Source organism: Phycisphaerae bacterium, assembly GCA_035275405.1.
In the GTDB taxonomy this organism is placed as follows: Bacteria; Planctomycetota; Phycisphaerae; order UBA1845; family UTPLA1; genus DATEMU01.
This window is the reverse complement of the sequence record DATEMU010000014.1, coordinates 115344-230686: the sequence shown is the minus strand read 5'-3', so window position 1 is coordinate 230686 and position 115343 is coordinate 115344. Positions and strand designations below refer to the sequence as shown.

Here is a 115343-nt window from a genome sequence, read left to right as displayed (position 1 = left end):
GGATTTTTGGGAACCCGTCTGTAACGATGATGGCAGTGTCAGGCTGCCGGGCATCAGGGCGCTTTACAGCCGCAAGCGTCATGGCCACATCGACCCCAAGGGGCAGCACACTCTGGATGTACATATGCGTGCACTGTGGAGAGAGGTTGAGCGTAAATTCAACAGGCAATTTGCAGCTCGCGGTATTGCCCGACATGAATTCATTTGCTCTCTCTTTCAGAACTATGACCCCTCAACGCACGCGAGCGATTATCTGTATGACCGCACTCTTGCGGAACTTGCACTCGCCACTTTGAAGGCGAAGGGCTTCGTTAATACGCGGGTGCTTCAAAAGGGTCGTACCGGAAGTTTTTTTGAGCTGTGGCGCGAATGCACAGGTGAGCCAACGACTTTGTACGAGTTATGTAAGCATTCCATGGGGCTTGAGAAGTGCAGCTACTCGCGCGAAGCGCTGAGAGTGCCTGCTGCCGCCAGATTGAAGGTGTCAGAACGAGCGAGGGTTCTCACGCAGCCCGAGTTTAATAAAGTGGGGGACCAATTTTGCAGGAGATTCGTAGCATCATTGAGGGGGCCGTGGCGCAGCGTAGGCGTATGGCGCCGTTGGATGGTCAGGTCATTCAATGAGATGTTTTTTGGTAATGAGGTCGAGGTCGTCAATACGACTCGGTCGGCTGTTCGGCATGAATTGTGTGCCAACCCTCGACCACTTGATACGCTTACTGCGTTACAGGCGCTCGCGTTGAACGAACTTCGAAACGACGAATGGGACACCCTGCTGTGCGTTGCGGAGACAGGGGAATGGCTGCTCAAGTCACCTGTCTTTGACCTTCTCAGGCAGCGAAAAAAGCGAAGGATCGCGATCATCGTGGCGGATCTCACGCAGACTGATGGGCTGGTGTCGTTAGGTTGCAATTATAGGAAGCTGAATTGGTGGTTGCACAACCAACACATGACGCTGTTCATCCGGGGTGAGGGGCACGTATTGAATGCATTCTTCTTCGAGCGTAGACTGCGAGATCCTAGAATTGTTCCCGTAATGGTTGAGGGTGGCGATGCATATCCTTTACTCAGGGTGTTCTTCGCGTACTGGATAAAGGCGGACAAGAAACGATTGGTAAATCCTAAACCGATCGAAGACGAGGAAGTTGTGCAAGCGCAGAAGAACTACTTTGCATCGGAGAAATTTGTTTTTCCTCGAGTGCCGCGGCAAACACACGGCCGCACGAAGCGACGAGCTCGCGGAAGCCCGCGTCAAGCACGCCGCAATCGTTCGCCATAAACGGCAGCATGGCTAGCCTCCTTCCATGCGGCCTCGATGCGCCGGCAGGCGTACCGGAAGTAGACCGGATCGCGTTCGATGCCAACGAAGCGCTTGCCCGCGAGAATCGCGGCAAGGCCGGTGGTCCCGCTGCCGAGAAACGGGTCCAGGATGCTGTCCGCGCGGACGGAGTCGCAGACGTAACGCACCTGTTCCAGCGGGCGAGGGCAGGGGACGGGATTGGCGGGGTCGTAGCCATCCATCGGCGTCAAGTCGGCCACGTGCCAGTCCTTCGGCAGTTCGTCGCGCAGGAGGGAGCGACCGCTCCAGAAGATGACCGGGTCCCACGCTAGCGCGGGGATGCGCCCCCGCCGCTGGGGATAGAGTTTGCAGGCGGCGATGATGCGGTAGTCGGCCGGGAAGTAGCGATGCCAGAGCGGCGCTTTGAGGGGACTCTGCCAGACGAAGCACGGCCCGTTGGCGGTGACGCGGATCAGCTCGGGGACTAGCCGAGCCATCATGGCGTCGTACTTAGCGGGTGCGTCGTCGTAGCTGCGGTACTTGAAGCCGATGCCGTACGGTGGGTCGGTGACAACGGCCCCGATGCCGGAAAGCGTGGGCAGCACGTCGAAGCAATCGGCCCGATAGAGGGTGGCGTTGCCAATGACGACCTTCTCGACAGGCGCAGCGGGAGCGGGAAGCGTGCGCCGCGCCTGGTAGAACGGATTGACGGCGGTGCTGGTCATGACCGTGCCTCCTCGGCCAGTTCGGCCTCGTAGTGGCCGTGGGCGCGGAAAAGGACTTCGTGCACGTCGAACCCTTGCCGCTCGGCGTAATGAAGGAGGTCGGCGATCAGGTCGTAAACGGCGGTCTCCAAGTCGCCGCGGTCCATCGTGTCGGGATGGTCGCCCGCGTAGGTGGTCGCGGTGAATACCGCGAGCGCCTGCTTGGCCCATTCGGCGCGGTTTGCGTTGGTCGGTTCTGTATTCATGGTTCAATTCTCCTTGCATGAAATGGGGCGGGCCGAAGCCCGCCCCGGTTGAACGACTACTCTTTTGGTTCCGATACGACGCGGAGCGTGATGCGTCCGTCGAGCGGAACGGCCTCGATCTGGAGGTTGAAGCCCTTGCCGTCGGCGTGCGCCCAGGCGGCGCCGATGCGGGTCCAGATAGCCTTGCCGCCTTCGCGGTCGCGCACCTGGTAGGCGACGTGCGTCGGGGTCTTGGACGTTTGTCCGGGGTTGTTCTTGGCGTCAGTCATGATTCGTCTCCTTTGTAAGTGTCCGGTCGCGACCATCGCGGCCTGAGGGCACTCTGAAAAAAGCCGCAACAGTCCGGGGGCGAAGCCAAGCGCCAAGCGCACCGGTCACAGCGGAAAATGGTGGGTCCCCGAAGGGGGAAACGATTTTCTGCTTGACCGGCCCGGCGGCGGCTTTAAGTGCCATAAGGAAGGCCGCGGGCGTGGCAGGCACGGAAAAGGAAAAGACGAATCTCTGGCGACAAGGCAAGACCGGCAGTCCAAAGACCCGAACGCCGGCGCGAAGTGCGCAGCGAATCGCGGCAACTGGACTCGCGGAAGGAGCGATGCGAATCTCGCACGCGAGGGTTGCAACCGGCGCGGGCCGTGCATCAATGCGATACGGACGCGCGCTCCGATGTATCACTTTGAATCGAAAGCGAGAGTTCAACCGGCGGACTTCGTGAAAGAAACATCAAATGCGGGCGATTGTTAACTGATTTGAAGTAATCGCGACGTAGAATCGAGGTATGCTTCGCATCATCCAGAACACCACGCCGCAAGGCGCTCGCACGTACTATTCCACGGCCGATTATTACTCGGAAGGTCAGGAGCTTACCGGCCATTGGCGCGGCGAGGGAGCCAAGCGCCTCGGTCTTGAAGGAACCGTGCAGCAGAAAGACTGGGACGCGCTCTGCGACAACCGCGATCCCAACACGGGCAAAGTGCTGACTGCGAGGCAGAATCAGGGCCGTCGCGTCGGCTATGACTTCAACTTCCACGTGCCGAAGAGCGTATCGGTGCTTTACGGCGTCTCGAAGGATGATCGCATCCTGGAGGCATTCCGCGAGTCGGTCGATGCCACAATGCGGGACATGGAAGCGGAAATGCAGACCCGCGTCCGTGCGAAGGGACAGAACGACGACCGCTTGACAGGCAACATGGTGTGGGGCGAGTTCATCCATACTACGGCGCGTCCGGTGGATGGCGTGCCAGACCCGCATCTTCATGCTCACGCGTTCGTTTTCAACACGACCTGGGACGAAAAGGAAGGCCGCTGGAAGGCCGCGCAGTTCGCGGGCCTCAAACGCGACGCGCCGTACTTCGAGGCGGTGTTCCATTCGCGGCTGGCGCGGAAGCTGGAAGAACTCGGGCTGCCGGTGGAACGCACAAAAAAGGGATGGGAGCTTGCCGGTGTGCCGAAGCCGGCGATGGAAAAGTTCTCGCGCCGCACGGCGCTCATCGAAGGCAAGGCGCGGGAGAAGGGAATTACGAGCGCCGAAGTGAAGGGCGAGCTCGGCGCGAAGACGCGGGAGCGTAAGCGGAAGGACCTGACCTTCGATGAATTGCGCCGGGAGTGGAATGGGCGGCTGTCTTCGGAGGAACTGGCGGCGCTGGAATCCGTCAAGGGTCGGCTCGGACGTGCAAGCATCGCGGAGGATGATCGTCTCGCCGGGGAAGCGGTCGCGCGGGCGGTCGAGCATTCGTTCGAGCGAAGCTCGGTGGTGCCCGAGCGTAGGCTGCTGGCTGCGGCGCTCAAACGATCCTACGGCGCGGCCTCGCCGGAGACCGTGCTCAGGGAAGTGGGCCGGCAAAACCTCGTCGGAGCGGAACGAGATGGAAGGCGGCTGGTGACGACCGCCGACGTACTAAAGGAAGAAACGCGAATGATTGATTTCGCGCGGCGGGGCAGGGGCACCTGTCGTCGCCTGGGCGACGGTTCGCATGTCTTCAAACGTGACTGGCTAAATTCCGATCAGCGAAGCGCCGTGCTGCACGTCCTCAACTCGCCGGACCGTGTCATGCTCATTCGCGGCGGGGCCGGTACGGGCAAGACGACGATGATGACGGAGGCCGTCGAAGCGATTGAGGCGCACGGCAAGCACGTCTTCACCTTCGCGCCATCGGCCGACGCCTCGCGCGGCGTGCTGCGGCGGGAAGGATTCGCCGACGCCGAAACCGTCGCCCGGCTGCTCGTGGATCAGGAGCTACAGTCGCGGGCGCGCGGACAGGTGCTGTGGATTGACGAAGCCGGCCTGCTCGGCACGAAGACGATGGCGCAGGTCTTCGACCTGGCGGAGCGCCTGGATGCCCGCGTGATTCTCTCCGGGGACCGAAGGCAGCACGGGTCGGTCGAACGCGGGGCGGCGCTGCGTCTCTTGGAGGAAGAGGCGGGGCTGGTCCCGGCCGAAGTCCGCGAGATACAGCGACAGAAGGGCGCGTACAAGCAGGCGGTTCAAGCGTTAAGCGAAGGCCGGACGGAAGAGGGGTTCCGGCAACTCGACAGGCTGGGCTGGGTGCGCGAAGTCACGGAAACGGATCGCTACAAGGCGTTGGCGGAGGACTATGTCGCCACGGTCGCCGAAGGGAAGACGGCCATAGTTGTGAGTCCGACGCACCGGGAGGGCGAGTGGATTACCGATGAAATCCGCTCCCAACTCAAGCGCGCCGGCCGGCTCTCCGGCGGCGAGCATCACGTTCTGACGCTCCTTAACGCCAATCTCACCGAAGCCGAGCGGAGCGACTCGTTGAACTATTCGCCGGGTGACGTGCTGGTGATGCACCAAAACGCCAAGGGCTACCGGAAGGGCGAACGCGTGGTCGTGGGGAGCGATCAGTTACCGCTCGTCGAAGCCGCTAGGTTCACCGTTTACCGACCCGACCTCCTGCCGGTCGCGCCGGGAGACGTTCTGCGAATCACGCGAAATGGGACTACGGCCGACGGCGGGCACCGGCTCAACAACGGCGCGACTTTCGCCGTGAAAGATTTCGACGCAAAAGGCAATATTGTTCTGACGAACGGCTGGAAGATTGCCCGCGACTTCGGGCACATTGCCTATGGCTACGTCGTAACAAGTCATGCGAGCCAGGGGCGCACCGTTGACAGAGTCCTGATAGGCGAGTCAGCGCAGAGTTTTCCGGCGGCGTCGCGCGAGCAATTTTACGTTTCCGTCTCGCGCGGTCGGCAGCGGGCGACGATCTACACCGACGACAAGCAAGCGCTGCTGGAAGCCGTCAGCCGCTCCGACGACCGGCTTTCGGCGACGGAGTTCCTGAACGGCCGCAATCATCGCGAGCGGGCGCTCGCCTTCGAGCGGCTGGAACAATTGCTGCCGGCGGTGTCCGACGCGCATCGGGATGCTCAACTGGAGCAACGGAGAATGGACCATGACCGGTAGGATTCTGGAGAAGTATGCCGGCCGCAACGGGGCAGGCAACGGCGTAACCGATGCGCCAATCGGCGATCAGGGTGAAATCGACGACCTGGGCTGCTTCGGGTGGCTGCGGGGAATCCGAGACCGGTCGCTCTCCCTGGAACTTCGCAAGGCGAACGGAAACATTGTTGCGATCCCGTATCACGCAATCGACCGTTTCGAGTTCGACCCGTCAGAAGGTATCAAGCTGATCGTGTGCGGGCGAGAAATCTGCATCAAAGGTCGGCATCTGAATAGCGAGATTCGTCCTACGACTCGCTTATTCCAGGGTCTGACGCGGCACCGTGTCTCGTGGCTGCGGGAAACCAACTCCCGCGAAAGCGTGTCCGTGGGCGACGGAGCGACCGCGATCGATGCTATCGTCTGGTGAGCGATTACGGCAGCGGATCAGCGGTCTCGGCCGTGACTGCGATGGTTTTTGCGTTCCTTGTGGTTGATCTCACGCAGGAGCGGCTGGAGCATCTGCACGACGGAAGCCGCCGCCATGACCCCCATGCAAATCATGGCCACTTTGTTGAAGACAACGGCGTCGTCTTTCGGCGCGTGCTTGGCCATCATCTGCGCCGTGTTGGCAAGGTGTAGCGGGTTCGGCGTCGTCATGTGTCGTCCTATTCAATTCTTGGGTCATGATAGCAGAGATTCGCATTCTCGTGTGTGATACTTTTGTGACAATGTTCGCATTCATTCACAGCTCTGCGCCACAGGTGTTGCTACCGCGCGGCCAGCTGCGTCCAAGACGCTACTCGTCACACAATGTTCACAAATATGGACAGGATTAACCTCTTATTAATGATTACATGGTACCGTGTATGAGAGCTATTCATTGAACAAAACTGTCCATAACATGGAAGAACCGGAGGTCATCAACTACGCGCTGCTCGGCGCAATTGGCGCCGACGAGCCTGAGACTATTGCCCGTTTGATTGAGAAAGGAGCTAATGTTGACTTTCGCGATCGCAGCGGACGAACGGCTTTACATTTGGCGGCCGAGAAGGGAAGGCCCGAATCGATAAAAGCGCTAATTACCGCAGGTGCAGATATACACCTGCGGAATGCGAAGGGTCGCACAGCATTATATTCGGCGATTTTCGGGCTAGATTCCCGAGCAGTCGAAGAGCTGATTAGCGCTGGTATTGATGTTAACGCAAGAGACGAGAAAGGACTCACCGCTGAGGAAGTTGCAAGAAAAGCGATGATGTACGCCCTAGCCGATGATATCAGAAAATTATCTCGGGACCAGGAAAGCAGCACACAAAGCAAGTCCCGCTAATCATTACCGATGACCATGATATCGGCTTGCACGATGGTCCTTAAGGGTTCTATCGAATCTTAAATAGCTTATCGATCAGTGATTGTGCTATCGCACTCCCCGTTGGCGAGCTTGGTTTATATGACTCGCTTAGCCCAAGGAGCGAGAGTAACTTCCTCCCTTCGACGTTTGATTTTCCGCTAACTGCCCATTCCCTCGCACGCGCGGTCATCTCGACGGGTGGCCGAAAATAGTGGTCCGCCTCGTCTAGGTGCTCTAGGTGTCTGTTGAGACCATTGCGTTCGATGTTCAGATAGGCGATTGACGCCGTAAAAGCACAATCACTTTCGGTACCTCCCTGCATGTCATCGGGCAAACGCCATCCAAGGGCTGCTAGTAATTCCTGATGGTCGGCAGCGATGCAGTCTATCATCCCATCGCCCATAACGTTTAAGTGGGACGCACGCTCAACGATGTCACCCGATTCCGGCATTGGATAAAGGTACTCCGCTATTGCGTCGTCGGCCGCGCAGTTTTCTGACCCCGATTCTGAAAATAATTCTTCCAAAAGGCGTTCATATATGGCGTGCCAGAAGCGAAAATAATCAAGCATCTGTTTGCCAGTGCGATCAGGAAACGCGATGACCCCCGCATACTCTGCACGAAGCGATTCTATCCATTTTTCAAAAGTTGCGAGTTCCCATGCAGGATTACCGGTGACACAGAAATCTGCCTGATGAAGCGCTAATGCTGAGTATTCGGTAACAATAGAACTAAAATTGCACGCGACGCACATGAATCGAGGTTGTCCACCGAGCGCCAACGCAAGTGCTCGATAGAGCCGTTGCCAACTCTGGATTTCCTGACCTAGTGCTGGGACGGGCTTGCGAAAATGCCAGTATTCATGTTCAACTGCAAGTGTTGAAGCAATCTGTTCTATGTTCCCTCGCGTTCCCGGCGTGATGCCAGGATTGTCCATGGTGACGGCTCGCACGGTGAGCCCAGTGAATTCAGCGAGCGCCTTCGTAAAGGCAAGTGCTAGTGTCGAATCTTTACCTCCTCCCCAAAAGACGACGGCTTTAGCCGACGACACCGTGCCGCGATTGGCATCGCATGCGGTATGTAGCCGTGCTGCGAGACGGCTCAGCATCTCAGCGGCGAGGGGACTTAGTTTTCGTATTAGATCGAATACTTTCATCTTTGGCTCCTCCCACCGCTCGCACAGCGTCATTCAAAGCTTTGATATCTTTGGGAAGATCGTAGGAGTTATTCCAGAGGTTGTTGAAGTACTTTCCATATTCTTCAGCTGTGCTGCGCGAGAATTCAACCCGGCCTCCTGTCGGCTCTCGGGATTCAGCATCAAGCGACCAGAGAAAAGTGCATTTATCATCGAATATCCCAAAATCGATCGTTTCAGGTGGTGGACCCCTCAGAGCAGCGTGTTTGGAGAAGTCCTCCTTGAGAATATATCGGTTTTGTATTTTGCGAAGATTCTTGTTAAGCTCGACAATGTGTCTGAGTTCGTCAATACTGTCGAGAACAAACACCCTCTCGATTTGAACGTGCTGGAAGTCTGCCTTCAGGTCTTGCAGCAAGATCCCCCGGTATGCATTTTCAAAGTACCTGGGATGGACATAGCTCGTCGCTCGGAAGCGCTTGCGCGCGCGCCACACAAGGTCAATCCAAACCTGGTTCATTTCGTCGCTTGCGACTACCTCTCGGATGTGGCTCAGGACCAATAGTAGCTGATCAAAGTCACAGTTCTTGATGCTTCCAAGCACGTCGCCGAATCGTTGATGTACTCTTTTGACGCGCCTCGATTGCCTTTCCCAAATGACCGAAGCAAATATTGTTGTAAGCATTCCCATCATGATCGCGCACATCATTTCTACTGGGTCGTTAGGCTTGGAAGCCTTCCAGGATATGACTGTCGCGATAATACCAAGGCCGACTTCGACGGCCTTCGGCACGAATTCGCTTTCATCGTCGCGTTTGTCTTTTCGTCGCGATGGCACTCTAACGCCTCCCACGAAACCTCTGTCAGTTGTTCGGGCCGGGAGTGAGCCAATCCCGGTCATGGGTGTTGCAAGCCTGATGTTGTCGCGTTAGCCGTTCAATGAACCGGCAAAACGATACTCTTCATCCTCATGCCAAGGGTGCTTGGCCTATTGTCCGCTAGTGACGTCCACCGCTTAAGGCGGGATTACGATAAGGCACGGTGCCAAATATGGCAACGGGGTTAGATCGAAATCCGTTCCACCACGTTCCTAGTTACCTCGCGATCGCGGCGGTCGTAGAGCCGCGTCGTGCGAGGGTCGGCATGGCCGAGTAGTTCCTGCACGTCTTCAAGTGGTACCCCCTGTTCCAAGAGATCGGTCGCCGTAGTGGCTCGAAAGGAATGGCACGTCAGGATTGACGGCAGGCCCGCGGCGGCGAGACGTCGCTTCACCATGCGGTGGATGTCCTTGGCCTGGAGCGGACCCTCCGATAGCTGGTCTGTCCGGCCGCGTGCGGCGCGGAAGAGCGGCGCATCGGGGTTGCTCGGGTCAGCGAGTGCGTTGTACTCCTCGATGTAACCTTGCAAGTCGTGCCGGCACGGTATCTGCCGATCCGCGCCGCCTTTCTCGTCGAATCGCAGATAGTATTGACGGCCGTCGGTGTAGAAATCGCGAAGCCTCAGCTTCGAGACCGCGCCTGCCCGGCAGGCAGTGTACATCAAGGTGGCGAGAATCGCACGATCGCGCAGACCAATCACGTTGGAAGTGTCGATTGAATGGAGCAAGAGGCGGGCTTGGGCGGGATCAGTCGCGGGCGTTTTTCCGGTGACGTTTCGCACGACCGGGCCGCGGACGGATGATGCCGGATTCAGGGCGACGGCGTGGCGCTGCACGAGCGCGTCGAAAAACTTGCGGATCGCTGCAAGGTGGAGCTTCCGCGTCGGCTTCGATGCCGGCTTTCCATCAGAAGTCATGAGCGTCCGGATGTAGTGGCCCACGCCGCCCGGCGGGATGCGCGCAAGCTCAAGCCCTTCCGCCGCGCACCAAAGCAGGAAGCGGTGAACCGCATAACGGTAAGCCTTGCGGGTATAATCGCTGGCGATCTGATCGCCGAAGAACTCGGCATAGGCGAATCTTGCGTTTACCCCTGCCTCGACGACGACGATCGGCACCTCGGCAGCGTCGAGCAGTGTCAACTCGCGTGGTGGTTGAAGAATGATGGAAGTTTCACTCAAGCGCCCTCCGAGCCACGGAAAGTTGACGAAGCGTTAAGTGCGTTCCGCCAGGTTAACTAGAAGCTATCCCAAAACCTCTTTGAGCAACAGGAGCGTGCAGCCCAGATGAAGAAATCCGCAGAACAGCGGAGTCGATTTTTCCCAGCGAATGCACAGTCGCCGGAAGTTTTGGAACCACCCGATCGTGCGCTCGACGGTCCAGCGACGTTTGTAGCGGCGCAGCGGTCGGCCATCCTGCGTCTTGTTCTCGGCCTTGCGATTGCTGCGGTGCGGCGCGATCAGTTCAATGCCCTGCTCCGCCAATTCCTCGCCCAGGCGATCGCTGTCGTACGCCTTGTCGCCGACCAATCGCTCCGGCAACGCATCGCTCAGCATGAACTCAAACAGCCGCTGCACCAATTGGCTTTCGTGCGGACTGGCCGACGTGGTATCGACGGCCATCGGGAGGCCCCGGGCATCGACCAGCACCATGATTTTCACGCCTTTTCCGGCCTTTGTGCAGCCGATGCCGTCGCCGCCACCCCGCGCCTTGCAGAACGTGCCGTCGATGAAGCATTCATACACTCGATAGCCGTCGCCTTCCTCGACACAGCGTCCCGCTTCGCGCATCACGTTCTCGAAGACGCCTTCGTTCGTCCACTTCTGAAACCAGCGGTGGACCGTGCTCTTCGAGCCGAAGCGGCGCGGCAGGTCTTTCCATTTTGCACCATTGTCGAGCATCCAAAAGATGCCGCGAACGAGCCTTCGCTTGTCCGCCGTGGGCCGACCGCCCAGGGGGCTGACGGGCGAATTCGGAATCCGTTCCAACAACCAGTCCAATTGTTCATCCGTGAGTTTCAGCATAATGTTGTTATACGCACGAAACTCAAAAGGGTTTTGGGATAGCTTCTAAGGGTATATAACTACTTTTGTCTACCATAATAATATTACGCTTGCAACTTCAATTCGAAGGGTCAGCGTGATCGAGAGGAACGACACATGTAATGCGATCGGCTCGAATTATCCGGAACGAGTTGGATTTCGGGAAGTACTACTGACGTGAATGTGTTTCGGTGACAGTGTTGATCGTCAATGTGATCGAAGCGAAATCGTCCCGTTCCCGGCATGTGTCCTGGATTCGCCTGCAAGAGCGACGGTTTCGTAGTCTTAGGGCAGCGTAGCGCTAGATGAAAATGCCGTAGTTCGGCTGATAGCCAGTTTGCGAGAGCTTTTTTCTGGTCGTAGGTCGTCTGGGGGATCTCTGCAACATGTTGGTTCAAGATAGGACTGAGTGCCCGCGCAAACTCTTCTCTCATGATTGCGTCGACGCCATCCATGCGTCCTTTGAGTGCGTCGTAAGTCTTATTAGGGGTACGGAGCAGAGAACGGATGCAGCGCCGAAGCGCCGCAAGTTCGATTTTTGGTTCTTCTGCTCCTGACATTGTCTGCCCCGCTATATCGTTAGTATGAAGTGCGCAACCTTGCAAGCGTTAAGTGCCAACATTGGCGGGCGCACGCGGCCAGCTCCGGGCGGCTACTATTGACATAATTTGAAGGTATGATGAAACCGGTGTGGGATTCACCGTCGGAACGGCAGGTGAATGGTGAATATCTTAGAACTGAATCGTAAGCGCAAACGGCTTTCTAGGCGTGGCCGCAAGCCGAAATTTACGGCGACGGACCTGCAACGATTGCAAGAGCTTTTGCTGGAGCAACCCGATGCAACTTTGGAAGAGCTCCGAGGCCGCACTGGCGTATCGTGTAGCTTGACGACGGTCTTCAACACGATCAAGCGACTTGGTTTCCGACACTACAAGCGTGCCAAATCTTCACGCGGACGAATCGTCCGACGGTTACCCCGCAAGGTAGAGCGCAGAGAGGGGTTCACGTCGGACAGGCGAACACTTTCAGCCAAAGAAAAACTTAAAATGATGGCAGGTTATTGGCGAATCTGACTGCTCTTAACGACCATAAAGTATCTACGCATATAGACTTACGCGCCGTCGCATAATAGTTGTGCGAATTCGCGAATTCATCATTCTAGAACTTCCTAGAGGCGATTGAGCGTGCCAAAGTTGGTGGCACGAGCGCTGTCCGACGTTCTGTGAGGCCGGTTGTGGCAGACGATCCGCAAATGATTCGAGCTTTTCTCAATCAATTCGACGTTGCACGAATTGTGCAGAAGATTCTTGAAATGATTACGGTGGAGCTTGCGAAAAGCTACGTGGATGCACCTGGCTGCCAGAAGCAAATACCGAGCACCAACGAGAGCCCTGCGGTCGCTCCAGAGGCACAACACGATGGGCCCGCGTCCCTTTGTTACGATGGAGAAGCGCTCCTGCGAGCTCTCGTCGAACATCGATTGGGTGCAGCAAGAGACCCAGAATGTGCCTGGCAATCCAAACATCTCTGGTTCAAAAAAGCAATGATCGACAGGCATCGCCAAGACGCTGACACACTTATCAACGAACTCCTCCGGGGTGGATGGATTGAGATGCGTCGCAGCGGAAAGCTTGGTAAATTGCGGAAGTACCGATCGACGGCAAAGGCAGAGAAATGGTTGGATAGTATTGCCTAGTTGCGTGAGGTGCGCCGCCGCATTTTCTGCCAACACTTCGCCAAGCTTATCCAAGACTCACTTCTTAAAGTTCATTAACAAGCTTGTGAATCGAGGCGAGTAATGCCTTGCTTCTCAAGTCTGAGAACTTCTTGTGGGAGAGTCTGATGATGTTGAATCCCGACCTACCGAGAGATGCCGTAATGCCGGCAGGGTCATATTGTGGAAGTCACAGCATCCAACTTGTGCCTATCGAGTTAATCAAGGTCGGTCAAAACATCCGAGACTCTCTGGTCGAGGAAGAGCAAGTCACGCTCGCGCATAGCATCGAGCAGAACAGAATCGTGGTGCCCCTGCTCGGCCACTATGAAGGCACTGACATCGTCGTCGATGACGGGCACCGTCGGCTCGACGCTGCGATTCGGGCCGGCCTTGACGCCGTGCCGATGATCGTCGCCGAGCTCGCTCCCACTCCTGCGGAGATCCTCACCCTCCAGCTTGTGGCCAATTGCGCCCGCACGGGTTTGAAAACGATGGAGCGTGTACGGGCCATCGACCGGCTTATGAATGAAACCGGATGGCCGGCGGCAATGGTAACCTCAAAGCTTGGTGGGCCGTCCGCTGCGATGATCTCGAAGCTTCTAACGCTTCTCGTGCTTCCCAAAAGTGTCCAAGACCTTATCGACGCCGGGCGCATCCCGATGAGCAGCGCCTATGCGATCGCGATCGTGGCGGACTCTGTGGAGCGCGAGCGGCTCATTGGCGAGGTCGTGAACGGTCGGCTCACACGCGACCGGTTAGTGGCGGAAATCAAGGCGAACAGGAGCAAGAAGTCACGGTCGCAAAAGTCCAAGCGGGAGAGCGTACCGCGCCTCGTGCTGCCGCTCGGCGAGGGGCGTTCGATAACGGTGGCTGGCCCAGCTATGACGGTGAATTTGCTTATCACGTGGGTGGAGGAACTACTCAATCGAATAAAGAGCGTCAACGCACAGGGCGTGACGCTCACTGACATTGTCAAAGTGATTTCGGGAGCGCAACCATGAGCAAAAAAAGTACATTGGAATGTGTAATCGAGGACATCGCATTTCCCGTCGTTTTCAGTGCGGTGATGTTCTGGGGTTTCCTGGCCATGACTTGGGAAAGCCTTACCAAGAAACGGTGAGAGATATCCGTGAACGTAAGCAGTTCGATCAGTATTCGATTTGAGACCATGAAACGGAGATTCTGCAATGTCTGAGTTTTTCAGTTTCCTGAAAACGTTTGTGATGTGCGGCACCGTTTTTTTCATCACGATGACGGTGCTGTTGGCCCTGCCTCAATCCAAGCTACGCTCGGTGGGACTCGAAATGTCCAAGTGGGCACTGGCCTGCGGTCTGCTGCTAATGTGTCCGAGCCCGGTTGATGTCATACCCGATGTCGTGCCCTTGATAGGCTGGGGAGACGACCTGGCGTATCTCATCGCGGCCGGGTTCACCGTGAAGTCCGCGCTCGGCGAGCGTCAGCGTCGAAGTGAACTTGAGCAACTCGAATTCGAGCAAATGATGGCGGCAAAGCGGGCCGAGATTCGGTCACCCGATGCTGGTGACGACGCTGAAGCCGACGAGAAGAGGGAGGCAGCGTAATGTTCGGCCGATTGTTAAAACGAAAGTCGCCCCCGCGCGCCCGGCCGTTGCGGTGGGAATTGTCTGACGAACTGCTCCGCTGGTCGAGCGACGATGTGTGGACGATCCGCGACGCCGTCGAAGGTACGCTCATTCTCGGCGCCACCGGCTCGGGAAAGACGAGCGGCAGCGGGCGCATGATTGCAACGTCAATGCTTAGCGCCGGGTTCGGCGGGCTTGTCCTGACTGCCAAAGCGGACGAACGAGCGTTGTGGGAGTCCTATTGCCGCGAAACGAATCGTTCTGGCGACCTCGTAGTCGTAGGCCCCGATGCCGGGAAACGCTTCAACTTTCTCGACCACGAGCTAAATCGCAAAGGCGAAGGGGCAGGCCTCACGGAAAACCTGTGTAACCTCTTTTCGCAAGTCATGGAGATCAAGGAACGCAGCGCCACGAGCGGCGGCGGACGGGAAGATGGCACCTTCTGGAAGCAAGGGGCACTCAAGGGCATGAGGAATGCCGTCGATCTCGTTTCGCTTGCGACCGGGACGATCTCGGTGCCGGACCTGGTGAACGTCATGCTCTCCGCGCCGCTCACGCGAGCGGAGATACGGGAAAAAGATTGGCAGGAAAAGTCGTATTGCTTCCGATGCCTTGTAGCAGCCGACAAGCGCGACAAGACACCACGTCAGGAACACGACTTCGGCGTTGTCGCCGATTACTACCTGATTGAATGGCCGAATTTGGCGGAACGGACGCGCAGCGTGATTCAGGCGACCTTCATGGGCTGGGCCGACCTGCTCGTGCGCGGCCTATTGCGAGAGCTCTTTTGCACCGATACGTCGGTGACGCCTGAAGATGTGGAACGCGGACGGATAATCCTCCTGGACCTGCCCGTAAAAGAATTTGGCGAGGTGGGACAGTTCGCGCAGGTCTTATTCAAGTACTCGTTCGAGCGAAGTATCGAGCGGCGCAATGTCGCCGTGAGTCCGCGCCCGGTTTTCCTGTGGGCAGACGAAGCGCAGACGTTTGTTACGTCGTACGACATGCAGTTTCAGACCACGTGTCGCGCCGCGCGCGTGGCGACGGTGCTACTCTCACAGAATTACAGTAACTTCATCGCCGCCCTGGGCGGAAACGAGAAAGCGCGGGCGGAGACGGATTCGCTGCTCGCCAACCTCAACACAAGAGTTTTCCATGTCAACGGCGATCCGGTAACGAATAACTGGGCATCGTCGCTGATCGGGCGGTCACGCCAGTTCATGATGAACGGGAATAGTTCGTCCGACGCCGACGACCAGCTATCGGCGATTGGACTTGACTGGTTCGGCCGCTCCGGAACCACGACCGCAGGGTTTTCAGAGACGATTGAGTTCGAGGTCCAGCCGCGCGAGTTCACGCGGCTCCGCGCTGGCGGGCCGGCCAATGGCTGGATCGTGGATGGGATCGTATTCCAAAACGGGCGGACGTTCGCGGCCAGCGACCGAAGCTGGCTCAAGACGACATTCAGGCAGAAGGCGTGAGTTTCTCTTCGACAACTGGATCGGGAACTGATGTGGGGCAACGCCCCGCCACGGAGTTTTGCGATGAACCAGGAGCAACCAAAACCGGACCCGAGAACCGGGTTCCGAAACTTCGTCAGCATTTTCGTATTCCTGGCAAGGACGTTCGCCGTTTCGGTCGAGGTGTTTCTCCATCGGTCGGAGACGTTCGGCGATCGCTACCTTGAGTTGCAGGCGGCGGCCGCGCTGCTCTTGATGTTCTTCTGGCCGGCCTTCTGTGAGCCGGTCCATGACCCGGAGCCGATGCTGGTCTTTCTCGGACTGTACATCCTCGCATGTCTTGCGGTGCGGATTGAAGTCTTCCGGCGCATACGGCGCGGAGGTCCGCAGCCTCATTCTCGGTACACGGGGACGCCGGCTCTGATGAAGTTCATGCGCCGCACATCGGAGATCAAGGTGAAGTGCGCCGTGGAACCGTTGCTCACCTTCGCGTTAGGCGGCGCGTTGCTCGCCGCCAGCCCGCCGCTCGGCGGATACCTGATGTTGGCCAGCGCCGGGCTGCTGATTTCCACGAATCTGACAGCTAACCAAGAGCGACAGCGCGTTCGCGACATGAACGACGCCTACATGGAACAGCGCCACGTTGTGGATCGGTTCCGCGATTTGCGCGGCGATTGAGGTTTTTGGTAAAGGGAGGTTGTGTAATGGCAAAGCAAGAGGAAAGTCCCAAGTACGGCGCCGGCCATACCTCTGCCATGCTTAGGCAGGGCGTCGCGGAGCTTCGCGCCGCGTTGTACACCGAATCGAACGTAGCCCAGCCGACAGTATATGGCATGGCAGGTACCAAGACGCCTGGTGAGGTCATGCAGGACAAGCAAGGAGAGGTCCGCGACCCGGACGAACAGCCGTCCATCCTGGAAGAGCGGATGAAGCAGGTCGAAAACGACCGCGCCGGGCGCGAGCCGGAGCCGCGGGAGTTGGAAAGGGATTAGGCAGCATTGCCTGGGGGGTCTGCTCGTGCGCCTGGTCCGTCCATTCGCTTCCCCTTTTGCCGTCGATAATGACGAGAATCCGCCAGAGCGCCTGTCTACAATGGAAGCGGACGGTATACGAATTCGCGACGGTGCCGCCGCAAGGCGGTGGCTGGTGAGTATCATCGCGGCGCGGGCCGTGGAGCTTCACCGCGAACGTCGAAAACGGTCAGGGCAGCAGGCGACGGAGCCGGACGGGAACGATCATGGTCATGCTGACGGCACAGCGGAATAGCAGCGGGAGGAAGGGCGAGGATAGCGGCGGGAGCCGCAAGTACGACGCGATGTACGCTCGCTATTCGAGCCACGCGCAGGACGACGGTACAAGCATCGCCGTGCAAATCGAATCCTGCGAGCGGGCAGCGGGTAAGCCGCTCAAGCATTTCATCGACGAAGCCAAGACGGGCCGGACGACCGGCGGCCGGACGGAATTGCTCCGGCTGATGCAGGAAGCGGAAGCCGGACGCATCGCCCGGCTCTACGTCTACAAGTTTGATCGCCTCGGCCGCGCCGCCGAAACGCACGTTCTGGTCGAAGATCTGGAACAGCACGGTGTCGAGGTAATAAGTGTCACCGAAGGCACGAACGCGCTGGCCCGCGGCGTGCAACTGGTCGTCGCGGCGGATTACAGCCGCGTGCTGGCGGAGCGGACTCGCGACGGCCTTGTGCAGCGCCACAAGCAAGGCTACTGGACGGGCGGTCCTCCGCCGTACGGTTTTCGCGTTGTCGAAGCCGGCGACGGCAAGAAAAAACTGGCGATTCATCCCGAAGAGGCGGCGACGGTCAGATATGTTTTTGAATCGTACGATTCGGAAACGATCAGCCTCAAGGAAGTCGCCAATCGGGTCAGGGACCGGGGAGTGCCGACTCGGCTCGGCGGACCGTGGGGTTTCACGACCGTTCGCAGCATCCTGACGAATCGGATGCTCCTGGGCGAAGTGCGATTCCTTCGACGCTGCTACAAGCTGAATCGTGCGACCGGCAAGCGCGTTCCGCGATGGAGCGACGAAAGCCGGCACTTGGTGACTCGGGACGAATCGCTGCGGATCATCGACGATGCGATGTTCGAGCGGGTCCAGGCGAGACTTGCTGAAAACTCGAAAGAGCATCCACGCGACGCAAGCGAACTCCGACCATTCACTAGGCATCTATTTTGCGCAGAGTGCGGCTGCGTTTACTACTGCCGCAAGAGCAAGAACGCCAAGGGCGAGTACCGCTACTACAGTTGCGGCCGTCGTATGGCTAAAAGGGCGGGAGAATGTAGGAACACTGCGACGGTCCGCGAGGATCGGCTGCTGGCTCGAATCCAGACCGCGATGACCGCCGTCTTCGACGACATGGACGGCGTGCTGGACGAAGTCATGGCGATGACGCGGGAAGCCTTGGAACTGAACCGGAGCGAATCGGCACGCCTTAATGGCGAGATTGCCGAAACGGACAGGATGCTCGTCGGCCTTTCCCGGCTCCTGGTGGACCCGGAAATTGAGGCCGGGGCCAAAAAGGCCATTGCCCGGCAGCTTTCAGAGCATGAAGCGAAGCGGGATGGGCTTCGGCAGGCGTTGGATGACGTGACGGTTCAAGCCGTAGCCGACATGGACGATCTGATGGCCGATTGCCGGCAGGCGTTCCTGGAAGCCAAGGCGAATTTCGTCGGGCTGATGTCGCCTTCTCAAATCAATCGGTTCGTGGCGGACGTGATAGGTCCGATGGCCGTCCTGCCGGATGGTCGCATAGCGCAAAAAGAGACCGTCCTGACAGCCGAAGCTATGAGGACGGCCGGCATAGCGGGGGCTGGACTCGAACCAGCGACCTCCGGGTTATGAGCCCGACGAGCTACCGACTGCTCTACCCCGCAATCTTCTTCGTCAGGATAGGCGTGATCGGCAGGGGTGTCAACTCAGCGGGCTTTCACCCGTTCGCGAGTCGTATCACCCCCCGTAAAGAGCAGCGATTCCCTGAGGGACGGCACAGGTAAACAGGTCGAGAGCACCTTGCCATCACCACCCGCATTCCCAGGAACCACTTACAATCTCCGCTATGACCGTCGAAACCCACCGCCTGGAGGTCCAGACTCGCGGCGACAATCAGGTGCTCGACATCACGCCGGATTTCGCCGCCCTCCTCCAGCGCGCCGAGATCAAGAACGGCACCGCCACGCTCTTTGTCATCGGCTCCACCGCCGGTCTGACGACGACCGAGTACGAGCCCGGCCTCGTCAATCACGACCTCAAGGCCTGCTTCGAAAAACTCGCACCCGAAGACGGCCGCTACGAACACGAAGCGACCTGGCACGACGACAACGGTCACGCCCACGTCCGCGCGTCGCTCCTGGGCCCAAGCCTGACCGTCCCGATCGTCGACGGCCGGCCGACACTGGGACAATGGCAGCAGATCGTACTGCTCGACTTTGACACGCGCCCGCGCACGCGGGAAATCGTCGTCCAATTCCTCGGCGAATAAACATTTGCGCGGCAGTCCACACGCAACCGCCCAATCGTGTTAGGATGGAGGCCCATGGCCACGGAACGCATCCAGAAGATCCTCGCCGCCGCCGGCTACGGCTCGCGCCGCGCCTGCGAAACGCTCGTGCTCGACGGTCGCGTCGCGGTGAACGGCCAGTACAAGCGCGAATTGCCGGTCCTCGTCGATCCGGCAACGGACAAAATAACCGTGGACGGAAAACCCATCCGCCCGGAGCGACACGTCTATTTTTTGCTCAACAAACCCCGCAACGTCCTCTGCACGCACAACGATCCCTCCGGCCGGCGCCTGGTCGAGGACCTCCTCACCGGCGTCCGCGAGCGCGTCTTCCCTATCGGCCGCCTCGAAGCCGACTCGACCGGTCTGCTGATCATGACCAACGACGGCTCGCTGGCCCAAAAGCTGACCCACCCTCGATTCGCCACGCCCAAGACCTACCGTGCGGAGGTCGCGGGCACACCCAAGACCGAGACGCTTGAAAAACTTCGCCAGGGCGTGTGGTTGTCCGAGGGAAAGACCGCCCCTGCCGAAATCACGATCATCCATCGCGATCGGGACAAGACGATCCTGGAAATCACCCTCCGCGAAAGCCGCAATCGCGAGGTCCGGCGGATGCTCGCCCGCTTCGGTCACAACGTCCGGCGGCTGATGCGAATTCGCATGGGCAAGCTCTCCATCGCCAAGCTGCCCCTCGGGGCGTTTCGACCGCTCACCCCCGCGGAAGTCAAATACCTGCACTCGCTGGCGGATCAGCCCGCCGAGCCCAGTGTGTCGGCACCGCCGAGGCGATCCTCTTCAACAGCCCGAAGCCGTCGAAAGCCCGAACGACGAAAGCCGCCCGGCGCCGCACCCGGAGCACGGCAGGGCGAATGGCGCGCTGCGAAAAAGCCCGGTCGGCGGATCATCCACTAATCGGCCCGGCCTCCTTTGGTCGCTTGCGTGGAGGCTTCCCTTCGTAGGTACCCTCGCCCGAAATCTGCTCCTCCTTCGGGATCATCACCTCCTCCTCGACCGACGGATGCCGCAGCGTTGGCAATAGCAGATCGACCTGCCGCCGTAGATAGCTCGCCGCCTCCTCCACGTCGTCTGTAATCTTGAACAAGCCCAGGTCAGACTCGGAGATGGCAGCGTAATCGCGGAGCATCGTCTGGCGCATGAATCCGTCGAACGGCCCCCAGAATTTCGAGTCGAAGAGCACCACGGGGAACTTCGGACACTTGCCCGTCTGAATCAGCGTCATGGACTCGAAGTACTCGTCCATCGTCCCGAACCCGCCCGGAAAGCACACCAGCCCCAGGCAGTATTTCAACAACATCAGCTTGCGCACGAAGAAATAATGAAACTCCATGCTGATATTCTGATACGCGTTGGCCTCCTGCTCGTGCGGCAGCGTGATATTGAGCCCCACCGACACACCGCCCGCCTCATACGCCCCCTTGTTCGCCGCCTCCATCACCCCCGGCCCTCCGCCCGTCACCACGGCAAACCCCTTCTCGACGAGCTTCGCCCCCAGCGCCTCTGCCGTGCGATAGTGCGGGGCCGACGAGGTGCACCGCGCCGAACCGAACACCCCAATCGCCTGACCCACCCGGCTCATCGTCGCGAACCCTTCCGAAATTTCGGTCATGATCCGCGACAACCGCGCGGTCTCGTCGGCGGGATGGCGATAGAGCGGAGTTTCATCGGCCATGGGGGAGACCTCGCGAAGTTGGAATCGCGGCTTAGTTAACCGATCCTAACACTTAGAAATACCCGAGTCGAGTATCACCTGCGCGCGCACCATCAAGTTGCCAGCATCCGCACAATCCCCAGAGCCGCGCCTCCTGCTACCACCACCATGATGTCCCATTTCCATCGGGCCATACCAACGAACGCCGCCACCGCCACCGCCAATGCAAACCAGTCAATGCCCTCAGCCGTGGGAATGATGACATGATGGGCGAACCAAACTGCCAGATTGAGCACCACTCCGACGACCGCGGCGGTGATCGCCGACAGCGCCGCAGTCAGATGCCGATTGCCGCGCAGCCGTTCAATGTACGGCGCCCCGAGGAATATCCACAAAAAGCAGGGTAGAAACGTGGCCCACGTAGTGATCGCGGCGCCCAACGTGGCCGCCACGAGCGGCGGCAGATCGCCCGGATGGCGCCACGCGCCGACGAAGCCGACAAACTGCACGACCATAATGAGCGGTCCGGGCGTACTCTCCGCCAGCCCAAGTCCATCGAGCATCTGTCCGGGCGCGAGCCAACCGTAGCGCTCGACGGCCTGCTGTGCGACGTACGGCAGAACGGCATAAGCCCCGCCAAAAGTCACCATCGCCGCCTTGCTGAAGAACAGCCCCTCCTGACAGAGGGTGTGGCGCGTTCCCCAGGCGTACGCAACAGCCAGAATCGGCGCCCACCAAAGCACAAGACAGACCGCCAGAACGCGAAGTCCGCGCCCCATCGTCGGTCGGGCATGGTCCGGCGACGAGTGCAGATCGTCGATTACGGCCTGCCCGGATGCGCCGCCGTGGTGCTGCACGACATTGAACCAGCGCGGCGCCAGTCGCTGACCAATCAGACCGATGACGCCCGCGGAGAGAATGATGAGCGGAAACGGCGCATCGAGGAAAAAGATCGCGACGAATGCTGCCGCGGCGATCGACCACATGACGGCGTTTTTCAGCGCCCGACGCCCGATTCGCAGCACTGCCGATGCGACAATGGCGATGACGGCAGGCTTTAGCCCCAGAAACACGGCCGCAATCCAGGGAACATCGCCGAACGCCACATAGGCATAGCTCAGGGCCCAGAGCAATAAGGCGGAGGGCAGTACGAACAACGCGCCGGCCACGATGCCGCCCGCCGTGCGGTGCAGCAGCCAACCGATGTAGATGGCCAGTTGCTGCGCCTCCGGGCCGGGGAGCAACATGCAGTAGTTCAAGGCGTGCAGGAAGCGCGTCTCACTGATCCAGCGCTTTCGATCCACCAGCTCAGTGTGCATGATGGCGATCTGGCCGGTCGGACCGCCGAAGCTGATGAACCCGAGCTTCAACCAGAAGCGCAGCGCCTGGCCGAAGGTTGGATGTTTCGTCGTCGTCTCGCTGGAAGCAGCCACTGGCTCCGGTGTGTTCGCGATGACTGGATTGCGTCCCATCGCGCGTCTCCCTCCCCACCGGCATTAGCAGCCCTTTTTCAATTGCAGAGCGGAGGTGGGCTCATGCACAACCACATCGTCAAACGACGACGACGCGTCGGCCTTTGTCCACAGACCGATCTTGCCCGTTCCGTTGAACGTGTCGTCGATCGCCTCCAGATACTTCTTCCCGTCCACGTAGCACTCGATCGTATCACCCACCATCACCGCCCGAACCTCGTACCATTGGCCGGTCTTCGTCTCCAGCTTCACGCTCTCGAGCTGAGTCCGCTTGCCCTTCTCGACCTTGTAAACGCGGAAGTTGCCCTCCAACGGATTGATGCGGCAGATGTAATAATTGTTCTCGTCCTTGCAGCGCCAAATCAGTCCGCCGCCCTGGTCCTTCTTGCCCGAATTGGCCTTGATCCGCACGCGCAGGTCAAGATCCTTGAAGGAAATCTTCTCGGCAATGAGCAGATTGTAAGTCCGGTCGTCAGCCTGGGTTTCCAACTTCAAAACATTGGGGCTGCTCGGGGCCGAATCGTCCGTGGCCACCGTCCAAGTTCCGGTCTTACCCGTTCCGTTCGTCTCCCGCACACGCCAATCCGCGGCGCGCTTACCTACTTCGTCCTTGTCAAAGTTCCATTCCGCCTTGGGGGACGCTGCCGGCGGCGCGGCCGGATTCGACAGCGCGAACGCCGCGGTACCCAGCACGGCGAAAATCACGATGATGGCAATGCCGTTTACGCTCATGGCGTCACTCCTCAATCTGGAAACCCGACCCCAATTCTAATCGATCCCGAAGCCCGGGAGGGCGAGTCTCCCGCCGTCCGGCCCTTCTTGGTTCAAAGAGATTGAGCGACGTGCGAGGCCGTCCCTTCCCTTCCTGCCTCCCTCCGGGGGGTAGGGCGAAATTGAGCGAGAATGCAAAGCCCGATCGCTTGACTTGCGGATGTTGAGCGTGGCAACGATCCGCCGTTCTGCCGGGGCCGGCCCGCCGACGACCGGGACCGCTACGCCATGCCGCCGAACCCGAAGGCCGTCGCGATCTGATCGACGACCGGCTGGAGCAGGCCGTCCAGAAAAATCCCGATGATGCCGGACAGGAAGCCGGTCAAAAGATCGCCGATCACGCCGATCATCGTGTCAATGAATTGGTCGCCGGGTGACATGAATTTGACTCCTCGTATACCAGGTTGCAGAGCCCAGTTCCCCTGCATCTTATCGACGGAACCGATTCGTTCAATGGGGGTCCGGTGGTCCCGCGATAAGAATCCGCGGCGCCCTCGGCATAACTTGCCGATGGATAGAGAGGGGGAAGTGCGCGTGGACTTTCGCCGCGGGTGAACTCTTTGGCTTCAGCTTCCCAGCCGGCCCTTCTCGCGACTTGCCTCTTCATTCTGCTCTCGTCGTTCCGCGCACAGGCCCAGCCGGTCACCGAAGGCGACGCCGGATTGCCCACGACGCAGGCGGCCGCCGAGCCAACCTCGCAGCCGGCCGATTCACAAGAGCCGTCGGGGTATCGCGCATCCCGGGCAATTTCCACCGGTCGCAGTCCCGAACCTGTTTCCTACGCCCGCCCGCTCAGCGATTGGGGAGAGCCCGCCCCGAAATGGCTCCTCATGGGGATCGAACAGCGGACGCGTTATGAGTACTTCGACGACAACTACCAGGCCGACCTGGAGCGCGACCAGCCCTTCCTGCTCCGCTCCCGCGCGTACCTCGGCGTGCAGGACATCCTCGATCCCCTGCGTCTGGGCGTGGAGTTTCAGGATTCCCGCGAATTCAACAACGAAATGCCCGGCACGACCAGCAACGTCGATGAGAACGACTTCCTTCAGGCCTTTGCGGAGCTGTACTTCGCCGACGCCCTCGGGCCGCGCGAGCCCCTGAGCTTTCAGGTCGGCCGGATCGCCGTCGATTATGTCGACCGACGCCTGAAGAGCCGCAACGGATTTCGCAACACCACCAACGCCTTCGACGGCTTCCGCCTCCGCGCCGGCGATCGCGACTCCAAATGGGAGCTGGAAGCCTTCGCCGCCCAGCCCGTCGCGATTCGCCAGCTACAGCCCGATCGGGCCAACGAGGAGCAGTGGTTCTATGGGATCGTCGGCGCCTGGCGCGGATGGGCTCCTTTGGCGCTTTTCGAGCCGTACTACTTCATCCTCGACCAGGATAACAAGGGCTGGGATGCGGCGGACACCGAGCTGCACACCTTCGGCCTCCACGCCTACGGCGACATTGGCCGGTCGGGCTTCGACTACGACCTGGACGCCGCGTTTCAGTGCGGCAAGACTGACGGTCTCACGCATCGCGCCTTCGCGACACACGCCGAAGTGGGCTACACGTTTGAACACGCGTGGAAGCCGCGCGTGGCGACGTGGCTGAACTACGCCGAAGGTGATCACAATCCCAACGACAGCGTGAACGAGACGTTCAACCGGCTCTTTGGCTCGTCAAACCGGATGTACGGAATCCTCGACTATTTCATCTGGTCCAACATGATCCAGCCGTCAATCGGTATCAGCGCGCATCCGACACCGAAGACTCATCTGAACGCCATTTACCGCGCGGTCTGGCTGGCCAGCGAAAATGACTCGTGGAGCCGCGCCGATCGTGTTGACCCGACCGGCCAGAGCGGCGATTTCGTGGGCCAGGAGATTGACCTCTTCGTCGAGCAGCGAATCACCGATCACTGCGTCTTCGAGATCGGCTACGGCCACTTCATGCCCGGCAATTTCGTCCGCAACACCGGCGACTCCCCCGACAGCGATCGGTTCTACGTCCAGACCACGATCAGCTTCTGACGGACGCGTCGAGGAGACGAGAGTTCATCGCGCTGGCGCCGCTCATGGCAGGAACGCGTCGAGGATCGCGTAGGTCAACTCAAAGGCCGCCACCCGGATCGGGAGATTGATCCACTCCAATACTCCCAGCACGGCGGCAAAGGGAATGCCGAGTGGCCCCAGGAAAAGCGGCACCCTCGCGAGCGACGGTCCTTCCACGCTGGGAATCCCGAATAGGACCGCGAGAAAATTCCGTAGCGAGGTTCGATTAACGGCGCGCGCCGGCGTATCGCTGGGGGGCTGAGTCGGTGTTTCGGGTGTCTCAGAGTCGGGATTGGGCGCCTCGCACTCTTCTGGAACTCCATTCGCATTGGTGTCGGGACTGGTACCGCCCGCGATGTCGCAACGATCCGGAATGCCATTACTATTGCAGTCCGGCGCCGCCTCGCTCGCCACTTCACATCGGTCCGGCACGCCATTTTGATTGCAATCGATGCTCGTGTTCGCAACCTCACACGTGTCCAGAATGCCGTTGCTGTCGCAATCCGTCGCGCCAGCCGCGAGGTCGCAAGAATCAATCACCCCATTGGTGTCGCAATCGATCGCCGGGAGGCCGGCAATCTCGTCGCTATCGGGAATCCCATTGGTATTGCAATCGACAATCGGCTCCTCCATTACGCGGATGATGATGCTCGGCGTGCTCGTCGTATCAAATGTGTCGCTGGAGAGCGGATCGCTGTCGGCGATCGTGATCAAGAATGGATCGTTCGTGCTGGCCCAGGTGAACTCGCCCAGCTTGGTAAAAATCTCCACCTCCGCCGTCGGAACCGTAACGACCAGCGTCACCTCGAAGAACTCGAGCATTCCGCTTGCGGGCGAAAACGTCCCCTCCGCGGCCTCGTCAAGGATGGCGCCGGGACCAGTCGTCAGCACCAGGTCCGGCGGCACGACCAGCTCGAATTCAAAGACATCAAAATACTCCAGCGCGCTCGCGGTGACCGTTTCGGCGGTCGTGAGCAGCTCGACGGCATAGCCCCACAAAGCCGTCTCCTCGTCCACGTCCGCGACGAACACAATCTTGAGCGTGCGTTCCCCGGGCGTGTCGTCGAGCGTGATCACCAGCGGCTGACCCGGCGCGCCTTGCGTGATCGCCGCCACGCCGCCGCCGGGCACGACCGCCGGATCGGTGAGTTCATACGCCGCGACGACATCGGCGCGCGCCGACGGCGCGGAAGCCGCGTACGAACTCGATACCAAAACGCATAGGGATAAATACCGAAGCCATCGCCCCATGTTCGCCCCCCCACCCACGGGCGTGGCCCCGCAAGTCATCCGATTTTACGCAGCGAAAGCGGCCTCGTCCTGATCCCATAACCTGAAAGCCGATCCAGGGCATGGATACTGATTCTGACCACGGTCCGGCTTAAAAAGAAGTTACGTTCAACGTCCGGGTATATGCGGTGTCTATGGTTAAATAAGAAGAACCCGCGCGCAGGCGCGCGGGCAACAATCTGGTTCGATTTCAATCAAAGGAGTCTCCGATGGCCCGGCTTCGATACTTTCTCTGTTCGACATTGCTCACACTTTCAATTCTTCTTGTGGCCAAGCCGGCGAGTGCACAACCATATGGACACGGACCCGGGCCCGCTGGCGACGTCGACATCAGCATCTTCTATGAAGAACTCGCCCCCTACGGAGAGTGGATTGATTTAAGGCCCTATGGGTGGGTCTGGTCTCCCTACGGCGTAGACTACGACTGGCGACCGTACCAGGAAGGCCACTGGGTCTGGACCGAATACGGCTGGACCTGGGTGTCAGACGAACCTTTCGGTTGGGCGACGTACCACTACGGCCGCTGGCATTACGACAACTATTACGGCTGGGTCTGGGTGCCCGGCACGATCTGGGGTCCATCGTGGACCGCGTGGCGCGAAGGCGACGGCTGGGTCGGCTGGGCGCCGCTGCCTCCCGACGATTCGATTCATGCGGGTTTCCGCATCGGCAACTTCAACTTCCGATTCGACGCGATCAAGCGATTTCACTGGAACTTCGTCGAGCAGCGCCGCTTCCTGGAGCCCCGGCTCCGGCCGTACATCGCCCGGAGCGTGCGCAATGTCAACATCGTCAACCAGACGAACAACGTGACCAACTACAACATCGTCAACAACAACATCGTGAACAACAGTATCAACATCAAGAATATCGAACAGCGGGCGGGCCGGCCGGTTCCGAAGTATACGCTCCGCGACGTGACGCAACCGAGACAAACAAACATCAAGGGCAATGCCGTGGAAGTCTTCCGGCCGCGAATCAAGCAGGGAGAACCGCGCCGGAAGCCCGACAGCATCTTCCAGCGCAGCCAACAGCCCCAGCCGAAGTCTTCCGCGGCTTCGGATGTCACGCGTCGAACGCTGGAAGAACGCTCGGCGCTGCAGCGACGCCTCGTCGATGAACGCGCCGCGCTGGAAGAACGCCAGAAGCGCGAGGCCGCCCGGGCGCCCAAGCTGGGCTGGTCCACGGACGAGCTGCGCAAGCGTCAGGGGCGCGAACAATCCGCCTTTCAGGAACAGCAGCAGCGCATGCAAAAACTTCTGGAGCGCTATCAGGACCGCGACCAGAAAGGAAACAACGGCCTCACCAAGAGCCAGGGCCGCAAGTTCCGCTTCGCGCCGCCCCAGCAACCTCAAGCCGCCAAGAAGCAGGAAGCCCCCAGGAAACCGGAACCTCCAAAGAAAAAATAAGCAATTCCAGTCCCTTAGAGGTGTCCAGTCCCTTAGAGGTGTATGGAAGGACGAGTCCCCGCTTTCGCGGGCCGCATTGTCGTCGCTTTGAGCGATACAACGCGTTAATCCCCGCAAGCCCCTTCGTTCAGCAATGAGGTACACCCTCTGCTGATTCCGCCCGCGGAGCGCGCTGGTGAATAAAGGGACTCACATCGTTGTCGCCGCGCTCACTCTTGGGCAGATTAATGCGCTGGCTCTTGCCGACGGCCCTCAGACTAGCGCTCCCACCGAGTTGTCTGGTCTGGCGGCGATCCGGGCCGAGGCCAGGGCCGCGGTGAAGCTCGTGCAGACCGAACTGGCCCGGTCATTTCTTGCGGCCGCCGATGATCTGTCGCCTCCCACGCCGCGAACGATCTATCGCGACCAAAAGCGGAAGTATATTACGGCCGCCCAATTCGCCGCGCTTCCCGCCGGCGAGCAAAAAGACTTGTCTCCTATCGAGGTCACCGAGGATCTGTACTACACCACGAAGTACGGCACGCCGCTCGCCTACGTCCGCCCGTTGGAGATCCTCGGCCGCGAGGGCGTCAAGAGTTTTGCGCGTACGCGCACCCTCGACTTCGGCTACGGCGGCATAGGACCGCCGCGCCTGTTTGCTCTGCTGGGTGCTGACGCCGTCGGCGTCGATGTCGATCCGTTATTACCCGTGCTCTACAGCCAGTCTGAGGATCAGGGGCCCGTCCGCGATCGCGACGGAAAAATCGCCGGCCGCGTCACCCTCCTCCACGGTCACTGGCCCGGCGACGAAAAAGTAAGAAAGGCCGCAGGCAACGGATTCGACCTGATCCTCTCCAAGAACACGCTCAAGAACGGCTACCTTCACCCCGAGCGACCCGTCGATAAGCGGATGCTCGTGGACCTCGGCGTGTCGGAAGAGGAATTCGTCAAGGCCCTGTTCGATTCGCTCCGGCCCGGCGGTCACGTGATGATCTACAACATCAGCCCCGCCCCCGCTCCGCCGGACAAGCCCTACATCCCCTGGGCCGACGGTCGCTGCCCGTTTCCGCGAAAGATGCTGGAAGCCGCCGGCTTCAGGGTGCTGAAGTTCGACGAGGATGATTCAAAGGCAGTTCGCGAGATGGCCCGCGCGTTCGGTTGGGATACAGGCGAACATCCGATGGACTTGGAAAACGACCTGTTCGCGCACTACACGCTACTGCTCGGGAAGTAACGCAGGTCAACGAGCAGCCACCCCTCGAGGACGACGGAGAAGCAGTAGCCCTACAGCTAACGGAAGAAGAACAGCGGGCTCGGGCACTCTGGGATGATAGAGTATCGCCGTAGGATAGATCAGACCGCCTGAGCCCGACGCGACAAAATCGCCGAGGTCGGCCCCCGTCGTCGCATTCAGGCGCCGAACTGCAGATGAATTTGCAACGCTTACCAAGACAAAATTGTTGTCGGGGCTGAAGGCCATCGACATTCCGTCTGACGGGTTTCCCGGCACAACCCACGTACTAAGCAAAACTCCGCTTATGGCGTCATAGCGATTCAGTACCGGTCCGGCGAGGCCCCCCGCAACCCACAAAGCCCCATCTGGTCCAAACTGCAAATCTTGAGGACCATTTCCTCCAGGGGTTGCAAATACATTCATGAACGCGCCGGTGGCCCCGTCGTATCGCAATATCTGGCCGCTGATCCGAGAAGAAACGTAAAGGTTGTCATCGGGACCAAAGATAAGTCCCCTCGGCCCGTTCAAACCGCCGCTTTGGGACGTAACAAATTCTCCGAGGTAAACTCCGTTAGTCGGATCGTAACGGTGAACCTTATCCCCGCTAAAATCAGAACCAAACAGATCGCCATCCGGACCAAAGGTAAGGAAGTCCATGCGTCGCTCGATGCTGAATTCACTGATGAATGTACCCGTATCGGCATCATATCTCTGAATCTTACTGTCACCGGCAACGTTGGACCCCCCATGGAGATAGAGATCGCCATTCGGCCCATAGAGCAATTCCGACGAGATGCGGCTTGGCACGTCAATAAAGACACCTTCGAATGCGCCGGAGCTTGCATTATACTTGAGCACATCACCCTGAGCGACAGTGTTGGCAAAGGCGTCGGAGACAAGTATGCTCGATCCGATGTCCCCAAGAGCAGGCATTGCGAAGGCGAACAAGACGATAATGGAGACAAGGTTTCGTCGCATGATTCTCCTCCTCCCCCAACAGACGTGACCACAATCGTAACACAATGATCAGGCGGCCGTCAAGAGCGCCACGATGGGCCGCTGCTGTTGCTTTCACCTAACGCTCTGTATTTTGTAAAAACCCGGTTCCACCGGTGTGTCCGAACACATGCTCATGCAGCTAAATGGCCCTGAGAAAACCCCCGATTAGTTTCGCTCGATCGCCTCTACCAGTTTCTTGAATTCGCCCCGAACATCCGCACCGAGCTTCCGTGCGAATTCTCCTCGAAGTCGATGGTGCCGAATCAACCCGATTACATCCGCCAGGTCTTGAGCGCGGAGGGGATCCGACGCACCACTGCGCAACTTCATGTCGACAAGGTCGGCGAGGCTCACGGTCGTAACGCCGTCGAGTTCGAGACGTTCGCTCGGCATTCGCTTCACCTGATCCATCAATACCAAGTGAACCGGAACGCCCGCTTTTATGAATTCTCTGTTTTCGGCGTCGAATAAGAAGCCTGCGGTCCGAAGGGCATCAGCCATATGCTCCGGCGGATCAGGGACAAGTATGTCTACATCGACCGTCGTACGAACATGGCCATGCAGGACAACGGCAACGCCTCCGATGACAGCGCCGTTCACACCGGCCTGTCGCATGAGAGACGAGACCTCGCGGGCAATATCCAGGATCATGCCGCGCCCTTCCAGGACCAACAACGCTTGATCGCGTAGGCTGCCCGAGTTCATTTGTTGCCTGACCGGGCAGATCGCCGAGCCTTCTTTCTGAACTTCGGCAGCTTGCCAATGACCTCTACGAACGCGCGGAGTGCGTGATTGGCGGATTCGGAGTCGGGGAAATAGTCCGCAAGATCGGGCGCAAGAAGGATGGTGTTCGTCCCACGACGATAACGAGCGGCATATTTCCCGCGCACTCCTTTGCTGAAATCGTACTCGGGAAGCACGTCGGAATTTCGACCATTCCTATGGTTCTTTCGGACTCTCTTCATAAGTTCGCCGCTCGGTTCTTGTAGCTTTCCTCGCGCTGATTATACGCAGTCGGGCATCCCTTTCGCAATGTACGACAACAAGTAACCGGCTCTGCTGAGACAAGCCTATCGTTACAAAGCGTTCTTCGCCTGCTACGGAATGGAGCGGATCGGCAATCGTCAGTGACAATTTGTCGCCAAATACTGTCGTAGCTTCTTCAAAAGAGACGCCATGTTTGGCAAGGTTGTCCCTCGCCTTCTGAGAATCCCACTCGAATTCCAAAACGTCCATCGCCTCGCCTCGCGGACCGCTTCCGCCGGAAACGCAAGGCGATTCTATGCCGCTGCGCGAGACTTACTAGCCGAATTCCTCGGCGTGATTACTGACGAAACGCAAACCCCTCGCCCTTGGCATCCAGCGTAATCGCCGCCCCGTCACCCAATTCTCCCGCGAGCAGCTTCCTCGCCAGCGGATTCTCGATCTCCTGCTGGATCAGTCGTTTGAGCGGTCGCGCGCCATAGATGGGGTCGTAACCGTCCTTCGCCAGTTTATCCTTCGCCGCATCCGTCAGTGTGAGAGTGATGCCGCGCTGAGCCAGGCGGCTGCGCAGCGACCGGACCTGGATCTCCACAATCTCCCGCAGATGCTCGCGCTCCAGGCGATGGAACACGATCACCTCATCGATCCGGTTCAGAAACTCCGGCCGGAATTGCTGCTTGAGCGACTCCTTGACCTGCATCTCGATCTCGATACCCGTCCCGCCCGTCTCCGACAGCCGCTGGATGTGCTCGCTGCCGATGTTGCTCGTCATGGCGACGATCGTATTGCGGAAATCGACCGTCCGGCCGTGACCGTCGGTCAGGCGACCGTCGTCGAGGACCTGCAGGAGCACGTTGAACACATCGCGATGGGCTTTCTCGATCTCGTCGAGGAGGATCACGGCGTAGGGTTTGCGATGGATCGCCTCGGTCAACCGCCCGCCCTCCTCGTAGCCGATGTATCCCGGCGGCGCGCCGATCAGCCGTGCAACGCTGTGCTGTTCCATGAATTCGCTCATGTCGATTCGTACGAAGGCGGATTCGTCGTCAAACAGAAACGCCGCCAGGGCCTTGCACAACTCCGTCTTCCCCACGCCCGTCGGCCCCAGGAATAGAAACGAGCCGATCGGCCGGTTCGGATCGCCCAACCCCGCGCGGCTGCGGCGGACCGCATCCGATACTGCGCGGATCGCCTCATCCTGACCGACGACCCGCTCGTGCAGCCGATCCTCCATCTTGATCAGCTTCTCCTTCTCGCCTTCGAGCATCCGCGAGACGGGGATGCCCGTCCATTTGCTGACGATCTCCGCCACCTCCTCGGCGGTCACTTCCTCGCGCAAAAGCCCGCCGCCGTCCTTGTGCAACGCGGCCAATTTCTTCTCGCGCTCTTCCAGCGTTCGTTGCAGCTCGGGCAATTCGCCGTAACGAATCCGCGCCGCCCGCTCCAACTCCCCGCGTCGCTGCGCCTCGTCCAATTCCGTCTGCTTGGCGTCGAGCTGCTGCTTGACCTGCTTGATTTCCTCCAACGCGTCCTTCTCATTCTGCCAGGTGGCGGTGAAGGCCGTGTTTTTCTCGCTCAGCCCAGCCAATTCCTTCTCCACGGTAGCAAGCTGCTTCTTGCTGCCGGGATCCTTCTCCTTCATCAGTGCTTCGCGCTCAATCTCCAGTTGCAAGATCCGCCGGCGCAGCTCATCCAACTCCGCCGGCATGGAATCATTCTCAATCCGCAGCCGCGACGCCGCCTCGTCGATCAAGTCGATTGCCTTGTCGGGCAAGTGTCGATCGGAGATGTAACGGTGCGACAGCGTCGCCGCCGCGACCAGCGCAGAATCCTGTATCCGCACGCCATGGTGCGCGTCATAGCGTGGTTTGAGACCCCGTAAGATCGCGATGGTGTCCTCGACCGACGGCTCGCCCACATACACCGTCTGGAACCGCCGCTCCAGGGCCTTGTCTTTCTCGACGTGCTGGCGATATTCCTCCAGCGTCGTCGCGCCGATGCACCGCAGCTCCCCACGCGCCAGCGCCGGCTTGAGCAGGTTCCCGGCGTCGGGTGAACCCTCCGTTTTGCCCGCGCCGACGATCGTGTGCAGCTCGTCGATGAAAAGTATGACCTGCCCCGCCGATTCGACGACTTCACGGACGACGGCCTTGAGGCGCTCTTCGAACTCCCCGCGATATTTCGCCCCGGCGATGAGTGCCCCCATGTCCAGTGCGATCACGCGCTTGTTCTTGAGCGCCTCGGGGGCGTCCCCCGCCAGAATCCGCTGTGCCAGTCCTTCCACGATCGCCGTCTTCCCGACGCCCGGCTCGCCAATCAGCACCGGGTTGTTCTTCGTGCGCCGCGCGAGGACCTGCATGACGCGGCGAATCTCCTCGTCGCGCCCGATGACCGGGTCCAGCTTGCCCTGCCGCGCCATGGCGACGAGATCGTGCCCGTAACGGGCCAGGGCCTGGTAGGTCTCTTCCGGATTCTGCGACGTGACGGTCGCGCTGCCGCGAAGTTCTTTGAGCGCCGCCATCAACGCATCGAGCCGCGCGCCGCTGACCGTCAGCACCTCCTTCGCCTCGCTCTTGACCTCCGCCAGCGCCAGGAGCAGATGCTCAGTCGAAACATACTGATCCTTCATCCGCTCGGCGATTGCCTCGGCCTTGTTCAAAACCTCTTGAAGCGTGCGAGAAAGCGCGAGCGATCCCCCCGCGACCTTCGACAGGCGATGGAGTTCGGACTCGGTGATGGATCGAACCTGCGAAACACTCGCCCCCGCCTTCTCCAAAAGCGGCACCGCAATCCCGCCCGCATCGCCGTTGCCGCCCGAAGGGCGCGTCTCCACCAGCGCCGCCAGCAGATGCAGCGGCGTCAGCTCGGCATGACCGCGCTCCTGCGCGAGCCGCTCCGCCCGCTCCAAAACCTCGGCGGCCTTAATGGTCAGTTTGTCCGCGCGCATCAATGAACCCTTAAACCTTCAATCCGGGTTTCGACTTGCAAGTTGCGTGCCAATCCACAGTCGGGCCCGCAATGGCCAGAAACCGAGGCATTTATAGGATTGTACCGATCGAGCCCACGCCGTTATGGCAGCAAGATCTGGCAGTTGGCATGCTGGAATAACGAATGTCGTGTGGAAAAAACGGAGAAGGAAGCCTCTGAACATCTACGGACATGTTAGCTCATTGCGCAGGCTGACTATGCGGGCGGTGTTCGCTGTCCTCTGTCTTTGGGGAGTCTCCGAATGCGATGACGTCCCGGCTCGATCACCAGGAATGCGCCGCGCAGCTCTTCCTCCGAGTAGAGCGTCAAGACTCGCGCAAACTCGGCATGCACCGAATTCTGCGTTGAAGGGAGAACGCGGAGATAGATCACGCCCGCGCGATCGCCCTGAAGGAAGACGAGGCCGCCAAAGTCCCGATCCCGTGTTACGAAGAGGCATTCTTGTGCGTGCGCTACTTGGAGCAGTTCGGCATCATCGGCCTGCGCCAACCCGATCTGAGCGACCGGCCTCACTTCGTGACCAAGTTCTCTCAAGAATCGCACGGTGGTGCCGTAGACATCCTGATCGGTCAGAAACTTCATGACGGCGTTAAGCTGATATCTTCAAGCGATACGACGTCGATGGCATATTGGATACAGGCCCGAATGTCTTCTGGTGTCAACTCCGGGTAGTAATCACGAATGAGGTCCGAAAACCCGATCCCCTCGCGGACCAATTCCAAAACGCTCTGTACGGGGATACGAGTGCCCACCACGCAAGGCTTGCCGAAGTGAACCCCCGGGTCGACTGAAATTCGTTCGCTCATAGGACTACCTCTCTAAGAGCATAGTCACGGAAGCCCAAAGTACGCAAGCAGGTGGCCAATCGATCATCCCTTGATCACCCCAATCGGCCGCAAGCGCGCGACCTTCTGACTGATCCCCGCTTCGTGCAAAACGCTGACGACCTCCTGAACATCCTTGTATGCGTCCGGCTGCTCCTCCTCCAAGCCTGTTCGGCCGCGCGCTCGGGCATAGACACCCCTATCGGCCAGCTCGCGCGCGATCGACCGACCCTTGCTCGCCCGGATCGCCGCGCCGCGTGACATCCGCCGGCCGGCGCCATGACACGAGCTGCCGAACGTGTGTTCCATCGAGCCCGGTCGCCCGACGAGCACATAGCTGAACCGGCCCATATCGCCGGGCACCAGCACCGGCTGACCGATCGGTCGATAGCGCTCCGGCAACTCCGGGTGACCCGGCGGAAACGCCCGCGTGGCTCCTTTGCGATGCACGCAGAGTTCAACCTGACGGCCGTTCACGTCATACGGTTCCATCTTGGCGATGTTGTGGGCCACATCATACACGAGCGTCATGCCCAGCCGCTCAGCAGGCATCTCAAAAACCTCGGCGAACGACTCCCGCGCCAGGTGCGTCATGATCTGCCGATTGCACCAGGCATAGTTCGCCGCCGCCCGCATGGCCCCCAGATACCGCTGCCCCTCTGGTGATTCGATCGGCGCACAAATAAGTTGGCGGTCAGGCAGCTCAATGCCGTACTTCTGCGGGACGTTGTGCAATTCCTTGAGCGCATCCTCGCAAACCTGATAGCCCAGCCCGCGCGAACCGGAGTGGATCATGACCGTGAGATACCCCTCCGCCAGACCGAGCACGTCCGCCGCCTGGGGGTCATCCACGCGATCGACAACCTGCACTTCGAGAAAATGATTCCCGCTGCCCAGCGTCCCGCACTGCGCCGCGCCGCGTTCAAAGGCTCGCTGCGACACATCATCCGGGCACGCATCCGGCAGACACCCGTGCGCCTCCGTCACCTCGACGTCGGAGTTCCAACCGAGACCCTGGCCCACGACAAATCGCGAGCCTTGCTCCATCAACTTCTTCAGGTCGCGCCGTTGAAACTTGATCCGACCGCCCTGACCGACGCCGCAGGGCACATTAGAGAACAGCCGATCGACCAGCCGTTCCATCCGCGGCTGGGCATCTTTCAGCGAGATATCCGTGCGAATCAGCCGCACCCCGCAGTTGATGTCGTATCCGACGCCGCCGGGGCTGATGACGCCGCCTTCCGCCGGGTTCGTCGCCGCCACGCCGCCAATGCAGAATCCGTAGCCCCAGTGAATATCCGGCATGGCCAGCGAGTACTTCACGATGCCCGGTAGACACGCGACGTTCGCCACCTGCTCCGGCGACTGGTCGCCCCGAATCGCGTCGATGAGCGCGTCGTCCGCATAGATCATGCCATCCACGCGCATCCCCGCCTTGTATGACTTGGGGATCCGCCAGCGGCATGGATCAACGCGCTCCAGCGGACCAGTGAATGCCTCGGCCATGGTTCAAATGTCCACGATGATGGTCGCTTCGTATCCGCCGGTCACGGGCCGGATCGCCAGTTCGTGATACGTAATAGCCTTCACCTCACGGTAGTACACGGATTTCGCCTCGTCTACGGCGAATTTCCGGCCACGAACACTCAGTCCTCCCGCGTTGAATGCGCTTCCGCTGGATTCTACGAAGCTCTGATCCCGCTCGAATAGGATTAACAATTCCGTAAGGTAATCTCGGAGAAGCAGCGCGGAGTCGTCACCGGACAAATCGAGTGAGAAGGGCTGGGGCGAGTCCTTCGCCGCCAATTCACCGATGACCGCGTACAGCCCGCGCGCGGCGGGTTCGATGAGGCCGTTCATGTCCGGAGCAAAGACACGAATACCCACGTCCGCGGTATGATCGAAGAGTTCAAATCCCGCCTGCATGGGCGCGGTTGTAACCGTACAGCCCCGGCTTGCAAGCGCCCCATCGACGCCGTCGGCTGATCCTCACGTGCAGCACGCGTTTGATTACCCCTGCTACGGGCAACTGGCCGCGAGACACGCCGCCAACGGTTGGATGTCCAGGTCGTCCACCACGCTATCCCCGTTCATGTCGCCATTGTCGATGTTGCATGCGGGAAACTGGATTGGGTATCCGCCGGGATCGAGCACCGCCGTGATGAACGGCCCGACGTCCAGGCCATTCACCCTCCCGTCACAATTCAGATCCCCCAGCCTTTGCGGAATCGAAGCGAACGAGGCGACAAAGACTCCGCTTGAGCCGTCCGTGAAATTAATCTCGAACGCCCGCTCCTCCGCATCACTTTGCCCGGCGCCGAGCGTAAAAGACGCCACGGTACGAAGTTCCTCCCCATCGATCAGCACCTCGCCACCCGGCTTGAGCATCTCGTCCAAGCTCCCATCCGGATTTGCTCTGAACAGTGATGTCGTGTCAGGAACAGCCGGCCCGGCGTATCGGCCCAGGAACAATACATGCTCCCAGTTCGGGTTCACATTCACCGCGTAGCTGAGTTGCAGGAACACCGCGCCGTCCACGCCGGGCACCGGCTCATTCACGGCCGCAATTAAGCTCATCTCCCCTGGCAGGTCCCACCATATTCCAATCGTGTTGTTCAGGGGATCGCCGTCCAGGACCGCCGTCGCAATGAAGGCAATCTGGTTCGCATTGCCCAGGTCGCCAAACAGAAATGTGCGAAAGGTGCCATTGAGATGCTCCAGCCCCGGCGCCGGGTCGCCGGGATGTGGATTCACCGGCCCGCCGGGCTTTTCCGGCAGGCTCCGCGACCCCGCGAAGATTAGTTCGAGTGACCCGTTGCGAGTGGTCCAGATCGAGCTCTTCGCGTAGAAGTCCGGGCTGGTAATCCGCGCCCCGAATAGGAGGGCGCCGTTGTCATTGTTGCGCACGGGGATGTCGTCCTCGTCTCCAAACGTGGTCAGTCCGCCAAGCTCTCCATTCCCCCCGCTTCCGTAGAAGACTCCCGCGCCTGCTTGCGGCGCAGGATCACCCTCGCGAAGCAGAAGCTGCAATCCGCCCGGACCATCCGCCCAAATACCCTCGTCATTGTTTTCGTGGATCGTGGGGGGCAAAGCATCAGTGCACTGAAATCCAGCCTCGGAGCAGCGTGGGTCGCTGCAATCCACACCGTTCTGCCCGCTGCCATCGCCGCAGCAGAATCGCTGACTGGGATTGCCGGAGAGGACTCCGCGACAATCGTCCGGGCATGAATCACAGTCCTCCCCAGCCGCGCTCTCGCAGATTCCATTACCGCACGCCGGATCCATGCTGTCCAGATATGCGTTGAAAATCACATCGCCGTTCACATTCGCGTCCCAGCGATCAACCGAGCCGAAGAACGCCAGCGATGTCCCTTCGCCGAAGAACACGCCTGGCTCAGTGCCCGGCGCCGGCAGCCCGTCCGTCGCCAGCACCTCGAAATCGCCGGTCCTGTTACGCCACAGACCCTCCGCATTTCCGCTGGCAGACGCCGTGAGCGCATTGACCAAAATGGAATGTCCTCGCTGCACGAAGACGAAATCAGTGACTTCGTGGCCCGGCGGGCTTCCCGGAAGCGAGTCCTGACTTCGCAAGAGAAACTCCAGCGCCCCGAAACGATCGGTCCAGACGCCGAAGAGGTCCGTCCGGTCTGCGGTCGTTGCCAGGAAAGTGACCTTCCCGTCATGCATCTCCGGCGTCGCCGCGAGTGGAAAACTGTCCGTTCCGGGAAAGCCGGCGAACGCGAAGTTGAACGGCGGAGCGGGATCCCCGGGCTTGACTATCAGCTTGAGCTGGCCGCCCACCTCGCGAAACAGCCCCCGCTCGCCGAAAGGAAACTGGTCGTTGGGGATACCGTCCTCGTCGGCGAACGCGTGAAAGGTCACGCTGCCGGCGTTGTCGATCGCAGGCGGCGGGTCACCGAAAGGCTCGCCCGCGGGTATGGCCCCGAACGCCGAAAACAAAAGCCCCTGTTCCTCGAACCCCGGCGCCGAATCGCCCGGCTCGGCAACCTTGCGCAACGACAAGAGTTCCTCGCCCACGACATCCTGTGCGATGTTCAGGGCAATGCCCCACAGGACGATGCAGCTGGCTATTGCGTATCGTCCAACTCGTCGAGTGAACGGGGCATTTGGACACACGATGACTCTACTGGCGCGCACCATGAGATACCCCTTTCTGGTTCTGTTCTCAACCGCTGGATTTGTTTGATTGAGTCCGCCCGGCGGCATTCCGCATGCCGTTTCCTTCACCGCTATCCGGGAAGCGTCTGAAGCCATCGGCCGCGTGTCTCCATGTGGAAACATACAAGCCCCTTAGCGCATGTCGCTACGTCAATTGTACCTTGCAGACAACCGGCAACTCGGCCTATCCGAGATTGATCCAAATCCGGGCGCATCGCCTCAGAGAGTCTCTAGAGGAGGATCACCCCAGCTAGATAGTCAGGAACAGTCACCGGATGATTAGGGACAATTGCCACCTATTTCAGGGCGGCCTGCATGGCGGCGGTTGTGCCGCCGGGAGGGGTTGCTGCAACCTGATGGGAATTGTTCCCAGCGCGAAAGGAATCAACAGCCCTCGTTCAACACGCAGTCGGCGAACGGCTCCATATCGTCGGCGTCGATCACGAAATCGGGCGTTCCCTCGAGATCGCCCGCGCATTTCTCCTTCGACGTCGCTCCTCCGCCAACCAGTCGATCCGTGAAACGCTGAATATCGAGTGCATCGACGATAGTGTCGTCGTTGAGGTCCCCCCGCAGGCACGTGACGTCCGAAGGCACCACCGTGGACGCCGTTTCATTGTTGACGGCCTTGTACTGACCGAGCGTAAGATCGCCCGTGGTCGGCGGCAGGTCGCAGTCGAAGCGGAAGTTGTAAAGCGTCCCCCAGCGCAGCGCATTGTCGTCCGCGGGCGCGACATCAACGACGACCCACTGAATCGTGCCGCCGCCGACGGTGTTGGCCCAATCGGTGCCGTCCGTCGTGATATTCCCGCTGCCGTCGCCACTGTGATAGTCCACATCGTTAAATCCGACGTTGGTAACCGTGGCGTACGGCGACACCGGCACCTTTACTGTCCTCACCGAACGGTCCGAGTTCAGATTCTGAATCGCGTATTCGTAGTGGTGAACGCCCCCGCCCAGATCGGTCGCCTGCGCGGCGACGATCACGAGCGCCGTCATTCCGCCGGCTTCCTCGACGATGACGTCCGTCTCCGTGACGGTCGGGTCAAAATCCTTCCAGGCGCGAATCCCCGGCTGCTGGCGCTGCGTCGATCCGATTTGCGTGAAGGTCCATGCCGCGTCACTGCCGCTCACCGCGATCGGGCGATAGGAAGCGTTATTATTCTTGTTGTTGTTGGCGGCATCATCCGCCGCTACATACTGAGCTTCAACGTAGAATCGAGGCTGAGACGTGATCGGCTGGCCGCCGTCCGAAACCGCCAGGTCGGGGGTCTTGATCTGCAACCGTCGAGCGACAGTGCCCGCCCATGCGGGATTGGCAATGGGGTGAATATGCACCCCGGTCGTCGCGTTCACCTGCCATTTGGGGCCGAGCCCCGCTTGACTCGCATTTCGCGTTGAGTTGTAAGGATCGGAACAACCGACGCCCAGGTGTGTGCCGTCGGTCCCGGAACAGTTATTGCAGCAGGCGTTCTCACTCAGGGCGAAGAAGCCATGCTTGAGCCAGCTTTGACCAAGCTGCTCAAAGGTGTTGTATCCTGCGGCCTCGCGACGGAGGCGGAAAAAGTTCTGACTGATCACCGGATGATTGGCGTTCGGCGACTGCAGCCAGTTGAGCCAGAACGTCCCGATGTTGCAGGACGTCGTCCCCACCGAAAACGCCTCGATCCCGCCCGCGCTGGTGAAATTCGAAATATGCGGCGGGTTCGACGGGTTGTTCCCCAGCTCGCCGACGATCACATCCGCGTTCGTCGACACCTGACATTGCCCCGAGGCGCGAGGGGGCGTAACCGCCGCCATCATCGCCAGACTCAACGACAAGATAGAGAAGTGGATTCGAGGGTTTCGCAAATCCATGCTGACTCCTTTGGTCAAATCGAAAAGGCTGACAAACCCGCCCAACTCGCGGTATTGCTGTCGATGCCCAACCTGCAAAAACTTTGAATTCCCAATGACGAGAGCTTACCCCATCCCGATTACACGACCTTAGTGTATCACTTCCGGAACAAGCGAACAAGGGTCCGCGTCCTAAAAAACGGCGAAAAAAGTGTGTTTGCCTTCGCACAGCGCGGCCGACCGCCAAATCGGCTCCTGCTCATGCCCTGGCTGCTCCCAACACAAATTCTGCCAGGCGCAACTCCCATTCCCGGTCAATTTGCAGCGATCGCTCCACCGGCATCTCATACGCCCATGCTCCCGCCGGGCACAGGGATTTCGTATTCGCCAGCGACTCCCGCCGGTTCACGTAGATCGCCCCGTTGAGCGCATACGCCGCCGGCAGGTCCTGCCGCCGGGCGTAGGCCAATGGACAGGGAACAAACTCCTCCAACCGGCCGTCAACGGATAGCCGCCGAACCAGATAAGGATGATCGTGTGTTTCGCAGACGCTGACGACGGCATCCGCATTTCGCGCCCGCGCCAGACTCACGGCCGCGTCGATATCCCCCGCCGTCCGCAGCGGCGACGTCGGCTGTAGCAGCACAACATAGTCCGGTCGATAGCCTTGGTGCTCGTCCAGCCACGCCAGCGCATGGAGCACGACATCGATGTGCGGCGATGCATCGCCCGCCAACTCCGCCGGTCGCAAGAACGGCACATCGGCCCCCCAGCGCCGCGCCGTCTCCGCGATCTCGGTATCATCCGTCGAGACCACGACCCGATCCAGCGTCGCCGCATCTCGCGCCGCCTCCAGCGTCCACGCAATCAGCGGCTTACCCGCCACAACGCGAATGTTCTTCCCCGGAATGCCCTTCGACCCCCCTCGCGCCGTAACCAGCCCCAGGCACCGCGGCGCGGCGTCTTGCCGATCGGTCGTTCCGCTGTTCGATCCTTGGATCAAAGGCGTTCCCTGTTGAAGACCTGGCCGTAGTGGGGCAAGGCGGCGAGGTTCCTATCGGCGAGCAATGAGCGGACGGATGAACTTGAACCTACATTGCGGCGATGCGTAGCGCGATGGTAATACTGAAACGCGGAGGCCTGCCTCATTGCCATAGCGTCCGGCGCCCCTGCCGGACGTCCAAACCGTTGACGTTGCAGTTGAGATTCAGGCCCGAGCGTAGCTGGCCTAGGTGTCAGCATCCGCCAAATTGCAGGCAATCGACGATGAACTGGATGTCTTCGCCGTCGGTGACCTCGTTGTAGTTCAGGTCGATCCGGTGCGCGCCGCCCGGCGGGCTGGTCTCGATCCCCAGCAACGCGTCGACGATACAGTCCAGGTCGCTCTCGACCGTGAATGACCCGTCGTTGTTGCAGTCTCCCGAGATCCAATAGGTGTGCACCGAGATCGGATCGGTCAGGACCGTCTCCACGCCGTCGCGGTTTCGCGCCTTGACCACGAACTCGTAGTCCGTGTCCGGCGTCAGGCCCGTCGCCGTCGCCATCGTCCCCTGCACCCAGACATTGAGCCCCGTATCGCCGCCCGGCGTCAGCGAATCGAAGTACAGGCCCGATTGGCCCTCCGTGAGATTGCTGAATGTTCCCAGCGCCACGAGTTCAACAAAATCAACTCCCACGACGCCCGTGGCCAGGCCCTGCGGCGATTCGATGGGTGTGGAGAGGAACACCTCCTCCGAAAAAGCCGTCTGGTTGGGCGTCGGCGTCACACTGTCCTGCGCCGCGACCCGATAGGAATACGGCATGTTCACCGAAAGACCGGTGTCAGTGTAACCCACGCCCGGTTGCCAGCCGCTGCTCGTTCCGCCGGGCGAGGCGCTGGTGCACTCGAACATGTACAGAACCGGCGGCGTGGTGGCGTCGGTCGCCGTGGTGGCCGTCATCGTGATCGACGTCAGGCCCAGCGGTGCGGGCGGCGACGCGAAGGTCATGGGATCGGGATCGGGAGGAAAGCAGTCGACGGCGGGGCTATTCGGACAATTGTCACAAGCATCGCCGATGGTGTCGGAGTCCGCATCCTCCTGTGCGGGATTTGACACGTCGAGACAATTGTCGCACACGTCGCCGTCTCCATCGCCATCATCGTCCTCTTGTCCGGGATTAAACACACCTGCGCAGTTGTCGGCGCAATCTGGCACCCCGTCCGAGTCCACGTCTACATCGGGGACGCCGCAGCCGCAGGCCCCCGGCAAGATCTTGTTGGGGTCGTTCGGGCAATCGTCGCAGGCATCGCCGGCGGCGTCGCCGTCGGCATTTTCCTGGCCGGAATTGGAGGCATCCGGGCAATTGTCGCAGGCGTCGCCGATCCCGTCGCTGTCGGCGTCGTCCTGTCCTGGGTTCGGCGTGCTGGGGCAGTTGTCCGATGCATTCGGCACGCCATCCTCGTCTTCATCATGTTCACAGGCGTCGCCGATGCCGTCGTCATCGATATCTAATTGGTCCGGATTCGGCGTGTTGAGCGGACAGTTATCACATACGTCGTCCACCCCGTCGCCGTCGCGGTCTCCGAATACGTAGGCCGAGCCCGTGCCTGGGTAGCTGCTGTTGTATTGGTAAGTACCGACTATCGTCGTGTCATCGGAGATCGAAACAGAGACACCGAACTCCTGGTGAGCGGACGCATCGTAAGCGACGAGCCTGCTCGTTTCCGTCATGTTGATCCAACCCGTGGGTGGCTTGGCGAAGACGTAGGCTGCGCCTTCGTTTCCATCGCCCTCGAGCCGCGCACCGACCACGGCTTTGTCGGCCGAGACCGCGACGGAGAAACCAAAATCGTCTGCCGACGCATCGGAGGGCGTCAGAGTGGCCTGCTGAGTCCACAGGGTACCGGAGCGGATGAAGACATAGGCTGAGCCGGCGTTGCCCGCCAACCTGGCCCCGACCAGCGCCGTGTCGCCCGACAGCGCCACGGAGTAGCCAAACCAGGCCGCGTCGGAGGTGGTCAACTTGGCCTGGTGGGTCCACACCCCACCAGAGCGGATGAAGACGTAGGCCGAGCCGGCGTTGGACCCGCCCGCGTGGTCGTCGAGCCAGGCTCCAACCACCGCCGTGTCGGCCGACACTGAGACGGAGTGGCCGAATGCGTCTCCGATTGCTCCATCCATTGCGGTCAACTTGGCCTGCTCAGTCCAGATGCCACCAGAGCGGACGAAGATGTAGGCCGAGCCGGGGCCCTCGGTCTTGAACCCCGAGTTGTCTCCGTTGTCCGCCCCGATAACTGCCGTGTCGCCGAAGAGCGCTACCGAGTTGCCGAAACTGTCATACGGCGCTGCATCGGAGGCGGTGAGTTTGGCCTGCTGAGTCCAGACGGTTCCGGAGCGGACAAAGACGTACGCCGCTCCAGCGTAATTTCCGGCGGAGACTGCCCCGACCACGGCTGTGTCGCCATCGATCGCGACTGAATGACCGAACCGGTCCTGATATCCCTGGTCAGTGGGCGTCAGCTTAGCCTGCTGAATCCATCCAACACCGTCGCGGACGAAGACATAAGCCGCACCACTGAGATACGGAGTACTCGGGGGGTCGTGGCCCCAAGCGCCGACTATGGCCGTGTCGCCCGAGACTGCAACCGAGTAGCCGAAGAGGTCACCGTTCACCCCGTCGTTGGCGAGGAGCTTGGACTGGGCAAGTTCCTCCGGGGTGCATTGGCCGTGTACGGACGTGGTCTCGGCGAGGAGTAGCAGAAATCCACACGCCGCGACTCGCTGGAAGCACGACACTTTCAATTGAAAAGTAATCGGGTTCATGGGATTACCTCCACCATGTCGCCAATAACGTAGCCCTCGACGTGTTCCGCGATTGTACCACACTTTGGGGGTCACAATGCCGATTTTCGATTCCTTCCTGTTCCGCGTGCGTCACCGCGTCGGACGCCATGCTGGGGAACGGGGGGCCCTTTCCCAAAATTTATTTCTTCCAAGTGCGGGCCAAAAAGTAACTTACATTTTTTTTTGCGAAAAGCGCGGACATGAGGGAGCGATGAGCACGAGTACTGGGCAGGGGACAAAAAAAGCTGCGAAGCCGCCGCATTGGTTCAGCTTACGGCTTAAAGCTCATAGCTTACGGCTCGTGAGATCGGAGATTCCCCACCCATGCATCGAGGATTCAACTTTGTCAGCCCAATTCAACCACATCGTTTTTTTCTCTGCGCGCCGCCCGCCCTCGCGCTCTCAAGCCTCAAGCCTCAGGCCTTCAAATTGCGCTCGTTGGCGCTCGTTTGCGCCTCGAAAAAATCTGCGCCGCTGTGCTGCATCCCCATCCGCGCCGATCGGCGCCATCTGCGGATCATTGTTCGTTCAATTTCGCTCAATTTCGCCCCCCCTCCCCCTCCTGGGGTCGCCTGCTCTACTGCTCGCCTGCTCCGCCCTTACCCATCCACGTCCATCAGCGCCATCTGCGGTTCCGGCCAGTTCCGTCTGGTTCCACCAAACAAAAATAATCTCTGTGTCCTCTGTGCTCTCGGTGGTGAACCTCTTCCCATTCCGCATTCCGAATTCCGACTTCCACATTCGCCTTCAACCGGTCCCAAAGAACAAGTCCTTCCGAAAGCTCCGCGCAAACAGCCCATGCATCCGCGCCAATACGTATGTCCCGTAGAAATAGAACAGCATCACCGCCCCCCACGTCAGCAACGCCAGCGCCACCTGCACCAGATCGCCCTCCGCCGAGCCCGCCCGCATCTTCCCGATCTGCGGAATCAGCCAGTCAAAGACAATCGCCATGAACGCCGCGCCGAACAGGGCGCCATAGACCGACAGCAGAACGACGAGAAACGCGTAATGCGCATGGGTCCGGCCGATGGACTTGACCACGTTGACCGGATTGAGCGCCTGCCCGATGTTGCCCAGGGCAAAGCCCAGGAGGTTCATCGGAATGCCGAATGAAACCACGACCATCCCCACGATCAGCGCCGTGCCCCCCGACTTGAACATCTCCACCACTCGCCCGGCGCGGATCATCTCCCACGGATCCCCCACCGTGAGCAGAAGCACCACATAGGTCATCACCACCGCATACGCCACCAGCGTCACGTACCCCAGAAAGCTCTTGCCCCACGCCGACGGGCCCCAGGACAAATTCGGCGGCGCGTCCGTGCCGGTCGTGGTCGTCTTGATCACATCGATAAAAGCGTGGATGGCGATGGCCGTGAAGAAAAAAACCTCCGCCGCGAAGATGCCGATCAGGATCAATTGCACATTCGACAAGTCCGCCTTCTGAACTCCCTGATCCGTCCCCACCGCGCCCTGTTGCATCAAGTTGGCCATCGCCGTCATCGCCGCCACCGGCAACAGTCCCGCGGCCACGGCGAGGCCCGACGCGGTCAGGAGCGATCCCAGCGCGGGCAGGGGATAGGCGACGCAGTTCGCCAGGTCGCCGTAAAACCCCGCCGCGCCTTCCGTCGATTTTCGGCGCCCCTTGCCCCCGCGAATGGTCGTGGTCGCGGAAGACCCCTGCACCAGGGCGGGGATCGGGTTCCAGCAGTGCGAGCAAAGTATTTCCACATAGGGATCAACGATGCGCATCTCCTTGCCGCAATTGGGACAGGCGCGCATCTTCGAGTCCGCCGGCGCGGCCTTTTTCTTCTGGGCCTCGGCCGCCAGCACCTCGGAAAGGTCCGCGTCGGACATCCCCGACGACTGCTTTTCCAGATTGGCCAGACCCTCCAGATCCATCCGCGACGCGTCGAGGGCCGCGCCCGATCCGGCCTGCGCCACCGGAACCGTGAAGGCCCGGTTGCACGACGGACAACGAATCGTCTTGCCCCCCAGCTTCTCCGGGACATTGAGCTTCTGTTTGCAGCGCGGGCAACGCAGTTTCATGGGGACATTAAAAGGGCAAAGGGGCCGGGGGGCCAAGTCGCAGAACCGCGACCAACACGGCCGATCAGTCGAAACGACCTATTCCCTTGTCTCGGCGGGTTGGAAGGCGGATCGGACCTCCCCAAGAAGTTGGTCGACTTTGAACGGCTTGAACAGCACCGCGTTCAACCCCTCTTTTCGGGCCCGCACGATCGAGTGGTTGGGATCGTACCCGAACCCGGTCATCAGAATGACCGCAATGTCGGGTTGACGATCGCGGGCGTGAGCGAAAACCTCGTAGCCGTTTTTCATCGGCATGCGAATGTCGGCGACGAGCAGGTCGTAACTTCCGCTGTCCAATCGCGCGATGGCTTCGGCCCCGTCGGCGACCACTTCCACGGAGCAGCCCGCCTTGCGCAGGACCCCGGCGATCGTCTCGCGGATGGTCTGCTCGTCGTCAGCGACCAGGACGCGCTTGCCGCCCAGAATGGGATCGCTCGTCACGCCGCTTTCGCCCCGGCCGAGGATGCCCCCCTTGGGCGTCGTCACGTCCTTGACCTTCTGCTTGATCTCCGTCACGTGATCGCAGATGGCGTTGAGGCGATGACGAAGATCGTCGTTGCCGATGTACTCCTCGCACAGGCCGCTCGCTTCCGTCATGATGTCGTTCAGCGGGCCGGAGATCTCCGCGATCACGTCGTCCGCCAGGCAACCGGTGGCCTCCCGCCGCTCGACGATCAACAGATCCAGAATGTTCAGCGCGATGGCGACGTAGCGTGCCAGAATCTCCGCGTACTGCCGGTCGTCTTCATTGAACGCGGCCAGTTGAGCCGACTCAATGTTGAAGACGCCGATCACCTCGTGATCCAGGCGAATCGGCACCGTGAGCGAGCTGCGGGCCGACTCCAGACCCTGCAAGTACCGCGGATCCTTGGACGTGTCGTGGCAGATGTAACTGCGCCCCGTCGCCGCCACGTACCCGCTGATGCAGGTGCTCTCCGTCGACGCGAAAATGTCGTAATCCTGCACCTTCGGCGTCATCCCGTGCTGCAGGACGAATTCCATCCGGTTGGTCTTCTTGTCGATCAGCAGGACCGCGAAGTCGTCAAAGTGCAGAAGATCGTGCATGTACCGGAGCATCTTCTGCTCCAGGAGCTGAATCCGCTCCTCGACGTTCATGCCCGCCATCTTCTCGGCGTCGAGCCGCACCAGCTCCCGACCCGCCAGGTCGATCGCATCCAGTTTCTTCTGCAGCCGCCGGCTGTTGGTGACATCCCATACGACCGCCGCCACCTGGCGAACCTGTTCCTCGTGGCTCATGACCGGCGTGATCGTCACTTCGAAATAATTGTCCCGGCCCGCCGTCAGGCTCACGCGCCGTGCCCGATGCATCGACGCCCGATCAGAATCGCGACGCGACGGATCTCCGCCCGGCTCCGCGTCCGCCCCAAACGAACGCCGACACACCTCGCAGACCTGCTTAATCAGGTCTTCCGGGTAGCTCCGCATCTTCGGATTGGCCCAGATCAGCCGGCCGTCCAGACCGACGATGCAAACCCCCTGCCCAATGTTTTCAAGGATGACCGCAGATTGTTGGTTGACGGCCGCCCGTTCGAGGGCAATGAAGTCGCTTTGATCGCTGATAACGACGTCGTACGTGTCTTCGCGAAGGGCGATCAAGGCCTCGTCAAAGGAGCTGACGCTGCGAATTTGAGCGTCGCTCCCTAGCCGCTGGACGATCTGGTCCCCCACCGATCCGGGCCGGGCCAAGAGAAGAATGCGCGTTGTCTCAACGGCGGTTTGCATCTCGCCACACTTAATAGTATCAGACCAACGGCTGCCTAATCGGTTAACATCGGCGAGGGTTGATTTAGTGGGCCGCTAAATCATTTTAGCACGCTATTTACACCCCGTCGATAGCTTACTTTTCCGCCATTAGCCCATAGTGACTAGTGTATCGACCTTTGAGGGTCAATTGGAATCCCCCCGATGGAATTTCATGATTTCCGACCCCCTAATTGGCGCTTCTTGCCTAAAAAGCGCCCATTACGGTCGCGAATCAAGGATAACTATCCCCTTGTCCAAGTTCGTGAATCAAGGGTGCCAGGTATCGGCGCACAAACCCAGGATTCGTCCATCCGAAATGGTCGCCCCAATGACCAGACCAGGACATATTTTTATCCCACTCAATTTGATGGAGTTTGTCGTAAAGCTCGGGATCGCTCCCTGGGGGCCGACGGAACCCTACGCTCCCTGCCGCACTGGTATGGCTTCGGTCAATCGTTCCGGCCACGCGGGTACCGGCGTCGAGGAAAAAGCGATCGTAGGTCGAGTAGTAGTTGAAGATGCCGTTTTGCGTGTGTTTCAACGCGGGGCCAAGGTCATAGTCCGGGCTCAGTGCCGCCGCGAGAAGGACGAGGCTGGTGACGCGCACATTGTCGGGTAGTTTTTCCGCAGCGAGGACGGCGATGCCCCCGCCTCCCGAATGGCCGATGATGTGAACGGGCCGGCCCGGATGCGCCCGCTTGTACGACACGACGCGATCGCGCAGCGCCTCGGCCATCTGCTGGTTGCGCTCAAGGTCGGCGATGTTGATCAGCATTCCGCCGGGGATGGTCGTGCCCCAGTCAAATATCTCAATCGAGGCCTTTACCCCGCCGTCCGCCAAACCGCGCGCCAAGTTGTAATTCCACCCGCTGGGCCCCTCGATGCCCGGCAGGACCAGCACGAGCCCCCGGGAAGCCCGCTCCGAGGTATTCAAATCCGCGACGCTGCATCCCGAAGCGACAAACGAGAAAAGGATGAAGACCGAAGCGCGAAGCGCGAAACCAGGAACGCCGCGAGTTCTGGTTGCGCGGGTTGCGGTTCGCGATCGATTATTTCTTTTCAAGCGACAGCCCTTTTTGGCGAACCCAGCTTCGCGAAGGAAAGATTCGTCATCAGGATCCAACCCATCGACGACTGACCGATGGCGACGACGATATAGACCCACGCCGGCAACCGAGCGAAACCGCCAAAGGAAATGAGGATCTGCAAAGTGGCCAGGCTCGCGAGCGTTCCCACGAAGGCCGCGGCGGCGCCCAGATGGACCCAGCTTGAGGCGCGGCGCTCACGCGTCATGGAAAACATCGACACCAGCGCCATGGTGCCGACGAATATCAGCCAGATCGTATGCGCGTGATACCGGGACATCCGCCAGGAGGCCAGCCACGCCTCCCACGAGCGATCCGCGTCACGCGGCCACACCCACACGAGCGCCGTCAAGCCGATTCCGAACCCAAACCACAGCGCCGAATTGACGAGGCTTCGAAAAGCCCCGTGATCCGACAGGAGATTGAAACCCGCCACGGCCAGAATGCCCGCGAGAACGGCCGTCAGGAACATCAGCGCCATCGGCGCCACTTCGCGGATCAACGCCTGCCGAACAGAGGCGTCCATTCTGAAACCACGCGGTTCGACCGTTGTGAGCGGCGCCGCCGGCACCGGCCATCGCCCGGTCTTGAGACCAGGATTGGCGACTCGCGGCGAGGTCGGGTCCACCGGGATACCCATATTCGCCAGCGGGTCGACGCGACTCTGCCCCGCGCCCGATGCGGCATCACTGATCGAGCGGACGAGCGACATGCTGCCCAGCGAATGATAGATCGCCATCCCCGAGATCATCCAGCTCAGGGCCATCGCCATCGACAACCCGCCGACGCCGGCCGCCAGGTGCAGCAGGATCATGGCCAGCAATGTCAACTCGGCGGCGACGATCCACCGCCAGAGATCGACGTTCGAATAGCTCAGAGACTCGACCGATATCATCTTGCCCGTGGTGGAGAGCTGCGGATAGTTGTGGACCTGCGAGTAGCCCTCGCGGACGCAATAGTAAGCCAGGGCCCCCAGAAGAAGCGCAATGAGAAAGTGGATCGGCCGCGTCCGCGACGACGACACGCCCAGCGCCGTCAGCACCAGCACCGTCGCCCACGTACACTCGCGGCCCCATTCCTTGAGTACTTTCATCACGCCCGGCCCGAGCCGCTCGGCGACCGGCGACCAGTCATACCAGCCATAGATGGTTCCAAACGCCGCCAGCAGCGTCAGCCCCAACCCCAGCACTCCGCGCGCGCTGATCCGTGTTCTGGACCATGCCTGAATCCAATATCCGAACAGGAGCGCCCCAATGGCCAGGATATAGCGCGCGAAGCCCGCTCCGAAATGAGCCGTCAGCCACCCCGATGCCCGATGATGAAGCAGGCGATCCGCCGCGTACGCCGTCACGGCAAACAGCGCCGACATCGCCACGACGGAGACCGCCCGCGAGGGGATGAACAGCAACCCGGCCGCGGCGAAGACCCCCGCGGCAATCCAACGATACATCTCGGTCGTGTACGTCGCCGGGAGCGCACCGACCAATCGAATCCACGTCTCATAGGGCATGGCGGCAAGGATGACGCCGATGGAGAGGATGAAAAACCCGACGATCTTTCTAAACGTGAAAGGCTGTGGAGGGACGACGATGAGCGAGGGACGCGTGCGCACCTCGGCGCCGCGCCCGCTCTGCGACAGCGAGTCGGATGGACGCGGCGCATAGGCCGGTACCTTCGACTCCGAAGGCAAATCGGCGACCCGCAGGATCGGCGGGCTGAAGTTCTTCGCTGGTAAGTCGGACATTTGTCGCCTTAATGACTCCCCGCCGCGCCGCCCTTGGCCACCGGTATAAAGGGTATACGGACTCCGTTAAAAACAATTTCAATATCGGTATCCCGGCAAACCCTCCCGATGGCCAAATGCCGCGATTATGGGCGGTGCTCCGCCGTTTTCAGCTTGGAGAACCGCTTTCCCCGGGCCAGTCGCGAGGCCCCAGGCTCGTCAGGCAGCCTTTGCCGGTCATCGGCCAGTCCCGCAGGTACTTTGCAATCGACTCCGGCGTCACCGCCTCGACCGCCGCGAGTCGTTCGCCGACGTCGCGCGGCCGCCCGAAATCGTCAATGTCATTGACGAGCTGCATGAGCCGGTAGTAAGGCGCCTCGGCCTCGGTCGTCAGGCCGGTGCGCGAACGGTTCTTGACCCGCTGCACCTCGTCCGGCGTCACGCCCTCTTTCGTAATCTTGTCGATCTCGCGGCGCATGGCGTCGAGGACTTCCTCAGTCCGCGGCGGTTCGCAGAACCCGAACACCACCATCATCGCCGCATCGCAATAATCCAGCCGCCCCGCCGAAACCTGCGGCGCGACGCCCGCCTGGATGATGTTCCAATAGAATCGCGAATTATGACCGCCGAGGATCGAAGCGAAGACGTCCGCCGCCTCGCGATCGGGATGCACCGCGGACGGTGCGTCGAACGAGAGCGCGATGGCCTGCTGACCGAAGCGCTCGTTGCGCCGCGCCGTCGTCATCGGGCGCAAACGCGGTGGCGCGACTCGGGCCGGTCGCGGTGATCGACCGACCCATCGTCCGCAGATCTTGTCGGCGTATCCAATGGCCTGTGCCGGATCGACATTACCGGCAATGATCAAGACCATGTTGGCCGGGTGATAGCGATCTTCAAAGTAACCGTGAAGCTGGTCGCGCGTCAGCGCCGTGATCGATTCGGTCGTCCCCAGGACCGGCCACGCCAGCGGATGCCCGGCATAGACGTCCTCATGCAGCAGGTCATAGACGCAGTGATCGATCTGATCGGCGGACATGGCGATCTCTTCGAGGATCACCTTCTTTTCCATCTCGAATTCTTCCGGCGGCATCATCGAGCCCATCATGTCGGCGAGCAGCTCAATCTGCCGCTCCAGGTCGTCCACGCGCACCCACCCGAAATAGACAGTCCGCTCCTTCGAGGTGTACGCGTTATAAGTACTCCCCATGTTGTCAAAGTCGACGGTGATCTCGCGCCACGTCCGCCGCGGTGTTCCTTTGAAGCACATGTGCTCGACGAAGTGCGAAACGCCCGCCAGCGCCGGAATCTCGTCGCGGGCCCCCGTCTGCACGAGGAACCCCGCCGCCGCGCTGTGAATGTGCGGCATCCGCTCGATGACGACGCGAAGGCCGTTGTCCAGCCGGTGCTCGAAAAATTCGCCCGTCTGCTTCATTTCGTTCTGACCACCTCCAACGGCCGGGGACCGAGCGCCAATACACACAACGGATCGCGCGGGTGCTCGGCCAGATAACGCTTCACGTCGGCGATCGTCACGGCCTGAAGCGCCGCGTTCTTCTCCGCCGGCGGCACGGGACGACCGTAATGAAACAAATCCCCGCCCAATTCGCCCACACGGGCCCGCGTAATGTCGCCGTGCGTCTGGGTCTTGGCGACGATTCCAACGCGGGCGCGATCCAACTCGTCCTGCGTCAGGTCCTCCGACAGCCGGTCCACTTCGCGGAGCAGCGTCGCCAGCGTCAGGTCGGACCGCGGCGGGGTCGTCGACGCGCCCATGAACACGCGCCCGGACCCGCGCGGATGTTCGTCCCACGCCCCCACCCAATACACCAGGCCCTGCTTCTCCCGCACCTCGGCGAACAGCCGCGAACTCATCCCGCCGCTAAGAATCGCCAGCGCCAGTCGCTCGACGGGATAGTCGCGATCGGATACGGCCGCGCCGGGCCAGCACATGAGCAGGTGTTCCTGTTCCAATTCCTTCGGATGGTGGGTAAACCCGGGACGAAACTCCGCCGCGAACGTGGTCCGGCCGTTCTCGCGATCGCCGAATCCCGTAAAAAGCTGGTCCACCCGCTCGGCGAATCGATCGACATCGACCGCTCCGCCCACGGCCACCTGCATCCGCGCTGCGGAAAAATACTTGCGCCAATACTCAACAATGGCCGCGCGATCAATCCGATCCAGCGACTCGCGGCTGCCCAGTTCGTGCCGCCCGAGCCGCTCGCCGAAGGCCGACGGCCCCATGATCTTCCGCGATAAGTCGCCGGGATCATCCTCCAATGCCGTCAGCTCCTGCCGGGCCAGGTCTACGGCCACCCGGCAATACTCGTCGGGAAACGTCGGCGCCCGCAGTATCTCCGCGTGCAGGGCGAGCGCCGTGTCGAGGTACTCCGGCAGACAGCTACAGCGAAACAGCATCGATTCGCGGCCGACTGCGGCCCCCGCCTGCGCCCCTAAAGCGTCAAACGCGTCCGTCACTTCCTGGGCGGTCTTGGTCTGCGTCCCCTTGGTGATCGCGTCCTCAACGACCCGCGCCAGACCACCCCGATCGTCCGGTTCATGGGCCATGCCCGCGAAGATGCGGATTTCATAGCCCGCCGTCCGCCGCCCCGGAATCTCCAGGGCCGCGAATTCGATCCCGCTGGGTAATGTCCGATGGTGATAGACCTCTTCCGCCGCCATGACGGCTTTATAGCTGCAATCGCGATGAGCCGCCACGGTTCGAGGCCCCGCCCTGAAACCCATCGCAGTTCGCAGCCCTCTGCCCTCGTGTTATGCTCCGCCTCGTCCAGATTTCCGAGGGTCTGCCTTCATGAATGCCCAGCCGGTCGCCCGTGCGTGGTTTATCCGTCGCCTTGTCGCCGTCGGTCTCCTCGTCGCCTTCGCGTTAATCTCCAGTAATCGGGTCTTTGTGAAGGAGCGGAAGCGCTATCGCAAGATGCCGACGACCGACGCCATCAGCCGCTACGATCGCCGGTTCGAACCGCTCCGGCCACATCTGCCGGCGCACGAGCCTGTCGGCTACGTCGGCTCGACCGGCACGCGTTGGCAGGACAATCTCGATCCCTTCTTCGCTACCCAATACGCCCTCGCGCCCGTTGTCCTGACCCGCCGGACCGATCGACCGCTCGTCGTGGGCAACTTCAACCTCGCGGATCCCGCGCAGAAGCCGCCGGGTGATCCAAAGCTCCAACTCATCGAGGATTTCGGCGACGGCGTGACGCTGTTTCGCCGCGCGCCGAAATGATCTTTGCCCTCGTCATCTCGCTCGCCGCTCCGATCCTCGCGGCGTATGCGCTCGTCCGAGCCGTTGGTCCGCCGGACTCGCATCACCGAGCGAATCTTGCCATGCGGTGGCCACTTGCCGTCGGATTGGGGTTGGGGCTTGCGTCGAGCAGCTACTTCCTGTGGCGAGTATTCTTCGGCGACACTGGCGGGACCTACCAAATTACCGAATCCGCAATCTACCTCATCGCGGCTGGCGTACTGTGGTGCAAGAAGGGGCCACGTATGGTCGCCGACGAGCCTCCATCGCTCGCGGCGTCCCTTGTCCTTCGCCGCATCGTTCAAATCTCCTGCCTCCTCGGCATCCCCGTCTGCGTCGCGGCCCTCATCATCATGTTGCTCGCCGCTCCCCACGGCGAATGGGACGGCTGGGCCATCTGGAACATGCGCGCACGCTTCCTCTTCCGCGGCGGCGAACACTGGCGCGACGCCTTTGACCCGCGGCTCAGTTGGTCGCACCCCGACTACCCGCTCCTCCTGCCCGGCGCGATCGCCCGAAGCTGGGCCTACGTCGGCCGCGAATCGACCGTCGTGCCCGCGACCATCGCCATCCTCTTTGCCCTTGCCACGGCCGGTCTTGTCGCCGGCGTCATCGCCAAACTTCGGGGAGCGACGACGGGATTGCTCGCCGGACTGGTATTGCTCAGCACCGACTACTACCTGCGCCACGGCGCCTATCAGTACGCCGATACGCCGCTGTCGTTTTTCATTCTGGCTACGCTCGCCCTGACATTCCTCCACGCGCGACGACCCGATCAGGAGCCCGGTCTCCTGGCATTGGCGGGCCTTTGCGCCGCGTGCGCCGCCTGGACGAAGAATGAAGGACTTCTATTCCTGCTTTGTTGGGTCGTCGCTCTGTGGCTGGCCCGAATCCTGCCCGGCCCGCGCGGTTCGCGCGGTCGGCTGCTGCTGGCATGGATAGCGGGACTGGTGCCGATCGCCGCCATCATTATCTATTTCAAAGTCACGCTCGCCCCCGACAACGACCTGGCGGCCGCCTTCTCCGCACAAAAGATGCTCGCCTACCTTGCCGATCCCGCCCGCTACACAACGATCGCCCGCTTCTTCGGCAAGGCCCTCCTCGAATTCGGCAAATCCGTCGGGCCGCTCCTGGCGATCTACTGGCTTCTTGTCGGTCGCTCGCACCAACCCTCCGACCGCCGAGGATTGACCTGCTGCCTCGTCGTCGTCGGCCTGATGAGTGCGGGCTATTTCTCCATCTACCTTCTGACGCCCCTCGACCTTGTCTGGCACCTCAAGACCTCCGGCCACCGGCTGATTCTCCAGCTCTTTCCTGCCGCGCTGCTCCTGGTCTTCACGTCGGCGGCCGGTTTGGACTCGCCGGGAGGGCCCGCGAAGTAGGTACCTGTTCGTAGGCTTTGTTCGATTACTACTCACCTTGTAGGAAACCCGCCGAACCCCTACAGTAGGTTCGTCTTAACGTCTAACCCGCCGGCGTCCGCCCTGTTCGGTCGCCCAACGTTTTCAAGACATGGGAGGAAAAATCATGCCGTTCTTGAAAAGCAATCGCAACTTTTCACTTGGCCTGGCCATCGCTGTCATCGTGACGGCTCGGTTCGCACTCCTGGCCCACGCCGGGGGCGTAGGGAACCCGCAGATTTTCCTGGAGAAGGTGGGCGAACCCAGTCCGTCCTGTGACGGAAACGTGGTCAACTACACCTACTTCGTGAGCAACACCGGCGACGTGCCGCTCGCGAATGTCGTCGTAGTCGATGACAACGGCACGCCGGGCGCCAACCCTCCCGAAAGCGATGATGATTTCAGCCCAACCTTTGACGGCGGCGACGATGATTTCAACGGGTTGCTCGACCTCAACGAAGGCTGGGTCTATTCCCATTCGACCACGTTGCCGATCGGGACTCATACCAACAACGCCGAGGCCAGCGGCACCTTCGACACGACGACAGTGATGTCCCAGGATGACGAAACGATCGTCGTTTTTGGGAATCCCAGCTGCGCGATCACCGCCGAGGCGCCCTGCCCCGGCTCGACCGGCAATACCGCGTGTGTCCCCAATGCCGGAGACGGAGCTTTCTACGATTGGTCCATCACTGGCGGGATGATCACGTCCGGCTCCTTTACCAATCCGTGCATCACCTACGACGCCGACGCCGGCGGGACGGTCCACCTGGAGATTACCGTGACGTCGGGCGACGGCTGCTCGTGCACGACGAGCGTCGACCTGAGCCGCGATTGCGGCGGCGGCGGGACGCAGGGCTGCGGGACGGGTTTCTGGAAGAACCACACCCAATTCTGGGACGCCGGCTGCCCGAACGAAGACCCGGCCGAGGACGCCACGACGACGGTGCAGACGTGCGACCTGTTCAACGCGACCTTCGGCGTCACTTCTGCCCAATCCGGGATGCCCGACACGGCGACGCTGCTCGACGCCATAAAAGTCGGCAAAGGCGATCCGCACAATCCGTGCAACCGCTTCACCCTGGCGCGGCATGTCACGGCGGCCCTGGTCAACGCCGACGCCGTCGACGCGCCCCACACCACGACCGGGCTGATCGGCCTCTACCAGGACGCGGTCGGCGCGGTCGCCGGCGATGAGACGGTCTGCAGCCTCCTGCAGCAGCTTACGACGGATGCGCCGGACCTCGAATGCCCCTGCAACGACGGCGGCTGCGCGGAGGAAAACGGCGACGTTGCGGCCGCCAATCTCATCAACGGATCGAACAATACGATGTGCGGCCTGGGCGTGGGAATGATGATGCCGCTGGGTGCAGTGGGGTGGGTGATGTCGCGGTATCGGTGGAAACGGAACAGTTGAATATTTGAGCAGATAGTCGCTCAATTCGCGACTACGGGTTCCATCGGAAGAACCCACTCGACCAGCGCATCCGGCGATTGCTCCGGTGGCCGTAATCCGGCGGACATCTGTAGATCGGACCAGCGCAGGCGGCCGTGGACACCCCACGGGAGCAATTGCACCCGGTTCGCCGTCGGTTCGACGCGGATTTCAAAAAAACTCTGAAAAAACGGCGCGACGTTGTAGTCGAATGCGGCGGACAACCACTCCGGCGACGAGGGCCATGCGCGGAGGTGTTTCGTCCACCACCACATCGGCTTTTTCCAGGAGGCGTTGTTTGCCTCGATCTTGGCGATCAAGGGCGCGGCGGCGGGATAGAAAGCCCAGTCACGGGTTGGAAACTTCTCGAGCGGGGCGAACTGCGCTCCCATCGTGAGAAACGCGCCGCCGCCTCCGTTGACAAAGTGGTACATCAGCGCGCTGGGGTCCGCCGTCTCGCCATAGTACTCCAGGTCATGCGTATCTCCCGCCATCACCACACGGACCTCATGCTCGCGGAGGAGTTGATGCAACGCGGCGAAGTCGGCGTTTGCCCCCGCACGGTATTCGCCGCAGGCGAAGAGCGGATGGCCGAGTATCGCCATCTTGAACTTTCCCCGCGCTGACGCCAGTGCCGCTTTGAGCCACGCCAGTTGCGCCTCGTCAAGCCGCATGCGCACGCCAGTGTCTACCGCAAACAGGGCGAATCGGTCGGTCTGAAACTGAAAAAACGGGCCCTGCTGAAAACCGGTCGGGACCCGGTACTCCTGCCGCAGCCGAGCGGCCTGGGCGATGAGCGTCTCGATGTGACGGTCGGTTGTCTTGGTGATTCTGAAGTCGGCGGCAACCCTCGCGCGCATCGTCGTCCGGGTGGCGTCCGGTTCAAAAAACGTCGCCGCGAAACCTTCGAGGGCGTCGTACCAATCGTGATTACCGGGGATCGCATAGACCGGCTTGTCCACTCCCTTGAAGGGAAGCCAGAATCTCGCCTCGTAATCCTTCATCTCGCCGGACGGATAGACCACATCGGACGACAAGACGACGAAGCGCACCTCCGGCTGGAGAGCGGCCAGGATGAGTTGGTCGCGGAGTACATGCTGGGACGCGTCCCCCTCGCCCGTGTCGCCAATCACGAGGAACGAAAAGTCGGCGGCGCTGGAATTTCCCGGCGGACTAACCGCAAACGTCGGCGCGGGGCGGCCTGCGGCCGTTTCGCGGGCTTCGACGGCATGAATCATCGCTTTGCGCCAGGTGTCGGTACGGGCTTCCGCCCAGGAATCCCAGATCCCGGAGGCGTAATTCTCGGTGTCAAAATACCAGCTCATTCCCCAGACCGGCGTGGTCGCGGCGAGGATGGCCGCGACCGGGAGTCCGATCTGCAGTCCGCGCCCCAGCGCCGATCGCAGCGTATAACTGGCCTGCCGCACGCGAATGGCGAAGCGCAGACGATGCGTAAGCCAGATCCGCATCAGCCGCCGCATCCACGAGTTGCGGTCATTCGCCCCGCCGGATAGACACCATCGCCACGCTTGGCGTTCCACCGGCCGCGTCAGATGGCGGACTGCCAGGTGAGTCGGGATCACGATAAACAGCCCCATCCCCAGCGCGACCGACAAATCCCCCACTACGGCGAAACCGGGCGCGAGAATGCCAACCGCGGTCCCGTCAAAGCCCATCCGCCCCAGGTGAATCGCGAATAACGTCAGCACAAACGTCAGAATCCAGTACCGGTCGACCGGTTTGCGCGCGCTCTCCTCCGACGCCAATCGGTCGCAGATCGCCCGCACTTCCGGTTGTGCCTCCAATCCCAGGAGGCGCATGGCGCGTTCGCCGGCATCGTCGGCCTGGAGAATTGAGGCTCGAAAAATATTCGCGGCGGTATGGCCACAGCGCAGAGCCACCGCGATTGCCATTGCCCACAACGGACGATGACGCCCCACCAGCAGAACGAGGAGAACGAGTACAAAATAGCCCAGCGCGGCCGCGGAGGAGGAGCCGACGGGTTCTCGTGTTCGTCTGGCACGAAAGGCCTCTACTGCGTAACGGACTCCATCCACGGCAAACCAGCCGGCGACCAAGTACTTGAGTGCGCCGCCGACCAGCATCGGGGCATTCATGAGCAGGATGGCCAACGCCAGCGAAATGAGGCCGCCGAACCAGGCGCTGCGTTGTTCCGCGGCGTCGGCCCGGCGAAAACCATGGAACAATTCGATGCCGGAAATGGCAAGCAGCGTAAGTCCCAGGCGTCGTTCCGGCGCCAGCTCCGGCCAGAGTGGCACGAAGAGTGCGAGAACTCCCACTCCCAGCACGACCGCACCGGCGAGTCGCTGCTGACGTCGCGAATCCGGTTGTATGGCCGTCACGCGACCCAGGACAATTCTGGATGCAATCCGTTGCTGCGAACCGACCTTCGAATCGGTGCCGGGTGTTTGGCTGTTGTCCATGGATCGCTCCAAGAGAGAGCCGGATCAGGAACTCTCGGCACTGGATCGTGCCCCGAACACCTTGTTGACGACGGCGAAGAAAAAACCTGTCGAAAGCCCGCACATGAGGATGCCGGTCAATCCTTCCACCGGTCCGAGCAGTCGCCATTCCTTCGGTAAGACGAGGTCGCCGTAACCCACAGTGGCATAGGTGACACCGGAGAAATAAAACGACGACTCCGCATCCGGCATGCACTTCTGCCACCAGTAGAATAGCGCCCAGACTCCGATCTCGGTGAGGTGCAGAAAGATGAGCCACGCCGCGACATGTACCAGCAGCCACGTTACCGGCCAGAATCGCGTATCCGGCCGCCCCGGCGCCCTTAGCGTGCGCCGCAGCAAAACCGCCAGCCCCGTAGCATGAATCATCACCGTGAGTGCGAGCAAACACCAGGCGACCAGGAGCGTCGAGAGCATCGTCGCCATTATAACTGACAACGATCGCGCCGATGTTCCGTGGCGGGCCTACGCTGCTGGAACGATCATCATAATGAATCAGTTACGCCGACCTGACGCCTCGGTATCAATCCGATCACTGGATCTCGGTGTCGTCGCCCGGTCCGCCGTCAAGGATGTCAATACCCAGCCCGCCGATCAACACATCGTCGCCGTCGCCGCCCAAGAGGGTATCGTTGCCGTCACCTCCTACGAGCACGTCGTTGTTGGCACCGCCGTCGGCCGTGAGCTGGATCGCCCCGACCTCCAGGCCTGAGGCCTCCACCACATCGTCGCCGCCCAGCGCGTTGATGGTCACCCGGTCATTGGCGGATTCGGCGCCGGTGATATTCACCTGGGCGGCCAGGCCGAGGACCGACGTGCCGCTGGCGTCTCCGACCACCAGGATCACGTCGTCGCCGGCGGTGCCGCTGACAATGATGGAATCCGCCGCGCCGTCGCCGACGCCGCTCCCCGGGGTGGATTCGAGACTAAGATTGATCTCGGTCGCGTCCGTGCCCGTCAGGTTGTTGACAGTGATGGTGTCCGTTCCGCCTCGCGCGGTGAAGTCGATGCTCTCGACATCGTTGAGGTCCATGGTCACGTTGGCGATGTCGCGGGTGAAGAGCACCCGGCCGCCATTGGCGGAGATGCTGATCTGCTCGGCGACGTTGGCGCCGTTGAAGAGCATCGTGTCGAAGCCGTCCTGGCCCTCCAGCGTATCGTTATCGTCGCCGGGGTTCCAGACAAAGGTGTCGTTTCCGGCGCCCATGAAGGCCGTGTCGTTTCCGTCGCCGCCATTAAACAGGTCGTCGCCCGCGCTGCCGATCAGGGTGTCTGCGCCGAGGCCGCCGTTCATCGTCAGTTGGATCACGCCGGCCGACAGCGTCGAGGCGCCCACGGTGTCATCGCCGCCCAGGGCGTTGAGCGTTAGCCGGTCGTTGGCCCCCTCCGGAACGAAAATGTTGACCTGGGCCTGAAGCTCGACAACACTGACCCCGAAGGAGACGCCCGCGACGCCGAAAGAATCGGGTCCGTTCGTGCCGTTGACCGTGACCGTGTCGACCGCGCCGTCGCCGACGCCGCTGCCCGCGGCGGACTCGAGGTTGAGATGAACCTGGGTCATGTCGGTACCGGTCAGGTCGCCGACGACGATGTCGTCCGCACCGCCCAGGGCGCGGAAGTCAATGGTCTCCACGTCATCAAGGTCCATAGTCACATTAGCCACGTCGCGGAAGAAAATGACCCGCCCCCCATTGGGAGAGACATCGATGTTCTCCGCGGCGGCCGAGCCCAAAAAGAGCAGGGTATCGGCGCCGTCCTGTCCTTCGAGCGTATCGCTTCCGTCCCCGGGGTTCCACTGGAATGTGTCGTCGCCGGCGCCCATGAAGGCGACGTCAGCGCCGTTGTCGCCGAAGATAAAGTCGTCTCCGTCGCCGCCCAGCAAGATGTCGTCGCCCTGCGAGCCGAGGATCTCGTCATTGCCAGCACCACCATCGAGTGTCAGTTTGATCACGCCGGCCGGCAGCGTAGTCGCCGTCATGAGATCGACGCCGACGCCGTCCAGGGCGTTAACGATGAGCGAATCACTGGCGCCCTCGGAGTTGGTGATGTTGACCTGGGCCTGCAGACCGACCACGGAGACCGAAGTACCCGCGCCGAAGACATCAATGATGTCCTGAATGTCGTTGGTTCCGTTAATCGTGATCGAATCCGCCGCGCCGTCGCCGGTGACGCCGCCGATGGTTCCGGCGAGATCGACGTTCACCTGGGTCACGTCCGTGCCGGTCAAGTCGTTCACCGTGGCGGTGTCGGCCCCGCCGAGTGACCGGAGGTCCACCTGCTCCACGTCGTCAACGTCCATGACGATGTTGCCGAGGTTGCGGGTGAAGCGGAGGCGCTGCCTGTTGGCCGAGAATTCGAAGATCTCAGCGCCGGCCGATCCGTTAAAGAGCATGATGTCATGGTCCGCCCCGCCTTCGACGGTGTCGCTGCCGTCGCCGGGGTCCCACTGGAATACGTCGTCGCCGGCGCCCAGGAACGCGGTGTCGCTACCCTGCTGGCCGTCGATGAAGTCGTGTCCGTCGCCGCCCAGCAGCGTGTCAACGCCATTGCTACCCAGCAGGGTGTCGTTCCCAGCCCCGCCGTCCGCTGTGATCTGAATCAGGGCAGCCAGGTCCCCCGTCGTGCTGAAGGAATCGTTGCCGCCGTTGGCGTTGAGCACGAGCTCCTCGCAGGTGCCGATGTCGAGGCTGAAAGGCGCGGGATTGAGGCGGTCGAAGCGGACACGCGCGCCGTTGGCCGTCACCGTGAACACTTCGTCGCCGTTGCCGCCGTTGACTTCGACGGTGTCGTCACCGCTGCCGCCCTCGTTGAGGTCGGTGTCATCGCCCGGGTTCCAGATCAGGCGGTCGTCGCCCCCTTCACCGAAGGCCTGGTCATCCGCGTCGCCGCCGGTCAGCGTGTCGTCGCCGGCGCCACCGAAGGCGAAGTCAAAGCCTCCCTTCGCCAGTAGCGTATCGCTGTCGATGCCACCGAAAACCAGGTCAGCGCCAGAGCCGCTGGCGAGCGTATCCATGCCGGCACCGCCATAGAGCGCGGCTGCAGGCAAGGCGCCGTTCGATTCGTTGAGCGAGATCGTGTCATCGCCGCCCCGGCCAAACACCCGGATCAGCGAGGTATTTGCGACGGTGGCCCCGGGGATCGGCACGCCGTCGGCCAGGATATTCCCGCCAGGATCGCGACTGATTGTGATCGTGTTGGCCGAATCGTCGCCGAAGACGGATACTATGCCGCTGGAAAAGTTGTTCCCTCCCCCAAAGAGGAGGTTTTCGCCGAGGCCGCCGTCGAGACCGTCGGACCCGGCGCCGCCGAACATAACGTCGTCGTTGTCCCCGCCGATCATGCTGTCGTTTCCAAGACTACCGTGCAGGATGTCATCGCCTGCGCCACCGTCCAGGGTGAACGTCGGGCCGCCGGCGCCGACCGCGGAAGCGTCGATCACGTCGTGACCGTCCGCGCCAAGGATGTTGACGCTGTCTGTCAAAATATCGAAATGGTCGATGACCACATTAGCGGCCAGACCGCTCACGTGCAGTTGGCCGCCGGTGAGCGTCGCGATGAGGATATCGTCGCCGCTCGTGCCGTTAACGATGACCGTGTCCGCGACGCCGTCGCTGAAAGCGCCGCCTAGGATGCCGGCCAGGTCGATGTTGTCGCCGTCGCCACCGTTGATCGTATCGCTATCGTCCTCGCCGTTCAGCGCATCGGCGCCGGCGTTACCCGTTAACACGTCGTCGCCGGGCCCGCCGTTGAGCGTCTCCGGCCCACTGCCCCCGGTCAACGCGTCATTCCCATCTTCACCATTGAACGTCGTCACCTCGGTGTCGGTGAAGATGCCGTTGACCTCGTCGATCCGGATCATGTCATCGCCGCCGCCGGCATTAACCACGATGTGGTCGAACTTCACGCGGTCAAAGCTGAAATCGGCGGTGCCGTCATCGCCGTCGTCCAGTTCCAGGATCGTGGAGTCGCCGGCCCTCAGCCGCAGCGCCAGCTTTGTTCCTTTGTTGTTGCCTGTGGCGGTCAACGTCCCGCCGGCAATGTTCGAAGTGTACGCCGAGGAAAGCGTTGGCCCGGACGGTGGAGAAGGCGGCGGAATATCCGGTACTTCCTGTGGCGGTGGAGGCGTCATGTTATCGACAGGTGGCGTTTCGCAGCTCACCCCTGTGAGGAGAAGTGCGCAAACCAGAACCACCCGCGCTAATCGAGAATTCGCAGCTTCCGAAATGAACGAAAGGGACATTGTGCTTCTCCTCCGCGGCGTTTTCGCAGCTCCCTTCTGAAATGCGAGTAAAACCAGCCGGCATTATTATAATACAAGCCTCGTCCGCATTCTCGTCACTGAGGCAAGGCCGGAGGGGTGAAAAAGAGGGGCCGAAGACTTACCGGAATGGTGCGGAAAAGCGAAGGGGGCGGTGTTCCCCGTGTCGATGGCATTGCGCCGTGACGCGAACAGGCGGCAGTGGCCCGTCGTCATTGCTTTGGCCTTTGGCTCGTAATGATATTGCCCTCCTCGTCAATCGTAATCCAGGGCGTGGGCCGTAGCGGTATGGGAAGATGGTACCGCGTATGCCGCTTTTCCCCGGTGCGGGCAAGGGCCCCGCGTTCAACCATTTCGCCGAGGTCGCGCGTGGCTGTCGCCGGTGATGCCTTCGCGATCTTCGCGTAGTTGCCCGCGCTGAGTCCGCCCTTGAAGCCTTCCGGACCCTCCCGCAATACGCGCAGCAAGACCTCGAGTTGACGTGTGTTCAATTCATGGCGGAAGCGATCGAGCAGTTTGGCTTTGTCGAGCACGAACTCCACCTGGGCAAGCGTGCGTTGCTGCGCTTCCAGGCTGATACCGGCAAACCACGCCAGCCAGGCGGTAATTTCGTTGTTCTTGTTCGCCGCTTCCAGCGCCGCGTAATACGCTTTGCGATGAGCCAGCATGGTTGCGGCAATGGCAGTGAGCGATGGCTGTCCCAGCCCTTGCGCCAATACCTTTTCCGCGACGGTCCGGCCGATGCGCCCGTTTCCGTCTTCAAACGGATGAATGCTCTCGAAGTAGAGGTGTGCAATGCCGGCGCGCGTCAGGACCGGCAGGGGCTTTCCTCCATTCGGAGCCGTTTCGTTGAACCAGGCCAGGTACCGGCCCATTTCCTTCGGAACCTTGCCCGACGGCGGGGCCTCGAAATGGATGTCGGGATCATAGACGGCGCCCGATACGACTTGCATCGGCTCCGTGTGCGTTCGGTAGCGGCCGATGTCATGAAGATCGGTACGCCCCTTTGTGACCATCCGATGCCAGGAAAACAGCACTCGCTCATCGAGCGCCTTCGCATAGTTGCGGTACAGGTCCACCATCACCTCGCTGATGCCCTGCTCGGCGGGTGGAACCCGGCGTTGATCGGTCGCCAGGCCCAACTGACGGCGGATCGAGGATTGCACACTGTCGCGATTGAGAAGCTCGCCCTCGATTTCGGAGGTCGTGACCGCTTCGTTGCTCATCGCTTCCACCGCAATTTGGTCATGATCCTCTGAGGACAGGTGTTTCACCGTGCCGAGAAACTGGCCGCCGCAAAGGAGAAAACGTTCCTCCGCCTTGATCAGGCGCGATTCGTCCCAGGTAAACTCAGGCCAATCCGGTTGTTGCCAGTTCCAGCGCATGAGCGATAGGGCTCCCTTCTATCGCTCATAATAGCTTATTTTCTGATTTATAGCAAGCTCCGCTATCGCTCATCAACGTGAAGCCCGGCAAGCCGAATACGCAGCTTTCTCAAAAGTGCAACCGGAAGACCGCCCGGATCGTCCGCACAATCAGCGTTTCTTCGCTGGCCGGAACCTGTCAAAGGTGGGCGTAGCAATCGCCCGCTCTGCCAGGGGCGCCGGCGGCGACGACGGCTCAGCGGGAGACTCGCCCTCCCGAGTTAATGCGCCGGGCGGGGCCCGAGGGCCGCGGTGGCGGTGTCGAGCCAGTGGGTGGCCTGACGGATGTGGTCGGGGTTGGTCATGCGGGCGAGGGCGTCGCGGAGGTGCTTTTGCGCCGATTCGGGCTGCGCCAAATACTTGGCGTAGATGATGCCCAGCACGAGCTTGACCTCTTCTTTTTCCGCGTCAGTCGGGTAGGCGGTCAGATATTTTTCATACGCCGAGGCGGCCTGCGGATAGCGGCCCATGGTCATGAGCTGGTTGGCGACTTCGAGCATCTGCGTGCGCGGCAGACACTGCGACGGGTCGCGGGTGACGAGCGTTTGGTACGCCTCAGCGGCGGCGGGGTAGTCGTGCGCATCGAGCCGGTCGGCGATCTCGCCGCGGATGCGGACGATTTCGGCCTCTTCGGGACTCAGCGGCTGCTCGACGATCTCGCCGGTGGCGGTGATCGGCCGGGCGACGCGACCGAAGGCGGCGCGGGCCTGGGCGTTGGGATCGGCCATCATGACGCGATACTGCTGGCGCTGGCGATAGCGTTTGACGAGGGCGATGATGTCGTACTGGTCGCGCGGCAGGGCGTGGATAAGGAGCATGAAGGAGCACCACAGAAAGCCAAAGAGGTATCCGGCGATGTGGGCGGAATAGGCGACCTGGGTGAAGCCGGCGTCACCGGCGAGGTTGGGGGAGATGATGTTGTCCCAGAGGATGATCTTCACGACGATGAGAAGGAGGGCCTGGACCTGGATGGTCCCAATGTAGAGCCATAGCCAGTAGACGACGGTGACGGCACTGCGCGGGAAGAGGACGAGGAAGGCGGTGGTGACACCGGCAATGGCGCCGCTGGCGCCGAGGCAGGGATACTCGCTGGTGGACGCGAAGCCGACTCCGGCGAAGACGCCGCAGGCGAGGTAGAACATGAGATAGGCGAGATGGCCCATCTTGGAATTCACGCCGTTGCCGAACACCCAGAGAAAGAGCATGTTGCCGGCGATGTGCCAGAAGTCGCCGTGGAGAAATTGGTATGTGAAGAACTGGTAGAGTTCGAGGTTCTGGGGGTCGATCACGAGCCGATCTTTGAGGCTGGCCTCGGTGTTAATGCCAAAGCGCGGGGCCAGGAGATCGATGACGAGATAGACCAGGACGTTGACGGCGATGATCGCGTGGTTGACCCGCGGGATGCGGCGGATGGGCGAATCGGTGCGAATCGGGATCAGGAGCAAGGGGGGCGATCCATGTGTTCTTTGGTTTCGGGTGAGTCGCCTGGGCGACCATAACCCTTGCCGGCCGTCCGGTGACCGGCGTATCCCCGATTCTAGGGGCGTCCGGCGGGGACAGCCAACGGCGGGATTCCAAGCCAGGGGCGCCCTTGCCAGGAATCGGCCTTTGCCCGATACTTGTTGGGCTTTTCACGAGGAATAAATCATCGCCCAGCGAAGGGCAGGAGCGCTCGATCATGTACGCGATCATCGAAGACGGGGGAAAGCAATACCGGGTTCAAAAGGACGACACGCTTTACGTCGAGCAGCGCAAGCTGGCCACGACGGCCAAGAAGATCGAGTTCGACAAGGTGTTGATGCTCGGCGACGGGGCCAAGAGCAAGGTCGGGACGCCGTATGTGACCGGCGCGAAGGTCACGGCCAGCCTGGTGGGCCGACAAAAGGGCCCGAAGCTGGAGATCGTGAAGTTTCGGCGGCGCAAGGGCTACAAGCTGCACAAGGGCCATCGGCAGAACTACCTCCAGGTTACCATTGACAGCATCAGCGGGTGACGGCCGACAAGTCTTGCCGATGTGGATCCGCGCTCGTAACTGGGGTTCGTTGTTGACCATGGTGATGCTGGTGGCGGTCTCGGCGGTTTGGGGCGAACCGGTCCCGCCTTCCGAGAAATCCCCGGCCTACACGTTTCATTTCAAGCTGAAACCAGGGAAAGACCTCTTTTACATCATCGAGAACCAGTATCGCGACAGTGGCGGCGTGCCTCCGCTGCTGGCCTATTCGACGTGGGCGAAAGACAAGAAGACGATCACCCAGCAGGTCCTGCCTGCGTCAGTGCGCCAGCCGACGACGGCGAGCGTGTCCCAGCCGAGCGGGGCCTACGTGACGTGGCGCTGCGATCGATACGAAGCGTCCGAACAAGGCCATAAGGACAAGGTGACGTACGATTCGCTCCGTGACTCCTATCCGCCGCCGTCGCTGATGGACCTGGGGGGGATCGCCGGATCGAAGGCCACTTTTATTCTCGATCCTGCGACGGGTCGGGCCTCCGACATCAGCCTCATCCTCACCACCAACCAGGGGCAAGCGACGCGCCGCAGCCTCTCCAGGACGGCCGACAAGTGTGCATGGAATCAGAAATCGATGGCTCAACTACTCGATGATATGGGCCCTTTCTACTTACCAAAGGGGCCCGTACACGTAGGCGACACCTGGTCGCGATCGTTTTCCGAGGTGATGAAGACCTTCGGCACGGTCACGACGCAGCTTCAATGCACGTTGCGGTCGGTGCGGGTGGTCGAGGGCCGTGAGGTGGCCACCATCGAGATGGCGGGGGAGGTGTCGCTGAAGCCGGAATCCAAGCCGGGTCCCACGACGTCGCATCCGACCACGGCTTCGGCCCCGGCCGCCAACAAGCCGAAGGACTTTCGCATCGACCGCGCCGCTTGTAACGGGAGCGTCGAGTTCGACCTGACGCGCGGCGAGCTGGTGCAGTTGAGTCTTCGGCGGGACTTGTCGTTTGTCGCGGATGTTTCCACGCCGAACTCCGACCCGATGCAGCTCAAGTCGGGCACGGAGCATATTTTGCGGGTCAAGACCAGTCAGACCGCCCCGCCCCGGCCCATCATCGTCGGCGGCCCCAAACCGCCCTATGTACCGCCGGAACTGCCGGAACGACCCGGTCGTCTGATCGGCCGTCCGATGGGGCCGCGCGGCCAGCCCATCACGACCCGACCGGTTTCGCGTCCGGGGGCGACGACGCGGCCGGTTTATCCCCCGGGGGCTTCGACAAGGCCCGCAGGGAACTCACGACGGGTCGTGAGTCCACGCACACCCACGTCGCGACCGGCGCGCTGGCCTCGCCCGCCGACCACGCAGCCGGCCACTCCCCGCCCACCCGGTTCTTGACACGATCCAGGCGGTATCGTAAGACACAAGGGTAAGTGAGCGGGCATGCCTCCGCCCCACGCCCAAGGCGCCAACGACCGGGACGCGAGCCATGTCCTACCCGGTAATCCAAAGGTATCCGTCGGAATTTCCAGGGATGGCATATTCAGATTAAGGAGCAAGTACATGCGACGCGCGAGTTTTTTGTTGACGGTGGTTCTCGGAGCGGTGTTGACGGGTTGCGGACCGAAATCGCGAACGGCCAGCATCAGTTTCAATCGGATGATTGAGCCGAAGGCGACGCTTAGCGAACAATATATGGAAATCGCGGTGATGAACGCCCAGATGGGCGGAGACACCGGCGATTTCGACCAGGACAAGTGGTCGCGGATGACGGCGGACATGATGCAGTTCTATCTGGAACAGGCCGCCGAGAAACACAACATCCCGATCAAGCTGGTGGATCGCGAGCATTTGAAGATGACGATGGGGGAGAAGGATCTGGCGGCGGCGGGGATCACGGACAGCGGCGACAACGCGGCCGCGGCGCAGGTCAAGGGGGCCAAGGCGATCCTGACGAGCAAAGTGACGATCAAGATCGACAAGCAAGTCGGTAAGAAGCGGTCGATCGACGCGATGTCGGTGGTCGCCGGCGCATGGGGTGGGGGGGGAAGCGTCGATACCGAGGAGGTGGACGAAGAGGCCCGCAACATCACGGTTCAATCCCAGTTTCAATTGAAAGACAGTGCGACGAACGACATCGTCATTTCACACAACGCGATGCCGACTCAGGATTTCAGCAAGACCAAGGCCAGCCCGTTCTTCGGATCGAGCAAGACCGAAGCGGACATGACGCCGCGCGACCAGGTCATCGCGGGAATGATCGAAAGCCAGGCGAAGGAATTTTTGGCCAAATTCGTGCCGGTCGAGGTTCAGTCGAGCGTAACGGTCGAGAGCGGTAAGAACGAGAAATGCATCGCCGCGGTGAACTGCATCAACGCGGAGGACTACGATTCGGCCCTGTCCAATTTCAAGCAGGCGATCAGTGAGAACCCCGACGATCACCGCGCGCTGTTCGGGGCGGGCGCGTGCTGCGAGAAGCTCGGCCGAACGGATGATGCCCGCAAGTATTACAAGCAGGCCCTGTCGCTGGACAATGAAGAGCCTCAGTACAAGGCCGCCGTCGAGCGGATGAACAAGATGGGATAATGCGGCGACGCGGGCACCGTGATTGACGGGCCGCAACGCCGATTACAAGAAGGAGCCGATCATGAAAAGTCTGTTGAGAACGCCGATTTGTCTGGCGGTCGCGATGTTGTTGCCTGTCCCCCAGGGGGCCTATGCGCAGGACGCGCAAAAGGACGCCCAGAACAAGCTGCTGGCCAAGCGCGCCGCCGAGGCGGACGGCTATCGCAAGCTGGGCGAGACGATTCAGGGATTGCAGATCACCTCCGACACCCACGTGCGGGACTTCGTCGCCGAGTCGGACGAGATTCGTGCGGAGTTCGACAACTTCGTCCGCGGCGTGCGCTTCGGCAAGCCCAAGTGGGACGCCGAAGGGACCTGCGCCATTGAGGCCGAGGTAACAGTGGCGAATGTCATCACGGAACTCAAATCGATTCACGAGCGCCATTACAAGGGCGACAAGCTCAAGGCGATGGACTTTGAGAAGATCACGCAGCATGTGCAGAAAAGCGTCATCAAGGCCGTGGGCATGGGCGTGCCGCGACCGGACCTTCCTCCGGACGTACCGGGCGGGGAGATCCCGATGCCGGCCGGCGTGAGCGCCGCGCCGCCGCCCGTTCCTCCAATGTGGCTGGCCGTTCCGCCGCAGGAGCGGCTCATGGCGACGCGTGCCGCGGAGATCGACGCCAAGCGCAAGCTGCTGGAGCGGATCAAGGGGCTGCGCATCACCAGCGACACCATCGTTCGCGACTTTGTCGCCGAGTCCGACGTGATTGACACCGAGGCCCGCGGGACCCTGACGGGCGCGCAGATCGTCGGAAAGCCCTACTTTCACCACGACGAGTTGATCGTCGAAGTGACCGTAGAGATTCCGGTCGAGTCGGTCATTACCACGATCAAGACGCTGCACAAGCGGCACTACAAGGGCGACAGCGTGAAGGGGATGGACATCGAGAACGTGACCCAGCACATCAAGAGCCAGACCTTTGACGCGGTGGGGATGGGCGTTCCCCGTCCGCAGGCGATCCAGGCGGCGGCGGTCAAGATGAACGAGGAAATCCCCGATTGGACCGCGCAGACGATTCGGGCCGACGGCAACGGCGTTCCCCCGGCGGACAAGGCCGGCACTCCGCAAGGCAAGCTGATGGCCGCGCGGGCCGCGGAACTGGACGCCAAGCGGAAGCTGGGCGAGCAGGTAATGGGCTTCAAGATCGACTCCTCCACGACGGTGCGCGATTTCGTCGCCGAGCGGGACGAGATCGACACCCAGCTCGATGCCTATATTCAGGGCGCCTACGTGAAGCACACCTCCTACGATTCCGACGGCACCGCGACCGTGACGGTCGAGATGCCCGCGATGCAGGTGTGGGAAGTGGTTCATACGTACATTCGTTATAAGAAAATGTGATCAGACAAGAAGAATGACGGGTTACGAATGACGAACAAGGGTTGCCTTGCTTCGTCATTCGCGACCTCGATTCCAGGAGAACTTCATGCTGAAGAAGATAAGCTGTTTGATTTTCACGCTGGCCCTCGGTTTCGTTTATGCCGGCTGCGCAGAGAACGAATACAAGACCACCACGGAACGGCAGGAACAGCACGAGTCCGCGCCGCAGGACAAGTCACCGGGCGAAATGGTGGTTGAGTAACCGCCGGTGATTCGTGGCCGCTTCAGATTGTTACGGTTTCTGGCGGCCCTCGCGCTGCTGAGTTGCACGGTTGCGCTGTTGGCGTGTAACAACGACCGGAGCCTGACCGAACGGCATGAGCGCACGCTCGCGGAGGAAGGCGAGGAATAGTCCGCGGGAACTCAAATTGTCGTGCGCCCGCGAAGCGGTCCTCGCTAGGCCCCCGTGATCCAGTTCTTGATGTCCTGATACGTGACGAGAATAAAGACCGTCGCGATCAGGGCGATGCCGACGAGCTGCGTGGCGACCTGCGTCTTGATGCTCACCGGTTCGCCGCGGATCTTTTCCAACATCAAAAAGAGGAACAGCCCGCCGTCCACGATGGGCAGCGGCAGGAAGTTGAGCACGGCGAGGTTCGCCGAGATCAGCGCCAGGAACCACAGCAAGTCGAGGGCGCTGGAACCGGCGAAGCGGCTGCCGATGCGGATAATCCCCACCGGCCCGCTGACCTTGGACAGCCCCACCTGCCGCGTGAAAAGCATGTGCTTGATCGAAAGCACGGTCTGCATCGTCGCCTGATAGGCCTGTTTGAAGCCGACGCCCACCGCCACGATCGGGTTGGCCTCGCGATGCCGCTCCGCCAGCGGATAGCAGATAAAGGGCTCGATGTAGAGGATGCGTTGCAGCCAGGGGTCGGTATTCTCCGCGGTCACGGCAAACGGGGCGGTCTTTTTCTCACCGCCGGGCGTGACGTACTCGACGGCGACGGACTTGCCGACGGATTCCTTGAGCAGCCCTTCGACGGCCCGCCAGTCCGGAAGCGCCACCGACACGCGCTGCTGGTCTCCGATCTTCAGCAAATACGAATCCCGATCGCCGATGCGGATGATCCGCGAGCCGAAGGGCAGGGCCAGGGCCGAGGTGATGCAGCTCGGGATCGCCATCTTGGCCTCGCGCAATTCGTCCGCGAGGCGATACTGGAGGGTAACCGTCTTGCCGACGTTCGCGCGGAAGATATCCGAGAGTTCCTGCCAGCGGCCGACCTTCTTGCCGTCGCAGGCGAGGATGACCGCGCCGACGGGAATGCCGGCGACCTTGGCCGGGCTGGTGCGCTCGCCGATCGCGGGCAGGACGTCGGCGACGACGATTTGATCTTCGTCGATGCAGCGCAACGTCGCGTCAATGGTCGGGACCGTCTTTCCGAAAAGCGCAAACGGAGCATCCGGAATGACCGGCTTAAGCGCATGCACGTCGACGCGCTCGAGCCAGCGCCGCCAGGCCGGACGGTCCGCCAGGGGCGTAACGAGGGCACCGAGTTTCTCGGCATCCTGCGCCGAAAGGCCGTCGGACTTGGCCAATTGCCCGGCCAACGAGACGGCCTGCTTGACGTCGGTCCGGGCGGCTTCAATCAGCGCTTCCCGGTGCGTTGTACAAAACCTCACTATCTCTGCGCTTAACTCTCCGTTGGCGCGGGCCGGCCGGCGGACTTCGATGGCCACTTGAGAACCTGCGCCGTCTTCGATCGTGCGCTTCAGCGCCGGATAGCTCGGAAAGACATCGTTGCCGAACTTGGTAATCACATCGCCCGGCTCGACCCCTGCCGCGTCAAACGACTTGCCCGGCTCGCTGAACAGCACGGTCATGCGCGGGACGAGGCCCAGCAGGCTCCCGCTGACTTCTTCTTCCATCTCGTAGGGGACGGGATACCAGACGGCGCGGACCTGGACTTTGACCTCGGTCGTCTCGACGTTCAAATCACCCTTAAACGCCGCCTCTTCGGTGATCTCCCCGGGCTTGACGGGGCGCTGGACGATGATATCGACCGGCGCGCCCTGGGCCTGCACGATCGCGCGGCGAAAGACACCCAGGTCCTTGAACTCTTTGGTCTCGCCGTCGACGGTCAATTTATGGAACTCGTCGAACTTGTGGAGTTCGTCCTCGCGCGGGGCGTCACCCGGCCGCAGCGTCGTGTCGGCCACGCGGAGATTCATCCCCGGCCCGACGCCGATCTGGCGGACGCTGACGTTCTTCTTATAGATGGGCTTGACGCGGGGCGGCGGGTCGACGCGCTTGCCATCGCGGAGGACGTCGAGGACAAGTTCCTCATCAGGATCGGAGAGCGTGATCCGCGCGGACATGTCGCCGAAGCTTTCTACCTTCGAGCCGTTGATCGACAGGATGCGATCGCCGGTCTGCAGGCCGGCGCGGGCCGCGGCGGAAGTCTCCACGACCTGTCCGACGACGGGCGGTGGCTGCGGCCGGCCAATCGTCACGACGATGGCGAAGGCGATCATGGCAAAGAGGAGGTTCATGATCACACCGGCGGAAATGATGACCATCCGCTGCGAGACGCTCTTGTTGGTAAAAGAGTTGGGATCGGCCTTGACCTTTAACTCGCCGGACTTATCGACGACGAAATCCTCCTGACCGAGCATCTTCACATAGCCGCCCAGCGGCAGGACGTTGAACGAATAGCGCGTCTCGCCCTTGCTGAATCCGAACAGCTCCTTGCCAAAGCCGATGGCGAAGCGCTCGACGCGGACGCCCGCCCACTTGGCCGCCGCGAAGTGGCCGAGTTCGTGGACGAAAATCACCAGCGAGAAGCCGAGGATCAGCAGAATGTAGGACCAGCCGGTCAGGGCCCATTCCGGCATCGCGGCGAAAAGCACCAGGGGCGTTGAAATAGCGAATAGCGAATAGCGAATAGCGAAAGGGGATAACCATCGCCGTTTTCGCCGTCGAGTATTCCGCATTCCACATTCCGAATTCCGCAATGGCCTCATGAATGAACCTCTTTTCGAGCCCAGGCATCGACCGCCATCAACGTCTCCAGGCTCGGATGGGCGTCGAACGAATGCCGTTTCAATACATCTTCAACGATCGTCGCAATCTCCAGGAAACCGATCCGCGCCTCGCGAAACGCCGCGACCGCCGCTTCGTTCGCGGCGTTCAACGCCGCGCCCGCCGTCCCGCCCTTTCGCGCCACCTCGTGCCCCAATCGTAGCGCCGGGAAGCGCTCCAAATCCGGCGGCTCAAAATGCATCCGACCCAGCCGCGAAAAATTCAACCGTTCGCCCCCCGCCGCCAGCCGCCGCGGGTAGGTCATCGCGTACTGAATCGGCGTCCGCATATCCGGTCGCCCCATCTGAGCCACGATCGACCCATCATGGAACGCGACCATCGAATGGATAATCGACTCCGGATGAATAACTACTTCAATACGATCCGGGGCGATGTCAAACAACCACCGCGCCTCGATCACTTCCAGCGCCTTATTCATCATCGTCGCCGAATCGATGGTGATTTTAGGACCCATTTCCCATGTCGGGTGGCGCATCGCGTCGGCCAGCTTAGCGGACCGCATCTGCTCCAGCGTCCATGTCCGAAACGGCCCGCCGGACGCCGTCAGCAGGATTCGCTCGACCTCCTCGTGCGTACCGGAGTGCAGCGACTGAAAGATCGCCGAATGTTCGCTATCGACGGGCAGGAGCTTTGAGCCACTCCGCGCCGCTGCGTCGACCAGGAGATTGCCCGCGACAACGAGCGATTCCTTGTTCGCCAGCCCCACGGTCAGCCCGCGTTCAGCGGCGGCGAGCGTCGCCGGCAACCCCGCCACGCCGACGATGGCAGATAAAACGAAATCGCAGTCCAGCTCTTTCACGAGGCGGACGAGGGCGTCCGGGCCGGACCAGACGGCTGTCGCGCTGCCCGCGCGGCGCAACTCTGCGGTAAGCTGCTCCGCCGCGTCGGAATCGGTCAGGGCGACGGCCTTAGGATTCCAGCGACGGACCTGTTCGGCCATCTTCTCCCGGCTCTGCTGACCGGCGAGACCGACGATCTCGAACTCGCCGGGCAGGCTCTCGGCGACGCTCAGCGCGCTGCAGCCGATGGAGCCGGTAGAGCCAAGTATGATGACGCGTTTGGGCATGGGAATGGGTAAAAATTACGACTTATGACAGTGAGCAATCATAGAGCGAGCCGGACGTTGCGGCAATGAAGGATCACCGCGCCGTCGGTTGACTCGTCGGAGGATCGGCCGGTTGCGACGTGGGGAACTGGCCGGGGAACTTGGCGCGAAGGTGCTTCTCCAGCGTTTGCAGGAGCCGGCCGCGGCGGAGGTCGTTGCCGGCGTCGATGATCCGGCCGGTGTCGCCGTCGATCAAGTAAAGCGTCGGCAGGGTCGGCGCGAGATAGCGCCCCAGCACGGAGCGATTCTGCGCATCCTTGTACACGACGTCCCACGTGCAACCGCGCTCCTGCATCGTGGTCAGTACTTTATCCATACCGATGTTGCGGTCATCGTCGATGGAGATGCCCAACAGCGTGAGGCCCATGCCGCCGAACTTCTCCTGCGCCGTTATCCAGTACGGAAAATCGCGGGCGCAGGACGAGCACCAACTCGCCCACACCTGGATCAGGACGAGCTGACCGCCGTACGCCTCCGGGAAATAGACATGCGCGCCGCTCAAGGCCGGGAGATCGAACTTGGGCGCGGGCGAACCGATGGGCAACAATCGCTTGGCCGGTCGCGACGTCGTCGGGCGCGTGGTGGGCCGCGCCATTGTCGGCGCCTTCGCAGGCTGTGAACTCGTCAGGCCGGGTGCAGCGAACGAAGAGAGCGTAATTCCTGTCAAGCCAAACACAAGAGCGAATAACACGCGAGGCATGGAGGGCGACGAAATAAGGTGTTGAAATCGTCTCTACGGGGAGCAAAAAACGCAGTATAGTTGCCATTCGACTGGATGCAAAGTTCCCATAGAGTGTGCGGCTTCCAACATCGAACGCCGCAGGGCATACGAAGATCATGGCCAAATTTCAATCTCAACCCGGCCCTCCCTCTACGCTTCGCCTGTCGATGATCCTGAGCGAGCTTTGCAAGGATCGCATGTCGATCAGACCCGCTACGGCGGATCCTGACCCTGAGACACCGGACCCCAGCGGGTCCAAAGCGTCCGAACAGGCCGGCGAGAAGCCGCCGAAGCGCCGTTCCCTTCGACGGTTTCGCGGTCGACGAAAAAAGCGGGTCCGGTCCGACCTCACGGTCGGGGAGATCATCGATCGTACCGAACACGCCGGCTTTGGTTTTCTGTTGGCGTTTTTGGCGCTGATCGCCATTCCGTTTTTTGGATTGTCCACGCCGTTCGGACTGGCCATCGCTTTCGCCGCCGCGCAGATGACTATCGGCTGGAGCAAACCCTGGCTGCCGCGCTGGGTCCGCCGCCACCACGTCTCGCTGACGACGCTTCAGTGGATCAGTACAAAATTGACCCGTTGGACGGCCGGCCTGGAGCGGTTCATCAAACCGCGCTGGACACTGGTCTTGCGGGGGCCCTTCTGGTCACTGTGCGGCGTCGCCATCACCATCCAGGGGTTCGGCCTGGCGTTACCCCTGCCGATCCCGGGATCCAACTGGATTTTCATCCTCCCCGTCATCGTGTACGCCATCGGGCTGCTGGAAGACGACGGGTTGTTGGTCCTAATCTGTCACGGCATCACGGCGGCGGAGATAGTACTGGGCATGTGGGCCTGGGATGTCGTGTGGAAATCCGTGACCTCGCTCCTGCACCTCGTTTAGCGGTACCGGCCGAAGAAAGATTAACCGCAGAGGCGCAGAGGCACCGAGGAACGAATCCTTTTTTGTCCTCTGTGATCTCTGTGCCTCGGTGGTGATTTTATTGCTGGCCTGATTGACCCGTCGTCGAGACGACGGCAAAATACCATCGGGAGGGTAACACCATGCACTTCGACACCATCATCGCCAACGGCACCGTCGTCAACGCCGACAAGAGCGAGCCCGTTGACGTGGGCATCGTCGGCGAGAAGATCGCGGCCGTCGGCAAGAACCTGGCGAAGAAGTCCGCGAAAGGCGGCGAGACGAACGGAACGAAAGTCATCGACGCCGCGGGGCACTACGTCATCCCCGGCGGCGTAGATGTCCACGTCCACCTGGCCCTGCCGTTCTGCGGGACGACCTCCTCCGACGACTACAACACCGGCACGCGGGCGGCGGCGCGCGGCGGCGTCACGACGCTGATCGACTTCGCCATCCCCTACGGCGACGAGTCGCTCCAGCAGGCCGTCGACAACTGGCGGGCCAAGGCCGAGGGCAAGGCCTGCATCGACTACACCTTTCACGTCGCCGTCACCAAGTGGAACCAGCACCAGCACCAGATGGCCGACATGGTCAAGCAGGGCTTCCCCACCTTCAAGCAGTTCATGATCTACGAGAAGGAAGGCTGGCAGGCCGACGACGCCGCGATCTTCGGCGCGCTCGAAAAGTGCCGCGAACTCGACGCCATGCTCCTCATTCACGCCGAGTCCAGCCGCGTCCTCGACGAGCTGATCGCCCGCCACCACAACGACGACGAGATGAAACGCCTCGGGGCGCAGCTCCACGGCATCACCCGGCCGAACTTCATCGAGGCCGAAGCCATCCAGCGGGCGGTCAAATGGGCCGAGGTGACCGGCGGGCGGCTGTATATCGTTCACATGTCTACCGCCGAAGGGACGGACATCATCCGGCGGGCGCACAAGAACGGCCTGGACAACATCTTTGCTGAGACGTGCGCGCAGTATCTCGTGCTGGACGACTCGCTCTTCGCCGGGCCGGACGGGCATCTCTACGGCTGCTGCCCGCAGATCAAGAAGAAAGCGGACCAGAAGCGGTTGTGGAAGGGCCTGGCCGACGACACGGTCTGTGCGGTGTCGACAGACACCTGCACCTTCACGCGCGAGCAGAAGGCGATGTGGAACGGCGACTGGACGAAGATCCCGATGGGCATGCCGGGGCTGGAGACGCTGATGCCGATCGTCTATACGCACGGGGTGCTGAAGGACCGGCTGGGCGTGCGGGAGTTCGTCGAAAAGTGCAGCACGTCGCCGGCGCAGATCATGGGCTTGGGCGACCGCAAGGGCCGCATTAAGAAGGGCTACGACGCGGACATCGCCATCATCCACCCGAAGAAGAAGATCACCGTGGATCACGCGTCGATGGAGACCAACGCCGACTGGTCGCCCTATCAGGGCTGGCCGCTGGCGGGCTTCTCGCGGACGACGCTATCGCGCGGCAAGGTCATAGTGGACGACTACAAGTTCTGCGGCCAGAACGGCTGGGGCAAGTGGCTCCCGCGCCAGACGGCGGGGCATGTGTGAAGCTGGATAGTGCGATCGCGGTATGAGCGAATTCGATGCTACCGATGCAAATGCAGCGATCGAACATATTCGCACGCTTGCTCGAACTGATCAGCTTCGATTAACTCAACATGCCCACCAGGAGATGGTCGACGAAGAAATTTCCCTGGCAGAACTACTTGATGCGATCGAATCAGGCGGGATACTCGAGAACTATCCCCATCATCGACGCGGTTCTTGTTGTCTTATCGGAGGTCACACGGGCGAGGGGCGTAATCTGCATGTTGTCTGCACGACTACGTCGCCGACGCTTATAATCATAACGGCGTACGAGCCGCGTCTGCCCAAGTGGTTGACGCCGACGCAAAGGAACCGTCCATCATGAATTGCTCGATTCAAGGCTGTCCCGGCGAGTATGAAGACCGCCAGGTTGCCCACACGGTTCGCCATCGTGGCCGCCTGGTGGTTGTGGATCATGTGCCGGCCGAGGTTTGCGGAGTTTGCGGCGATGTACTCCTTAAGCCGCAGACCATCCGCCGCCTCGAGAGTCTGCTTGCGGATCTTGACGAACCTACAGGAAGCGTCCCGCTCTATGAGTTTGCGGATGCGACAACCTAACGTCCATACTCTCCCAAATTCGCGTGCAATTAAACGTGGACGTCTATGTTTTCCTTATGGCATCGCGTTTCCCTGATTCTTGATCCATCATCGCCACGATGACTGACGCCGGAATTTCGAGCCTGACGCCCCCCTCGCCAGCCGGCGCTGCGGCTGAAGGGGAGTCGATTTCCGTTGAATTCACGCTCGACGACAACGACATCCTTGCCCTGCAGAACCACTACCTGAAGTCGTCGCCTGAGCGGCAGAAATTCAATCTCTTTTTTCGGATCATGCTGGTGATTACCGCGCTGATCGCCGCGGCCGATCTGGCCCTCGTCGTCCAAGGGGATCGAGTCGCGACCGAATTCGGAACATGGGTCGTGCTCTTTTTTGTTTTGTGGACCTACTTGCTGTATCGGGCGCGGGGCGCCTCCGCCCAATCCCTGCAACGCGCGTTGAAGGAGGGGAAGAATCGCCTCTTGTTTTCGCAGCAGCGACTGACCATCAGCCGCGAGGGAATTGAGTTCACGTCACCCTACGGCAATTCGAACTTCAAGTGGGGTGCGATTGAAAAGGTGCGGAGGGCCGGCAATTATATCTTCTTTTATTGTTTGATTTCGGCGTATGTCGTGCCACGACGGGCCTTCCGCACCGAATTGGATTTCCAGCACTTTTTTGAAGCCGCCCAACGACTGCATCGCACCGCCTCGCCGGGAAACTGCCGGAAGTGCGGCTATGACTTGTACGGGAATGAAAGTGGCGCGTGTCCGGAGTGCGGGACGCCGATCGTCAAGAGTGGATAGTAGAATTCAGTTCGCGACCTGAGCCTCGGGCTTGTTGATCGTGTACTCGTCAATCACCTTGCCGTTCTCGTCGATCTGCTTCATCTCAAAGCGCGTCGCGGAGAGATCGACCTGCGTAAAGGAGAACACCTCGTGGTTATACGCCCGCATGTACTTGGGCGGTGGCTGAATTTCCGCGTAGCGGCTTACGCCGCCGCAGCCGGTCGTGATATAGACGATTCCCTTGCCGTCCGGCACCACCTGATCGCCGCGTAGCGGGGCGGTTCGTTCGTAGAGGTGGTTGTGACCGCAGAACACGACGTCAACGCCGCACTCCTCGAAGACGGAAAGAAAAGCCTCTTTCATGTGTGCTCCACCCTCCGGCGGGTGCGTGCTACCGGTGTAGAAGACGTGGTGGAAGAAGACGAATTTCCACTTCGCGTCGGTTTCGGTCAGGACTCTCCGCAGCCACGGGGCGACGATGTTCTTCATTTGTTCTTTCGTGATCGCGCCGGCTTCCTGTTCCAGATTGGAATCCAAGGCGACGAAGCGGGCATCGCCATAGTCGAACCAGTAATTCCGCTCCGGCTCGATCCCCTCGGGGCCGTTGCGCGGGGCGACGAAGACCTCCAGCAGCGGCGCGCCTTTTTCCGTGGCGACGTCGTGATTGCCCAGACTCGCCATGAAGGGGGCCGTCCGGATCATCTCGGCATTCGGGCCGAAAAAGTGCGTATCGTAGGTGTCGAGGGCGCCGGCCGGGTACACCAGGTCGCCGACATGAATAATCACGTCCGGCTTCGAGGCGGCGATTCGCCGGGCGAACTCCGTCTGCGTGTTACTGCCGTTGCCGGAGTCGCCGAAGGCGGCAAACCGAAAAGGCCGGCCGCGCGGCAGCGCCGGCTTCGCTTCATACGGCCCGGCCAGCTTCGTCGAGCCGAAAATCAGCCGATCGTTGGCAATTTCATAGGGGTAGGCCCGCCCCGGCTCCAGGCCCTTGAAACTCACTTCGCACCGGCCGTTCGCACAGCGCCCCGAGCCGGTCAGGGTTTGATCCGGCGCCGTCCGCAACCACACCGAACCGCCGGGAAACACCGCGTCCATGCCCCAGACGATCGTGAGCGCCCCCGGTTCCGGGATCTGCACCATCGGTCCGTAGGTCAGCGTCGGACGCGTCTTCCGCTCGGCGATCAGAGCGCCGATCGCGGCAAGGGCGGCCAGGGCGATGATGATCCGAAGGGAAGAACGGCGTTTGATCGGCGGTGATTGGGTGGCGGATTCCATGGTGCCCTCCTGGGCAGTACGACATCGTACCCCACGGCGCCGATCCATCAATTGTCAGTCACCGGGCTTCAGACTATAGTAAGAGGCCTCAAGGACGGAGATTTCTTATGCCACTTCCCGACGGAACCGCGACAGTGCAGGAGTTGACGGAGCGCATTAACTCCATCCGGGACTCTCTTTGACCTGCCCGCCAAGAAGGAACGTCTCAAAGCCATCGAAACGAAGATGGGCGAGCCCGGATTCTGGAACTCGCCGGATTCGCAAGTCCTCATCACCGAACTCAAATCGCTCAAGAGCACGATCGAGCCCATCGAAGGCGTGGCCCGGCGGCTCGATGACGTCGCGGTTCTCTACGAACTCGCCGAGTCGGAAGACGACGCGGCCACCCGAGCCGAGGCGGAGGCCGAGCGCGCCGCGCTGGCCGGCGATGTCGAAAGAGTCTCGCTGATGGCCCTCATGGCCGGACCCAATGACGACCGCGACTGTTACTTCAGCATCCAGGCCGGGGCCGGCGGAACGGAGGCCTGTGACTGGGCCTCGATGCTCCTGCGGATGTACCTGCGCTATTTCGAGCGCAAGGGCTTTACGGTCGAGGAACTCGCCCTGCGCGAGGGCGACGGCGCGGGCATCCAATCCGTCGCCTTGCAGATCAAAGGGCCCTATGCCTATGGCTGGCTCAGCACGGAGGTCGGCGTCCATCGGCTCGTCCGCATCAGCCCGTTCAACGCGCAAGGGAAGCGCCAGACGAGCTTTGCAGCGGTCGACGTCCTGCCGGTCTATCCCGACAGCCAGATCGAGTTGCCGGAGAAGGACCTGGAAATCGTCGTGTTTTGCCGGAGCAGCGGGGCCGGCGGTCAGAACGTCAACAAGGTGGCGACGGCCGCGCGCATCCGCCACATCCCGACAGGGATTGTCGTCGAATGCGTCAACGAGAGAAGCCAGGCGCAGAACAAGCGGCAGGCCCTGTCCGTCCTGAAGTCCAAGCTGGAGGCGATCGAGCAGGCCAAGCGCGACAGCGAGACGGCCAAGCTCTACGGCGAAAAGGGCGAAATCGCCTGGGGCAACCAGATTCGTAACTATGTTCTCGACGATCCTCGCGTGAAAGACCTGCGTACCGGCGTCGAGACCGGCAACCCCCAGAAGGTGCTCGACGGGCAGCTTGACGAGTTTATCGAGGCGCTCCTGCGCCAGCGCGCCGAAAAACGAGCCAAGCAGGGAGCGCCCAAAAAGCCCGTGGCGTCTACCGTTTGATCGCGTGGGGCCAATTTTGGGCCCTCACTCCGCGCGACGGTGGACCATACGTCCCATTATCAGGCCCCTGAAGACCCTTTTCGCGTGAGGTAGCGGTAAGCGACGATTTGGATACACTATCCCCTGGTTTTGGATAACAGGGTCAAGCGAGTGGAACCTTGAACCTCGGAAACCGAGAGGCTAACATCATCAACGGCCCTCGACCGAACACCGGTGACGCCGGTCCCCCGCGGGGTCGGCCCTCCACCTTGCCGGAATCGAGCACTTCGCAGCCAGCAACCGGGCTCAGCATGGGAACGACCACCATGATTCGAGGTCCCTCTGCGCGCCCCTCGGCGATGACCGAGCAGCCCTCCGGAGTGATCGAACGGGTCTTCGACGGCCATCAGTGGCGCGTTGCCGCCAGCCACGTCGCGCTCATCGACTCGCGGGCGGTCGATTGGTTCCACCTGATCGAAGGTCCGGAGACCACGCTCTTCAAGCGCAACAGCCAGCGCGACGTCTGGTGCGTTCGCGTCTGCGGCGGGGAATATTTCGCCAAGCTTTACCACCCCACGGGCAGTGTCGCCCGGCTCAAGTCCATCGTCCGCGGCCCGATCGCACGGGCCGAATGGAACATCGGCCGCTACGCCGCGGACCATGGCATCTCCGCCGTCGTCCCGGTCGCCACGGCCTGGGCCGATGGACGCTGGACCGGGGGGATTTCGCTGCTCATCACTCAGGCCGTCCTGGATGCCGTGCCCCTTGGCGAGTATTGGCAGACCGTTCGAGAAGACCGCTGGCAGGCGAATCTGCTGTCGGATTCCCTGGCGCGTTTGATCGCGCGGTCGCATCAATGCGGCTTTCAACACGGCGACATGCACCCCGGCAACATCCTTGTCCGGCGGATCGGCCAGCGCTGCGAGGCCTTCTTCGTCGATCTTCACCGCGTCCATACCGGCCGGCGGGTCGCGCCGCGACAAGCCGTCGCCAACCTCGCGCAGCTCAACCAGTGGTTCCGCCGCAACGCCTCGCGCTCGCAGCGCCTTCGCTTCCTCGATGCGTACATCAGCTATCGCGATCAATTCGCGCAGGCCAGTTCGCTCGCGCGCAATTGGCGCATCGACACTGGCAAACTGGTCGCCGATCTCGCCGCGCAGGCCGATCGCCATGCGTATTACCTGTGGGCAAAACGCGATCGTCGCACCCTGCGCAACAGCCGCTATTTTGCACGAATACGCCCCGCTCCCGGCTGGCGCGGTCACGTTCTCCTGGCCAGCAAGCATCCCTGCCCGGCGACCGGCGCAGCGGGCGCATGTTTCACCAAGGGTCAGTGGGAAGAATGGCTGCGTTATCCTCTGGCGTGGGTCGATCCGCGGCGTCAGGAACTCTTGAAAGATTCGCACACGGCCGTCGTCTGCCGCGCCCGGCTCGGAACGTCGACCGATGCGCCGTGCGTCGTCGTGAAGCGCCCCTTGGCGCGTAACTTCTGGAAGAAGCTCGCCGCGATCTTCGGCCCCTCGCGCACCCTGCGAAGCTGGAAAATGGCCAACCGCCTGCGCAATCGCGACCTGCCCGTCGCCCAGCCACTGGCCATCCTGGAACGCTACGCCCTCGGTCTCATCCGCACCGACTCCATCGGCATCAGCGAATACATCGACGGCGCGAGCGATCTGGAGACATTTCTGACCCGCGATGTCGCCGCCCTTCCGGCCGGCCAGCGGCGGGTGGTTAAGGACCGGGTCATCGAATCCGTCGTCCGGCTGCTCAAGGCGTTTCACGAGCGCGGCTTCGTCCATCGCGACATGAAGGCCCCCAATCTCATGGTCCGCTGGGCCCCGCCCTACCGGGGATCGCCCGTCCTGACCTTCATCGACATGGACGGCATCAAGCACGTTCGCAGGGTCCGCGACGCGCAGCAGCTTCGCGCCGTCGTGCGGCTCTGCGCGAGCCTGCTTGGCAGCCCGGCCTGCACGGCGTCGGATCGGCTCAGATTCCTGCGGAGTTATCTCACCGGGCCGGGACGTACCCCCGCCGAGTGGAAGACGCACTGGCGGCGTATCCACCAGGCGGTCTGCAGCAAGCTGCAGGACAAAGAGCTTCGACGCCAGTGGAAACTGGCACACTACGGTCGTGAGTAGTTCCCCGCCCGATGCCAATCGCCGCCCCCGATGGTCGATCGTCGCGATCCTCGCGATGGTATTTCTGTTTGCGTTGGTCCTCGTACAACGCCACCGCATTCTTGCGCAGTGGTGGGTTCACCAACTGAAAGAGACCGCGGACCCCAAGGAGCGGTCCTACTACGCCGCCTGCCTGGCGGGCATCGGCGACGCCGGCGCCGGCGCGATTGGGAAACTCGGCGACGACCCGCGGAGTGAGATCCGGGCGCTCGTCATCCCCGCCTCGCAGGGCCTTTCCGACGGCCGCCGGTTTGCCCTGCTTCGGGTGCGGCTGGGCGACAGTGACTTTGACGTCCGGCTCAGCGCCGCGACGGCCCTGGCCTTCCTGGATTTCGATCCCACACAGAACTTCCTTATCAGCCAGATGAACTCGCGGCCGCCGGAAATCGTGACCGCCGCGGCGGCCGCTCTCGCACGGGTGAATAACCCTGACGCCGTCGCCGCGCTGTGCGAGGCCGCATCCGGACACTTCAATGCCTGGGTCCGCGCGCAGGCCGTCGAATCGCTGGGGCAGCAACTGGTCAGCAATCCGACCGCGGTGGCGACATCACGACCCGCCGGCGACGAGAGTGTCTGCGACCCCATGGAAGCACTGGTTCGGGCGCTTTTCGATCAGGGCCGGTTTACAGGGCCCTTGGCGCTGGAGACGGAAATCGACGCCGTAGCCCGCGCGCTGACGGCCACCAAAGGGATTCCCGCGGAGCCTCCGTCATCTCCACCGGCGGACGGCAGCCGCAGCGTCGCTGACGTCGCGGCGTTCACCCTCTCCTCGCTCACAGGCCATGCCATTGCGCCGCAGGCGCAGGCCACCGCCGAAGAACTGGGACAGCTTGTGCTGCGGTATCGAAAGTGGATGAGCGGGCGGCTGCAGCCGGCGGACGGCCCCGCGCCTCAGTGAATCGGGGCTTCGGCTCGGGGCTTCGCGGATCCGCTGAGAATAGCCTCGAAGGCGGACATCGTCGTAAAGCCCGCGATATTTATCCGCGGCAATTGCGTCGGACTGCTTCCCGGACGGACCCAATCGCGGTCCGAGACGAAAATGCCCTCATAGCCGGACTGTTTGGCATGGCGCAACACCCGCGCGTCATACCAATTGCCGGGAATCGCCAGGTGTCGCACCGGTCGGCCGGTGATCCGCTCCAATTCCGTGCGCGACTGCACCAGTTCCTGAATCATGTCCTTTTCGGAAAGATCGCACAGTGGGCGATGCGTGACGCCGTGGGATTGCACCTCGATGACCGCCGGGTCCAGCGCACGCAGCGCGTCGTCGGAGACGCGGGACTGATCCGCATGACCCAATCCGAACACATAGGCGCTCGAGTCCAGCGTAACGAAGAACACGGCGCGGAATCCGTACTTTCGCAGGAGCGGCTCGGCCTGGGTCAGGACACTCCGGCATCCATCGTCAATGGTGATCAGCACGATCGGCTGCGTCCAACTTTTCTCGCCGCGCGCGAAGGCGACCGCCTCGTCCGCGCTGAGGCTGCGATAGCCGAGCTGCCGAAGTCTGCGGAGTTGAGCCTCGAAGGAGTCGATGGAAATGGAATAGAGACGCTCGTCCCCGCGGATCCGCGCGTATTCCGGCCTCGTCACAAAGCGATGGTAGAGCAGACAAGGCAGCCGGGTGGCGGACGAGGACACGGGCGCAACAGACGGCGACCCGGCCGTGCGGGGAACCGTCAGGCCCTCCGCGAGGACCAGTGCCGCCAGCAATATCGTCCGCAGAAAAACCCCACGCAGAATCAAGGATGCCCCGCCCCCGTAATCAACCGCTTCAATTCCGTCATTCGCGCCAGATGGTAGTCATCATGGTCCGCCGTAAACAACATCCAATCGACCATCCGCATGGGGACCTTGAGCCGGGGATGCTCCGCCGTTCGGCCAAAGTCCGATTCGGTGAGGTCGTCCAGCCGGCGGCAAAGCGATTCTCGCTCGCGACGAAATTCGCGCAGGAGTTCCCCAATCGGCCGTTCATTGTGCCGCGCCTCGTGCGTGCGTCGGTTTTCCATGTCCGCGGCACGCAGCACCGCCGAACCGGCCAGGTAATCGTCCAGCCGGGCATGCATCAGCGGCTCCAGATCGAGCAAGTGGCCGATGTTCTCCTGAATCGACCAGGTGTTTCCGTCGCGCCGCGTTAGGACATCCGCGGAAAGTTTCTCCACTTTGTCCTCGATGCGCGCCGGCACGCCGCGCAGCCGCTCCAGGATGTCGGGATAGACGCCGACGGGACCATCAAACTTCCATTGCCTCTGTAGCCAGGGTAGCTTCGCCGCCATCGGATGCCCCAGTTCACGTCCCTAAAGCGATTCGAGGAATCCACGGAGTATACGATTGAATTCCCCCGGCTGTTCGACCGGCGGCATGTGACCCGCCCCTTCGATGATCTCCAGTCGCGCGCCGCGGATCGCACGGGCCATGGCTTCCATCGGCGCGGGCGGCGTGAGGGTGTCCTCGCGGCCGACGACGAACAGCGTCGGGCAATCAATGGTTGTCAGCGTCGAAGTGGAATCAGGCCGCGTCGCCAGCGCCCGCGCCGCCGCCGCCACGCCCACCGGTGGATTGCGTGACATGGCGTCATGCCAGTGTTGTCGAAGCTGCGGCGAGACCCCCGGCGCAAAGAGCTTATCCACCATCACGTCCGCCGCCGCCCGGCTGCCGTTTTTGAGCACCTCTTGCGCCATCGCCTCGCGCTTGGCGGCCCCGTCCGGCGCGTCGGCCTCGGCCCGCGTGTCGCAAAGCACCATGGCTCGCACGCGCGCGCGATGCCTCCGGTAAAACTCGAACGCGATGTACCCGCCCATCGACAGGCCGACCACGACCACCGGCCGCCACTCCCGCAGTTTATCGAGCATCGCCGCCAGATCGTCGGCGTAGCGCGCCATCGACGCCGCGGCGCTCGCCGCGCTTCGGCCATGCCCCCGAAGGTCCGGCACCAAGCACCGCCAGCGATCCGACAGCGCCTCCGCCGCGCCGCGCCACATCTCTCCCGAAAGCGGAAATCCGTGGATGAAGAGTACCGGCTCTCCCTCGCCGAACACCTCGCAATGCAGCGCCAGATTGTCTATTTCAATGACCATTTCTGTATCTTACACAATGGTCTCCCCGCTTTCACGGTCACCCGCCATCTGATCACTGGCGCGATCTTCGCGTGGCTTTGGCCATCGTGATTTCGGCGGTGACGTTCAGTCCGGGTGAATGAAGCTCAGGTGCAATTCCGCGTGGCGGAGATTCAGCGCGATCCGCTCCTCCACCGGCATCTTTCCCCAGGCCGGGCTGTCGTATTTCGCCGGCTCGCCGCTCGCCAGCCGTACCAGGGCTTTTCGCAGTCTCGCCGCGCCCTCTTCCGTGCTCAGCGGCTCCATCGCAAAGGTCCCACCCTTGACCTTGGGGATCTCGACCCCAGCGGGCATGCCCTGGCGCAGGTACTTCTTCTTCAGAAAGCCGAGGATCAGGCGAATGATCCACGGCGGCGGGCCCATGGGATAGCCGTCATACGAATAGTTGATCCACGCCGCGATATGGCCCATGGCCTGACCGGCCGTCCAGTTGCCGGTACAGCGCAGCTTGCCGGACTTTTCCGCCGCGACGATGCGATCGACGTCGGCGCGTAACTCGTCAATCGAATTGAAGCGCAGCGCACGCCGGTCTTTCACGTGCTTGGTGGCAATCATCGAGTCTACTCAATCAAAACAGGGGCGGCTTATCCAGCTTACGTCGCGACAAGACCCAGCCAATGGCCAGGCCGGTCAGCGCCCCGCCGATCAACTGCTGCATCATCTCGGACATGGTGAAGACCGTCGGGAAGCGATACCAATTCCAGTAGGACGCCGAAATAGCCAACCATCCAAAGAGACCCATCCCTGCGCCGACCAGAAACCCCGTCGCCTTTCCGGCATTCAGCCCGGACAAGACCGCCGCCAACAGGAGCCCCGCGAGGACGTTGCTCAGGAATTCTCCCATGAGCAGCATCCACATGGGCTTCATTCCGTCCGGGTCGAAGATCAAGACGCCAAGCGGACCGGTCTTAACCTTTTCTTCGCGGGCCTTCTGGGCTGCCTCCGACGTGTCGTTCAGGTTCATGGGCGGAATGCGATACCAACCCCGTTCTTTAATGCTCATCTTCATCGCCGGAATGAACATGTGTTCATTGGGCAGATCGCGCATGCCCATTTCTCCCAGGGGCAGAGCCATGTGGGCAACAGCCCCCCAAACGAACATGGCCATCCCGCCCAGGGCGCCGGCCGTAATCACTTTGCGACCTTGCATGATCTCGCTCCTTGGTTTCGGTTTCGATTCGCTCGCGGCGCGACGTGCGCCGCGCGGTCAGGTCAGTTCGGAAGGGGCCGGCTACGACGAAGGCCCTTTCCGGGGCCATGGAAATAACATCGGCGTCCGCCGACGATAAAGGCGATAATCCTCGCCCAGAATCCGCTGTAAATCCCGCTCCTCGAACTGGATACCCATGAGAATGTAGGCCGTGGACAGCCCGGCGAAGAGCAGATGGCCCTGGGTCATAACGGGCGTGGCCCAAAAGGCCAGAACAAAGCCCAACATGAGCGGATTGCGGACGAGGCGATAGAGCAGCGGCTTCTTGAAGGGCGGGTGCGTGTAGGTCCAGCCCCGCCAATGAAAAAAAGTCTGCCGCAAACCGAACAGATCGAAGTGGTCAATAAGAAAAGTCGCATAGAACACGAGCACCCAACCGGCCAGAAAGACCCCGATCAACAGCCATCGGGCGAGTTGATGTTCGACCGACCATACCACGGTCGGCAATGGCCGCCACTGCCAGAATAGAAGGATCAGAAGCAGCGAAGCAGCCAGAACAAACGTGCTTCGCTCGATCTGGACCGGCACGTAGCGCGTCCACCACTTCTTGAATCCCGGCCGGGCCATAATCGTGTGCTGAATGGCAAATAGCCCCAGCAGCAGTGCGTCGATGGCGACCGCCTTCGCCGGCGATTCGATGAGGCCCGTGTCGACCGATTTGGGAACAACGAAGTTGCCGACGAATCCGATGGCGTAAAGGATGGTCCCGAAGAAGGCAAAGTAGCAAACCAGGCCGTAAAGCATCACGAGCATGGGCCGGGCTCCGAGGACTGCGATATGGGCGATGTTCCGCCTCGAGTAAAGAAAATTGTCCCCGCAACGGAAAATCCGTCAAGTGCGGCGGGCGGTAGCTTCAGCGGACTGGAGAAACGGCGTTCCGTTTGGAGGGCTTGCGGCCTTTAGCCACGCGAGGATGGGGATTCTTGCCATCGTCGATGGAATGCGACTGGCGGATGTTCGTCTCCCGCTTTACCGCCTCGGCCAGTGAACTGTAGTACTCATGCAGGACATCGAGCTCCTCCTCGGACAGCTCTTCGATATCGACCAGCCGATTACTCGCCCCCTCCGTGGAGGCGATAATCTCATTGAGCTTGAGATTGATCGTCAGCGATTCTTTGTTTTGCGTGCGCTGGATCAGGAAAACCATCAGAAACGTGATGATGGTCGTGCAGGTGTTGATGACCATCTGCCAGGTGTCCGAGTAGCCGAAGACGGGGCCGCTCACGAGCCACGCGATGATCAACAGGCAGGCGATGGTGAAGGCCCAGGACGTGCCGGTCCAATGCGTGACGTGCTGGGACGCCTGCTCGAACCAGCGGCCGACGCGAGACTGGGCCCGGCGGAATCGAATCACAGCCGACCCTCCTGTTGCAGAACCTCCTGAACGCACCGCGTGACTTTCCGCCAGGCCCGGTCGCGCTCGTCCGGCGACGCCGGGCTCACATACACTCCGACCAGCGGCTGCCCGAGGAGGCGCGTGAGTTCAACGTCTTGTTCGATTCGCGCCGGAACGTCGGGCAGAAACGCCGCTTCGAGGCGACGTGCCATATCGGCAAGGGCCGGCGGGAACATGATGCCCAGGTAGCCTTCGTTCTGATGACGGTCGGCCTCGTAGTAGAACGTCTCGAAGTCCCGCCACGGCAGTCGATATGAATCGCTCGCGAAGTGGTACGACCGGTCCGACTCGCAGTCATGCACGACGAGACCGCCGTTGCATATCGCGCCGGACTCGCGAACCAGTTCGTCCCAGACTCGTTCAAATCGGGCTCGCGGGTAAAAATGCCCCTGGCAGGAGGGCGTCGTCATCAGGCCGGCATCCAGAAGCGTCTTGCAGAGTTCGCGCAACACCGGATCGACGAGTTCGTAGAAGTGTGAGTCGGTCCGCAGGCAATGCTCCCGCGCCGGGGCGTGGTAGTACCACAGCGGGCTGGCGTAATACCACTTTCGCAGGGGGAAAAGGCGATGGGCGATGATCCGCGCGTCGAGGTTGGAAACCGTCTCGGGCGGATGGATCTCCACTGCGATCGATGGCGAATTCCACAAACTCGCCCCACCTGCACGCGCTTCGTCGCACACCGTACGTCGCATCGTCGCAACTCCCTACCTCTTATAGCTTGCAGGGTAAGGATTTTGCTATTGGGATTTGCACGGGGTATTGACCTAGCGCTGATATAAGCCGTCGGTCTGTTCCAGCCAGTCGGCGATTTGGTCGGTCGCCCGGGCGACGTCGCCGCTCGAAACGTCGACTTCCAGCGATTGGAGTTTCGATTTCCGCACCATCTCGCGCAGCAGACTCTGTTCGCTCAAGAACGGCGACAGGTCGTCATATTGCTTCGGATTGCCCGATACCTTTAGTCGCTCGGCCCGCGCCACTTCGAAGGACTGCGGCGACCGCGTGCAGAGCAGGAGGCGAAAATTGAGCGCTGCCAGCCGGTCTTCGAGCCAATCGAAATCGTAATCTCGCCCATGGTGTGTTTGCTGCCACGCCCGGGTGGAAAGGTGGAAGCGGTCTACGATCCAGGAGTAATATCGCTGCAACTCAAAGAGGCGGACCCACGTGCGATACGTCTCCATCGCCAGTGCTTCCTCCGCCGGCTCGAAGTTGACCAGCCCGCGGCCCCACGGCCGGTTGGTAAACGCGCACCACTCGGCGGAGACGATCGGCGAGTGGTAGCGGTATTTTCGCGGCCCGACGATCCGCGGGTGCTCATTCAGCGCAAAGGCAATGTCCGTTTTGTGCGTGAGCCGCGTGCCTTCGAGGATGAGGTGCGGACAGAGTTTTGCGCCCATGGGTGGAATATTAACATGGACGGGGCGGCAAGGTTTGAGGTCGTCCAGCCAATCCGGTCACACGCAGGGTCTACGCGCCAATCCTCGGCGCGAGCAAACGATCGGGACCGTCAATGATCGTGACGCTGGTGGCGCGGCCGTTTTTCAATTCAAACTCGATGCGTACGGACGGGGCGCCCGTCGGGTGGAAGGCATTGTCACCGAGGTGGAAGAGAGGACGCGAGGCGCCCTCTTTTCCGCGCTGGATGGCCAGATCGCTGAAGCGGCCCGGAGCGATGATCAGGCGGTCATCCGGCTTCGCGCCAAAAGAATACTCTCCCTGGCAGAGCTTTTTCGACTCCTCGGACAGAGGCAGGGACTTCTGGCCGATGTCGGCGTCGCCGAGTTCTTCGAGGTACTTCACGACGGCCTTCGCCTCGTCCCCGCCTGCCTTCGCATGGCTGAGCAGCGTAATGCCATGCGGGCCATGCGTCCGCTGGATGCCGGGGTTGGCGGCGATGTATGCCTTCACGACGTCGAGCTGCCCCAGCATCGCAAAGGTGAAGATGTCCGGTCGGGCGCCGTGCTTCATGAGCAATGCGGCGATCTCGCGCTGGCCGGTGTGCGACGCCGAGCCGAGGGCGGTTTCCCAATCGCCAAATCCCCAGTCCCACGCCGCCTTGGCCAGCGCGGGATGCTCGGCGAGCAGTTCGCGGACTCGATCGATCTTGGCATGGGAGACGCCAACCATTTCGCGGGCGAGTTCGGGCGGTTGAGTGGGAAATCCCGCGTAGGGTGCGGCGGCCGGCCCTTTTTCTGCAGTGGGGACGGCAAGTAGCCTGGGGACCGTCAATGAAACGACACCGGCGGAGGCGGTGGTGATGGCGGCGCGGCGAGTGATGAGCATGGTAACTCCTTGAATTAGGACCGGCTCACCCGCTTAAACGAAGCCTTCTTTTCGCTATCACGCAGGAGTTCTCTTACCGCGTCGCGTCGCCTACGGTTCACCAATTCGTGATCATCGTTCTTCACCTCTCTCCAGAAACGCGAGACGAAATATGCTATTGTTCCGGCCCGATCCACCGTTCGACATGGCATCCATCCTTCTCCATGACAAACGCCCGCGGAAGCCGGATTCCATCCCCGACGAGCCGACCACTATCGGGTTCGCGAGCCATGCGGGTGATCCACTGATATCCAAGATCAATCTTATCTCTTGTAAACCACTTCTGCGGATATACGGCGATGCGCCGAGAACCCGGTGCCGTGCCAGGTCGAATCTCGAATGCGGCCGCACAGGCTCCTTCCTGAATCATTGCATAGGAGCCCACCATCAACAGTCGATCCAGTCCGGAAAACGCAACGGGCAGGTCAATTCGGTGCTCTCCGGCTTCGAGGTCCAGGCTGAAATAAAACTCTCCGAGGATTTCCGCACCGGAGCGAAACCCACCGTAGTCCTTAATGGATTCGGGTTCCGAATCCAACGAATAATCTGTAAGTGTCTCGGGGTCCAAGGCGAAAACGCGAATGCACCTGCCATCCTCGAACCACAAACCCAATAGGCTCGGCGAAAGCGGAAAGACTCGGGTATACGTCGAGAGGGAAAGTACAATGTGATTCTCATCCCCTTCGGGATGAAGCAGAACCGAGCTCTGCCCGCCCGGACTCGTTTCATTCCGACGCCATTCGAGTCGTTGCCCGTATCGCTCTAGAGGAGGAAACGTCTCCCAATACCAAGGTGCGGGGCCGACGGTCTTGGCAAGAATATCGAGAACTGTCCGATCGTTGGGCATATTGCCGCCTAGGGACACAATGAATCCAATGCGGACAACAGCCGGCCCTCGCGTGCCAGAATCTTATCACCGAACCTGACAAGATCGCGATGGGGCTGTGCGGCGGGACGTAGCTTCAGTATGTGCTCGACGCATTCGTGTTCATGGCCCGCCCCGGTCCATTCGGCGAGGCACAGCAAGGCCGCAGCGGGCGAGCGGCTAATTCCTGCCAGACACTGGAACAGCATTACACCATTGATGGCACCAACGCGCCGGGCGAATTCTATGATCGATCGGGCGTGTTCTTCCGTTGGGGGGTTAAGGATCACCCCAATCTCCGCCGCCTCGCGACGACGAATCCCGTACCGCGCCCGCTGTTCAAGGTCGGTCTCATCGGGTGCCTCCGAGTCGTCAAATTGAAGCACCAACGCATGCGTCGCTCGACTCGTTTCAACAGAGTATTCGCGCTGCCCATGAATCGCAACAATCGCACTGACGTGGGCGGCCTCGGGTTGCCGCAGGTACATGGCGGCTTCGGAATAGCCGAGAATCAGAATCGACGGGTGTTCCGGCATGTTACGTCGCCCATTCAATCACTGCTCTCAAACAACTTGGCCTCTATACTCCTATATTTGGCCGGCGCTGCCTTTTTTTGGCGATGTACCTTCGAACTCTCGTTCTCCTAAATCAACCCGCGGGCTGAGAGGCCGCATTCAGCTCAGTATAAGGATCATTGGGGGTTGCTACGATTCCCTTGTCCCGCTGCCATAAGATGACGCGATAGATTCCGTCGGTCCAGTAAACGGCCTTGTCCTCCGGACGTAGCTTGACTTCAACCGACTGTGGCCCGCCGCCTCCACAACATAACGCATAATGTCCATATACGATGATGTTGGTGCTATTGAACCAACGTTGTACCGAGATACCCGTACTAGTGAATGACCCTGAGCGTCGAGCAAAAAAAAGTTTGTCGTGATCGACGCGAACCTCGTGAACATCGTATACGATTGCCTCTTGGGCGCACGCGCCGCAGGTACCCAGTGCGCCGACAGCGAGGGGCAGAACGATGATCCGAGCCGAACGCGCGCAGCATCGAAGAGTCCTATTTGACGCATGTCGGCTCAATTCGCAAGAGGACGTAATCATCGCCTTAATGTCGTTGACGCTGCCGGCGGCATACTCATCTGCCGCCAAACAGTACCGTCCCACTCCCACGTATCATCGAAGTTATTTTCACTGTAACCGCCAAAAAGGATGACGCGGTCGCGCACGGGGTCAGCGCCGAGGGCATGGACGCATCGGGCGGGGGGCGATTGTTTCACGTCGGCGCGCTGCCATTGTTGGCCATCCCACAGCCAAGTGTCCTCGTACATCGTGCTGCTGCTCGTGTCGCCGCCTCCGAAAAGCACGGTTTTTTTGGTGCCGGCGTGATAGGCCATCCGCGCGCTGGATCGCGCGGAGGGGCCCGGCACGCGCGACCGACTCCATGACCGGCCGTCGAATTCCCATACGTCGGTCAGGGGTTGGGCTCCCGGACGGAAACCGCCGAAGAGCACAACCCGCTTGCGCTTCGCGTCGTACGCCATCGCGTGATGCACACGTGCCTCGGGACCGGGGCCCGTCACCTGCTCCCAGGTCTTGCCATCCCACAGCCACGTATCGTTGAGGAAGGTCTTGGCGTCCTCCCGCTGGCCGCCGAAAACGACGCACTTGCCGAGGTCGGCGTCATACACCATCGCCATGTGGTCACGCGGGCCGGGCTCGTCGGCCTTGAGGGTGCGCCACTTCTTTCCATCGTATTCCGTCACGCCCGACGGATAACGCAAAGGGTCCCCCTCCGAGCCGCCGTAAAGTACGAGTACTTTGCGCTTGGCGTCGAAGGCCACGCCGCCGAGGGATCGACAACGCGGCGCCTTTCGATCGACGACGCTCCATCGCCGGCCGTTCCATCCCCAGATCTCGCGGAGCCCTTTTTTCTGGTCACCGTTGACCAGCAGCACCATCTTTCGGACGGGGTCGAAGACGAGGTTATGACCGGATCGGGCGGGCGGTGTTGCGGATTTGGACTTGTCGCGCGGGGAGGATTTTTGCGCCGAGGGTTTTTTGGTCGGCCCCGGGAAACAGGCGGTAGGGTGGACGAGGGCCAGATACAGACCGAGGACGGAGTATGCGGTGGTCATGGAGGCTCCTGATGGGGATCGCCATAGGAGCAACGACGGGGAGTGCGAACGCTCACGGGGGCGCACGTGGGCTGCCTCTCCGCGCTCCGTCATTCACCAGCCAAGGGCAGGGGTCGCGTGAGCTACTCCGCCGTCGTCGGGTCGATCGTCGTCTTGATCTCGCTGACCCGGTTGCAGGGGAACTCGCCGCGCCTGGCGTGCTCCCGCACCATCTCCTCGTTCGGGGCGATGTAGACGCAATAGACCTTGTCGCCCGTGACATAGCTGTGCAGCCACTGAATCTGCGGGCCGAGGTTCTTCAGGACGCCGCACGATTTCTGCGAAATCGCCTGAAGCTGCTGAGGCGTCAGTTTCCCCACGCCCGGAATCTCCCGTTCGATCAAATACTTTGGCATGATCCGTCTCCTTTTGGTCTAGGATTCCTGCATTTAACGAATTCTGGCTCGACGCCTCGCCACCACTCTATTTCTTAATGGTCTCGGTTTTCGTTCGCACTTCGTTTTCCGGGGCTGCGAAAGCGATCATTGCGGATTCCGCTCGACCAGATACGTTTTCCACGCGATGTAGAGTGGCCTTGCCGCGATGTTCTTTTTCGCTGCCTTCGTTCGCGGAAAATTCAAAGTCGATATGTTCACTGTCCAGTTTAGTTGCGTGAAACTGGAATCTCACAACCTCTCTCAAGGCTCCTTTGTCGTCTTCTCTTGAAGCCTGTAAAGTTATCTGACTCTCTTCCGCTGAATAGCACGACGACACTACATCGTACAACGTGCCGTCCATGCGGTTGAAACTTTTGTTGCCGGGAATTTCGAGCTGGTACATTCCACCCAACATTCCTTCGACCGTGCCGGTCCAATCGAACGTGCCATTGGGGCGTATCACCAAGACGATCTTTTCATCTGCCCCGTCAAGAGCCCAGCACCCGGCGATAGACGATCTTGTTTCCGATTTGAAATCACTCAGTCCACGGTGACATCGAAGCTGGACGCCATTTGTAATTGATCCAGAGTCCCTTCCAGCAACAGTTTGCGTGAACACTGCGCTGCCGTCTGATTTCAATCTCGCCGTCAAAGTGAGCGTGTCCCATGGGTAGGACACTCCGTCGTCCCAGGCGCGGCGGATGGTCACTTGACTACGCGTAGGGCGGTATTTCGCGCTTAACACTTCAAAATCCCCGTAGGGATATCGCAAACCCTTGCGCCGATCCCCTTTCATCGCAAGATTTCGAAATCCTTCGGTGACGCCGCACTCTGTGCGCGACCAATCAAAATGGCCATCGTCCTCGATTTTAAACAGAAGGATATGCCTGTTTTTCCAACTCGGCGGAATGCTGGTGTCGCCAGGATATCCCTTGGACTTCATGGAAGCGTAGAAGTCCCCAAGGGAGATCCACCATGATCCAGCGAGGTTCGAATATGCCCGGCCTCCTCCTGGATTCATGGAGACCTTGGCGCAACCACAGCCAAGAGGTGCGCCGAAGCATGAGATGAGGAACAGCCGCGTCAATCTTCGAGTGTTCACTGGTCAATATTCCGGTCCTAGGTCTGCCCTTGCCCTGAATCGCATGGCGCGGGCGCGATGTCATTGATAGAGCGCGGCCATCGCGACGAACTCTCTACTCCGCCGTCGTCGGATCGATGGTCGTCTTGATCTCGGCGACGCGGTTGCAGGGGAATTCTCCGCGTTTCGCATGGTCGCGGATGATCTCCTCGTTCGGGGCGATGTAGATGCTGTAGACCACGTCGCCCGTGACGTAGCTGTGCTGCCACTGGATCTGCGGCCCCAGGCTCCGCAGCACGCCCGTCGATTTCTGGGCGATCGCCTTGAGCTCCTCCTTCGAGAACTTCCCGGCTCCCGGCATTTGTCGTTCGATCAGGTATTTTGGCATGTGTCGTCTCCTTATCCTCAGTTCCGATCCAAGATTCAATCGGTCGCTATGGGTTCACTTAGCGGATTGCGACTTTCGCACTCGCGCGCGCGTACGACGTCGGGGCGACCGCGCATCGGCGGGACGGTTGCCTGATTCTCGTTTCGCGACAAGCCGCATCAGGCCCTCGACCGTACTGCCGGCCTGTTTCCACAAAGCGCGCCGCGCTCGACGGACCTCTTCGACGACGGGGTCGTTCTGCCAGTCAATGTGTTCGTTGTTCTTCTTCATCATTTTCGCTCCGTCATGAGGGTAAGCGGCGTTGTAATCACGGGCACCGGAAGCTCCAATCGAGCGTTGAGAACACTCAGGTGTCGTATTTTATTCATGTTGGCCAGGTGTTGGCAATTCCATGTCAAGAGAAAATCAATACCGTGGATCGATGCAAGCGCGAGATGCATCGCGTCACCTTCGGCGTCCTTCGGCATAAGCTGGTGGTCGATATAGTATTGGGCCACTTCCCGAGCACCCGGTGGCGCATTCAGCCAGGGCACATTTGCGATCAGGATGCGACCCTTAGCCGCCTTTTCGGGTGGCGAGAGAGCGAGTTCGGCGAGAACATACGCGGAAGTCACAATGCGATATCGACGCCGCTCTCGATCCCACCACTCCCGCGTGGCCTCACGCCATGCCACCGAGCGCGCGTCCTTGCGCGTCTCGAAGTAATAGCTCGGAATCGTTGTTTCAATGTAAACGGATGACATGCTCTTACGCACCGACGTTCAGCTGAACGTATTGCTCCTGCACCCGCTTCGCCTCCTCATCATCCGCCACGATGTCGCTATGGCACGCGTGCTTGGCGCCTCGATGCGACAGAAACTCCACCTGCTCCTGCGTCAGCCCCGGGCTCTTGACCGCGCGCTTTACCGGCTGAAAGCCCTCGGCCTTGCCGCTGGCGAATTCCTGGATCTCCTTGCTGATCCGCATGCTGCACCAGTCGTGACCGCACATCGCGCAGAAGTCCGTATCAACGTCCAGGTCCTCATCGTGCAGGGCGCGGGCCGTCTCGCCGTCGAAGGCGATCTCGAACTGCTTCGGCCAGTTCAGCGCCGCCCGGGCCCGGCTCATGTCGTCGTCCCACTGGCGCGCGGCGACGATCCCGCGGGCGATGTCGCCGGCGTGCGCCGCGATCTTGTAGGCGATGCAGCCCTCCTTGACATCCTGCGCCTTGGGCAGGCCGACGTGCTCCTTCGGCGTGACGTAGCAGAGCATCGCCGCGCCCGACCGCGCCGCCTCCGTCGCGCCGATGCAGCTCGTGATGTGGTCGTAGCCGGGGAAGACGTCCGTCACGAGCGGCCCAAGCACGTAGAACGGCGCGTCATCACAGATCTTCTGCTCGATCTGCATGTTCCAGGCGATCTCGTGCAGCGGGACGTGACCCGGCCCTTCGACCATGACCTGCACGCCCTTCTCGCGGGCCCGCTGCGTGAGTTCGCCGAGCGTCTCCAACTCCGCGATCTGCGCCGCGTCGCCCGCGTCGGCCAGGCAGCCCGGTCGCACGCCATCGCCCAGCGAATAGGTCACGTCGTACTCCCGCATGATCGCGCTGATCTCGTCGAAGAGCGTGTACATCGGGTTCTGCTTGTTGTGCGTGATCATCCACTTGGCGAGCAGGCTGCCGCCGCGGCTGACGAGCCCCGTCACGCGCTTCTTAATGAGGTGCAGGTTCTCCAGCAGAACGCCGGCGTGGATCGTGAAATAATCGACGCCCTGCTGCGCCTGCCGCTCGACTTCCTTGAGGATGTCGCCCTCGGTCAGCTCCTCGATATTCCGCCCGATGATCATGCTGTAGATCGGCACGGTGCCAATGGGGATGGTGCTGTGGTCGATGATCGCCTGCCGGCACTCCACGAGATTCCCGCCGGTCGAAAGGTCCATCAGCGTGTCGGCGCCGTATTTCTGCGCCCACATAAGCTTGTCGACCTCTTCCTTTGTATCGCTGGCGACCGGCGACGCGCCGATGTTGGCGTTGATCTTCGTCGTGATCGTGCGACCGATGCCCATGGGGTCGAGCCGCTTGGCGGCGCGCTCGCCGCGAGAATAGTCGGGATCGCTAATGACGGCCCACCGCTGCGCGACGGTCTGGTTCACCCAGAATGCGGCATCAGCACGATGACCGGGATGACCGGCTGGTAACCATGTCGATTGGCGAATAGATGGCGAATGGTCCTCAGAAGCGCGTCGGTTCCTATTCTGACTTTCGCTATTCGATATTCGCAATTCGCTATTCGAGCTTTGTCCGGCGGCCCCCGCCAGATGCCGCACGTTCGCGGGAATGACGATCCGCCCGCGCGCGACCTCATCGCGAATAAACTCCGGCGTAACGCACTCGCGCTGCGCGACGCGGACCATTTCCGGTGTAACGATGCCCTTGCGGGCGGATTGTAATTGTGTCATGACTTGTCTCCGTCATTGGTGTTTCGCCGCTGGCGTGTGTGCTTCGTCTTCTGCCGCGCGCCCAGCAACCGGGTCGGCAGGGCCGTCTCCCGGACAGCGCCCGCCCGCAGCTCCACGCGGTAGGCCCGCGCCCCGCGCCGCGAACTCAGGCACGCCTTCAGTCTGGTTCCCACGAAATGGAGGGCGGCGTCAACGTCTGCCGCGTAGCCGCCCGGTAGTCCGTCCCGGATCTTCCGATGATAGGTGGGACGGCGCAATGGGTCGGCGTCGTAATAAGGGCACGCGCTACCTGACAGAATGCCCAGGCCGTTTCGCACTGCGGCCAACGGGCCGAAGGAATCCGTCACCCCGCCTTCAAACCAACAGAGCATGCCCGCGCACACTCCGGCGAGGACGATTCCGCGTTGCCAGGCCTCGCGCATAATCTGATCCACGCCGTGCAGTCGCCAGACGGCCAGCAGGTTCGCCGTATTCCCGCCGCCGACATAGATCAGGTCCTGCGCCAGCAACTGCTCGCGCGGAGTCGCGCTATCCCTCGCGAAAAGCGGAAGGTGCGAGGCCTTCGCCCGCGGCCAACGAAACGCCGCGTAGAATCGCTTGACGTAATCCGGGTTATCGCCGCCCGCCGTGGCCACGAAGCAGACCCGGGGCGCCTGTTTTCGCGTCAGCCGCAGCGCGTAATCATCGAGCAGCCTGTTGTCGGGCTGAGCGCTGAACCCGCCGCCGCCGAGCACAACGATTTGGCGTTTCACTCGTGTCATCGATGACTTACCTTGTTGTGTGGACCAGATGGCGTGACGCACTTGCGCTGCGCGACGCGAACCATTTCTAGCGCGAGAATGGCATTGCGGGCGAATTGGATTTGAGTCATGAGTTTACCTCTGCATCGTTGTGATTCGGTGAGGATCAAAGGGGGGCGCACCAATCGTCAAAGTCGCTGTTGCCCTCCAAGACATCCTTAATCTGGGAACGATCAAAGGAACGGCGTTTCCGCGCCTTCCAATAAGCATTAAACAAATCTACGCATTCCACACCAAACAGACTTACAAATGATTCTTCTTGATGTTCATCAAACTCAATACTCCTTGCGTGCAATGCGACCAAGATATGGTCTGATGACGGAGTCCAGAAGATCAGACCCAAACCAAATTGTTCGGGCCGAGCAAAATCGATGTCGTCATAAAGCCATGTACTTTTCGGAACCAAAACATTCGAATCGCAACGCGAAAATCTCTGATCTTCCTCGAGTTGAAAAAAATCGATTTGGTCGACATGGCGAATCATTACATCTAGGGGCGCAGGCTTGCCAAAACAGGAATCTGTTGTCATGCCTCGGTGCCGGGCGAGAACATCGAAGAGGCAATGCGTAGAGAAATCGTCGAGTCGAATATGGAATTCATTATTTACTAGACTGCTGTGGAGCACCTCGCTATCGTGTAAGTAACCTCCCAAATACCAGGCAGCCTTCTGAGTCGCGCGCGATAGATATTGAACAAGCGACCGCCCTCTTTCGCAGGCTGCGCTTTCTGCCGACATCGCATGATCAGTCGCGTCAGTGCTTGAAAGTACATGGTAAATAAAAGGGAACCGGCCTTCCAAATCCGAAACACACGATATGTTCATGCCGCACATCAGATTCTCTTTAATCGCTCCACCGTCCGCTCATTCCGCACATTCCCCGTATTCAGCGTCGTCTTCGGCTCGATCAGCATCACGCAGGCCTCGCCGTGGTCGGCCACGGGCAGGTGCTCCACTCCGCGGGGGATGACGACCATCTCGCCCTCCTTGATGTGCAGGTCACCGTCGCGCAGCTTCATCGTGAAGCAGCCCTTCACAACGAGGAACATCTCGTCCTCATTCTCATGATGGTGCCACACGAACTCATCCTTGAACTTGCCGAGCTTCACGTAGCAGTCATTCACCTCCGCCACGATATGCGGCTTCCACGGCTCGGGGATTCTCGCGAACTTCTCCGCCAGGTTAATCTTCGATATCATCATGGCTCCTTTCGCCGCCCCTCGACTCGTTCTCAACCACCAGAAACTCCACGCGCCGTCGCGCCGGTCGCAGCTCCAGGCCGAGCGTCTGCTCAACGGCCTGAATCACCGGCTCGGGCCCGTCGCCTTCCCATTTCAGCTTGATGTCATACCGACCGGCGAGCCCCGTCTCGTCGATGACCGGTGTACTGAGCCGGGTCCCCAGAAGCGCGGCAAGCCTCTTGAGCGTTTCGCCGGTCAACTCAATTTTATCAGTGGATGATCTGGTGCCCGATCCGCCACTTGCCATCGCAGTCGGCTTCAGCAACGACGAACCGCCCTCGGGCAATGTCAGGACGTATACGTCCGATTCGCGGCGTTCGCGTCGCGTCGTGATGCCAAAGGCCGTTTCGGTGGCCCGCCGCAGAAGGGGATACAACTGTTCCGCCTTTCCGGCCGGCAAGGATGCAACGACGTCATAGTATCCGTCGGGCAGCGTGGCGCGCAGATCAACGAGATAAGCCGGCGTCTGATAAACGCTGGAAAGCAGGTTTAGCGGCGGGTTGGAGACCAGGCTCATTTTTCCCACGCCGATCGTCGTGCCGGCACCGAAACCTTCCGCCGTGGGACGGATGACGATCTCAAACATGGGTTCCGCCGCGACCGGCTCCTCGCGTTTGGCGGGGACGACGGGCCGCTCGTCCTCCGCCGGGCGCAGGATCACGGGCTTTCCTGAAATAAGCGACTCCAGTGCCTCGACCGTGACATCGTGCGGATACCCGATGGCGGCCACGGTGCCCCTGGCATCGACCAGGACCGTATGGGGGATGCCCTTCACGTTGTAGTCGCGGAAGAACGAACGATCGGTGTCCAGTCCGATCCAACTGCTCATGCTCCGCCGTTTCAGGAAGGGGATGATCTTCGCTTCGGGCTCGTGGGTGACGGAGATAAACACGATCGGCTTGTCCTTGAACCGGCCGGCCAGCTCGTTCATGTGGGGAATGGCCCCGACGCACGGGGCGCACCACGTCGCCCAGAACTCCAGCACGACGCATTTGCCCTTGAGTGACTCCCATGACGGGACGACCCGCGGAGGAGCTTGCAGAAACTTCTCAATCGTCAGCGCGGGGGCCGGTTTTCCGACGAGGTCGGCTTGTCCCACTTGGATGACCGGTGGGCGCGCTGCCTGTTTGGAGGGTGATTCTCCGGGCTCCGCGCGCAGGAAACTCGGATGGGCTGTCGCACACAAGACGACGACAATACACCGAGATCGCATAATATTGATCACTGACGAATGCCCCTTTTCATTTTCTGAGGTTCGCTTCCAGGAAGTGTTCAATCTCCCCCCACGCCTTCTTCGCCTGCTCCGCGTGGTAACCCTTCTTGTTGGTTTCGTTCAAGAACGCGTGACCCGCGCCGGGGTAAATATGGTGCGTCGCCTTCACGCCCGCCTCATTCAGCGCCTTTTTGAACGGCTCCACCTCGATTCCCCGGTCGGTCTCGCCCCAGATGCCCAGCAGCGGCCCCTTGATCTTGCGCAGCTCCGCCACGTCCGTGACCGGTCGACCGTAGCAGACGACGGTACAGGCGACCTTGGGCTCGGCGATGGCCAGCTTCAGTGCGAACCCGCCGCCCATGCACCAGCCCATGACGCCGATTCGCTGACCCTTCGTCGCCTCATGCCGCACGAGGTAGTCGAAGCCCGCCCGCAAGTCCGCCATCGCCCGGTCATCGGACAGACCCCGCATCAGCTCGTGCGCATGATCCCGGTCCGCCGCCACCTCGCCGCGATACAGATCGACGGCCAGCACGACATAGCCCTTTTGGGCGTAACGATCGGCCTGCTGCTTGACCCAATCGTTCAGCCCCCACCACTCGTGGATCAGCAGCAGCCCCGGCAGCGGCGTGGCCGAGTCCTGCCGCGCAAGATAACAGGAGAGCTTCGCATCGCCCTGTGTGATCGTGACCGTCTCGTGGATCATCTTGGCGACGGACAGCTTCGCAGGGCCGGCGCCGGGCCGGTTCGACTCCTGCGCGGCGGTCATCGACGTCGCGAGGAACATGACATAGGACATCACGAGGAAAGACACTGGGCGCATGGGCGTGATCCTTTCTTACGTGAGTGGCGACAGAGGCGCAGAGCCGCGTTCACGGACTCGCCGCAATCGCTGATGGAAGGACGTGCTGTTTCTGTGGATCATGTCGCTTCCCTACGCACCTTGCCGCAACCTCGCCGCCTTAGGTCTCAAGCCTCAGGCCTCAAGTCGCGTCTTGGTGATCAGGTTCCAAGGGTCTCGGCTCACCGGCCGAATCTCAGCCCGCTCCGCGCGGACGCCCCTAGCGAACGGAAAGATGCTAGTCCTTTGAAACGCCGGCCGCAAGAGGGTGAAGAAATACTACGCCACAACTTGAGATCACCCGTCAGGGATTGGCGCACCCAGGATAAAGCGGATCGCCTCGATCTGCCTCCGGGAGTTATCCTCGGGAGGCTCGTGGCCGCAACCGGACACGATCTCCAACTCGACCGACCATCCGGCGGCCTTCAACTCTTTGTACGCGTCCTCAGAGCGCGGACGCAGCGTGTCCAATTCACCCGACAGCAGATACACCCGCCCGGCGCGCTCGATGCGCGCGGCCCGCCACGCCTCTTCCCCGAGCGGTTTGTAAACCGTCGCCTGGGCAAACGCGCCGGCGAATTGCTTCGGGGAATCGCAAAGCAGCCGAAGCGCCACGACGCCGCCCTGCGAGTATCCGGTCAAGACGATCCTGCGCTCGTTAATAGCGGCCTTCTTCCTGGCCAGGCGAATCGCTTCGTCCGCCAGCCTCCTGCACGCCGCAAGGTCTATCCTGGACGTGTCGCGGTCGCGCGTCGCCTCCGGGCTCTCCCAGACGTTTAGCAAATTGTCCGACACCCGATGCACGCCGCGTGGCGCGACAATGACTGCGCCGAGGGAATTCGCGGCGTCTCTCCACGTCGGCACAAAAGCGTGTGGGTTTTCATTCCGGCCGTGAAACGCCACGATCAGCGGAGCGGGTTGGGCCTTATCGAGCCCCGGCGGAAGGTAGACGACGATATTCTCTTTTTCAATCTCGGCGATTCGCTCGTAGAGCCGCTGGTATCGCGGGTCGCGTCGCATTCCCTCAAAGGCCGGCTCCTCGCGAAGCGCTTGGGTTTGATTCCAACCGTTTTCGACCGCGGTTTCGAGAAGCCGCAGCGGCTCGTCCGTCTCTCCGAGCTGGGCCAGGCACCGCGCCAGGGCCACTTTCGACGTCGACTCGTGCGGTATCAGCAGCAGCACCTCTCGATAGTAACCCGCCGCCCGCTTCCAATCCTTCGCCTCGTCGGCCGATTGGGCCGCCGTCCATGCCGCATCCATCTTCGTGGCCCAATGGCTTTGCTGGGCGAATGCCCCGACCGGCAGCAAGAGCACGATGAGGAATCCAATCGGCGTCGAATGCCGACGAGAGCGCTCACATCGCTGGGTGGATGGCATGATGACTGTCTCGAACAAGGCCGTCAGGCCGCGTAATCGTCCGCGCCGAGGAAATGCAGCGACACATACGGCTCGTCCCCGACCACCCAGCTATCGTGCCCCGGCGCGACATAGAACACGTCGCCCGGTTTCATCTCGATCTCGCGGCCGTCAGCCATCTTCACCATCGCGCGCCCCGACACAACCATTCCGACGTGTTCGACCTGACACAGCGCCGCGCCGGTCGCCGCGCCGACGTGGATCGACCACTTCCAGCCCGGCTCGTAGGTCGCGCGGCCGATGGTCATCGCGCCCATGCGAATCACGTCGAACTTTCCCCTCTCGAACGTCCGCGTCTCGTCGGGGGCGTCGAAACGTTTGAGGATGGCGTCGTGCATGTTAAATTAAGTTGATACGACGTGAAGCCGCGTTTTATTATTATTCCGCATTCCGCAATCCGAATTCCGCATTCAGCCTACGCCGGCTTCCGCACCCAATACATGTAATCGACTTCCGGCGCCGAGGCGCCGAGCCGACGCAGCATATTGACTGCCTGCGCACGGTGGTGTATCGAATGGGTGATCCCCTGCATGATCATGTCGCCGAGCGACGCCTTGTACAGGCTGCCCTTTGAGTCGCGATAGGTGATGACGCGCCCAACGTCTGCATCCTTGAGCGTCGCCATGAACGGGGCGCGATCGGAATAAACGCCCTTGAACCGCTCGTCAATGTTGGGCACGGTCGCCTTCAGTTCCTCGTCCGGCCACGGCGTTTCCGTTTTCCCCTTCCATCGCGCCAGCCAGACGCTTTCACCGGCCCACAGGTGCATGAACGTCTTGCGCAGCGTGCCGCGGCCCATGTCGAAGCACTGATCGAGCTGCTCATCGTTCAAACCCGCCGCCGCGCGAAGGAGTTGCTCGTTGGCCCATTCGCTGTATCGCAGAAACGCCTGAAAACGATCGAGATCGTGCATGGCACTCCCTCCAAAGCACAAAACAGCCTCCGATTTGCGACGGAGTCACGAAATCCACACGCCTTTCCTGCTACCTTAGTTATTCGGGGCGCCCTGTGCAATCCAGTCGCGCAAAAGCGCCACCTCATTCGCCGAGAGCCGCGCGCCGAACAGCGGCATCGTCGAACCGACGGGCGGCGTATCCGAGCTGACCTTCCAATAAAGCAGACTACCGTTGGGTATACCGGGGACCACGAGCGTAAAACTCGCATCCTGTTCGCTCGGTTGATTGACGATCGCCGCGTACGCAACGCCGGCCTCCAGATTCAACGTAACCCCGCTGAGCGGCGGCCCGCCGCCGCTGTGGCAGTCGATGCAATGGGCGTTAAAGATTGGCTGAATCTGATTGGCGAACGAAACCATCTGTCCGGACGGAGGCGGGGGCGTGTTGACATTACCTTGACAACCCGGGCCCATTCCGGCCGCCGCGGCAATAAGCGATGAAACACCGACCCACGCGGTCATTCGGCGTAATTGCATTGGTTCATTCTCCACTTACGGGACAACCTTGTATACCTTCCCCGTGTTGCCTGTCGGCCCGGAATTCGCACTGCTCAGAAGATACAGTTCGCCCGCCATATCCCGCCCCATGCCGAGCAGGAACTCCCCAATTCGCCCACCCGATCGGTCGCGCACGGTGAGATGCTCCATCGTCCAACTCCCGTCGCCCGCTTCCGTCCCCACAAACAGGGACCCGTCGGGAAAGAGAAAGCCCTTGCTCCAGTCGCCAAAGACATACCGGCCCGTCAGACCGGGTATCGCCCCGCCGCGATAGACAAACCCCCCGATGACCGCAATGCCCGACGGCCCGCCGGATGAATCGGAATGCGGGTATTGGAGAATCGGAGGAATGAGCGGCTCGCCGTCGGCCGCGGTATTCGCGCACTGCGCGGGGGGATTATTCGAATCGGCGGGATCAAAGCATCCCGCGCCCTCGCGAATCCGCCAACCGAGATTGTCGCCCTTGGCGGCGATGCTCACCTCTTCAAACAGATTCTGACCGACGTCTGCGACAAAAAGCCGCCGCTCGCCGCCCGAATCAAATGAAAACCGCCAGGGATTCCGCGCGCCGAGCACGTAGATCTCCGGCCGGGCCCCCGCCTCCGCGACAAACGGGTTATCCGCCGGGATGCCATAGGGCGAGCCCGCATTGACATTGATTCGCAGTATCTTTCCGAGCAGCGTCGTCTTGTCCTGCGCATTGCCAATCGTCGGATTGTGACCGTCGCCGCTGTCGCCCGCCCCGCCGCCATCGCCGATCCCGAAGAGCAAAAAGCCGTCCGGATCAAACGCAAGCTGCCCGCCGTTGTGATTGCCCTGCGGCTTACCGACGGTCAGTAGCACGATTTCGCTCCCCGCATCGGCGACACTGGGATCGCCGCTGACATGAAACTCCGAGACGCGGACATTCATATCCCATCCCGTGATCATCGCCCCGTTGTTCGGGTTGTAGAACACGAAAAACCGCCCGTTCGACGCGTAGTCCGGATGAAACGCCATGCCCAGCAGCCCGCGCTCATCGTACGCAGCGCTCAACGAAACGACCCGGTCGGCCACATCGAGAAACGGCGTCGGCAGCAATCCCCCGCCCGCGTCGATCACGCGAATCCGCCCGGGCTGATCCACGACAAACAACCGGCCGCTCCCATCCGGCGGCGCCGCCAGATCGACCGGCGCAGTCAGGCCGTCGGCAACGAGTTGCAGCCCGATGTTGTCGGCGGTGGGTGGTGGTGGTGCCGGCGGGCAGCCGCCGACCAGGATCGACGCGATGATCACTGTCAACGAGATGGCCACTGGCCAGCGCGATCGCAGGAGAAGATATTGCATGGTGCGCGATCCTCCGCGGAGCCCGAATCTCGTGATTGTATCGCCTCGACGACCTCTCAATCCAGTCAATCCCGGGGCCGCCCCGCCAATTCGCTTCAGCGCGATGATGTCCTTCAGAAAATCAACCCGTGTGGATGGGTCCTCAAGCGGGATGACGGTCGAGCGGCAGTAACGTGCTTCAGGGGCAGGCGGCGGATCCATCGCGAATGAGAGGTCGGCGCATGATGCGAGAGTACCGCCGCTGATCTTCATCAGAGACGGTTTCGATGTCAGGACGGCGCGGGCGTGCTCGGCGGGCGGACGCGCAGGACCATTTCCACCAGTTCGGCGACCGATTCGACGCCGATCTTGTTCATCACGCGAGCCCGATGCACATCCACGGTCTTCTTGCTGATGCCCAGTTCGGCGGCCACTTCCTTGCTGACCTTGCCGGCGACGACACGCTCCATGACCTGCCGCTCGCGATCCGTCAACTGGTCGAGCTTGGCCTGGATCTTGGAGTGCTCGGCCTGGCCCTCGCGCTGCCGGGCGTCGCGATGCAGGGCCTCGTGGACGAATTCCAGGAGGAGCTGCTTGCTGAACGGCTTCTCCATGAACTGCACCGCGCCGTTCTTGATGGCGCGGACCGCGATCGGCACGTCGCCGTGACCGGACACGAAGATGATCGGAATCTTCACGCCCTGCGCGTTGAAGTGCTCCTGCAGCTCAAGCCCGCTCATCCGCGGCATGCGCACGTCGAGCACCAGACAACCGGGACGCTCGGGCCGGTAGGCTTCCAGAAACTCCTGCGCGGAGGCGTAGGTCTCCACCGGCAGCCCGACGGATCGAATCAGCATGTCCAGCGACTTGCGAACCGGCTGATCGTCATCCACCACGAATACGGTCGGTTGTTGGTTCATCGGTCTTTTCTCCGAAGCAAAGGTGATGCGTTGGGCGACACCTACATCGGCTTGTTGTTGGTTCATGGCTTTTTTCTCCGAAGTGAAGGAAGGGTGAAATGAAAGGTCGTACCCCGGGCGCCGTTGGGCGTCGCCCAGATACGACCGCTATGAACTTCCAGGATCGATCGGCTGATGGACAGGCCCAGGCCCAGGCCTTCGTGCTTGGTGCTGAAGAACGGCTCGAAGAGTTTTTCACGAAGGGGCTCGGGCACCCCCGCGCCGCTGTCGCTGACCTGCACTTCAACGAGGTCCTTTTGCTGTGCGGTCTGGATGGTCAGGACGCGCTTGTTGGGCGGAGATTGGCGCATGGCATCACAGGCGTTGCGCACCAGATTGACCATGACCTGCTGAAGCTGAATCGGGTCGGCCATGACGGACAAGGGACGAGAGGCCAGCTTCAGACGCACCTGGATCTCATCGCGCCGCGCTTCGGGCTGGGTCAGGGCCAACACCTCACGAACGATGTCGTTGGGATCGATGGGTTGGCGCTCGGGGGTGCGCCGGCGGACGAATTCGCGGAGGCGCCGAATGACCTCGCCGGCGCGCTCGGCCTGCTTGGCCACGTCGGAAAAAGCCCTTTGCAGTTCCGCAGGATCGGCGTGATCCGACTGCACCAGTTCCACGCAGGCTTCGGCGAAGTTGACGATCGCGCAGAGCGGCTGGTTCAGTTCGTGCGCCAGTCCGGAGGCCATTTCTCCCATCGTCGCGAGACGCGAGACGTGGGCCAATTGCGCGAGCTGGTGTCGGGCGCGTTCTTCGGCGCTGGCCCGCTCCAGCGCCAGGGCGGCGAGGCGCACCACGGCGTCGACGGAAGCGAGGGCGGAAGGCGAAGGCGCGCCTTCCGCGGTCCCGTAGACCGCGACCACACCCAACAGATCGCCGTTGGGAGCGAGGATCGGCTCGATCCAATAAGAGAGAAACCCCCGCCGGCGGCGCATGATGCCGATCCGATCACCGGACACCGCCTCGACAATGGTTCGTTTGCCGCACAACGGCGGCGGAGGGCCGACGACCGCGTGCGACCCGAAAATGTCAACGCCGGAGATGGGCCGGGGGTCGACGGGCGATCGGCCGTTGGTCCCCGAATTGACCGGCGCAGGATGAGGCGGCAAGCGCATCACGCATTTCGCACCCGGCATGAGTTCTTCCAGTGTGTGGCATAAAGTTTCCAGGACGATCCCCAGCGCTCCCCCGGCGGCAACGAGTTCGAGGATGTGGTTCTCATGGGCCAGCAGGGTTTCGGCGCGCCGGCGCTGCTCCACCTCCTCGCGCAGGCGCTCGTTGGCCTGGGCGAGTTCCACCGCCCGCTCCCGAACGCGGCCGCGCAGAATTTCCTCACTGCGTCGCCGGTCGGTAATGTCGAGGCAGGAACCGATGTAGCCGGTAAATGATCCGTCGTCGCGGATCAACGGCACCCCCGCGTCGAGGACCCAGCGGTATTCTCCATCGTAGCGGCGATGACGAAACTCCATCTCGAATGGATCGCGCCGGTTGAACGCGGCGACATAGATTTCCATGCATCGCTCGCGATCGTCGGGATGAACGACTTCCAACCAGCCCTCGCCCAATTCCTGCGTCAACGTTCGGCCGGTAAACGTGAGCCAGGAGCGATTAAACCAGGTACAGCGCCGGTCGGTCCCGCTCATCCAGATCATGACCGGGGCGCTGTCCGCCATTCGCCGGAAGCGTTCCTCGCTGGCGCGGAGGCCCTCTTCCGCGGCCAGCCAGTCGGTGATGTCAAAGGCGACGCCGGCGACATAGGCGGGCTCGCCGTCGTATCCGGGAACGGTGAACTTCCGAACCATCGAACGATGTGTCACGCCGTCTTTCTGTTGGAGCACTTCGATCGTCTGAAGGCTGCCCCCCTCTTCGATCGCCCGCCGGTCGTTCTCGCGAAACTGCCGGGCCGTCTCGACGGGAAAAATATCTTCGTCGGTTTTTCCGCGAAGGTGTTCCAGGGGCGTATTAAAGACGGCCTCGGCTTCGAGGTTCGCATAAACGTAACGGCCGGACAGGTCTTTCATCCAGGCGGCGCCGGGCAAATAACGCATGAACGCGGCGAAACGCTCCTCGCTCTCGCGCAGGGCCTGTTCCGAACGGACCCGCGCGCTGATGTCCCGGACCATCCCCGTGAAGATCCTCCGCTCGCCCAGCCACGTCTCGCTGACCGCAAGTTCCAGGGGAAACACGCTTCCATCGCGGCGGCGGCCCCGGACCTCGCGGCCGATCCCGATGATCTTGCGCTCGCCGGTTTCGCGATAGTTGGAAAGGTAACGATCATGCTCGCCGCGAAAGGGCTCGGGCATGAGGACACGGACGTTCTGCCCGATCAATTCTTCCTCGGAATATCCAAAGAGGCGGACGACCGCCGGATTAACGGATTCGATCACCCCGCGATCGTCGATGGTAATGATCCCGTCAACCGCGGTTCCGACGACGGCCTGCAGCCGCGCGAGCGCCTCGCGCTCGGAGGACCGCCCTTCCTCCGCGTCCCCGACCGACTGAGAATAGTCGTTCCGAGACTTCATGCCCGAAGCGACTCCCCATAGATTGCTCGGTGCATGAAGATCCATGACACCCGTCCTCCCGCGGCCCGGCGGGATTGATGCAAGCGGACAAATACCCGGTCATCTCTATTATATACTACTCCCGACAGGGCTCCGGATAACTTCTGTCCGGTCGCAGGATCGGAATCATCGACGGAGGATCCGTGGGCCCCGGGCCCGGGCCAGGCGTCGCCCCCCGGGGCGGCGCAGGGACTTACCTCCCCGCGGTCAATCGCAGGAAAACTCGATGGAGAGTTGCGCTGCCCACGCCGACAAGGTGCGTACAGGAACACACCGCCCGCGGCGGAATCGACGGTCAAGGCGGCACATCGAGCGAGACGACGCGATCGAGAACAGCGCGCAATTTCGAGCGAGTCGAGGGGGACAAATCGTACCGCAACGCCGTTTCGAGCTTTTCGCGCACCATGTCTTCGCGCCGCAGACATTCCTTCACAATACCCTTTTCGTCATCAATAGCGGCCTTGATCTTGACCCACGCGCGGTGCAGTGTCGGCGCAATCGTGGGTTCCTCTTCAGGCGATTCTCCGAATTCCTGAAGCAGCGAGGCGCACGTTTGGGATATCTGTGTCCAAGCCGCGCGGCGCTCGTCCAACCGCCGGCGAAACTGGGAGTCCTCCACCACGCCCCCGGCCGCTCCGATGAGCGATTGGCAACTGATGCACGCCTCACGCAGCGCGGCGAGAGCATCTCGTACTGGCGCGGCCTCCTGGTTCATGGGACGAGGTACAACCGAGTTGGGATGGTGCCCACACGATGGGTTCCGATTCTCCCCGGACGCAACAACCTCTGGGAATGGTAAGCTGAGGCCTTCCCCGCCAACCATAGGTATCGTTCCGTATAGGCCCGCACAACGATGACATGTCCGGTAATGGGACATAAAGGAGGAGAAAACGCCGGGCTCGTCCACGCCCTCCTGAGCTAACTGTCGCATTCTCAAGATGAAACCGACGGCTCCCGAGGCGAGGGCCCTATCTTTTCACGTCCGGCTGGGGCACGTACACTCGCGAATGCGCTCTCGCCGCGGGGCGGGATGCCAACCGAAACCTCATAGGAGAATTTCCCATGTATCGTAGAAACCTGATGGCCGGCCTGGCCGCGTGTGTCGTCGGCGCTGCCCTTGCCGGGTGTCAACAGCCCGGGCAGAACATGCAAGGCATGCAGGACATGAAGCCGCCGCCGCGCGCACCGGAAATGGCGCACCTCGACAAGTGGATCGGATCCTGGAACGGCACGAGCCAGATGAAGATGGCCGGCACGGACAAGACGATGACCGGGACCGGCCGCAACACCATCACGTCGGTGTGTGACGGCCGCTACATCATGGAGCAGATGGACGCCGACATGGGCGAGATGGGGAAGATGTCCATGATCGGAATGTACACGTGGGATCCCGCCAAGAAGAAATACCGGTCATGGTGGTTTGACAGCCACGGTGGGTCCGGCGAGGGCTGGATGACGTACAACGAGCAGACTCGGACATGGTCGTTGGATGCCAGCAGCCGCAACCCGGCGATGGGGATGGAAACGGTGGGCGAGGGCACGATGAAGATGCCCGACGACAACACCATCGAATGGACCTGGTCGGAATACCACAAGGGCCTCCTCGGCAAGGAAAAGATGATGGACATTACGGGGACGAGCACGCGCGGTTAGAGGTCCGTCTAATTGACAGTTCGGGTGGCACGGTCTCGCAGCAGCGAGGCCGTGGAGTCCCGGCGCGCCGGGATCCAACACGGCCTGCCCGCTTTGCGGTCAGACCGTGCCACCCCTGGATTCACTTGCGAAGCCCGCCGAGGTGTTCGGCGGGCTTCTTTTTTGGGAACCAGCCCAGAAGCCAAGATGGCGTCTTTCCGATTTGGCCGGGAGCCTGAGACGGGGTAAAATGGGGGGTATCCTCGTTGATGTTTGAGAGGGGTCGTTCCATGCCGTTGGGCGCGCGAATTCGCTGGAGCTTCACGGCCGCCTGCGCGCTTTGGCTTGCCGGCTGCGACGGCGGTTATTTCCTGCACCTGGCCTTCGGACAGTTGTCGCGCTCGGTCCGCGTCATGCCCATCGCCGATGCGTTAGACGATCCGGAAATCTCGGAGGAAGAGAAGGCGAAGCTTCGCCTGGTGCAGGAGGTACGACTGTTCGGCATCGAGCGGATCGGACTGCGCGAGACGGATGCTTACACGGTTTTTGAAATGAACGGGATGGAGCCGGCGGCCTTTGTGATCTCCGCCAGCGCGAAGGACAGCCTCACACCGTTTCGCTGGGACCTGCCGTTCGTCGGCGCAATTTCGACCAAGGGGTTCTTCGACGAATCCCTGGCCCGCGCCGAGGCCGACGCCCTGATCGCGAATGGGTACGACGTCTTCTTCGGCCGGACGCCCGGCTTTTCGACGCTCGGGTTCATCGCCGATCCCGTGCGGCAGTCGAACCTCAAGATGGATGAGATCGAGTTGGCCGAACTCATTCTCCACGAAATGCTGCACACCACGATCTTCAAGATCGGCGACGGAAACTTCAACGAAGGTATGGCGACGTTCGTCGGCCGCCAGGCGGCGCAGACCTTTTTCGAGCAGACCTACGGGGCCGACTCCGCCGAAGCCGTCGCCGCGCGGTCGCGCTTCGCGGACAAAAAAGTCATCGACGACTACGTCATCGCCCTCTATGTGACGATGGGGGCCTATTACCGCGCGGCGGCCGACCGGGGAGACGCCTCGTCCACAATTGTTGAAGGACGCCAGGCGGAGTTCGACGCCCTGCGGGCGCGCTATCGCGACGAGTTCGAACCGCAGCTGCTCGACCCGGATCGCTGGGCCTACAATCGCGACGCTCTCATCGACAACGCCCGCATCCTGGCGGGGATCGTGTACCAGGGCTCACTGGACGTGTACGAGTCGGTCTTCGTCAAGCTGAACGGCATTTTCTCCGACACCCTCTCCGTCTTTAACGAGGCGGCGTCGCAGGCGGACAGCCTGGGGTTCCTGCGAAGGTTCGCTTCGGGCTCTCAGTAACCCGGTGCATGGGTTCAGCTTTTTCAGATTCTGATGATTTGACTTGGCGTGGGTCGGCCTATTTGACGGTCACG

The 115343-nt window shown here is 61.3% G+C and carries 109 protein-coding genes, 1 tRNA gene, 1 pseudogene and 1 riboswitch (2 of these 112 cut by a window edge); of the genes and pseudogenes, 35 read left to right on the top strand and 76 right to left on the bottom strand.

Annotation, left to right across the window (positions count from 1 at the left end):
• Window positions 1-1279, top strand: the 3' portion of a protein-coding gene (locus tag VJZ71_17515) for an SIR2 family protein (GenBank protein ID HKQ49876.1). It extends 749 nt beyond the left edge of the window; the window shows 1279 of its 2028 coding nt (coding positions 750-2028); its start codon lies off the left edge, out of view; the stop codon is at window positions 1277-1279.
• Here the strand turns inward: VJZ71_17515 and VJZ71_17510 are convergent.
• The 3 genes from VJZ71_17510 to VJZ71_17500 are packed head-to-tail and all read right to left on the bottom strand — an operon-like array spanning window position 1252 to window position 2518.
• Window positions 1252-2004, bottom strand: coding sequence for a site-specific DNA-methyltransferase (locus tag VJZ71_17510; protein HKQ49875.1), 753 nt, complete (start codon window positions 2002-2004; stop codon window positions 1252-1254). The two genes, VJZ71_17515 and VJZ71_17510, sit on opposite strands and share 28 nt — an antisense overlap.
• Window positions 2001-2249 (bottom strand): hypothetical protein, encoded by a 249-nt coding sequence (locus VJZ71_17505; GenBank protein HKQ49874.1) that lies wholly within the window; start codon window positions 2247-2249, stop codon window positions 2001-2003. The genes VJZ71_17510 and VJZ71_17505 overlap by 4 nt, the downstream gene beginning before the upstream one ends.
• Window positions 2250-2305: 56 nt before the next feature.
• Window positions 2306-2518, bottom strand: a complete 213-nt coding sequence (locus tag VJZ71_17500; GenBank protein HKQ49873.1) for a hypothetical protein — start codon at window positions 2516-2518, stop codon at window positions 2306-2308.
• A gap of 506 nt (window positions 2519-3024) precedes the next feature.
• Between VJZ71_17500 and mobF the strand changes: the two genes are divergently transcribed.
• A complete protein-coding gene (mobF, locus tag VJZ71_17495) occupies window positions 3025-5673 on the top strand; it encodes a MobF family relaxase (GenBank protein HKQ49872.1) in 2649 nt (882 codons plus the stop codon).
• Entirely contained in the window at window positions 5663-6079 is a 417-nt protein-coding gene (locus VJZ71_17490) for a hypothetical protein (protein HKQ49871.1), read from the top strand. Before mobF ends, VJZ71_17490 begins: the two co-directional genes overlap by 11 nt.
• 17 nt (window positions 6080-6096) lie before the next feature.
• Here VJZ71_17490 and VJZ71_17485 read toward each other — a convergent pair whose 3' ends face one another.
• Window positions 6097-6309: a hypothetical protein gene (locus VJZ71_17485; protein HKQ49870.1), complete on the bottom strand. Its 213-nt coding sequence runs from the start codon at window positions 6307-6309 to the stop codon at window positions 6097-6099.
• Between the two features lie 223 nt (window positions 6310-6532).
• Between VJZ71_17485 and VJZ71_17480 the strand changes: the two genes are divergently transcribed.
• Complete coding sequence (locus VJZ71_17480; protein HKQ49869.1) at window positions 6533-6979, top strand: ankyrin repeat domain-containing protein; 447 nt, start codon at window positions 6533-6535, stop codon at window positions 6977-6979.
• A 49-nt stretch (window positions 6980-7028) separates the two neighbouring features.
• Here VJZ71_17480 and VJZ71_17475 read toward each other — a convergent pair whose 3' ends face one another.
• The 4 genes from VJZ71_17475 to VJZ71_17460 all read right to left on the bottom strand — a co-directional run bounded on the left by VJZ71_17475 (window position 7029) and on the right by VJZ71_17460 (window position 11033).
• Window positions 7029-8156, bottom strand: coding sequence for a hypothetical protein (locus tag VJZ71_17475; GenBank protein ID HKQ49868.1), 1128 nt, complete (start codon window positions 8154-8156; stop codon window positions 7029-7031).
• On the bottom strand, window positions 8110-8973 hold the full coding sequence (locus tag VJZ71_17470; protein HKQ49867.1) for a hypothetical protein: 864 nt from the start codon (window positions 8971-8973) through the stop codon (window positions 8110-8112). Before VJZ71_17470 ends, VJZ71_17475 begins: the two co-directional genes overlap by 47 nt.
• A gap of 224 nt (window positions 8974-9197) precedes the next feature.
• Window positions 9198-10190 carry a tyrosine-type recombinase/integrase gene (locus VJZ71_17465; GenBank protein ID HKQ49866.1) on the bottom strand — a complete coding sequence of 331 codons (993 nt, stop codon included), beginning with the start codon at window positions 10188-10190 and terminating at the stop codon, window positions 9198-9200.
• Between the two features lie 63 nt (window positions 10191-10253).
• Window positions 10254-11033, bottom strand: a complete 780-nt coding sequence (locus VJZ71_17460) for an IS5 family transposase (GenBank protein ID HKQ49865.1) — start codon at window positions 11031-11033, stop codon at window positions 10254-10256.
• Between the two features lie 1252 nt (window positions 11034-12285).
• Here VJZ71_17460 and VJZ71_17455 point away from each other — a divergent pair.
• From VJZ71_17455 to VJZ71_17425, 7 genes are all read left to right on the top strand, one after another.
• On the top strand, window positions 12286-12747 hold the full coding sequence (locus tag VJZ71_17455; protein ID HKQ49864.1) for a hypothetical protein: 462 nt from the start codon (window positions 12286-12288) through the stop codon (window positions 12745-12747).
• Window positions 12748-12971: 224 nt separating this feature from the next.
• Entirely contained in the window at window positions 12972-13769 is a 798-nt protein-coding gene (locus tag VJZ71_17450; GenBank protein HKQ49863.1) for a ParB/RepB/Spo0J family partition protein, read from the top strand.
• Entirely contained in the window at window positions 13766-13888 is a 123-nt protein-coding gene (locus VJZ71_17445; protein HKQ49862.1) for a hypothetical protein, read from the top strand. Before VJZ71_17450 ends, VJZ71_17445 begins: the two co-directional genes overlap by 4 nt.
• Window positions 13889-13955: 67 nt before the next feature.
• The gene (locus VJZ71_17440) at window positions 13956-14348 is read left to right on the top strand and encodes a YkvA family protein (protein ID HKQ49861.1); all 393 of its coding nucleotides are present in this window, start codon (window positions 13956-13958) and stop codon (window positions 14346-14348) included.
• Window positions 14348-15850, top strand: coding sequence for a TraM recognition domain-containing protein (locus VJZ71_17435; GenBank protein ID HKQ49860.1), 1503 nt, complete (start codon window positions 14348-14350; stop codon window positions 15848-15850). The genes VJZ71_17440 and VJZ71_17435 overlap by 1 nt, the downstream gene beginning before the upstream one ends.
• Window positions 15851-15913: 63 nt before the next feature.
• A complete protein-coding gene (locus VJZ71_17430) occupies window positions 15914-16507 on the top strand; it encodes a hypothetical protein (protein HKQ49859.1) in 594 nt (197 codons plus the stop codon).
• Between the two features lie 26 nt (window positions 16508-16533).
• The gene (locus VJZ71_17425) at window positions 16534-16821 is read left to right on the top strand and encodes a hypothetical protein (protein HKQ49858.1); all 288 of its coding nucleotides are present in this window, start codon (window positions 16534-16536) and stop codon (window positions 16819-16821) included.
• A gap of 161 nt (window positions 16822-16982) precedes the next feature.
• Here the strand turns inward: VJZ71_17425 and VJZ71_17420 are convergent, their stop codons facing one another.
• The 3 genes from VJZ71_17420 to VJZ71_17410 all read right to left on the bottom strand — a co-directional run bounded on the left by VJZ71_17420 (window position 16983) and on the right by VJZ71_17410 (window position 18715).
• Window positions 16983-17624 carry a hypothetical protein gene (locus VJZ71_17420; GenBank protein ID HKQ49857.1) on the bottom strand — a complete coding sequence of 214 codons (642 nt, stop codon included), beginning with the start codon at window positions 17622-17624 and terminating at the stop codon, window positions 16983-16985.
• A gap of 756 nt (window positions 17625-18380) precedes the next feature.
• Entirely contained in the window at window positions 18381-18599 is a 219-nt protein-coding gene (locus tag VJZ71_17415; GenBank protein HKQ49856.1) for a hypothetical protein, read from the bottom strand.
• A 43-nt stretch (window positions 18600-18642) separates the two neighbouring features.
• Window positions 18643-18715: transfer RNA gene (locus VJZ71_17410), tRNA-Met, on the bottom strand.
• 182 nt (window positions 18716-18897) lie between these two features.
• Here VJZ71_17410 and VJZ71_17405 point away from each other — a divergent pair.
• Complete coding sequence (locus VJZ71_17405; protein ID HKQ49855.1) at window positions 18898-19320, top strand: secondary thiamine-phosphate synthase enzyme YjbQ; 423 nt, start codon at window positions 18898-18900, stop codon at window positions 19318-19320.
• Between the two features lie 54 nt (window positions 19321-19374).
• Window positions 19375-20253, top strand: coding sequence for a pseudouridine synthase (locus VJZ71_17400; protein ID HKQ49854.1), 879 nt, complete (start codon window positions 19375-19377; stop codon window positions 20251-20253).
• On the opposite strand, the gene VJZ71_17395 is transcribed toward VJZ71_17400, so the two are convergent.
• The 4 genes from VJZ71_17395 to VJZ71_17380 form a co-directional block, all read right to left on the bottom strand.
• Window positions 20243-21031, bottom strand: coding sequence for a TIGR00730 family Rossman fold protein (locus tag VJZ71_17395; GenBank protein ID HKQ49853.1), 789 nt, complete (start codon window positions 21029-21031; stop codon window positions 20243-20245). The two genes, VJZ71_17400 and VJZ71_17395, sit on opposite strands and share 11 nt — an antisense overlap.
• A gap of 92 nt (window positions 21032-21123) precedes the next feature.
• Window positions 21124-22482 carry a chromate efflux transporter gene (gene chrA / locus VJZ71_17390; GenBank protein HKQ49852.1) on the bottom strand — a complete coding sequence of 453 codons (1359 nt, stop codon included), beginning with the start codon at window positions 22480-22482 and terminating at the stop codon, window positions 21124-21126.
• A gap of 24 nt (window positions 22483-22506) precedes the next feature.
• Complete coding sequence (locus VJZ71_17385) at window positions 22507-23214, bottom strand: family 16 glycoside hydrolase (GenBank protein HKQ49851.1); 708 nt, start codon at window positions 23212-23214, stop codon at window positions 22507-22509.
• Between the two features lie 260 nt (window positions 23215-23474).
• On the bottom strand, window positions 23475-23633 hold the full coding sequence (locus VJZ71_17380; protein ID HKQ49850.1) for a hypothetical protein: 159 nt from the start codon (window positions 23631-23633) through the stop codon (window positions 23475-23477).
• 180 nt (window positions 23634-23813) lie between these two features.
• Here VJZ71_17380 and VJZ71_17375 point away from each other — a divergent pair, with 180 nt between their 5' ends.
• Window positions 23814-25268: an alginate export family protein gene (locus VJZ71_17375; GenBank protein ID HKQ49849.1), complete on the top strand. Its 1455-nt coding sequence runs from the start codon at window positions 23814-23816 to the stop codon at window positions 25266-25268.
• Between the two features lie 42 nt (window positions 25269-25310).
• Here VJZ71_17375 and VJZ71_17370 read toward each other — a convergent pair whose 3' ends face one another.
• On the bottom strand, window positions 25311-26540 hold the full coding sequence (locus VJZ71_17370; GenBank protein HKQ49848.1) for a hypothetical protein: 1230 nt from the start codon (window positions 26538-26540) through the stop codon (window positions 25311-25313).
• 248 nt (window positions 26541-26788) lie between these two features.
• Between VJZ71_17370 and VJZ71_17365 the strand changes: the two genes are divergently transcribed.
• Window positions 26789-27988 (top strand): DUF6600 domain-containing protein, encoded by a 1200-nt coding sequence (locus tag VJZ71_17365; GenBank protein HKQ49847.1) that lies wholly within the window; start codon window positions 26789-26791, stop codon window positions 27986-27988.
• A gap of 175 nt (window positions 27989-28163) precedes the next feature.
• A complete protein-coding gene (locus VJZ71_17360) occupies window positions 28164-29201 on the top strand; it encodes a hypothetical protein (GenBank protein ID HKQ49846.1) in 1038 nt (345 codons plus the stop codon).
• A gap of 6 nt (window positions 29202-29207) precedes the next feature.
• Here VJZ71_17360 and VJZ71_17355 read toward each other — a convergent pair whose 3' ends face one another.
• Complete coding sequence (locus VJZ71_17355; GenBank protein HKQ49845.1) at window positions 29208-30179, bottom strand: hypothetical protein; 972 nt, start codon at window positions 30177-30179, stop codon at window positions 29208-29210.
• Between the two features lie 186 nt (window positions 30180-30365).
• Window positions 30366-30593 (bottom strand): hypothetical protein, encoded by a 228-nt coding sequence (locus VJZ71_17350; GenBank protein ID HKQ49844.1) that lies wholly within the window; start codon window positions 30591-30593, stop codon window positions 30366-30368.
• Window positions 30594-30701: 108 nt separating this feature from the next.
• Here VJZ71_17350 and VJZ71_17345 point away from each other — a divergent pair, with 108 nt between their 5' ends.
• Window positions 30702-30890, top strand: a complete 189-nt coding sequence (locus VJZ71_17345) for a hypothetical protein (protein HKQ49843.1) — start codon at window positions 30702-30704, stop codon at window positions 30888-30890.
• 249 nt (window positions 30891-31139) lie between these two features.
• Here VJZ71_17345 and VJZ71_17340 read toward each other — a convergent pair whose 3' ends face one another.
• The 16 genes from VJZ71_17340 to VJZ71_17265 form a co-directional block, all read right to left on the bottom strand.
• A complete protein-coding gene (locus VJZ71_17340; protein ID HKQ49842.1) occupies window positions 31140-31427 on the bottom strand; it encodes a BrnT family toxin in 288 nt (95 codons plus the stop codon).
• Between the two features lie 97 nt (window positions 31428-31524).
• Window positions 31525-34131 carry an ATP-dependent chaperone ClpB gene (clpB, locus tag VJZ71_17335; GenBank protein HKQ49841.1) on the bottom strand — a complete coding sequence of 869 codons (2607 nt, stop codon included), beginning with the start codon at window positions 34129-34131 and terminating at the stop codon, window positions 31525-31527.
• Window positions 34132-34367: 236 nt separating this feature from the next.
• The gene (locus VJZ71_17330; GenBank protein HKQ49840.1) at window positions 34368-34754 is read right to left on the bottom strand and encodes a DUF5615 family PIN-like protein; all 387 of its coding nucleotides are present in this window, start codon (window positions 34752-34754) and stop codon (window positions 34368-34370) included.
• Window positions 34751-34978: a DUF433 domain-containing protein gene (locus VJZ71_17325; GenBank protein ID HKQ49839.1), complete on the bottom strand. Its 228-nt coding sequence runs from the start codon at window positions 34976-34978 to the stop codon at window positions 34751-34753. Before VJZ71_17325 ends, VJZ71_17330 begins: the two co-directional genes overlap by 4 nt.
• Before the next feature lie 63 nt (window positions 34979-35041).
• Window positions 35042-36502: an RtcB family protein gene (locus VJZ71_17320; protein ID HKQ49838.1), complete on the bottom strand. Its 1461-nt coding sequence runs from the start codon at window positions 36500-36502 to the stop codon at window positions 35042-35044.
• A 3-nt stretch (window positions 36503-36505) separates the two neighbouring features.
• Window positions 36506-36922, bottom strand: coding sequence for an archease (locus VJZ71_17315; protein ID HKQ49837.1), 417 nt, complete (start codon window positions 36920-36922; stop codon window positions 36506-36508).
• A gap of 93 nt (window positions 36923-37015) precedes the next feature.
• Window positions 37016-39157 carry a choice-of-anchor tandem repeat NxxGxxAF-containing protein gene (locus VJZ71_17310; protein HKQ49836.1) on the bottom strand — a complete coding sequence of 714 codons (2142 nt, stop codon included), beginning with the start codon at window positions 39155-39157 and terminating at the stop codon, window positions 37016-37018.
• A 402-nt stretch (window positions 39158-39559) separates the two neighbouring features.
• Entirely contained in the window at window positions 39560-41032 is a 1473-nt protein-coding gene (locus VJZ71_17305) for a hypothetical protein (protein ID HKQ49835.1), read from the bottom strand.
• A 238-nt stretch (window positions 41033-41270) separates the two neighbouring features.
• A complete protein-coding gene (locus VJZ71_17300; GenBank protein HKQ49834.1) occupies window positions 41271-42014 on the bottom strand; it encodes an acylneuraminate cytidylyltransferase family protein in 744 nt (247 codons plus the stop codon).
• Between the two features lie 232 nt (window positions 42015-42246).
• A complete protein-coding gene (locus VJZ71_17295; GenBank protein ID HKQ49833.1) occupies window positions 42247-44814 on the bottom strand; it encodes a thrombospondin type 3 repeat-containing protein in 2568 nt (855 codons plus the stop codon).
• A gap of 768 nt (window positions 44815-45582) precedes the next feature.
• On the bottom strand, window positions 45583-46887 hold the full coding sequence (locus VJZ71_17290; GenBank protein HKQ49832.1) for a hypothetical protein: 1305 nt from the start codon (window positions 46885-46887) through the stop codon (window positions 45583-45585).
• Window positions 46888-46965: 78 nt separating this feature from the next.
• The gene (locus VJZ71_17285) at window positions 46966-48672 is read right to left on the bottom strand and encodes a response regulator (GenBank protein HKQ49831.1); all 1707 of its coding nucleotides are present in this window, start codon (window positions 48670-48672) and stop codon (window positions 46966-46968) included.
• Between the two features lie 253 nt (window positions 48673-48925).
• Window positions 48926-49627, bottom strand: a complete 702-nt coding sequence (locus VJZ71_17280) for an alpha/beta fold hydrolase (GenBank protein ID HKQ49830.1) — start codon at window positions 49625-49627, stop codon at window positions 48926-48928.
• Between the two features lie 125 nt (window positions 49628-49752).
• Window positions 49753-51522, bottom strand: coding sequence for a hypothetical protein (locus tag VJZ71_17275; GenBank protein ID HKQ49829.1), 1770 nt, complete (start codon window positions 51520-51522; stop codon window positions 49753-49755).
• 148 nt (window positions 51523-51670) lie between these two features.
• A complete protein-coding gene (locus tag VJZ71_17270; GenBank protein HKQ49828.1) occupies window positions 51671-52933 on the bottom strand; it encodes a pitrilysin family protein in 1263 nt (420 codons plus the stop codon).
• A complete protein-coding gene (locus VJZ71_17265) occupies window positions 52930-54216 on the bottom strand; it encodes a pitrilysin family protein (protein HKQ49827.1) in 1287 nt (428 codons plus the stop codon). The genes VJZ71_17270 and VJZ71_17265 overlap by 4 nt, the downstream gene beginning before the upstream one ends.
• A gap of 94 nt (window positions 54217-54310) precedes the next feature.
• Here VJZ71_17265 and VJZ71_17260 point away from each other — a divergent pair, with 94 nt between their 5' ends.
• The 3 genes from VJZ71_17260 to VJZ71_17250 all read left to right on the top strand — a co-directional run bounded on the left by VJZ71_17260 (window position 54311) and on the right by VJZ71_17250 (window position 57580).
• Complete coding sequence (locus VJZ71_17260; GenBank protein ID HKQ49826.1) at window positions 54311-54745, top strand: hypothetical protein; 435 nt, start codon at window positions 54311-54313, stop codon at window positions 54743-54745.
• The gene (locus tag VJZ71_17255; protein HKQ49825.1) at window positions 54742-56145 is read left to right on the top strand and encodes a hypothetical protein; all 1404 of its coding nucleotides are present in this window, start codon (window positions 54742-54744) and stop codon (window positions 56143-56145) included. Before VJZ71_17260 ends, VJZ71_17255 begins: the two co-directional genes overlap by 4 nt.
• Before the next feature lie 145 nt (window positions 56146-56290).
• Window positions 56291-57580 (top strand): hypothetical protein, encoded by a 1290-nt coding sequence (locus tag VJZ71_17250; protein ID HKQ49824.1) that lies wholly within the window; start codon window positions 56291-56293, stop codon window positions 57578-57580.
• A 20-nt stretch (window positions 57581-57600) separates the two neighbouring features.
• Here VJZ71_17250 and VJZ71_17245 read toward each other — a convergent pair whose 3' ends face one another.
• The 5 genes from VJZ71_17245 to VJZ71_17225 all read right to left on the bottom strand — a co-directional run bounded on the left by VJZ71_17245 (window position 57601) and on the right by VJZ71_17225 (window position 67208).
• On the bottom strand, window positions 57601-60042 hold the full coding sequence (locus VJZ71_17245; protein HKQ49823.1) for a metallophosphoesterase: 2442 nt from the start codon (window positions 60040-60042) through the stop codon (window positions 57601-57603).
• A 24-nt stretch (window positions 60043-60066) separates the two neighbouring features.
• Window positions 60067-60498, bottom strand: a complete 432-nt coding sequence (locus VJZ71_17240; GenBank protein ID HKQ49822.1) for a potassium channel family protein — start codon at window positions 60496-60498, stop codon at window positions 60067-60069.
• Window positions 60499-60613: 115 nt separating this feature from the next.
• Complete coding sequence (locus VJZ71_17235) at window positions 60614-64321, bottom strand: calcium-binding protein (protein HKQ49821.1); 3708 nt, start codon at window positions 64319-64321, stop codon at window positions 60614-60616.
• 230 nt (window positions 64322-64551) lie between these two features.
• Complete coding sequence (locus tag VJZ71_17230; GenBank protein ID HKQ49820.1) at window positions 64552-65724, bottom strand: Fic family protein; 1173 nt, start codon at window positions 65722-65724, stop codon at window positions 64552-64554.
• Between the two features lie 260 nt (window positions 65725-65984).
• A complete protein-coding gene (locus tag VJZ71_17225; protein ID HKQ49819.1) occupies window positions 65985-67208 on the bottom strand; it encodes a rhomboid family intramembrane serine protease in 1224 nt (407 codons plus the stop codon).
• Between the two features lie 233 nt (window positions 67209-67441).
• Between VJZ71_17225 and rplU the strand changes: the two genes are divergently transcribed.
• The 6 genes from rplU (at window position 67442) to VJZ71_17195 (ending at window position 72073) form a co-directional block, all read left to right on the top strand.
• Complete coding sequence (gene rplU / locus VJZ71_17220) at window positions 67442-67756, top strand: 50S ribosomal protein L21 (GenBank protein ID HKQ49818.1); 315 nt, start codon at window positions 67442-67444, stop codon at window positions 67754-67756.
• 19 nt (window positions 67757-67775) lie between these two features.
• Window positions 67776-69110 carry a hypothetical protein gene (locus tag VJZ71_17215; protein HKQ49817.1) on the top strand — a complete coding sequence of 445 codons (1335 nt, stop codon included), beginning with the start codon at window positions 67776-67778 and terminating at the stop codon, window positions 69108-69110.
• 165 nt (window positions 69111-69275) lie between these two features.
• The gene (locus VJZ71_17210; protein HKQ49816.1) at window positions 69276-70298 is read left to right on the top strand and encodes a tetratricopeptide repeat protein; all 1023 of its coding nucleotides are present in this window, start codon (window positions 69276-69278) and stop codon (window positions 70296-70298) included.
• A 61-nt stretch (window positions 70299-70359) separates the two neighbouring features.
• Complete coding sequence (locus VJZ71_17205; protein ID HKQ49815.1) at window positions 70360-71682, top strand: hypothetical protein; 1323 nt, start codon at window positions 70360-70362, stop codon at window positions 71680-71682.
• Window positions 71683-71767: 85 nt separating this feature from the next.
• Window positions 71768-71923, top strand: coding sequence for a hypothetical protein (locus VJZ71_17200; GenBank protein HKQ49814.1), 156 nt, complete (start codon window positions 71768-71770; stop codon window positions 71921-71923).
• A 6-nt stretch (window positions 71924-71929) separates the two neighbouring features.
• Window positions 71930-72073, top strand: coding sequence for a hypothetical protein (locus VJZ71_17195; protein ID HKQ49813.1), 144 nt, complete (start codon window positions 71930-71932; stop codon window positions 72071-72073).
• 44 nt (window positions 72074-72117) lie between these two features.
• On the opposite strand, the gene rseP is transcribed toward VJZ71_17195, so the two are convergent.
• From rseP to VJZ71_17180, 3 genes are all read right to left on the bottom strand, one after another.
• Window positions 72118-74655, bottom strand: coding sequence for an RIP metalloprotease RseP (rseP, locus tag VJZ71_17190; GenBank protein ID HKQ49812.1), 2538 nt, complete (start codon window positions 74653-74655; stop codon window positions 72118-72120).
• A gap of 26 nt (window positions 74656-74681) precedes the next feature.
• Window positions 74682-75830, bottom strand: coding sequence for a 1-deoxy-D-xylulose-5-phosphate reductoisomerase (locus VJZ71_17185; protein HKQ49811.1), 1149 nt, complete (start codon window positions 75828-75830; stop codon window positions 74682-74684).
• Window positions 75831-75903: 73 nt separating this feature from the next.
• Window positions 75904-76464, bottom strand: a complete 561-nt coding sequence (locus VJZ71_17180; GenBank protein HKQ49810.1) for a TlpA disulfide reductase family protein — start codon at window positions 76462-76464, stop codon at window positions 75904-75906.
• A gap of 323 nt (window positions 76465-76787) precedes the next feature.
• Between VJZ71_17180 and VJZ71_17175 the strand changes: the two genes are divergently transcribed.
• The 4 genes from VJZ71_17175 (at window position 76788) to VJZ71_17160 (ending at window position 80436) form a co-directional block, all read left to right on the top strand.
• Window positions 76788-77477, top strand: a complete 690-nt coding sequence (locus VJZ71_17175; GenBank protein HKQ49809.1) for an exopolysaccharide biosynthesis protein — start codon at window positions 76788-76790, stop codon at window positions 77475-77477.
• Between the two features lie 161 nt (window positions 77478-77638).
• Window positions 77639-79054, top strand: coding sequence for a dihydropyrimidinase (gene hydA / locus VJZ71_17170; protein ID HKQ49808.1), 1416 nt, complete (start codon window positions 77639-77641; stop codon window positions 79052-79054).
• A gap of 360 nt (window positions 79055-79414) precedes the next feature.
• Window positions 79415-79651 (top strand): YgiT-type zinc finger protein, encoded by a 237-nt coding sequence (locus VJZ71_17165; protein ID HKQ49807.1) that lies wholly within the window; start codon window positions 79415-79417, stop codon window positions 79649-79651.
• A 98-nt stretch (window positions 79652-79749) separates the two neighbouring features.
• Window positions 79750-80436, top strand: coding sequence for a YcxB family protein (locus VJZ71_17160; GenBank protein ID HKQ49806.1), 687 nt, complete (start codon window positions 79750-79752; stop codon window positions 80434-80436).
• Between the two features lie 6 nt (window positions 80437-80442).
• On the opposite strand, the gene VJZ71_17155 is transcribed toward VJZ71_17160, so the two are convergent.
• Window positions 80443-81696: a metallophosphoesterase gene (locus VJZ71_17155; GenBank protein ID HKQ49805.1), complete on the bottom strand. Its 1254-nt coding sequence runs from the start codon at window positions 81694-81696 to the stop codon at window positions 80443-80445.
• A 107-nt stretch (window positions 81697-81803) separates the two neighbouring features.
• Here VJZ71_17155 and prfB point away from each other — a divergent pair.
• From prfB to VJZ71_17140, 3 genes are all read left to right on the top strand, one after another.
• Window positions 81804-82947 (top strand): peptide chain release factor 2 gene (prfB, locus tag VJZ71_17150; protein HKQ49804.1). Its coding sequence is split into 2 segments (ribosomal slippage): window positions 81804-81875 and window positions 81877-82947, totalling 1143 coding nucleotides; the frame shifts between segments, so codons are not numbered across the junction.
• A 305-nt stretch (window positions 82948-83252) separates the two neighbouring features.
• A complete protein-coding gene (locus VJZ71_17145; GenBank protein ID HKQ49803.1) occupies window positions 83253-85067 on the top strand; it encodes a lipopolysaccharide kinase InaA family protein in 1815 nt (604 codons plus the stop codon).
• Complete coding sequence (locus VJZ71_17140) at window positions 85060-86004, top strand: HEAT repeat domain-containing protein (protein ID HKQ49802.1); 945 nt, start codon at window positions 85060-85062, stop codon at window positions 86002-86004. The genes VJZ71_17145 and VJZ71_17140 overlap by 8 nt, the downstream gene beginning before the upstream one ends.
• Here VJZ71_17140 and VJZ71_17135 read toward each other — a convergent pair.
• The 32 genes and pseudogenes from VJZ71_17135 to VJZ71_16980 all read right to left on the bottom strand — a co-directional run bounded on the left by VJZ71_17135 (window position 85998) and on the right by VJZ71_16980 (window position 112985).
• Entirely contained in the window at window positions 85998-86852 is an 855-nt protein-coding gene (locus VJZ71_17135) for a polysaccharide deacetylase family protein (GenBank protein ID HKQ49801.1), read from the bottom strand. The two genes, VJZ71_17140 and VJZ71_17135, sit on opposite strands and share 7 nt — an antisense overlap.
• Window positions 86849-87382, bottom strand: coding sequence for a DinB family protein (locus VJZ71_17130; GenBank protein ID HKQ49800.1), 534 nt, complete (start codon window positions 87380-87382; stop codon window positions 86849-86851). The genes VJZ71_17135 and VJZ71_17130 overlap by 4 nt, the downstream gene beginning before the upstream one ends.
• Before the next feature lie 21 nt (window positions 87383-87403).
• Window positions 87404-88183 (bottom strand): alpha/beta hydrolase, encoded by a 780-nt coding sequence (locus tag VJZ71_17125; protein ID HKQ49799.1) that lies wholly within the window; start codon window positions 88181-88183, stop codon window positions 87404-87406.
• A gap of 105 nt (window positions 88184-88288) precedes the next feature.
• Window positions 88289-88777 (bottom strand): DUF1569 domain-containing protein, encoded by a 489-nt coding sequence (locus VJZ71_17120; protein HKQ49798.1) that lies wholly within the window; start codon window positions 88775-88777, stop codon window positions 88289-88291.
• A gap of 13 nt (window positions 88778-88790) precedes the next feature.
• Window positions 88791-89372, bottom strand: coding sequence for a hypothetical protein (locus tag VJZ71_17115; protein ID HKQ49797.1), 582 nt, complete (start codon window positions 89370-89372; stop codon window positions 88791-88793).
• 81 nt (window positions 89373-89453) lie between these two features.
• Complete coding sequence (locus VJZ71_17110) at window positions 89454-90185, bottom strand: isoprenylcysteine carboxylmethyltransferase family protein (GenBank protein HKQ49796.1); 732 nt, start codon at window positions 90183-90185, stop codon at window positions 89454-89456.
• 100 nt (window positions 90186-90285) lie between these two features.
• Complete coding sequence (locus VJZ71_17105; protein HKQ49795.1) at window positions 90286-90786, bottom strand: low affinity iron permease family protein; 501 nt, start codon at window positions 90784-90786, stop codon at window positions 90286-90288.
• On the bottom strand, window positions 90783-91520 hold the full coding sequence (locus VJZ71_17100) for a hypothetical protein (protein HKQ49794.1): 738 nt from the start codon (window positions 91518-91520) through the stop codon (window positions 90783-90785). Before VJZ71_17100 ends, VJZ71_17105 begins: the two co-directional genes overlap by 4 nt.
• Window positions 91521-91592: 72 nt before the next feature.
• Window positions 91593-92222: a hypothetical protein gene (locus VJZ71_17095; GenBank protein HKQ49793.1), complete on the bottom strand. Its 630-nt coding sequence runs from the start codon at window positions 92220-92222 to the stop codon at window positions 91593-91595.
• A 391-nt stretch (window positions 92223-92613) separates the two neighbouring features.
• Window positions 92614-92952 (bottom strand): annotated as a pseudogene (locus tag VJZ71_17090) (ankyrin repeat domain-containing protein).
• A gap of 310 nt (window positions 92953-93262) precedes the next feature.
• Window positions 93263-93685: a hypothetical protein gene (locus VJZ71_17085; protein HKQ49792.1), complete on the bottom strand. Its 423-nt coding sequence runs from the start codon at window positions 93683-93685 to the stop codon at window positions 93263-93265.
• A 317-nt stretch (window positions 93686-94002) separates the two neighbouring features.
• On the bottom strand, window positions 94003-94548 hold the full coding sequence (locus VJZ71_17080) for a hypothetical protein (protein HKQ49791.1): 546 nt from the start codon (window positions 94546-94548) through the stop codon (window positions 94003-94005).
• 567 nt (window positions 94549-95115) lie between these two features.
• A complete protein-coding gene (locus VJZ71_17075) occupies window positions 95116-96153 on the bottom strand; it encodes a kelch repeat-containing protein (protein ID HKQ49790.1) in 1038 nt (345 codons plus the stop codon).
• Between the two features lie 122 nt (window positions 96154-96275).
• Window positions 96276-96548: a DUF4242 domain-containing protein gene (locus tag VJZ71_17070; protein ID HKQ49789.1), complete on the bottom strand. Its 273-nt coding sequence runs from the start codon at window positions 96546-96548 to the stop codon at window positions 96276-96278.
• A 67-nt stretch (window positions 96549-96615) separates the two neighbouring features.
• Window positions 96616-97671, bottom strand: coding sequence for a hypothetical protein (locus VJZ71_17065; GenBank protein HKQ49788.1), 1056 nt, complete (start codon window positions 97669-97671; stop codon window positions 96616-96618).
• 94 nt (window positions 97672-97765) lie between these two features.
• Window positions 97766-98038, bottom strand: a complete 273-nt coding sequence (locus VJZ71_17060; GenBank protein ID HKQ49787.1) for a DUF4242 domain-containing protein — start codon at window positions 98036-98038, stop codon at window positions 97766-97768.
• A 54-nt stretch (window positions 98039-98092) separates the two neighbouring features.
• On the bottom strand, window positions 98093-98311 hold the full coding sequence (locus tag VJZ71_17055) for a hypothetical protein (GenBank protein ID HKQ49786.1): 219 nt from the start codon (window positions 98309-98311) through the stop codon (window positions 98093-98095).
• On the bottom strand, window positions 98308-98781 hold the full coding sequence (locus VJZ71_17050; GenBank protein HKQ49785.1) for a hypothetical protein: 474 nt from the start codon (window positions 98779-98781) through the stop codon (window positions 98308-98310). Before VJZ71_17050 ends, VJZ71_17055 begins: the two co-directional genes overlap by 4 nt.
• A 4-nt stretch (window positions 98782-98785) precedes the next feature.
• Window positions 98786-100474, bottom strand: a complete 1689-nt coding sequence (gene thiC, locus VJZ71_17045; protein HKQ49784.1) for a phosphomethylpyrimidine synthase ThiC — start codon at window positions 100472-100474, stop codon at window positions 98786-98788.
• Window positions 100471-101226, bottom strand: a complete 756-nt coding sequence (locus VJZ71_17040; GenBank protein ID HKQ49783.1) for a peptidase E — start codon at window positions 101224-101226, stop codon at window positions 100471-100473. Before VJZ71_17040 ends, thiC begins: the two co-directional genes overlap by 4 nt.
• 154 nt (window positions 101227-101380) lie before the next feature.
• The gene (locus VJZ71_17035; protein HKQ49782.1) at window positions 101381-102106 is read right to left on the bottom strand and encodes a hypothetical protein; all 726 of its coding nucleotides are present in this window, start codon (window positions 102104-102106) and stop codon (window positions 101381-101383) included.
• Window positions 102106-102468 carry a cupin domain-containing protein gene (locus VJZ71_17030; protein ID HKQ49781.1) on the bottom strand — a complete coding sequence of 121 codons (363 nt, stop codon included), beginning with the start codon at window positions 102466-102468 and terminating at the stop codon, window positions 102106-102108. Before VJZ71_17030 ends, VJZ71_17035 begins: the two co-directional genes overlap by 1 nt.
• Window positions 102455-103726, bottom strand: a complete 1272-nt coding sequence (locus VJZ71_17025; GenBank protein HKQ49780.1) for a TIGR03435 family protein — start codon at window positions 103724-103726, stop codon at window positions 102455-102457. Before VJZ71_17025 ends, VJZ71_17030 begins: the two co-directional genes overlap by 14 nt.
• Before the next feature lie 28 nt (window positions 103727-103754).
• Window positions 103755-104549, bottom strand: coding sequence for a dienelactone hydrolase family protein (locus tag VJZ71_17020; protein HKQ49779.1), 795 nt, complete (start codon window positions 104547-104549; stop codon window positions 103755-103757).
• Window positions 104550-104640: 91 nt separating this feature from the next.
• Window positions 104641-104799: riboswitch (TPP riboswitch) on the bottom strand.
• Between the two features lie 65 nt (window positions 104800-104864).
• On the bottom strand, window positions 104865-105944 hold the full coding sequence (locus VJZ71_17015; GenBank protein HKQ49778.1) for an alpha/beta hydrolase-fold protein: 1080 nt from the start codon (window positions 105942-105944) through the stop codon (window positions 104865-104867).
• 23 nt (window positions 105945-105967) lie between these two features.
• Window positions 105968-106321 (bottom strand): cupin domain-containing protein, encoded by a 354-nt coding sequence (locus tag VJZ71_17010; protein HKQ49777.1) that lies wholly within the window; start codon window positions 106319-106321, stop codon window positions 105968-105970.
• Between the two features lie 77 nt (window positions 106322-106398).
• Window positions 106399-106896: a DinB family protein gene (locus tag VJZ71_17005; protein ID HKQ49776.1), complete on the bottom strand. Its 498-nt coding sequence runs from the start codon at window positions 106894-106896 to the stop codon at window positions 106399-106401.
• Window positions 106897-106971: 75 nt separating this feature from the next.
• On the bottom strand, window positions 106972-107415 hold the full coding sequence (locus VJZ71_17000) for a hypothetical protein (protein HKQ49775.1): 444 nt from the start codon (window positions 107413-107415) through the stop codon (window positions 106972-106974).
• A 15-nt stretch (window positions 107416-107430) separates the two neighbouring features.
• Complete coding sequence (locus VJZ71_16995) at window positions 107431-108762, bottom strand: PQQ-dependent sugar dehydrogenase (protein HKQ49774.1); 1332 nt, start codon at window positions 108760-108762, stop codon at window positions 107431-107433.
• Between the two features lie 269 nt (window positions 108763-109031).
• Complete coding sequence (locus VJZ71_16990) at window positions 109032-109727, bottom strand: response regulator transcription factor (protein HKQ49773.1); 696 nt, start codon at window positions 109725-109727, stop codon at window positions 109032-109034.
• A complete protein-coding gene (locus VJZ71_16985) occupies window positions 109724-112231 on the bottom strand; it encodes a PAS domain S-box protein (GenBank protein ID HKQ49772.1) in 2508 nt (835 codons plus the stop codon). Before VJZ71_16985 ends, VJZ71_16990 begins: the two co-directional genes overlap by 4 nt.
• Before the next feature lie 334 nt (window positions 112232-112565).
• Window positions 112566-112985, bottom strand: coding sequence for a PA2169 family four-helix-bundle protein (locus VJZ71_16980; GenBank protein ID HKQ49771.1), 420 nt, complete (start codon window positions 112983-112985; stop codon window positions 112566-112568).
• Between the two features lie 347 nt (window positions 112986-113332).
• Between VJZ71_16980 and VJZ71_16975 the strand changes: the two genes are divergently transcribed.
• On the top strand, window positions 113333-113923 hold the full coding sequence (locus tag VJZ71_16975) for a DUF1579 family protein (protein HKQ49770.1): 591 nt from the start codon (window positions 113333-113335) through the stop codon (window positions 113921-113923).
• Between the two features lie 269 nt (window positions 113924-114192).
• A complete protein-coding gene (locus tag VJZ71_16970; protein HKQ49769.1) occupies window positions 114193-115269 on the top strand; it encodes an aminopeptidase in 1077 nt (358 codons plus the stop codon).
• A 58-nt stretch (window positions 115270-115327) separates the two neighbouring features.
• Here VJZ71_16970 and VJZ71_16965 read toward each other — a convergent pair whose 3' ends face one another.
• Window positions 115328-115343, bottom strand: the final stretch of a protein-coding gene (locus VJZ71_16965; protein HKQ49768.1) for an amylo-alpha-1,6-glucosidase. 2183 nt of this gene lie beyond the right edge of the window; only the last 16 of its 2199 coding nucleotides appear in the window; its start codon lies beyond the right edge, outside the window; its stop codon occupies window positions 115328-115330.

Excerpts from the sequence above, each read along its gene's own strand:
- VJZ71_17510 (HKQ49875.1), bottom strand. The coding sequence starts at position 2,004 with ATGACCAGCACCGCCGTCAATCCGTTCTACCAGGCGCGGCGCACGCTT.
- VJZ71_17505 (HKQ49874.1), bottom strand. The coding sequence starts at position 2,249 with ATGAATACAGAACCGACCAACGCAAACCGCGCCGAATGGGCCAAGCAG.
- VJZ71_17500 (HKQ49873.1), bottom strand. The coding sequence starts at position 2,518 with ATGACTGACGCCAAGAACAACCCCGGACAAACGTCCAAGACCCCGACG.
- mobF (HKQ49872.1), top strand. The coding sequence starts at position 3,025 with ATGCTTCGCATCATCCAGAACACCACGCCGCAAGGCGCTCGCACGTAC.
- VJZ71_17490 (HKQ49871.1), top strand. The coding sequence starts at position 5,663 with ATGACCGGTAGGATTCTGGAGAAGTATGCCGGCCGCAACGGGGCAGGC.
- VJZ71_17485 (HKQ49870.1), bottom strand. The coding sequence starts at position 6,309 with ATGACGACGCCGAACCCGCTACACCTTGCCAACACGGCGCAGATGATG.
- VJZ71_17475 (HKQ49868.1), bottom strand. The coding sequence starts at position 8,156 with ATGAAAGTATTCGATCTAATACGAAAACTAAGTCCCCTCGCCGCTGAG.
- VJZ71_17460 (HKQ49865.1), bottom strand. The coding sequence starts at position 11,033 with ATGCTGAAACTCACGGATGAACAATTGGACTGGTTGTTGGAACGGATT.
- VJZ71_17445 (HKQ49862.1), top strand. The coding sequence starts at position 13,766 with ATGAGCAAAAAAAGTACATTGGAATGTGTAATCGAGGACATCGCATTT.
- VJZ71_17440 (HKQ49861.1), top strand. The coding sequence starts at position 13,956 with ATGTCTGAGTTTTTCAGTTTCCTGAAAACGTTTGTGATGTGCGGCACC.
- VJZ71_17435 (HKQ49860.1), top strand. The coding sequence starts at position 14,348 with ATGTTCGGCCGATTGTTAAAACGAAAGTCGCCCCCGCGCGCCCGGCCG.
- VJZ71_17430 (HKQ49859.1), top strand. The coding sequence starts at position 15,914 with ATGAACCAGGAGCAACCAAAACCGGACCCGAGAACCGGGTTCCGAAAC.
- VJZ71_17425 (HKQ49858.1), top strand. The coding sequence starts at position 16,534 with ATGGCAAAGCAAGAGGAAAGTCCCAAGTACGGCGCCGGCCATACCTCT.
- VJZ71_17420 (HKQ49857.1), bottom strand. The coding sequence starts at position 17,624 with ATGAATCGCCAGTTTTTTCTTGCCGTCGCCGGCTTCGACAACGCGAAA.
- VJZ71_17405 (HKQ49855.1), top strand. The coding sequence starts at position 18,898 with ATGACCGTCGAAACCCACCGCCTGGAGGTCCAGACTCGCGGCGACAAT.
- VJZ71_17400 (HKQ49854.1), top strand. The coding sequence starts at position 19,375 with ATGGCCACGGAACGCATCCAGAAGATCCTCGCCGCCGCCGGCTACGGC.
- VJZ71_17395 (HKQ49853.1), bottom strand. The coding sequence starts at position 21,031 with ATGGCCGATGAAACTCCGCTCTATCGCCATCCCGCCGACGAGACCGCG.
- chrA (HKQ49852.1), bottom strand. The coding sequence starts at position 22,482 with ATGGGACGCAATCCAGTCATCGCGAACACACCGGAGCCAGTGGCTGCT.
- VJZ71_17385 (HKQ49851.1), bottom strand. The coding sequence starts at position 23,214 with ATGAGCGTAAACGGCATTGCCATCATCGTGATTTTCGCCGTGCTGGGT.
- VJZ71_17380 (HKQ49850.1), bottom strand. The coding sequence starts at position 23,633 with ATGTCACCCGGCGACCAATTCATTGACACGATGATCGGCGTGATCGGC.
- VJZ71_17370 (HKQ49848.1), bottom strand. The coding sequence starts at position 26,540 with ATGGGGCGATGGCTTCGGTATTTATCCCTATGCGTTTTGGTATCGAGT.
- VJZ71_17365 (HKQ49847.1), top strand. The coding sequence starts at position 26,789 with ATGGCCCGGCTTCGATACTTTCTCTGTTCGACATTGCTCACACTTTCA.
- VJZ71_17355 (HKQ49845.1), bottom strand. The coding sequence starts at position 30,179 with ATGCGACGAAACCTTGTCTCCATTATCGTCTTGTTCGCCTTCGCAATG.
- VJZ71_17350 (HKQ49844.1), bottom strand. The coding sequence starts at position 30,593 with ATGCCGAGCGAACGTCTCGAACTCGACGGCGTTACGACCGTGAGCCTC.
- VJZ71_17345 (HKQ49843.1), top strand. The coding sequence starts at position 30,702 with ATGCTCCGGCGGATCAGGGACAAGTATGTCTACATCGACCGTCGTACG.
- clpB (HKQ49841.1), bottom strand. The coding sequence starts at position 34,131 with ATGCGCGCGGACAAACTGACCATTAAGGCCGCCGAGGTTTTGGAGCGG.
- VJZ71_17330 (HKQ49840.1), bottom strand. The coding sequence starts at position 34,754 with ATGAAGTTTCTGACCGATCAGGATGTCTACGGCACCACCGTGCGATTC.
- VJZ71_17325 (HKQ49839.1), bottom strand. The coding sequence starts at position 34,978 with ATGAGCGAACGAATTTCAGTCGACCCGGGGGTTCACTTCGGCAAGCCT.
- VJZ71_17320 (HKQ49838.1), bottom strand. The coding sequence starts at position 36,502 with ATGGCCGAGGCATTCACTGGTCCGCTGGAGCGCGTTGATCCATGCCGC.
- VJZ71_17315 (HKQ49837.1), bottom strand. The coding sequence starts at position 36,922 with ATGCAGGCGGGATTTGAACTCTTCGATCATACCGCGGACGTGGGTATT.
- VJZ71_17310 (HKQ49836.1), bottom strand. The coding sequence starts at position 39,157 with ATGGTGCGCGCCAGTAGAGTCATCGTGTGTCCAAATGCCCCGTTCACT.
- VJZ71_17305 (HKQ49835.1), bottom strand. The coding sequence starts at position 41,032 with ATGGATTTGCGAAACCCTCGAATCCACTTCTCTATCTTGTCGTTGAGT.
- VJZ71_17295 (HKQ49833.1), bottom strand. The coding sequence starts at position 44,814 with ATGAACCCGATTACTTTTCAATTGAAAGTGTCGTGCTTCCAGCGAGTC.
- VJZ71_17290 (HKQ49832.1), bottom strand. The coding sequence starts at position 46,887 with ATGAAACTGCGTTGCCCGCGCTGCAAACAGAAGCTCAATGTCCCGGAG.
- VJZ71_17285 (HKQ49831.1), bottom strand. The coding sequence starts at position 48,672 with ATGCAAACCGCCGTTGAGACAACGCGCATTCTTCTCTTGGCCCGGCCC.
- VJZ71_17275 (HKQ49829.1), bottom strand. The coding sequence starts at position 51,522 with ATGTCCGACTTACCAGCGAAGAACTTCAGCCCGCCGATCCTGCGGGTC.
- VJZ71_17270 (HKQ49828.1), bottom strand. The coding sequence starts at position 52,933 with ATGAAGCAGACGGGCGAATTTTTCGAGCACCGGCTGGACAACGGCCTT.
- VJZ71_17260 (HKQ49826.1), top strand. The coding sequence starts at position 54,311 with ATGAATGCCCAGCCGGTCGCCCGTGCGTGGTTTATCCGTCGCCTTGTC.
- VJZ71_17255 (HKQ49825.1), top strand. The coding sequence starts at position 54,742 with ATGATCTTTGCCCTCGTCATCTCGCTCGCCGCTCCGATCCTCGCGGCG.
- VJZ71_17250 (HKQ49824.1), top strand. The coding sequence starts at position 56,291 with ATGCCGTTCTTGAAAAGCAATCGCAACTTTTCACTTGGCCTGGCCATC.
- VJZ71_17245 (HKQ49823.1), bottom strand. The coding sequence starts at position 60,042 with ATGGACAACAGCCAAACACCCGGCACCGATTCGAAGGTCGGTTCGCAG.
- VJZ71_17240 (HKQ49822.1), bottom strand. The coding sequence starts at position 60,498 with ATGCTCTCGACGCTCCTGGTCGCCTGGTGTTTGCTCGCACTCACGGTG.
- VJZ71_17235 (HKQ49821.1), bottom strand. The coding sequence starts at position 64,321 with ATGTCCCTTTCGTTCATTTCGGAAGCTGCGAATTCTCGATTAGCGCGG.
- VJZ71_17230 (HKQ49820.1), bottom strand. The coding sequence starts at position 65,724 with ATGCGCTGGAACTGGCAACAACCGGATTGGCCTGAGTTTACCTGGGAC.
- rplU (HKQ49818.1), top strand. The coding sequence starts at position 67,442 with ATGTACGCGATCATCGAAGACGGGGGAAAGCAATACCGGGTTCAAAAG.
- VJZ71_17215 (HKQ49817.1), top strand. The coding sequence starts at position 67,776 with ATGTGGATCCGCGCTCGTAACTGGGGTTCGTTGTTGACCATGGTGATG.
- VJZ71_17210 (HKQ49816.1), top strand. The coding sequence starts at position 69,276 with ATGCGACGCGCGAGTTTTTTGTTGACGGTGGTTCTCGGAGCGGTGTTG.
- VJZ71_17205 (HKQ49815.1), top strand. The coding sequence starts at position 70,360 with ATGAAAAGTCTGTTGAGAACGCCGATTTGTCTGGCGGTCGCGATGTTG.
- VJZ71_17200 (HKQ49814.1), top strand. The coding sequence starts at position 71,768 with ATGCTGAAGAAGATAAGCTGTTTGATTTTCACGCTGGCCCTCGGTTTC.
- rseP (HKQ49812.1), bottom strand. The coding sequence starts at position 74,655 with ATGCGGAATACTCGACGGCGAAAACGGCGATGGTTATCCCCTTTCGCT.
- VJZ71_17185 (HKQ49811.1), bottom strand. The coding sequence starts at position 75,830 with ATGCCCAAACGCGTCATCATACTTGGCTCTACCGGCTCCATCGGCTGC.
- VJZ71_17180 (HKQ49810.1), bottom strand. The coding sequence starts at position 76,464 with ATGGCGCGGCCCACCACGCGCCCGACGACGTCGCGACCGGCCAAGCGA.
- VJZ71_17175 (HKQ49809.1), top strand. The coding sequence starts at position 76,788 with ATGTCGATCAGACCCGCTACGGCGGATCCTGACCCTGAGACACCGGAC.
- hydA (HKQ49808.1), top strand. The coding sequence starts at position 77,639 with ATGCACTTCGACACCATCATCGCCAACGGCACCGTCGTCAACGCCGAC.
- VJZ71_17165 (HKQ49807.1), top strand. The coding sequence starts at position 79,415 with ATGAATTGCTCGATTCAAGGCTGTCCCGGCGAGTATGAAGACCGCCAG.
- VJZ71_17160 (HKQ49806.1), top strand. The coding sequence starts at position 79,750 with ATGACTGACGCCGGAATTTCGAGCCTGACGCCCCCCTCGCCAGCCGGC.
- VJZ71_17155 (HKQ49805.1), bottom strand. The coding sequence starts at position 81,696 with ATGGAATCCGCCACCCAATCACCGCCGATCAAACGCCGTTCTTCCCTT.
- VJZ71_17145 (HKQ49803.1), top strand. The coding sequence starts at position 83,253 with ATGATTCGAGGTCCCTCTGCGCGCCCCTCGGCGATGACCGAGCAGCCC.
- VJZ71_17130 (HKQ49800.1), bottom strand. The coding sequence starts at position 87,382 with ATGGCGGCGAAGCTACCCTGGCTACAGAGGCAATGGAAGTTTGATGGT.
- VJZ71_17125 (HKQ49799.1), bottom strand. The coding sequence starts at position 88,183 with ATGGTCATTGAAATAGACAATCTGGCGCTGCATTGCGAGGTGTTCGGC.
- VJZ71_17120 (HKQ49798.1), bottom strand. The coding sequence starts at position 88,777 with ATGATTGCCACCAAGCACGTGAAAGACCGGCGTGCGCTGCGCTTCAAT.
- VJZ71_17115 (HKQ49797.1), bottom strand. The coding sequence starts at position 89,372 with ATGCAAGGTCGCAAAGTGATTACGGCCGGCGCCCTGGGCGGGATGGCC.
- VJZ71_17110 (HKQ49796.1), bottom strand. The coding sequence starts at position 90,185 with ATGCTCGTGATGCTTTACGGCCTGGTTTGCTACTTTGCCTTCTTCGGG.
- VJZ71_17100 (HKQ49794.1), bottom strand. The coding sequence starts at position 91,520 with ATGCGACGTACGGTGTGCGACGAAGCGCGTGCAGGTGGGGCGAGTTTG.
- VJZ71_17095 (HKQ49793.1), bottom strand. The coding sequence starts at position 92,222 with ATGGGCGCAAAACTCTGTCCGCACCTCATCCTCGAAGGCACGCGGCTC.
- VJZ71_17080 (HKQ49791.1), bottom strand. The coding sequence starts at position 94,548 with ATGCCGGAACACCCGTCGATTCTGATTCTCGGCTATTCCGAAGCCGCC.
- VJZ71_17075 (HKQ49790.1), bottom strand. The coding sequence starts at position 96,153 with ATGACCACCGCATACTCCGTCCTCGGTCTGTATCTGGCCCTCGTCCAC.
- VJZ71_17070 (HKQ49789.1), bottom strand. The coding sequence starts at position 96,548 with ATGCCAAAGTATTTGATCGAACGGGAGATTCCGGGCGTGGGGAAACTG.
- VJZ71_17060 (HKQ49787.1), bottom strand. The coding sequence starts at position 98,038 with ATGCCAAAATACCTGATCGAACGACAAATGCCGGGAGCCGGGAAGTTC.
- VJZ71_17055 (HKQ49786.1), bottom strand. The coding sequence starts at position 98,311 with ATGATGAAGAAGAACAACGAACACATTGACTGGCAGAACGACCCCGTC.
- VJZ71_17050 (HKQ49785.1), bottom strand. The coding sequence starts at position 98,781 with ATGTCATCCGTTTACATTGAAACAACGATTCCGAGCTATTACTTCGAG.
- thiC (HKQ49784.1), bottom strand. The coding sequence starts at position 100,474 with ATGACACAATTACAATCCGCCCGCAAGGGCATCGTTACACCGGAAATG.
- VJZ71_17035 (HKQ49782.1), bottom strand. The coding sequence starts at position 102,106 with ATGTGCGGCATGAACATATCGTGTGTTTCGGATTTGGAAGGCCGGTTC.
- VJZ71_17025 (HKQ49780.1), bottom strand. The coding sequence starts at position 103,726 with ATGCGATCTCGGTGTATTGTCGTCGTCTTGTGTGCGACAGCCCATCCG.
- VJZ71_17020 (HKQ49779.1), bottom strand. The coding sequence starts at position 104,549 with ATGCGCCCAGTGTCTTTCCTCGTGATGTCCTATGTCATGTTCCTCGCG.
- VJZ71_17015 (HKQ49778.1), bottom strand. The coding sequence starts at position 105,944 with ATGCCATCCACCCAGCGATGTGAGCGCTCTCGTCGGCATTCGACGCCG.
- VJZ71_17010 (HKQ49777.1), bottom strand. The coding sequence starts at position 106,321 with ATGCACGACGCCATCCTCAAACGTTTCGACGCCCCCGACGAGACGCGG.
- VJZ71_17005 (HKQ49776.1), bottom strand. The coding sequence starts at position 106,896 with ATGCACGATCTCGATCGTTTTCAGGCGTTTCTGCGATACAGCGAATGG.
- VJZ71_17000 (HKQ49775.1), bottom strand. The coding sequence starts at position 107,415 with ATGCAATTACGCCGAATGACCGCGTGGGTCGGTGTTTCATCGCTTATT.
- VJZ71_16995 (HKQ49774.1), bottom strand. The coding sequence starts at position 108,762 with ATGCAATATCTTCTCCTGCGATCGCGCTGGCCAGTGGCCATCTCGTTG.
- VJZ71_16990 (HKQ49773.1), bottom strand. The coding sequence starts at position 109,727 with ATGAACCAACAACAAGCCGATGTAGGTGTCGCCCAACGCATCACCTTT.
- VJZ71_16985 (HKQ49772.1), bottom strand. The coding sequence starts at position 112,231 with ATGAAGTCTCGGAACGACTATTCTCAGTCGGTCGGGGACGCGGAGGAA.
- VJZ71_16980 (HKQ49771.1), bottom strand. The coding sequence starts at position 112,985 with ATGAACCAGGAGGCCGCGCCAGTACGAGATGCTCTCGCCGCGCTGCGT.
- VJZ71_16975 (HKQ49770.1), top strand. The coding sequence starts at position 113,333 with ATGTATCGTAGAAACCTGATGGCCGGCCTGGCCGCGTGTGTCGTCGGC.
- VJZ71_16970 (HKQ49769.1), top strand. The coding sequence starts at position 114,193 with ATGCCGTTGGGCGCGCGAATTCGCTGGAGCTTCACGGCCGCCTGCGCG.